General features: G+C 41.6%; 121 protein-coding genes, 2 tRNA genes and 1 other RNA gene (2 of these 124 running past the window's edge). 67 read left to right on the top strand and 57 right to left on the bottom strand.

Features of this window, described 5'->3' with window-relative positions; all coding sequences use genetic code 11:
• The 4 genes from pheT to rpmI form a co-directional block, all read right to left on the bottom strand.
• Positions 1–237: the start of a phenylalanine--tRNA ligase subunit beta gene (gene pheT / locus KW060_RS13770; RefSeq protein WP_249035967.1), read on the bottom strand. It extends 2,154 nt beyond the left edge of the window; only the first 237 of its 2,391 coding nucleotides appear in the window; it begins with the start codon at positions 235–237; its stop codon lies off the left edge, out of view.
• Position 238: 1 nt separating this feature from the next.
• Positions 239–1,330, bottom strand: a complete 1,092-nt coding sequence (gene pheS, locus KW060_RS13765; protein WP_249035966.1) for a phenylalanine--tRNA ligase subunit alpha — start codon at positions 1,328–1,330, stop codon at positions 239–241.
• Between the two features lie 116 nt (positions 1,331–1,446).
• The gene (rplT, locus tag KW060_RS13760; RefSeq protein ID WP_249035965.1) at positions 1,447–1,803 is read right to left on the bottom strand and encodes a 50S ribosomal protein L20; all 357 of its coding nucleotides are present in this window, start codon (positions 1,801–1,803) and stop codon (positions 1,447–1,449) included.
• A gap of 12 nt (positions 1,804–1,815) precedes the next feature.
• Positions 1,816–2,013: a 50S ribosomal protein L35 gene (gene rpmI / locus KW060_RS13755; protein WP_249035964.1), complete on the bottom strand. Its 198-nt coding sequence runs from the start codon at positions 2,011–2,013 to the stop codon at positions 1,816–1,818.
• A gap of 245 nt (positions 2,014–2,258) precedes the next feature.
• Here rpmI and KW060_RS13750 point away from each other — a divergent pair, with 245 nt between their 5' ends.
• Positions 2,259–3,164 carry a TraB/GumN family protein gene (locus tag KW060_RS13750; protein WP_249035963.1) on the top strand — a complete coding sequence of 302 codons (906 nt, stop codon included), beginning with the start codon at positions 2,259–2,261 and terminating at the stop codon, positions 3,162–3,164.
• On the top strand, positions 3,164–3,505 hold the full coding sequence (locus KW060_RS13745) for a tRNA-binding protein (RefSeq protein ID WP_249035962.1): 342 nt from the start codon (positions 3,164–3,166) through the stop codon (positions 3,503–3,505). The genes KW060_RS13750 and KW060_RS13745 overlap by 1 nt, the downstream gene beginning before the upstream one ends.
• 6 nt (positions 3,506–3,511) lie before the next feature.
• On the opposite strand, the gene KW060_RS13740 is transcribed toward KW060_RS13745, so the two are convergent.
• The gene (locus KW060_RS13740) at positions 3,512–4,381 is read right to left on the bottom strand and encodes a LysR family transcriptional regulator (RefSeq protein ID WP_249035961.1); all 870 of its coding nucleotides are present in this window, start codon (positions 4,379–4,381) and stop codon (positions 3,512–3,514) included.
• A 100-nt stretch (positions 4,382–4,481) separates the two neighbouring features.
• Here KW060_RS13740 and KW060_RS13735 point away from each other — a divergent pair, with 100 nt between their 5' ends.
• Positions 4,482–4,763, top strand: a complete 282-nt coding sequence (locus KW060_RS13735) for a DUF1330 domain-containing protein (protein ID WP_249035960.1) — start codon at positions 4,482–4,484, stop codon at positions 4,761–4,763.
• 53 nt (positions 4,764–4,816) lie between these two features.
• On the opposite strand, the gene KW060_RS13730 is transcribed toward KW060_RS13735, so the two are convergent.
• The 3 genes from KW060_RS13730 to thrS form a co-directional block, all read right to left on the bottom strand.
• Positions 4,817–5,560 (bottom strand): outer membrane beta-barrel protein, encoded by a 744-nt coding sequence (locus tag KW060_RS13730; RefSeq protein ID WP_249035959.1) that lies wholly within the window; start codon positions 5,558–5,560, stop codon positions 4,817–4,819.
• A 339-nt stretch (positions 5,561–5,899) separates the two neighbouring features.
• Positions 5,900–6,421, bottom strand: a complete 522-nt coding sequence (gene infC, locus KW060_RS13725; protein ID WP_249035958.1) for a translation initiation factor IF-3 — start codon at positions 6,419–6,421, stop codon at positions 5,900–5,902.
• A 69-nt stretch (positions 6,422–6,490) separates the two neighbouring features.
• A complete protein-coding gene (gene thrS, locus KW060_RS13720) occupies positions 6,491–8,425 on the bottom strand; it encodes a threonine--tRNA ligase (protein ID WP_249035957.1) in 1,935 nt (644 codons plus the stop codon).
• Positions 8,426–8,580: 155 nt separating this feature from the next.
• Between thrS and KW060_RS13715 the strand changes: the two genes are divergently transcribed.
• Entirely contained in the window at positions 8,581–9,330 is a 750-nt protein-coding gene (locus tag KW060_RS13715) for an alpha/beta hydrolase (RefSeq protein ID WP_249035956.1), read from the top strand.
• Here the strand turns inward: KW060_RS13715 and KW060_RS13710 are convergent.
• On the bottom strand, positions 9,298–10,131 hold the full coding sequence (locus KW060_RS13710; RefSeq protein ID WP_249035955.1) for an SDR family oxidoreductase: 834 nt from the start codon (positions 10,129–10,131) through the stop codon (positions 9,298–9,300). The two genes, KW060_RS13715 and KW060_RS13710, sit on opposite strands and share 33 nt — an antisense overlap.
• Positions 10,132–10,212: 81 nt before the next feature.
• On the opposite strand from KW060_RS13710, the gene KW060_RS13705 reads away from it, so the two are divergent.
• On the top strand, positions 10,213–10,995 hold the full coding sequence (locus tag KW060_RS13705; protein WP_249035954.1) for a tetratricopeptide repeat protein: 783 nt from the start codon (positions 10,213–10,215) through the stop codon (positions 10,993–10,995).
• Here the strand turns inward: KW060_RS13705 and queG are convergent.
• Both queG and KW060_RS13695 read right to left on the bottom strand, forming a co-directional pair.
• Positions 10,992–12,101, bottom strand: a complete 1,110-nt coding sequence (gene queG / locus KW060_RS13700) for a tRNA epoxyqueuosine(34) reductase QueG (protein WP_249035953.1) — start codon at positions 12,099–12,101, stop codon at positions 10,992–10,994. The two genes, KW060_RS13705 and queG, sit on opposite strands and share 4 nt — an antisense overlap.
• Position 12,102: 1 nt before the next feature.
• On the bottom strand, positions 12,103–12,771 hold the full coding sequence (locus tag KW060_RS13695) for a glutathione S-transferase family protein (protein ID WP_249035952.1): 669 nt from the start codon (positions 12,769–12,771) through the stop codon (positions 12,103–12,105).
• Between the two features lie 123 nt (positions 12,772–12,894).
• Here KW060_RS13695 and KW060_RS13690 point away from each other — a divergent pair, with 123 nt between their 5' ends.
• Positions 12,895–13,512: a cation efflux transmembrane domain-containing protein gene (locus KW060_RS13690; RefSeq protein ID WP_249035951.1), complete on the top strand. Its 618-nt coding sequence runs from the start codon at positions 12,895–12,897 to the stop codon at positions 13,510–13,512.
• Positions 13,513–13,524: 12 nt separating this feature from the next.
• On the opposite strand, the gene KW060_RS13685 is transcribed toward KW060_RS13690, so the two are convergent.
• Together KW060_RS13685 and KW060_RS13680 are read right to left on the bottom strand one after the other, a co-directional pair.
• Entirely contained in the window at positions 13,525–13,758 is a 234-nt protein-coding gene (locus KW060_RS13685) for a DUF3126 family protein (RefSeq protein ID WP_249035950.1), read from the bottom strand.
• The gene (locus KW060_RS13680; protein WP_249035949.1) at positions 13,755–14,363 is read right to left on the bottom strand and encodes a hypothetical protein; all 609 of its coding nucleotides are present in this window, start codon (positions 14,361–14,363) and stop codon (positions 13,755–13,757) included. Before KW060_RS13680 ends, KW060_RS13685 begins: the two co-directional genes overlap by 4 nt.
• A 295-nt stretch (positions 14,364–14,658) precedes the next feature.
• Here KW060_RS13680 and KW060_RS13675 point away from each other — a divergent pair, with 295 nt between their 5' ends.
• Together KW060_RS13675 and KW060_RS13670 are read left to right on the top strand one after the other, a co-directional pair.
• On the top strand, positions 14,659–15,033 hold the full coding sequence (locus tag KW060_RS13675) for an energy transducer TonB (RefSeq protein ID WP_249035948.1): 375 nt from the start codon (positions 14,659–14,661) through the stop codon (positions 15,031–15,033).
• 355 nt (positions 15,034–15,388) lie between these two features.
• A complete protein-coding gene (locus tag KW060_RS13670; RefSeq protein WP_249035947.1) occupies positions 15,389–15,757 on the top strand; it encodes an energy transducer TonB in 369 nt (122 codons plus the stop codon).
• An 81-nt stretch (positions 15,758–15,838) separates the two neighbouring features.
• Here KW060_RS13670 and KW060_RS13665 read toward each other — a convergent pair whose 3' ends face one another.
• The 3 genes from KW060_RS13665 to KW060_RS13655 form a co-directional block, all read right to left on the bottom strand.
• Positions 15,839–17,932, bottom strand: coding sequence for a methyl-accepting chemotaxis protein (locus KW060_RS13665; protein WP_249035946.1), 2,094 nt, complete (start codon positions 17,930–17,932; stop codon positions 15,839–15,841).
• A gap of 248 nt (positions 17,933–18,180) precedes the next feature.
• Positions 18,181–19,206 carry a peptidyl-alpha-hydroxyglycine alpha-amidating lyase family protein gene (locus tag KW060_RS13660; RefSeq protein WP_249035945.1) on the bottom strand — a complete coding sequence of 342 codons (1,026 nt, stop codon included), beginning with the start codon at positions 19,204–19,206 and terminating at the stop codon, positions 18,181–18,183.
• Between the two features lie 17 nt (positions 19,207–19,223).
• Positions 19,224–20,027, bottom strand: a complete 804-nt coding sequence (locus KW060_RS13655) for a LytR/AlgR family response regulator transcription factor (RefSeq protein ID WP_249035944.1) — start codon at positions 20,025–20,027, stop codon at positions 19,224–19,226.
• Between the two features lie 156 nt (positions 20,028–20,183).
• Here KW060_RS13655 and KW060_RS13650 point away from each other — a divergent pair, with 156 nt between their 5' ends.
• Entirely contained in the window at positions 20,184–21,356 is a 1,173-nt protein-coding gene (locus KW060_RS13650; protein ID WP_249035943.1) for an acyltransferase family protein, read from the top strand.
• A gap of 22 nt (positions 21,357–21,378) precedes the next feature.
• Here KW060_RS13650 and KW060_RS13645 read toward each other — a convergent pair whose 3' ends face one another.
• Positions 21,379–21,924 carry a lipid-binding SYLF domain-containing protein gene (locus KW060_RS13645; RefSeq protein WP_249035942.1) on the bottom strand — a complete coding sequence of 182 codons (546 nt, stop codon included), beginning with the start codon at positions 21,922–21,924 and terminating at the stop codon, positions 21,379–21,381.
• Positions 21,925–22,057: 133 nt separating this feature from the next.
• Between KW060_RS13645 and KW060_RS13640 the strand changes: the two genes are divergently transcribed.
• Genes KW060_RS13640 through KW060_RS13630 form a run of 3 tightly spaced genes read left to right on the top strand, consistent with a single transcriptional unit; the run spans position 22,058 to position 23,364 of the window.
• Positions 22,058–22,423, top strand: coding sequence for a DUF6249 domain-containing protein (locus KW060_RS13640; protein WP_249035941.1), 366 nt, complete (start codon positions 22,058–22,060; stop codon positions 22,421–22,423).
• A gap of 15 nt (positions 22,424–22,438) precedes the next feature.
• Positions 22,439–22,996, top strand: a complete 558-nt coding sequence (locus tag KW060_RS13635; protein ID WP_249035940.1) for an RNA polymerase sigma factor — start codon at positions 22,439–22,441, stop codon at positions 22,994–22,996.
• Positions 22,990–23,364, top strand: a complete 375-nt coding sequence (locus KW060_RS13630; protein ID WP_249035939.1) for a hypothetical protein — start codon at positions 22,990–22,992, stop codon at positions 23,362–23,364. Before KW060_RS13635 ends, KW060_RS13630 begins: the two co-directional genes overlap by 7 nt.
• On the opposite strand, the gene def (KW060_RS13625) is transcribed toward KW060_RS13630, so the two are convergent.
• The 7 genes from def (KW060_RS13625) to KW060_RS13595 form a co-directional block, all read right to left on the bottom strand.
• Positions 23,361–23,870: a peptide deformylase gene (gene def, locus KW060_RS13625; RefSeq protein ID WP_249035938.1), complete on the bottom strand. Its 510-nt coding sequence runs from the start codon at positions 23,868–23,870 to the stop codon at positions 23,361–23,363. The two genes, KW060_RS13630 and def (KW060_RS13625), sit on opposite strands and share 4 nt — an antisense overlap.
• Positions 23,871–23,912: 42 nt before the next feature.
• Positions 23,913–25,283, bottom strand: coding sequence for an alkaline phosphatase PhoX (locus tag KW060_RS13620; RefSeq protein WP_249035937.1), 1,371 nt, complete (start codon positions 25,281–25,283; stop codon positions 23,913–23,915).
• Positions 25,284–25,431: 148 nt separating this feature from the next.
• A complete protein-coding gene (locus KW060_RS13615) occupies positions 25,432–26,262 on the bottom strand; it encodes a class I SAM-dependent methyltransferase (RefSeq protein WP_249035936.1) in 831 nt (276 codons plus the stop codon).
• A gap of 196 nt (positions 26,263–26,458) precedes the next feature.
• A tRNA-Ile gene (locus KW060_RS13610) sits at positions 26,459–26,535 on the bottom strand.
• A 109-nt stretch (positions 26,536–26,644) separates the two neighbouring features.
• Positions 26,645–28,636 carry an RNA polymerase sigma factor RpoD gene (rpoD, locus tag KW060_RS13605; protein ID WP_249035935.1) on the bottom strand — a complete coding sequence of 664 codons (1,992 nt, stop codon included), beginning with the start codon at positions 28,634–28,636 and terminating at the stop codon, positions 26,645–26,647.
• A 49-nt stretch (positions 28,637–28,685) separates the two neighbouring features.
• Entirely contained in the window at positions 28,686–30,587 is a 1,902-nt protein-coding gene (dnaG, locus tag KW060_RS13600; RefSeq protein WP_274757296.1) for a DNA primase, read from the bottom strand.
• Between the two features lie 69 nt (positions 30,588–30,656).
• Complete coding sequence (locus tag KW060_RS13595; RefSeq protein ID WP_249035933.1) at positions 30,657–31,109, bottom strand: GatB/YqeY domain-containing protein; 453 nt, start codon at positions 31,107–31,109, stop codon at positions 30,657–30,659.
• Between the two features lie 301 nt (positions 31,110–31,410).
• Here KW060_RS13595 and carA point away from each other — a divergent pair, with 301 nt between their 5' ends.
• From carA to greA, 3 genes are all read left to right on the top strand, one after another.
• Entirely contained in the window at positions 31,411–32,583 is a 1,173-nt protein-coding gene (gene carA, locus KW060_RS13590) for a glutamine-hydrolyzing carbamoyl-phosphate synthase small subunit (protein ID WP_249035932.1), read from the top strand.
• Positions 32,576–35,815 (top strand): carbamoyl-phosphate synthase large subunit, encoded by a 3,240-nt coding sequence (carB, locus tag KW060_RS13585; RefSeq protein WP_249035931.1) that lies wholly within the window; start codon positions 32,576–32,578, stop codon positions 35,813–35,815. Before carA ends, carB begins: the two co-directional genes overlap by 8 nt.
• A gap of 102 nt (positions 35,816–35,917) precedes the next feature.
• Positions 35,918–36,391 (top strand): transcription elongation factor GreA, encoded by a 474-nt coding sequence (gene greA / locus KW060_RS13580; protein ID WP_249035930.1) that lies wholly within the window; start codon positions 35,918–35,920, stop codon positions 36,389–36,391.
• 52 nt (positions 36,392–36,443) lie between these two features.
• Here greA and KW060_RS13575 read toward each other — a convergent pair whose 3' ends face one another.
• Positions 36,444–36,938 carry an Lrp/AsnC family transcriptional regulator gene (locus KW060_RS13575; RefSeq protein WP_249035929.1) on the bottom strand — a complete coding sequence of 165 codons (495 nt, stop codon included), beginning with the start codon at positions 36,936–36,938 and terminating at the stop codon, positions 36,444–36,446.
• A gap of 228 nt (positions 36,939–37,166) precedes the next feature.
• Between KW060_RS13575 and KW060_RS13570 the strand changes: the two genes are divergently transcribed.
• The 15 genes from KW060_RS13570 (at position 37,167) to KW060_RS13505 (ending at position 51,829) form a co-directional block, all read left to right on the top strand.
• Complete coding sequence (locus KW060_RS13570; RefSeq protein WP_249035928.1) at positions 37,167–39,269, top strand: sensor histidine kinase; 2,103 nt, start codon at positions 37,167–37,169, stop codon at positions 39,267–39,269.
• 268 nt (positions 39,270–39,537) lie between these two features.
• On the top strand, positions 39,538–39,747 hold the full coding sequence (locus KW060_RS13565) for a Flp family type IVb pilin (protein WP_249035927.1): 210 nt from the start codon (positions 39,538–39,540) through the stop codon (positions 39,745–39,747).
• A gap of 100 nt (positions 39,748–39,847) precedes the next feature.
• Complete coding sequence (locus KW060_RS15980) at positions 39,848–40,033, top strand: Flp family type IVb pilin (protein WP_420833126.1); 186 nt, start codon at positions 39,848–39,850, stop codon at positions 40,031–40,033.
• Between the two features lie 142 nt (positions 40,034–40,175).
• Complete coding sequence (locus KW060_RS13560) at positions 40,176–40,709, top strand: A24 family peptidase (protein ID WP_249035926.1); 534 nt, start codon at positions 40,176–40,178, stop codon at positions 40,707–40,709.
• Between the two features lie 21 nt (positions 40,710–40,730).
• Positions 40,731–41,642 (top strand): Flp pilus assembly protein CpaB, encoded by a 912-nt coding sequence (gene cpaB / locus KW060_RS13555; protein ID WP_250646689.1) that lies wholly within the window; start codon positions 40,731–40,733, stop codon positions 41,640–41,642.
• Positions 41,643–41,670: 28 nt separating this feature from the next.
• On the top strand, positions 41,671–43,083 hold the full coding sequence (locus KW060_RS13550) for a type II and III secretion system protein family protein (protein ID WP_249035924.1): 1,413 nt from the start codon (positions 41,671–41,673) through the stop codon (positions 43,081–43,083).
• A 9-nt stretch (positions 43,084–43,092) separates the two neighbouring features.
• Entirely contained in the window at positions 43,093–43,794 is a 702-nt protein-coding gene (locus KW060_RS13545; RefSeq protein WP_249035923.1) for a CpaD family pilus assembly lipoprotein, read from the top strand.
• A 2-nt stretch (positions 43,795–43,796) separates the two neighbouring features.
• Positions 43,797–45,017, top strand: a complete 1,221-nt coding sequence (locus tag KW060_RS13540) for a CpaE/TadZ family protein (protein WP_249035922.1) — start codon at positions 43,797–43,799, stop codon at positions 45,015–45,017.
• Between the two features lie 89 nt (positions 45,018–45,106).
• Positions 45,107–46,771, top strand: coding sequence for a TadA family conjugal transfer-associated ATPase (locus KW060_RS13535; RefSeq protein WP_249035921.1), 1,665 nt, complete (start codon positions 45,107–45,109; stop codon positions 46,769–46,771).
• Between the two features lie 9 nt (positions 46,772–46,780).
• Complete coding sequence (locus KW060_RS13530; RefSeq protein WP_249035920.1) at positions 46,781–47,758, top strand: type II secretion system F family protein; 978 nt, start codon at positions 46,781–46,783, stop codon at positions 47,756–47,758.
• Positions 47,759–47,760: 2 nt separating this feature from the next.
• Entirely contained in the window at positions 47,761–48,741 is a 981-nt protein-coding gene (locus tag KW060_RS13525; RefSeq protein WP_249035919.1) for a type II secretion system F family protein, read from the top strand.
• 147 nt (positions 48,742–48,888) lie between these two features.
• Entirely contained in the window at positions 48,889–50,040 is a 1,152-nt protein-coding gene (locus KW060_RS13520) for a sensor histidine kinase (protein WP_249035918.1), read from the top strand.
• Between the two features lie 29 nt (positions 50,041–50,069).
• Complete coding sequence (locus tag KW060_RS13515) at positions 50,070–50,861, top strand: hydroxyacylglutathione hydrolase (protein WP_249035917.1); 792 nt, start codon at positions 50,070–50,072, stop codon at positions 50,859–50,861.
• 21 nt (positions 50,862–50,882) lie between these two features.
• Entirely contained in the window at positions 50,883–51,182 is a 300-nt protein-coding gene (locus KW060_RS13510) for an SCP2 sterol-binding domain-containing protein (protein ID WP_249035916.1), read from the top strand.
• A gap of 53 nt (positions 51,183–51,235) precedes the next feature.
• Positions 51,236–51,829: a hypothetical protein gene (locus KW060_RS13505; protein WP_249035915.1), complete on the top strand. Its 594-nt coding sequence runs from the start codon at positions 51,236–51,238 to the stop codon at positions 51,827–51,829.
• 70 nt (positions 51,830–51,899) lie between these two features.
• Here the strand turns inward: KW060_RS13505 and KW060_RS13500 are convergent, their stop codons facing one another.
• A complete protein-coding gene (locus KW060_RS13500) occupies positions 51,900–52,196 on the bottom strand; it encodes a hypothetical protein (protein WP_249035914.1) in 297 nt (98 codons plus the stop codon).
• A gap of 107 nt (positions 52,197–52,303) precedes the next feature.
• Between KW060_RS13500 and KW060_RS13495 the strand changes: the two genes are divergently transcribed.
• Complete coding sequence (locus KW060_RS13495) at positions 52,304–52,483, top strand: hypothetical protein (protein ID WP_249035913.1); 180 nt, start codon at positions 52,304–52,306, stop codon at positions 52,481–52,483.
• On the opposite strand, the gene KW060_RS13490 is transcribed toward KW060_RS13495, so the two are convergent.
• Positions 52,462–53,106, bottom strand: coding sequence for a hypothetical protein (locus KW060_RS13490; RefSeq protein WP_249035912.1), 645 nt, complete (start codon positions 53,104–53,106; stop codon positions 52,462–52,464). The genes KW060_RS13495 and KW060_RS13490 overlap by 22 nt on opposite strands.
• A 73-nt stretch (positions 53,107–53,179) precedes the next feature.
• Positions 53,180–53,386: a 30S ribosomal protein S21 gene (gene rpsU / locus KW060_RS13485; RefSeq protein WP_249035911.1), complete on the bottom strand. Its 207-nt coding sequence runs from the start codon at positions 53,384–53,386 to the stop codon at positions 53,180–53,182.
• Positions 53,387–53,567: 181 nt separating this feature from the next.
• Here rpsU and KW060_RS13480 point away from each other — a divergent pair, with 181 nt between their 5' ends.
• Positions 53,568–54,227 (top strand): COQ9 family protein, encoded by a 660-nt coding sequence (locus KW060_RS13480; RefSeq protein ID WP_249035910.1) that lies wholly within the window; start codon positions 53,568–53,570, stop codon positions 54,225–54,227.
• Here the strand turns inward: KW060_RS13480 and KW060_RS13475 are convergent.
• Together KW060_RS13475 and purE are read right to left on the bottom strand one after the other, a co-directional pair.
• Positions 54,224–55,303 carry a 5-(carboxyamino)imidazole ribonucleotide synthase gene (locus KW060_RS13475; protein WP_249035909.1) on the bottom strand — a complete coding sequence of 360 codons (1,080 nt, stop codon included), beginning with the start codon at positions 55,301–55,303 and terminating at the stop codon, positions 54,224–54,226. The two genes, KW060_RS13480 and KW060_RS13475, sit on opposite strands and share 4 nt — an antisense overlap.
• A 5-nt stretch (positions 55,304–55,308) precedes the next feature.
• Positions 55,309–55,800 carry a 5-(carboxyamino)imidazole ribonucleotide mutase gene (gene purE, locus KW060_RS13470; protein WP_249035908.1) on the bottom strand — a complete coding sequence of 164 codons (492 nt, stop codon included), beginning with the start codon at positions 55,798–55,800 and terminating at the stop codon, positions 55,309–55,311.
• A gap of 225 nt (positions 55,801–56,025) precedes the next feature.
• Here purE and KW060_RS13465 point away from each other — a divergent pair, with 225 nt between their 5' ends.
• Positions 56,026–56,766 carry a GGDEF domain-containing protein gene (locus tag KW060_RS13465; protein WP_249035907.1) on the top strand — a complete coding sequence of 247 codons (741 nt, stop codon included), beginning with the start codon at positions 56,026–56,028 and terminating at the stop codon, positions 56,764–56,766.
• Here KW060_RS13465 and KW060_RS13460 read toward each other — a convergent pair whose 3' ends face one another.
• Together KW060_RS13460 and KW060_RS13455 are read right to left on the bottom strand one after the other, a co-directional pair.
• Positions 56,767–56,964, bottom strand: coding sequence for a YdcH family protein (locus KW060_RS13460; protein ID WP_420833198.1), 198 nt, complete (start codon positions 56,962–56,964; stop codon positions 56,767–56,769). It lies immediately after the preceding gene.
• A 52-nt stretch (positions 56,965–57,016) separates the two neighbouring features.
• Positions 57,017–57,589 (bottom strand): UbiX family flavin prenyltransferase, encoded by a 573-nt coding sequence (locus tag KW060_RS13455; protein ID WP_249035905.1) that lies wholly within the window; start codon positions 57,587–57,589, stop codon positions 57,017–57,019.
• Positions 57,590–57,958: 369 nt separating this feature from the next.
• Here KW060_RS13455 and KW060_RS13450 point away from each other — a divergent pair, with 369 nt between their 5' ends.
• Complete coding sequence (locus KW060_RS13450; protein ID WP_249035904.1) at positions 57,959–58,126, top strand: YdcH family protein; 168 nt, start codon at positions 57,959–57,961, stop codon at positions 58,124–58,126.
• 71 nt (positions 58,127–58,197) lie between these two features.
• Here KW060_RS13450 and KW060_RS13445 read toward each other — a convergent pair whose 3' ends face one another.
• Positions 58,198–58,791, bottom strand: a complete 594-nt coding sequence (locus tag KW060_RS13445; RefSeq protein WP_249035903.1) for a DUF1013 domain-containing protein — start codon at positions 58,789–58,791, stop codon at positions 58,198–58,200.
• Positions 58,792–59,005: 214 nt separating this feature from the next.
• A tRNA-Arg gene (locus KW060_RS13440) sits at positions 59,006–59,082 on the bottom strand.
• A gap of 169 nt (positions 59,083–59,251) precedes the next feature.
• On the opposite strand from KW060_RS13440, the gene KW060_RS13435 reads away from it, so the two are divergent.
• The gene (locus KW060_RS13435; RefSeq protein ID WP_249035902.1) at positions 59,252–59,779 is read left to right on the top strand and encodes a hypothetical protein; all 528 of its coding nucleotides are present in this window, start codon (positions 59,252–59,254) and stop codon (positions 59,777–59,779) included.
• 9 nt (positions 59,780–59,788) lie between these two features.
• Here the strand turns inward: KW060_RS13435 and KW060_RS13430 are convergent, their stop codons facing one another.
• The 3 genes from KW060_RS13430 to KW060_RS13420 are packed head-to-tail and all read right to left on the bottom strand — an operon-like array spanning position 59,789 to position 63,307.
• A complete protein-coding gene (locus KW060_RS13430; protein ID WP_249035901.1) occupies positions 59,789–61,192 on the bottom strand; it encodes a HAMP domain-containing sensor histidine kinase in 1,404 nt (467 codons plus the stop codon).
• 7 nt (positions 61,193–61,199) lie between these two features.
• Positions 61,200–62,612, bottom strand: a complete 1,413-nt coding sequence (locus KW060_RS13425) for a dihydrolipoyl dehydrogenase family protein (RefSeq protein ID WP_249035900.1) — start codon at positions 62,610–62,612, stop codon at positions 61,200–61,202.
• Positions 62,609–63,307, bottom strand: coding sequence for a TVP38/TMEM64 family protein (locus KW060_RS13420; protein WP_249035899.1), 699 nt, complete (start codon positions 63,305–63,307; stop codon positions 62,609–62,611). Before KW060_RS13420 ends, KW060_RS13425 begins: the two co-directional genes overlap by 4 nt.
• A 255-nt stretch (positions 63,308–63,562) precedes the next feature.
• Here KW060_RS13420 and rpmH point away from each other — a divergent pair, with 255 nt between their 5' ends.
• The 8 genes from rpmH to KW060_RS13380 all read left to right on the top strand — a co-directional run bounded on the left by rpmH (position 63,563) and on the right by KW060_RS13380 (position 68,788).
• Positions 63,563–63,697 (top strand): 50S ribosomal protein L34, encoded by a 135-nt coding sequence (gene rpmH, locus KW060_RS13415; RefSeq protein ID WP_249035898.1) that lies wholly within the window; start codon positions 63,563–63,565, stop codon positions 63,695–63,697.
• A gap of 78 nt (positions 63,698–63,775) precedes the next feature.
• The gene (gene rnpA, locus KW060_RS13410) at positions 63,776–64,159 is read left to right on the top strand and encodes a ribonuclease P protein component (protein ID WP_249035897.1); all 384 of its coding nucleotides are present in this window, start codon (positions 63,776–63,778) and stop codon (positions 64,157–64,159) included.
• On the top strand, positions 64,105–64,461 hold the full coding sequence (yidD, locus tag KW060_RS13405) for a membrane protein insertion efficiency factor YidD (RefSeq protein WP_420833125.1): 357 nt from the start codon (positions 64,105–64,107) through the stop codon (positions 64,459–64,461). Before rnpA ends, yidD begins: the two co-directional genes overlap by 55 nt.
• A 15-nt stretch (positions 64,462–64,476) precedes the next feature.
• Positions 64,477–66,216 carry a membrane protein insertase YidC gene (yidC, locus tag KW060_RS13400; protein WP_249035895.1) on the top strand — a complete coding sequence of 580 codons (1,740 nt, stop codon included), beginning with the start codon at positions 64,477–64,479 and terminating at the stop codon, positions 66,214–66,216.
• Between the two features lie 29 nt (positions 66,217–66,245).
• Positions 66,246–66,905, top strand: coding sequence for a ribosome biogenesis GTP-binding protein YihA/YsxC (gene yihA / locus KW060_RS13395; RefSeq protein ID WP_249035894.1), 660 nt, complete (start codon positions 66,246–66,248; stop codon positions 66,903–66,905).
• 14 nt (positions 66,906–66,919) lie between these two features.
• Positions 66,920–67,822, top strand: a complete 903-nt coding sequence (gene argB, locus KW060_RS13390; RefSeq protein ID WP_249035893.1) for an acetylglutamate kinase — start codon at positions 66,920–66,922, stop codon at positions 67,820–67,822.
• A 107-nt stretch (positions 67,823–67,929) separates the two neighbouring features.
• A complete protein-coding gene (locus tag KW060_RS13385; RefSeq protein WP_249035892.1) occupies positions 67,930–68,175 on the top strand; it encodes a hypothetical protein in 246 nt (81 codons plus the stop codon).
• Between the two features lie 172 nt (positions 68,176–68,347).
• Complete coding sequence (locus KW060_RS13380; RefSeq protein WP_249035891.1) at positions 68,348–68,788, top strand: hypothetical protein; 441 nt, start codon at positions 68,348–68,350, stop codon at positions 68,786–68,788.
• An 11-nt stretch (positions 68,789–68,799) separates the two neighbouring features.
• Here the strand turns inward: KW060_RS13380 and KW060_RS13375 are convergent, their stop codons facing one another.
• The 10 genes from KW060_RS13375 to KW060_RS13330 form a co-directional block, all read right to left on the bottom strand.
• Entirely contained in the window at positions 68,800–69,987 is a 1,188-nt protein-coding gene (locus KW060_RS13375; RefSeq protein WP_249035890.1) for an acetyltransferase domain-containing protein, read from the bottom strand.
• A 4-nt stretch (positions 69,988–69,991) separates the two neighbouring features.
• Positions 69,992–71,419: a DUF3526 domain-containing protein gene (locus KW060_RS13370; RefSeq protein ID WP_249035889.1), complete on the bottom strand. Its 1,428-nt coding sequence runs from the start codon at positions 71,417–71,419 to the stop codon at positions 69,992–69,994.
• A 9-nt stretch (positions 71,420–71,428) separates the two neighbouring features.
• Entirely contained in the window at positions 71,429–72,859 is a 1,431-nt protein-coding gene (locus tag KW060_RS13365) for an ABC transporter permease subunit (RefSeq protein ID WP_249035888.1), read from the bottom strand.
• Positions 72,856–73,596, bottom strand: a complete 741-nt coding sequence (locus KW060_RS13360) for an ABC transporter ATP-binding protein (RefSeq protein WP_249035887.1) — start codon at positions 73,594–73,596, stop codon at positions 72,856–72,858. Before KW060_RS13360 ends, KW060_RS13365 begins: the two co-directional genes overlap by 4 nt.
• Positions 73,597–73,646: 50 nt before the next feature.
• Positions 73,647–74,840, bottom strand: a complete 1,194-nt coding sequence (locus KW060_RS13355; protein ID WP_249035886.1) for a DUF418 domain-containing protein — start codon at positions 74,838–74,840, stop codon at positions 73,647–73,649.
• Positions 74,841–75,350: 510 nt separating this feature from the next.
• On the bottom strand, positions 75,351–76,721 hold the full coding sequence (locus tag KW060_RS13350; RefSeq protein ID WP_249035885.1) for a YjiH family protein: 1,371 nt from the start codon (positions 76,719–76,721) through the stop codon (positions 75,351–75,353).
• A gap of 30 nt (positions 76,722–76,751) precedes the next feature.
• Positions 76,752–77,678: an agmatinase gene (gene speB / locus KW060_RS13345; protein WP_249035884.1), complete on the bottom strand. Its 927-nt coding sequence runs from the start codon at positions 77,676–77,678 to the stop codon at positions 76,752–76,754.
• 129 nt (positions 77,679–77,807) lie between these two features.
• Positions 77,808–78,716 carry a LysR family transcriptional regulator gene (locus tag KW060_RS13340; protein WP_249035883.1) on the bottom strand — a complete coding sequence of 303 codons (909 nt, stop codon included), beginning with the start codon at positions 78,714–78,716 and terminating at the stop codon, positions 77,808–77,810.
• 15 nt (positions 78,717–78,731) lie between these two features.
• The gene (locus tag KW060_RS13335; RefSeq protein WP_249035882.1) at positions 78,732–79,991 is read right to left on the bottom strand and encodes a DUF2336 domain-containing protein; all 1,260 of its coding nucleotides are present in this window, start codon (positions 79,989–79,991) and stop codon (positions 78,732–78,734) included.
• A 50-nt stretch (positions 79,992–80,041) separates the two neighbouring features.
• Positions 80,042–81,778: a bifunctional diguanylate cyclase/phosphodiesterase gene (locus tag KW060_RS13330; RefSeq protein WP_249035881.1), complete on the bottom strand. Its 1,737-nt coding sequence runs from the start codon at positions 81,776–81,778 to the stop codon at positions 80,042–80,044.
• 114 nt (positions 81,779–81,892) lie between these two features.
• Here KW060_RS13330 and KW060_RS13325 point away from each other — a divergent pair, with 114 nt between their 5' ends.
• Entirely contained in the window at positions 81,893–82,585 is a 693-nt protein-coding gene (locus KW060_RS13325) for a pyrimidine 5'-nucleotidase (RefSeq protein ID WP_249035880.1), read from the top strand.
• Complete coding sequence (locus KW060_RS13320) at positions 82,585–83,235, top strand: hypothetical protein (RefSeq protein WP_249035879.1); 651 nt, start codon at positions 82,585–82,587, stop codon at positions 83,233–83,235. The genes KW060_RS13325 and KW060_RS13320 overlap by 1 nt, the downstream gene beginning before the upstream one ends.
• Here KW060_RS13320 and truA read toward each other — a convergent pair.
• Genes truA through def (KW060_RS13305) form a run of 3 tightly spaced genes read right to left on the bottom strand, consistent with a single transcriptional unit; the run spans position 83,216 to position 85,379 of the window.
• Positions 83,216–83,953 (bottom strand): tRNA pseudouridine(38-40) synthase TruA, encoded by a 738-nt coding sequence (gene truA, locus KW060_RS13315; protein WP_249035878.1) that lies wholly within the window; start codon positions 83,951–83,953, stop codon positions 83,216–83,218. The genes KW060_RS13320 and truA overlap by 20 nt on opposite strands.
• A complete protein-coding gene (gene fmt / locus KW060_RS13310; protein WP_249035877.1) occupies positions 83,950–84,855 on the bottom strand; it encodes a methionyl-tRNA formyltransferase in 906 nt (301 codons plus the stop codon). Before fmt ends, truA begins: the two co-directional genes overlap by 4 nt.
• Before the next feature lie 11 nt (positions 84,856–84,866).
• Positions 84,867–85,379, bottom strand: a complete 513-nt coding sequence (gene def, locus KW060_RS13305; protein WP_249035876.1) for a peptide deformylase — start codon at positions 85,377–85,379, stop codon at positions 84,867–84,869.
• Positions 85,380–85,465: 86 nt separating this feature from the next.
• On the opposite strand from def (KW060_RS13305), the gene KW060_RS13300 reads away from it, so the two are divergent.
• The 3 genes from KW060_RS13300 (at position 85,466) to KW060_RS13290 (ending at position 87,793) form a co-directional block, all read left to right on the top strand.
• On the top strand, positions 85,466–86,614 hold the full coding sequence (locus KW060_RS13300; protein WP_249035875.1) for a DNA recombination protein RmuC: 1,149 nt from the start codon (positions 85,466–85,468) through the stop codon (positions 86,612–86,614).
• 71 nt (positions 86,615–86,685) lie between these two features.
• Entirely contained in the window at positions 86,686–87,291 is a 606-nt protein-coding gene (locus tag KW060_RS13295) for a transglycosylase SLT domain-containing protein (protein WP_420833124.1), read from the top strand.
• Positions 87,292–87,358: 67 nt separating this feature from the next.
• Positions 87,359–87,793: a hypothetical protein gene (locus KW060_RS13290; protein ID WP_249035873.1), complete on the top strand. Its 435-nt coding sequence runs from the start codon at positions 87,359–87,361 to the stop codon at positions 87,791–87,793.
• A 50-nt stretch (positions 87,794–87,843) separates the two neighbouring features.
• Here KW060_RS13290 and KW060_RS13285 read toward each other — a convergent pair whose 3' ends face one another.
• From KW060_RS13285 to KW060_RS13260, 6 genes are all read right to left on the bottom strand, one after another.
• The gene (locus KW060_RS13285) at positions 87,844–89,193 is read right to left on the bottom strand and encodes a metal-dependent hydrolase family protein (protein ID WP_249035872.1); all 1,350 of its coding nucleotides are present in this window, start codon (positions 89,191–89,193) and stop codon (positions 87,844–87,846) included.
• Positions 89,194–89,230: 37 nt separating this feature from the next.
• Entirely contained in the window at positions 89,231–89,416 is a 186-nt protein-coding gene (locus KW060_RS13280) for a hypothetical protein (protein WP_249035871.1), read from the bottom strand.
• Between the two features lie 22 nt (positions 89,417–89,438).
• Positions 89,439–89,690 (bottom strand): hypothetical protein, encoded by a 252-nt coding sequence (locus KW060_RS13275; protein ID WP_249035870.1) that lies wholly within the window; start codon positions 89,688–89,690, stop codon positions 89,439–89,441.
• Positions 89,680–91,125, bottom strand: coding sequence for a TadA family conjugal transfer-associated ATPase (locus tag KW060_RS13270; protein ID WP_249035869.1), 1,446 nt, complete (start codon positions 91,123–91,125; stop codon positions 89,680–89,682). The genes KW060_RS13275 and KW060_RS13270 overlap by 11 nt, the downstream gene beginning before the upstream one ends.
• Before the next feature lie 98 nt (positions 91,126–91,223).
• On the bottom strand, positions 91,224–94,796 hold the full coding sequence (locus KW060_RS13265; RefSeq protein ID WP_249035868.1) for a hydantoinase B/oxoprolinase family protein: 3,573 nt from the start codon (positions 94,794–94,796) through the stop codon (positions 91,224–91,226).
• A 91-nt stretch (positions 94,797–94,887) separates the two neighbouring features.
• Positions 94,888–95,835 (bottom strand): leishmanolysin-related zinc metalloendopeptidase, encoded by a 948-nt coding sequence (locus KW060_RS13260; RefSeq protein WP_249035867.1) that lies wholly within the window; start codon positions 95,833–95,835, stop codon positions 94,888–94,890.
• Positions 95,836–96,028: 193 nt separating this feature from the next.
• Here KW060_RS13260 and KW060_RS13255 point away from each other — a divergent pair, with 193 nt between their 5' ends.
• Genes KW060_RS13255 through KW060_RS13245 form a run of 3 tightly spaced genes read left to right on the top strand, consistent with a single transcriptional unit; the run spans position 96,029 to position 98,348 of the window.
• On the top strand, positions 96,029–96,751 hold the full coding sequence (locus KW060_RS13255) for a TerB family tellurite resistance protein (RefSeq protein ID WP_274757295.1): 723 nt from the start codon (positions 96,029–96,031) through the stop codon (positions 96,749–96,751).
• A gap of 9 nt (positions 96,752–96,760) precedes the next feature.
• A complete protein-coding gene (locus tag KW060_RS13250; RefSeq protein WP_249035866.1) occupies positions 96,761–97,651 on the top strand; it encodes a DMT family transporter in 891 nt (296 codons plus the stop codon).
• The gene (locus KW060_RS13245) at positions 97,638–98,348 is read left to right on the top strand and encodes an N-acetylmuramoyl-L-alanine amidase (RefSeq protein ID WP_249035865.1); all 711 of its coding nucleotides are present in this window, start codon (positions 97,638–97,640) and stop codon (positions 98,346–98,348) included. The genes KW060_RS13250 and KW060_RS13245 overlap by 14 nt, the downstream gene beginning before the upstream one ends.
• Here KW060_RS13245 and KW060_RS13240 read toward each other — a convergent pair.
• Positions 98,328–98,525: a hypothetical protein gene (locus KW060_RS13240; protein WP_249035864.1), complete on the bottom strand. Its 198-nt coding sequence runs from the start codon at positions 98,523–98,525 to the stop codon at positions 98,328–98,330. The genes KW060_RS13245 and KW060_RS13240 overlap by 21 nt on opposite strands.
• Before the next feature lie 180 nt (positions 98,526–98,705).
• Here KW060_RS13240 and KW060_RS13235 point away from each other — a divergent pair, with 180 nt between their 5' ends.
• From KW060_RS13235 to murB, 16 genes are all read left to right on the top strand, one after another.
• The gene (locus KW060_RS13235) at positions 98,706–99,062 is read left to right on the top strand and encodes a PilZ domain-containing protein (protein WP_249035863.1); all 357 of its coding nucleotides are present in this window, start codon (positions 98,706–98,708) and stop codon (positions 99,060–99,062) included.
• A 54-nt stretch (positions 99,063–99,116) separates the two neighbouring features.
• Positions 99,117–99,487: RNase P RNA component class A (gene rnpB / locus KW060_RS13230), an RNA gene on the top strand.
• A 91-nt stretch (positions 99,488–99,578) separates the two neighbouring features.
• On the top strand, positions 99,579–101,822 hold the full coding sequence (locus tag KW060_RS13225; RefSeq protein WP_249035862.1) for a S9 family peptidase: 2,244 nt from the start codon (positions 99,579–99,581) through the stop codon (positions 101,820–101,822).
• Positions 101,823–101,906: 84 nt separating this feature from the next.
• Positions 101,907–102,206: a PilZ domain-containing protein gene (locus tag KW060_RS13220; RefSeq protein ID WP_274757294.1), complete on the top strand. Its 300-nt coding sequence runs from the start codon at positions 101,907–101,909 to the stop codon at positions 102,204–102,206.
• A 72-nt stretch (positions 102,207–102,278) separates the two neighbouring features.
• Positions 102,279–102,611, top strand: a complete 333-nt coding sequence (locus tag KW060_RS13215; RefSeq protein ID WP_338050566.1) for a PilZ domain-containing protein — start codon at positions 102,279–102,281, stop codon at positions 102,609–102,611.
• 347 nt (positions 102,612–102,958) lie between these two features.
• On the top strand, positions 102,959–103,441 hold the full coding sequence (locus tag KW060_RS13210; protein WP_249035860.1) for a division/cell wall cluster transcriptional repressor MraZ: 483 nt from the start codon (positions 102,959–102,961) through the stop codon (positions 103,439–103,441).
• On the top strand, positions 103,428–104,417 hold the full coding sequence (gene rsmH / locus KW060_RS13205; RefSeq protein ID WP_249035859.1) for a 16S rRNA (cytosine(1402)-N(4))-methyltransferase RsmH: 990 nt from the start codon (positions 103,428–103,430) through the stop codon (positions 104,415–104,417). Before KW060_RS13210 ends, rsmH begins: the two co-directional genes overlap by 14 nt.
• Positions 104,414–104,917 (top strand): cell division protein FtsL, encoded by a 504-nt coding sequence (gene ftsL, locus KW060_RS13200; RefSeq protein ID WP_249035858.1) that lies wholly within the window; start codon positions 104,414–104,416, stop codon positions 104,915–104,917. The genes rsmH and ftsL overlap by 4 nt, the downstream gene beginning before the upstream one ends.
• A gap of 13 nt (positions 104,918–104,930) precedes the next feature.
• On the top strand, positions 104,931–106,637 hold the full coding sequence (locus KW060_RS13195; RefSeq protein ID WP_249035857.1) for a peptidoglycan D,D-transpeptidase FtsI family protein: 1,707 nt from the start codon (positions 104,931–104,933) through the stop codon (positions 106,635–106,637).
• Positions 106,634–108,103, top strand: coding sequence for a UDP-N-acetylmuramoyl-L-alanyl-D-glutamate--2,6-diaminopimelate ligase (locus KW060_RS13190; RefSeq protein WP_249035856.1), 1,470 nt, complete (start codon positions 106,634–106,636; stop codon positions 108,101–108,103). The genes KW060_RS13195 and KW060_RS13190 overlap by 4 nt, the downstream gene beginning before the upstream one ends.
• A gap of 12 nt (positions 108,104–108,115) precedes the next feature.
• Positions 108,116–109,558, top strand: a complete 1,443-nt coding sequence (locus KW060_RS13185; protein ID WP_249035855.1) for a UDP-N-acetylmuramoylalanyl-D-glutamyl-2,6-diaminopimelate--D-alanyl-D-alanine ligase — start codon at positions 108,116–108,118, stop codon at positions 109,556–109,558.
• Positions 109,559–109,571: 13 nt separating this feature from the next.
• Positions 109,572–110,660: a phospho-N-acetylmuramoyl-pentapeptide-transferase gene (gene mraY / locus KW060_RS13180; RefSeq protein ID WP_249035854.1), complete on the top strand. Its 1,089-nt coding sequence runs from the start codon at positions 109,572–109,574 to the stop codon at positions 110,658–110,660.
• Between the two features lie 7 nt (positions 110,661–110,667).
• Positions 110,668–111,816 carry a putative lipid II flippase FtsW gene (gene ftsW, locus KW060_RS13175; protein WP_249035853.1) on the top strand — a complete coding sequence of 383 codons (1,149 nt, stop codon included), beginning with the start codon at positions 110,668–110,670 and terminating at the stop codon, positions 111,814–111,816.
• Entirely contained in the window at positions 111,813–113,006 is a 1,194-nt protein-coding gene (gene murG, locus KW060_RS13170; protein ID WP_249035852.1) for an undecaprenyldiphospho-muramoylpentapeptide beta-N-acetylglucosaminyltransferase, read from the top strand. The genes ftsW and murG overlap by 4 nt, the downstream gene beginning before the upstream one ends.
• Before the next feature lie 23 nt (positions 113,007–113,029).
• Positions 113,030–114,433 carry a UDP-N-acetylmuramate--L-alanine ligase gene (murC, locus tag KW060_RS13165; RefSeq protein WP_420833197.1) on the top strand — a complete coding sequence of 468 codons (1,404 nt, stop codon included), beginning with the start codon at positions 113,030–113,032 and terminating at the stop codon, positions 114,431–114,433.
• A 3-nt stretch (positions 114,434–114,436) separates the two neighbouring features.
• Positions 114,437–115,343 carry the 5' portion of a UDP-N-acetylmuramate dehydrogenase gene (gene murB, locus KW060_RS13160; RefSeq protein WP_420833196.1) on the top strand. Its footprint extends 11 nt past the window's final position, so the window shows 907 of its 918 coding nt (coding positions 1–907); its start codon is at positions 114,437–114,439; the stop codon falls past the right edge of the window.

Genomic DNA, 115,343 nt, shown 5'->3' with positions numbered 1-115,343 from the left:
GCCGCAAACAACCTGAATTGTTTCGCTTCCGTTATTAACAGTACAAACACGTAATTTATCGGCATTTGGATGTTGAACCGCTTCTTCGATTTTTGCAATTACGAATGGTTTTAGGGCTTCTGTTGGGTCATTGACCTCTTCGACCTCAAGTCCAATTGCAGTTAAGGTTTCAGAAATTGTGTTCAGATCAGCATCTGTATCAAGATATGTTTTAAGCCAGGATAGTGTGAATTTCATTTTATTTACTCCCCTTTACGCTTGAGGATCTTGTACTGAGTGACGGGATATCCAATGCTTGGAAACCATAATGTTTTAACCAACGAAGATCAGCCGCGAAGAAATCACGTAAATCCGGAATACCCCATTTAAGCATTGCAATACGGTCAAGACCAAGACCGAATGCAAATCCTTGGTATTCTTTCGGATCAAGGTTTACATTTTCAAGAACGCGTTCATTGACCATGCCACAACCCATAATTTCGAGCCAATCATCGCCTTCTCCGATAAGTACTTCGCCGTCTTTAAACGAGCAACCGATGTCCACTTCCGCGGATGGTTCCGTGAACGGGAAATAGCTTGGGCGGAAACGAATTTTTACGTCATCAATTTCAAAGAATTTGCGTGCAAATTCCTCAATACACCATTTCAGATGACCCATATGGATATCTTTATCAATCACAAGGGCTTCTACCTGATGGAACATTGGTGTGTGTGTTGCGTCGCTGTCGTTTCTGTATGTGCGGCCCGGCGCAATAATGCGGTAAGGTGGTTCACCCGCCATCATCGTACGAATTTGCACTGGGGATGTATGTGTGCGAAGTACTTTACGGTTACCTTCGTCGTCTTCCGGGAAATAGAATGTATCATGCATTTGACGGGCAGGGTGTGATTCCGGAATATTAAGCGCCGTGAAGTTATAGAAATCTTCTTCAATCTCTGGACCTTCTGCCACACTGAAGCCCATTTCAGTGAAAATTTCGGTTACTTCATCAATCACTTGGGTGATCGGGTGAATGCTACCGTTTTCCTCATTCGCGCGTGAAAGGGTGATGTCAACGCGTTCTTCTTCTAACTTTTTATTAAGCTCTTCAGTTTCTAATTCTTCTTTGCGGTTAACAATGGCACCATTTAAAGAATTTTTAAGTTGATTTAATTTTGGGCCAAATTCTTTCTTTTCTTCGACAGTCATTTTGCCCAGCTCGCGCATTAATAGACTGACACGTCCTTTTTTGCCAAGCTCAGCAATCCTGAGCGCCTCTAGCGCATCCATATCTGAAGCCGCGGTAATATTCGCGGTGATTTCCGTTTCCAGTGATTGGAGGTCCTGCATTGTTTCCTACCCAAATAATTTAATAAAAATAATTTAAACTGAATTTAAAGAAAAAGGAGCCTACTGCCAAGCGGCAGGCTCCTCAAACTTGATATTTTTTTGAACCGAGGTTCAGCTTATGCAAGTGCAGATTTTGCTTGTTCTGCGATTGCTTTAAATGCTGCTGGTTCACGAACGGCTATGTCAGCCAGAACTTTACGGTCAAGTTCGACGCCTGCTAATTTTAGGCCGTTCATAAATCGTGAATATGTTAAACCTTCAAGGCGGGCCGCAGCGTTAATACGCTGGATCCATAGCGCGCGGAATTGGCGCTTCTTAACTTTACGGTCGCGATATGCATATTGGCCTGCTTTTTCAACAGCCTGCATCGCAACGCGAATAGTATTTTTACGACGACCGCGGTAACCTTTAGCGGCTTTTAAAACTTTTTTGTGACGGGCTTTAGTTGTTGTACCCCGTTTTACGTGTGCCATGTTATTGCTCCATTAACCGTAAGGCATAAATTTTTTCACAATACGTGCGTCCTGGTCACTAAGAACAGTTGTACCACGTTGATTGCGAATTTGTTTGTTTGTGCGTTTAATCATACCGTGCTGTTTACCAGCTTGTGATGACTTAACTTTGCCTGAGGCGGTAAGTTTGAAGCGTTTTTTCGCGCCACTTTTCGTCTTCAATTTGGGCATTTAGCTTTCCTTCTAAATAAATAATCGACCTAGATCGATAAGCTTTACGAGCGAATAGGCATGCCCTAACAGGCCAGACCGCTCAATGAAGGGTGGTGTATAGCTTGGATTTCAAGTGATTGCAAGTATAATTAGCAATAAAATAAAGCATTAAAATTAAAAGAAATTTTGACAATAAGTTGACATATTTACAAGTCAAATTAACAATGAAATCAAAATTTTATTAATCTCGAAAGAATCGAATTATGACGATGGGTCTATTGCAAAAATTTAAACGAGTGTTTATCGCGGTCATTTTTTTCCATGTAATGGTGATTTCTGCTATTGCACAAGAAACAATCAATGCGACGCCAGCCATGTGGCTGATTGAAAAGGGCGAGGCAAAAACTTATATGCTCGGCTCAATTCATCTGCTTCCGCCAGAGGTGAAATGGTACGAGGGCAGAATTGAGAATATCGTTAATGACGCCGACGAAGTTGTTTTCGAGGTTCATATGACACCGGAAAAGCAGAGATTAGCGCAGCAAATTACACTTCAGAACGGTATGTTAACACCTGGTGATAATCTTGGTAATTATATGAGTGCAGAAGAATTGGAATTCGTGAAAACAAAAGCAACTGAATTCGGTATTCCGGCGGCATCAGTTGTCAATTTTAAGCCATGGTTTGCATCGGTTGCTTTATCCGTAAGCGCAATCATTAGGGAAGGGTGGAACCCGGAATCAGGTGTCGATAAATATATTGATGGTATTGCTACCTCTAAAAACATTCCAATTTCCGAACTGGAAACATTGGAAGCACAGATGAAGACACTTTATGATCACCCGCTTGAAGTTCAGGCAGCCATGCTTATTGATACACTTCAGCAATTACAGGATATCAAAGAAGTCACAATGGGAATGATTAATTCCTGGGCGGATGGTGACGAGGATAAAATGGTGGAAACTTTGATCGTTCCCATGAAAAAGCAGGAAGAGGTATATCAAAAACTTCTAATTGAACGGAACCAGAGCTGGATCCCTGTTATTGAGAATTTGATCAATAAACAGCAAACAACATTGATTGTAGCAGGGGCAGCCCATTTTGTGGGTGATGATGGCGTCATCAAAATGTTACGCGATAAAGGTTATGATGTTAAAAAGGTACAGTGATGAGTGACACAATAAGCTGGGATGATTTTCAAAAGGTAGAATTAAAAGTAGGAACGGTGGTTCGCGCCGAAGAATTTCCGGAAGCAAGAAAGCCGGCCTATAAAGTATGGGTGGATTTTGGTGGAGATCTGGGAATTAAAAAATCAAGTGCACAAATTACCGTTCATTATAAACCGGAAGAACTTATTGGCCGCCAAATTGTCGGCGTGGTTAATTTTCCGCCAATGCAAATAGGACCTATCAAATCGGAATTCCTGCTTACCGGTTTTTATGATGATGATGGTGCCGTCATCATCGCGCAACCGGAACGACCTGTTCCTAATGGAGCTAGATTGGCCTAGCGTAAATTAATTACTTTCGATTATATGTTTTTGAGATTTGATGTGTTCGGCAAAAAAATCCAAAAATGTGCGAATTCTGGGTACTTGTCGTAAATCTGCATGCACCAAAAGCCATATGTCACGACTGCTGACGATTTTATCGGGATTTATCCTTGCAAGAGTTGGGTCACTTTCTCCTATAAAACATGGAAGAATAGTTGCACCAATACCCATGCGGACGGCTTCAAGTAAGGATGATACGGAATCGCATCTTAATCTGCACATTTCATCGGGAATATTCTGTGCCAGTGCCGGCCAGGTTGGATTATCTGCACCATCATCCCAATTTAACCACACCATTGAATTTTGATCGTTTTTATATCTTTCGTAGTAAGATTGCGATGCATAGGCCGCAAAGGTGGCTGTTGCTAATTTTCGGCCAAATAAATCTTCCTTGGGGTTGTTTGTCGCAAATAATGCAACATCGCCTTTCTTCATATTTGGATCAATTGATTGTGTATGAATTCTCAAATTAATTTTGGGATGCTGTTTTAGAAATTCTGAAGTGATCGATAGTATTAAATGGTTCGAAAGAATATCTGTTGTCACCACATGAATGGTTCCAGTTTCTTCGTTATTATGTGCGGAAATTGTTTGATTGATTTGTTCAACTTCTTTTTCCAATCTTAAAGCGCCATCATAATATTTTTGACCCGTAAGGCTTAGGGTGTTTCGTTTGGCCGTTCCGATGAATAAATTTTGTCCGATTTTTTCTTCAATAGTTTGAAGTCGTCTGGACACAGTGCTTTGATCAAGTCCGAGTATTTTTGCACCTGCTGTGATTGAGCCGGCGCGTGCAACTGCAAGGAAAATGCGTATATCATCCCAATTTTTCATCCATGCAATTTAGCATACTTTATATGTATTTCTATTTATTTACTGAAAAATTGCATAATTTTATAAAAATGGCTCTAGTTAATAACAAAGGAACTTACAGATGACTGCTTATTTCGTAGCTCGCTTTAAAATTAAAGATGCTGGCGCACTTGCCTCTTATTCACAAGAGGCAGGACCGATTATTAAATCTTTTGGTGGAGAGCTTTTATTTAAGGGAGGGGCCGATCAGATATTAACGGGTGAAATAACCTTGCCAAATATTGCCGTGTTTCAATTTCCTGATCAAAGTCAATTAGATGCATTTTATAATTCTGATGATTATAAAGCCTTGAAGATTGCCCGAGAAAAAGGCGCAGAAATGGTGCTTTCCGCGCATCAGTAAGAAAATATTCACCCACCGTGAATTGGTGTTTGCGGTGGGTGATTAGTTTGATGCTAGAAATTAATCACAAGGCCGCCGGTAACGACCGTATCACGAATTCTTAATTCATCAATTTCACCGGCCTTATAAAGATTATGTAAGGCTTTTACGCGTATGCCGAATTGTTCACTGAGCTTAAATTCTGCGGCCATGCCGAATGAGAAACCATTCCCATTTTCATCTAAGGTGCTAATGGTTGCGCCATTGGTATCTGTGGTTATGCTATCCGCTTTAGTGGCACCAATACCCACCAATGCATAAGCAATAAGATCTCTATTTTGCCCCATAGCTTTACCAGCGGTTAAATAAAGGCCAGAAATCAATTTGGAATCAAACGTGCGGGTATTGCAGCAATCAACCACAGAACTTGACGCTGATGATGATAACGCGCTTAATTCAAATCCATAAAGCCAATTATTTTCCAAAATTTCACGGTAGCCAAGTGTTGCGCCAAAAGCGCCACCTGAATTGTTTGTAACCGGGAAATTTTCCCAATCCCCACTTGTTACGGATTTATTTGTTGAGCTTCCTGCTTCAAGAACGAAATAAAGGTTTTTTGTTTTTCCTGATGAGCTGGACGTGGTTGCAACAGCCGCAGTAGTCGCCGCCCCACCCATTAATAATGGGTCATACGTTTGAGACTGATTTCTACTTCCTGAATTTGATGTCGCGGTTTTGTCTTTGTTATTTTCAATGGTTTGCGCGGTCGCCGCAAAAGGTAATAAAGATAGTAAAATAAAAACGATAATGTTTTTCATTATATGCCCCAATGGTTAAAGATGATGATTTTAGAAGCATAAGATCAAACAATTATATGTCAATAATTTGACGTGTTTTATACGCAAAAAACCCGCCGAGTGTTTCCACATAACGGCGGGTCCCTTTTGCATCTATACTGTAAGTTCAGCTGACCCTTATCAATACAGAATGTAGTGCTACCAATGGGCGCACTTTCGCAGATATAATATCATAATATTGGCTATTTTTCAAAAATGCTGAATTTTCAAAATGTTATAAATCGGTGTTATAAAACGACTCGTAAAAACAAAAAAAGCAGGCCTTAAAGCCTGCTTTAAAAATAAATATTGGATGCCCGTTTATTTTGGTGCCATGATCATGATCATTTGACGCCCTTCCATCTTTGGCATCTGTTCGATCTTTGTCACTTCCGCGAATTGTTCGCGTACACGGTTAAGAACTTCCATACCAAGTTCCTGATGGGCCATTTCGCGGCCACGGTAACGAAGTGTTACTTTTACTTTATCACCAGCGTTTAGGAATTTATCAATAGAACGCATTTTGACATCATAGTCATGCTTTTCAATCCCCGGACGGAGTTTGATTTCCTTAACATCAACAGTTTTTTGCTTTTTCTTGGCGAGTGAAGCTTTTTTCTGTGCTTCATATTTATATTTGCCATAGTCCAGAATTTTACAAACCGGTGGAGTAGCATTCGGCGATATTTCAACGAGATCCAGACCTGCATTTTTTGCCATTTCAATGGCTTTTGCAATTGGTACTGCACCATGGTTTTCACCAGTCTCGTCAATTAATCTTACTTCTTCTTCAAGAATATCCTCGTTGACCCGTGGTCCTTTTTTTGACGCGGGGCCCTGCATTGGTCGCTTAGCTATTTATTTTCTCCATTGTTTGTTAAATCCCTTCCTATTATATCCAAAAATCCTAAATTATCGTAAATCTGGATCAGTAGACTCGATGACAAGTTTATTAATTGCGTCAGTTAAATCAAGGGTTTCCTGATTTTTTGACCCAAGTCTTCTTACTGTAATTGTATTATTTTCTGCTTCACGGCCACCTGCGACGAAAATCGCGGGAACTTTTGCATGTGAATGTTCACGAATTTTATAATTGATTTTTTCGTTTCTTAGATCGAAATCAGCGCGCAGTCCTGCGGCTTTTAATTTCTCGTAAACTTCTTTTACATAATCATCCTGATCCGAAGTAATGCCGGTGACAACAACCTGTGTGGGCGCAAGCCACATCGGGAAGCGTCCCGCATGGTTTTCGATTAGAATACCGATAAAACGTTCAAATGACCCAAGGATCGCACGGTGAAGCATCACAGGGCGGTGCTTATTATTATCGGCGCCGATGTAGTTGGCGTCAAGGCGTTCCGGCAGTACGAAATCAACCTGAAGCGTGCCACATTGCCAGTCACGGCCGATGGCATCGGTAAGCACGAATTCAAGTTTTGGTCCGTAAAATGCACCTTCGCCTGGGTTTAATGTATATTCAAGCCCCACATGTTCAACGGCATCGATCAGGCATTTTTCTGCCTCATCCCAAACTTCATCAGAACCGGCACGTGTTTCTGGACGGTCAGAGAATTTGACCTTCACTTCTTCAAAGCCAAAATCCTTATAAATTTCAAGAAGCATATTACAGAATGTTTCTGTTTCTTCTGTGATTTTATCTTTTTCACAGAAAATATGGGCATCATCCTGTACGAATGAACGAACGCGCATCAGTCCGTGAAGGGCACCCGACGGTTCATAACGGTGACAGCTTCCAAATTCGGCAAGACGCATCGGTAGGTCACGGTAACTGACCAGACCTTGATTGAAAACCTGCACATGACATGGGCAGTTCATTGGCTTAAGTGCAAATGTGCGTTCTTCTGAATCTGTGGTGTACATATGTTCACGGAATTTTTCCCAGTGACCGGAATCTTCCCATAACTTACGGTCAACAAGTTTCGGGGTGTTAATTTCCTGATATCCGTGTGCGCGTTGTTTACGGCGCATGTAACCTTCGATCTGTGTGTAAATGGTCCAGCCGTTTGGATGCCAGAATGGCATGCCGGCGGCTTCTTCCTGAAAATGGAAAAGATTTAATTCTTTACCCAGTTTACGGTGATCGCGCTTTTCGGCTTCTTCAAGACGGTGAAGATAGGCTTTAAGTTCTTTTTTATCGCGCCATGCTGTACCGTAAACGCGTTGTAGCATTTCATTTTCACTGTCACCACGCCAGTAAGCGCCTGCCACATTCATCAATTTGAATGTATCGCCACCAAGGTATTTGGTGCTTGGTAAATGTGGTCCACGACATAGGTCAATGAAGTCACCCTGTTTATACAGAGTAATCGGTTCATTTGACGGAATGCTCGCGATGATTTCTGCTTTATATTCTTCACCCATGTTGCGGAAAAATTCTACGGCCTCGTCACGTGGCATTTCGGTGCGGATAATTTCTTCGTCGCGGGCAACGATTTCTTTCATGCGTTTTTCAATTTTTTCCAGATCATCCGGTGTAAATGGTTCTTCGCGTGCGAAGTCATAATAGAAACCATTTTCAATAGCAGGGCCGATTGTCACTTGAGTATCCGGGTATAATTCTTTCACCGCTTCCGCAAGAATATGCGCCGCATCATGGCGAATGATTTCAAGTGCTTCTTCATCGCGTTTTGTGATGATGGATACTTCGGCGTCTTCCGTTATTTCACGTGACAGATCCCATTGTTCGCCGTTAACGACGATTACAATCGCAGCCTTGGCAAGACCAGGGCCAATATCTTGAGCAAGCGTCATACCTGTCACCGGTCCATCAAATTTGCGGACGCTGCCATCTGGCAGGGTTAAGGCTACTTCTCTATTTGCGTTCATTAGGATCTCATCTTTTCTACTATTGACATCAATGCAGGAATTTATCCAACTTGGGCTTCAAGTCAAGTAATCATACGTTAAAAATGCTTAAAAAATAAGGATTTCAATATATATTATGATATATTCCCGAAAATAATAATAATCGAGAAGTTAATATGAGTGAAGAACCCCAATTTTTAACTGGCGAAGAAGGTCGCCAGATCGCATATCATAAAACAAATGGTACTGGTCCGACCGTCATTTTTTGTGGCGGTTATATGTCCGATATGGAAGGTACAAAAGCAATCTTTCTTGAAAACGCTTGTAAGGATTTGGGGCTGTCTTTCGTGCGTTTTGATTATTCCGGTCACGGCCGGTCATCAGAAGATTTTGTAGATGGCACAATCGGCAAATGGACTGAGGACGCGCTTAGTGTTGTTGATCAATTGACGGATGGTGATCTTATCGTGATTGGATCCAGTATGGGTGGCTGGGTTGGATTACTTGTATCTCTTGCTAGAAAGACCCAAGTAAAAGCCTATATCGGCATCGCAGCGGCACCAGATTTCACGCGTGAGCTTATGTGGGAAAAATATTCTGATGAGATCAGGGAAACATTAAAACGTGATGGTGTCTATCTGGAACCATCGGAATATAGCGATGAACCATATCGTGTCTCTTATGGACTTATTCAGGATGGTGAAAATCATATTTTGCTGAATAATGCCATTGATCTTGATTGTCCGGTGCGCCTTTTCCACGGCCTTAAGGACGCGGATGTGCCATATGAATATTCGTCACGTATCGCTGATAGGGTCGTTAGCGAAGACGTGATTATCAGTTTTAATAAAACCGGTGACCATAGGCTTTCCAGTGATGCTGACCTTGATCGGTTAAAGGCTGCGCTTGTCGAGCTCGTCAAATAAGGCGCTATAGCCTTCTTTATACGATGGGTATTTCGGCGCCCAATTAAATGCCTTTTTAACGTGATCATTTTTGACACGTTTATTATCCGCATAAAAGCTTCTTAATGCGGGGCTGATATCGGTACCTGCAATATTTTTGCCTTCAATCAACGGCAAATCCAAATGATCACAAATATAATCAAGCACATCTGCGGTGGATGCTGGTGTGTCATCCGATAGATTATAAATACCGGGGATTGGTGTATCCATTGAGGTCACGAGTGCTGAAACAATGTCATCCACATGAATACGTGAAAAGACGTGGTTTTCTTTTATGATTTTTCTGGCTGTACCCGTTTTAACTGATTTTATTTGATTGCGGTCCGGACCATAAATGCCAGCGAGCCTGAATATGTGAAGCGGAATATCAAGAGATCTCCATTGTTTTTCAGCATTCAATCGTTGCTCGCCGCGTTCCCCGCTTGGGGTTTCGGGTGTTTTTTCATCAACCCAATCCCCATTATGGTCACCATAAATACTGGTTGCGGATAAATAACCAACCCATTTTAATGATGGAAGTTTTTCAATATCTGTTCCATGAAAATGAAAGACAGGATCACCAATATCTGCCATTGGTGGTGTTGATATTAATATATGTGTAACCTCTTTAAGATGGCGTTCTATATATTCTATTGGCCCCGTACCATTAAAACAAATTTCCCCGTGATCCCGTCGTGTGCCGGAATATTGCCATTTTTCTTTTGATAATGACGAAATTAGTCTTGTGGCTGTATATCCTTGCCCGAAACAAAAAAGGTTCATGATGGTCCAGTTTATTCAGTTTGCATTTTTCAGGATTATATTTATACAGTGAATGATAACCCAAATACAGGCATATCAATTATGAAATACATGGTTTTCTTTATTTTATTGTTCAGTTCACCAGCATTGGCACAAGTGTCAAGTGACGCTGATCAGGCAAAAAAATATATGGCGTGTATTGAAGAAGTTGAAAAAGATAGCAAGAAATCCTTGATCACAGCGAAAGAATGGCATGTTAATGGTGGCGGTGTTCCTGCACAGCATTGCGAGGCATTATCTCTTTATCAACAATCAAGGTATGATGAGGCAGCAGAAATACTGGAAATGATTGCAGAAAAAGTTTCCAAAGGCGAAGACATTGGAAGCTTCGCTGCGCAAAATACGGATCTTCTTTCATCGCAATTAAGATATCTTGCCGCCAGATCATGGCAAATGGCTGAAAAATATGATCAGGCTTATCATGTTTATACGGTTGCAATCTTGGCGCTCGAAAAAATACCGGCGCTTACGTATGATTTTTATATTGAGCGTGGATTATTACAAGCGGACCGTGAAGAATATCAAAGTGCTGTTGAAGATTTCGCCAATGCGTTAAAGATAAATTATGAACGCATAGATGCGTTTTTATATCGTGCGGAAACATTCCGCAAAATGGGTGAGCATGTAAAAGCACGGCTTGATTTGAACGAGGCGTTAATACTTGAACCCAATCATCCTGACATCCTTTTTGAAAGCGGTGCCAATTACCGTATGTTAAATCAGGATGCCAAAGCGCGCGTTGAATGGCGAAAAATTATTGAAAAATATCCTGAGACCGATTTACAGAAACTGGCTGAAGATAATTTGAAACTTATTGATGGTTAACCCCATTCAGCAAGAACATCATCATCACATTCTTGACCAATATGTTTTTCTTTAAAATTCATAAACTGATCTTCAGAACATAGTTCATTTAATGCCCAAACGGCCATGGCCCTTATGTAAGGGCTTTCTTCATTTAATTTATCGGTTAGAAGTGGGATAAAATTTTTATTATCACTATTACCAATGGCAATCATAACATTGCGAATGAAATAATCGCGACCAATACGTTTGATGGGGGAGCCGGAGAAAACTGTTCTGAAGGTTGGATCATCAAGCATGGCAAGATCACTTAATTTTGGAAAGTCCAATTCAATTCGCGAATGGAATTGTTTTTCATCTGTTCTGACCGCGAATTTATTCCATGGGCAAACTGATAAACAATCGTCACAACCATAAATGCGGTTACCCATCGGTTTTCTAAACTCTTTATCAATGTGGCCTTTATATTCAATGGTCAGGTAAGAAATGCATTTGCGGGCATCCAGTTTATAAGGGGCAGGGAAAGCTTTCGTCGGACAAATATCAAGGCATGACTGGCATGACCCACATTGATTGCTATGTTTTTCGTCAGGTTCAATGTCAAGTGTTGTGAAAATGCTGCCAATGAATAACCATGAACCAAAATCATTGCTGACGAGATTGGTATGTTTTCCTTGCCAACCGAGGCCGGATTTTTCTGCGAGTGGTTTTTCCATGACGGGTGCTGTATCAACGAATACTTTGACTTCGGCGTCATATTTGCGGTGGACCTCGCGGGCAATTTGTTTAAGCCGTTTTTTGACAATATCGTGATAATCCTTCCCTAAAGCATATACGGATATATTGCCGTATTCTTTTAGTTCTAGAAAATCCAGCGGATTTGTACTCGGGCCATAATTTTTCCCAAGCATGATAATGGATTTTGTATCCGGCCAAAGTGTCAGTGGATCTTTACGTCTATCCGCTTTTTCTTCCATCCATTTCATTTCGCCATGAAATTCATTTTTGATGAAATCATCAAAATGTGATGCATTTTCATGTAAATCTGTTGGAAGTGTAAAACGCACAACATCAAACCCCGCGGCTTGCGCCAATTCGGTTATGTCCTGCTTTATTGTATTTATCATTTTAAAAGTCGGGATTGCTGTAATGTTTGGACGGGATAAAACCAGCGATATTGTCTTTCAGAATTTTCTGCATGGATGGGCGTGATTTGATGCGCGCATACCAGTCACGTGCTTCCGGATAATGATCCCATGGTACATCACCAAAAAAATCGACGCATGAAATATGCGCTGCCGCTGCAATATCGGCATATGAAAAATCATCACCAGCCAACCAATTTCGTCTATCCGTCAGGTACGAAATATACTGTAAGTGATGTTTGATGTTTTGATTGGCAAAACGGATGGCCGCGGCTTCTGTCTCACCCATCTTAAGATATCTTTTCATCACTTTTTCACTAATGACAAGTTCGGTTACCTCTGTATTGAATTTATCATCAAACCATTCAGTTAATCTTCTGACCTCCGCTTTTTCAGAAGGCGTTTTGCCTAAAAGTGGAAATTGATCATATGCTTCATCAAGATATTCCGTTAGTGCCACATTGCCGCAAATGGTGCTTCCATCTTCTTCGATCAGAATAGGAACAGTACCCGCCGGATTAAGCACAAGAAATTCGTGCCTGCGCTTCCATGGAAGCTCAAGTTCAAGTTCAAATTCCATCTCTTTTTCCAGCATGGCGATGCGAATTTTTCTGGAAAATGGGGAAAACCAATAATGATATAAGTGACGCATTTTGTTAATTTATCCTCCAAATGCGAAAAGTCATAGTCAAAAGTAAGCCTATATAGTAAAATCATAAATTGTGTCATTAAAAAAGACACTATCAAGAAGTTATTATCGAATTAGGGCTTATCTATGGCTTGTTGTGATCATGACATTCAAGAAGACCAGTTGAAAGTGGATAGCTTTCGCAAGGCGCTTTGGGTTGTATTTATAATCAATGCAGTCATGTTCATTGTCGAGTTCAGCACAGCTTTTTATGCCAATTCAGTATCACTGCAGGCAGATGCATTAGATTTCCTTGGGGATTCCATGACATACGGTGTGACCTTACTTGTTCTGGGAAGTTCATTAAAGGTAAGAGCATCAGTTGCAATGCTAAAAGGGATCAGCATGGGGGTGCTCGGAATATGGATTTTTGCCAGAACATTTACGAATGCCAGTGAAGCCATAGTACCGCTTGCCGGTGTAATGGGAACCGTGGGTATTGTTGCACTGGTCGCGAATGTGGTAAGTGCGGTTCTTCTGTATCAGTTCAGAACTGGCGATAGTAACATGCGATCAATCTGGCTTTGTTCCAGAAATGATGCCATCGGTAATTTAGCAATCATTATTGCAGCATCAGGCGTATTTGCCACCAATACAGGTTGGCCAGATTTTATCGTGGCTGTATTGATGGCAACATTATCCACCGTCGCAAGTGTTCAAATCATCAAACAAGCGTCCAGTGAACTTAAAACCGTTAGTTCTTAATTCGCAGTGATTTTAGATTAGTGACGCGTCCGCAGCGTTTGGAAGATCCATTTCCAGAATGGCCATGTTAAAGGCATAGGATACCTCACCCTCGTCTTCGTCGCGGTAAATAACACCGATGAATTCATCGCCCAAATGTACTTCCATACTGTCATCAGCAGATTGACTTTTCTTCAAAGTGAATTGTGTGCTGTCGAATTTGCTGTTTAGGTATTTCTGGATGCGCAAAACTTCTGTTCTGGTCATTGGGGTTCCTCGAATAATGAATTAAGCCTCTTTATATAGGGGCTGATGATCTTAATATTTTCATTATTAATATAATTTGGATCATTCAGTAATGCTACCCCGTTTTCAATTTTTTGTAATAAGGTTTGTTTTTGATCGTTGCTGATATATCTGTTTTTGGCGATCGTTTCTTTTTGGCTTTCCATTTCATTAATAATGTCTGCAATGGATTTATTATCCCCAGGTGGTGGGTTATTTAAATGATAGGCGGCGTGCGCATTCATAATACGGTCACCGGTATTTGCCCATTCTGCTGCAGAATTGAAATTATGTTTTTTTATCGCTTCAATAAAATTTGGATAAGTGGGATGCGCTTCTAATGATTTTAAATTGCCGCTAATGGGGGTTTTGGATGGCATATCGTTAGGCGAGAGATTAAGAATCGATTCTTTTTCCGCATCAGGATTTTGTTTTTCATACGCATTTAACGCTGTTTCTATGGTCTTTAAAGAGCTTAAATAACGTTCGATTTCGCTGGAATTTAATGGATTTTGTGCATTTGCGGTAAAAAAATTAAGAAATATCAAAAAAAATGAAATTTTTAACGTGTTTAATGTGTTTTTCACGACAAATAATCCTTAAAGTTGTTTTTTTTCAGTGCGTTAACAGCACAATATATAAATAAATTTATTTAAATTATATAAAATTTTTTGGCAATTTTAGGGCGAAAAACCTTTAAAATAAGCCATTTTTAATTAGTTAAAATTTTATCATTAAGTTTCAGTTTACCATTTCTACATATAGTTTCAATTGCGGATGAGGTTTCCCAAAATTTTAAAAGTGAGTTTCACAAATGGGCCGGGGAATTTCTATTAAGTTACTAAGTATAGACTAAAGTGATTAGAGATTAGGAGTATTAAAATGGGCAAGTTAAGTAAAGTAATGGTATCAGTATTCGTTGCAGTTACAATGGCAGTAGCCGGATTCGCAACAACAGCAAATGCACAAGACATCAGTGGCTGGCAAAAAGAAGTCACTAAGAAAATTGCTAAAAAGCAAACATATCCACGTGCAGCACTTCGTAAAGAACTTGAGGGCAGAATTAAAGTTGAAATCAATGTAGACCGTGAAGGCAACATCGTTGCTCACTCAGTTACAGAATCATCAGGTCATGATGTACTTGACCGTGAAATTCCAAAACTGATGAAACGTGTAAGCCCACTTCCTGCACCACCTGCAGGCGCATCTGATGCACAGCTTACAATGGTTGTTCCACTAGCTTGGGCACTACAATAAGACTAGTATAAATACAACCATATATATTATATAAAGTAGCCCCGGTTTGCCGGGGCTTTTTGTTTGCGTGAATGAAAAATTGCGATTTTTTATGTGATTCGTGAAAAATATTGAAAAATTTTGTTTTTACTAAAAAATGAAATTTTTGTTGTAAAATATAGCTTTAAATCAAATTTAATTTTAAAAAATGAAGTTTTTATCACAAAATTGTGAAAAAAATTTAGATAAAATTTTATATTTAAACTTTTGTATACTTTTTATGACTATAACTATCCTTAGTTGAATAACCCGAAAGGGATTTAGTTAAGTAAAATAGTTTTTTAAGTTAAGTCAAAATACAGTTGGAGAGATTAAAATGAGTATTAAGACAATCGTATCAGTAGTAGTAGCATCTTTTATCGCGATTTCAGGTTTCGCAACATCTGCACAAGCAGCAGACATCAGCGGATGGCAAAAAGAAGTTTCTAAGAAAATTGCTAAAAAACAAACATATCCACGTGCAGCACTTCGTAAAGAACTTGAGGGCAAAGTTCAGGTTGAAATTAATGTAGACCGTGAAGGCAATATCGTTGCACATTCAATCAAGGCATCATCAGGCCACGATGTTCTTGATCGTGAGATCCCAAAGCTTATGAAGCGTGTAAGCCCGCTTCCAACACCACCTGCTGATGCATCAGACGCACAGCTAACAATGGTTGTTCCACTTGCATGGGCTCTGCAATAAAATATTTTAAAATTTAAAAAGAAAAAGCTCCGGTAAATTTTTACCGGAGCTTTTTTTTATGGGAGGGTTGTGGATTATTTTTTAACTTTCTTTTCTGATGTTAATCAGGAAGTCATTAAATTCCACATTTAGATATTCGGTTTGTTTTTCTAATTCCACAGTGGCATCAAGAACGTTTCTGGCGACCTGGTCGGAACTTTCAGCTTTTAATGTTACTTCATCAATATCAGATAGTAATGAGGTCATATCATTGGCAGCTTCCATTACGCTTCGTTCAATAATGTTGCTGGTTTCGGTTTGGTTATCGACGGCTTCTGCGATTGATAAGGCCATTGAAGTCATATTTTCAATAGCATTTTTCAAGTCGGACATGGTTTCAACTGTTTTTTCAGTGGATGAAATCATTTCAGTGACTTGTTTTTCAATTTCAATTGTTGCGTTTGATGATTGTGACGCAAGGTTCTTTACTTCATTGGCAACAACAGCAAACCCTTTGCCTGCTTCACCGGCACGTGCTGATTCGATTGTGGCATTAAGTGCTAATAATTGTGTTTGTTCGGCAATATCCTGAATAAGGGCTATTACATTTCTAATTTGTGATGTTGATTCGGATAATGTGATGACCTGATTTTGTGAATTGTTTAAAACCAATGTGGCTTCATCAGCAATGGACCTTGATTTTTGGGTTTCAATGTTAATTTGTGAAATTGCGTCATCCATTTTGTACATACCGTTTGAAACCTGCTTAACGTTATTTTGTGTTTTGGTTGAGCTGGCCTTTGCGGTTATGGATAGTGAATTGGTTTTATCAATATTGCTTTTTAATTCCTGTGTGCTGCTTCTTAATTGTGCAGTCATGGTTGATACTGTCGTTACAATATTAGAAACTTTTTCTTCCAAAGCAGATGCGAGAGAAAGCTGTGCCATACGTTGTTCTTGTTGATTGGCGATCATTCGCTCTTCTCGTCTTTTTTGTCTTTCCTGTTCTTCTTTTTCTTGTTCTAGTTTACGTGCGGCTTCTGCACGTCTTGCTTCTTCTGCGGTTTTAATTCTTTCCTCGGATAGACGTTCCATTTCAAATGAATTTTGTCTAAATATTTCTGCAGCTTTTGCAAGTTTGCCGATTTCATCAGGTCTGTCTTGATATGGAATACGTGATGATTTTTCCCCGGATGCTAGCGATGATACAGTTTCTGAAATTTTTGTGAGTGGTTTTGAAACGGATCTACCAATGAAGTACGCAAGCAATATTGCACCAAGCCCGCCAAATAATAATCCATTTCTATTTTCTGCTTGAACCTCATCCACTTGGGTAAGCATTCCTGTGAGTGCGTCTGATTGGTCGCTATATGCTTTATCCTTTAAGCTTGCTGTTAAAGCTTCAATGGCTTTTGCTTGATCTGATAATTGTTGAAGGGCTTCGCTCATGGCGATGTTAACGGCATAATTTTGCCGGATGTTTTGGCGTATAAGACCGTTATCACGGCTGGCGAACCGTAGGGCTGATTTCTCTCTACGGCTTAAACTTCTTAACGCCATGTTTGCGTTACGGATTATGGTATCAAGCTCTTCGGATGCGTTGATGGCAAGTTCATAATCCTGTTCGCTATATGATCCAAGATAATCCAGACTGGATTGTGTGATTTTTTGCTGAAGCGCGGTTATTTCAGCAGCTTTGGAGCTAACGTCCGTATTTTCTTGAGCGCCAAGGAATTCTTTTAAAGTAACAGATGATGTGTTTAATTTTGTTAAACCCATAAAAATAACCTGTAGAGCATCATCGTTGCTTCCAAGGCGGCCAACAATCTGATCAAAAATCTGGTCAAAACTTTTGGATGAATTATTAATTTCTGTGACCATATCTTCCTGATTGGTATGCGAAATAATCTCAAGCATACGTTCACGCGATGTCAGCGTTTTTTCACGTTGTTCTTCGACGGTCAATCTGTCTTGCTCTAATCCTGAAAAAGCAAGTGTTCTAATCGCGGCAACTTGGCTGGTTACACTTTCAGTATAAAGGTTCACGCTTTGAACAACATCGGATACTTCAACGATTTGATTTGTGGTTGCGCCTAGTGTGGACAATTTTGATGATGAATAAAAATTTACAATTGTCAGCGCCAGAATGACGGCAATAAAGCCAACCAATATGCGCGTTGAAATAGATTTGGTCATTTTTCTGCTCTCTTATGTATTCATTTCCCACCTGAATGAATCGGTACTAAATACTCGGCGCACTATGGACGCTCTTGCAGAAAAAAATATGTCAGAAATATTACAATTACATGTCAGCTATATTGTATTTATGTGACAATGTTAATTGTTGTTAAGTCATGAGAATTAAACGAAATAAAAAAAACGATGTACCCTGAATTTGTCAGGATACATCGTGTTAACTTTATATAATCTTTGTTATATGAATCTTAGTAAGGGCTAGGCAAAGTACCGCGTGGAACATATTTTCTAAGATTTCTTTCTTCCACTTCTGCGCCGTAAACGTTGCCTTCATCATCGGCTGTTACACCTTCTGCACGGCTAAAGGCAACGCCCTTGTCAGGATCAGGAATGAATGCCGTTACCCAACCTGTTTTCGCACTACCTATGCGAATGCCGCGGTCCCATCCAGGGTTACGTGTGCCGCCTGAATTACTTTCACTATCGGCAACATAAAGAATATCATTGGCATCGATATAAACACCGCTTGGGCGGCCAAATTGACGCCATGAATTGATAAATTCTCCGTCTTGAGTGAAAATTTGAATTCGGTCATTGTATCTGTCTGCGACAAATAGACGTCCTTGACTATCCATAGCCAAACTATGTGGTTCATACATTTCACCGAACTCAGCACCGTCACCACCAAATTCCATGATGTACTCGCCTTTGCTGTTGTATTTTACAACACGATTATTGCCACGTGGTGAGTGACCATCGGCAACGAAAATATCACCGTTTGGTGCAACGAGTACATCGCATGGTTGGTCAAATGTATAGGCACCTTTACCCGCTTTACCGGCTTGTCCAAGGGACATTAATAATTCGCCGTCTGGACTAAATTTATGAACTTGATGGCCAACACCACGTTCTTCGTCACCGCGACCATCAGCGATCCACACATTGCCATCTGGGTCAACATGGATACCATGTGGCCATACGATTAAACCTTTACCGAATGTTTTAAGAATTTTACCGTCTTTGCTGATTTGCATAACAGGATCAATATCCGGCGTATCCAGACAGTTGCCGTTTGCGCCACAACGTTCTGCGGCCCAAATGGTTCCGTCACCACCGTAATAAACGGTACTGGTTGAACCCCATTTACGACCGTCAGGCAGTTCTGCCCATACGCCTTCTATTTCTTCATATGGCATATCTTGCGCTTTGGATGCACTGGTTATCGCGACCGATGCAGCACCGGCAAGCAGTGCAATTTTTAGTAAGTTTTTCATTTCCTTCTCCTTATATTTTATGCAGCTTTTAAATTTTCATTATATCGTCTTGATACGCGTAAACTTGTGCCGTCTTTTAACGTTAATTGTTTATCCCCACTGGAGGCAGGCTTGATACTATCAATAAAATCTTTTCTAACTATAGCAGAACGATGGATTCGCGCAAATTCCTTATCACCAAGGCGGTTTTCTATGTCTTTCATGGTTGCGCGTAACATATATGTATCTTCACCTACATGTAATTCGACATAATTACCGGCAGATTCAACCCAATTGACACTTAAGGGATCGATAAATTTAAACTGGCCGGATTTACTGACCATGATGCGTTCTTCTTCAGATTTTTCAATTTGCGCTTCCCCGTGTCGCAATCTTAAAATTTCCCGGTAAGCATAAGTGACTATCAGGATACTGATATATGCCGTAAGGTCTTTGCGGTATTCATAAAGGATCATGTAATCAAGATCATCCATTGAATATACATCACCGACAGAACTAAAGATCAATTTGCGCATGGCGATCATGCCCATTACATGCACGATGGAAAATAACATGCTTAGTGGGATATGAATGAGTATTCGTTTGAACCATTCTTTTCTGGCAATGGGATAACGTTCATCATACATGATGATAAAAGGAACTAAGGCAAATATCATATATGTGCTCGTAAATTCCCAAACGAATGGTTTCCACGCGGCTATATGATCACCACGATTTTCATATTCCATAATGAGTGAAGTGGAACGTACAATTGCTTCAAATGTCATGTAGCTGAAAACCACAAGTAACATTTTCCAGTGACGTTTAATCGTTTGTATCATTTTATACTGTTCCGCTTGTCACAGGATAGGTGCCGCTTATCACAAGTGATAAACCGATTGTCACTTTGTCCGTTCACTTATCCCATTCTTATCGCAAAGAGTTTCCCAAAAATGCATCATGAATTCAATGATTTAATTTTGAATTGGAGAATTTCGATGAATTTGGATGTCTATAATAAACGCCAGCATTTTCTGGACTGGGTCAGGGTACTTGCTTTTGCCTATCTTGTTTTTTTTCATACAGGCATGATGTTTGTTGATTGGCCGTTTCATATTGAAAGCGGACATGACAGCAGTCTTTTAAGATCATTCATGATGCTGACATCGCAGTGGCGTATGGACTTATTGTTTCTTGTTTCCGGTGTGGCCATCAGTGTGATGATGACAAAAATGACCATGGCGTCCTTTTTAAAACAACGTGTGGTAAAATTGTTCATTCCGGCCTTTGTAGCAACGATATTCATTGTTGCGCCACAGCCATATTTCGAAGCACTACAAAAAGGGATTATCGAACCCGGTTTTTGGCAGTTTTGGACAACCCAGTATTTCACAGGTCAGTTTTGGGATGGAATGCTAACCCCTGTACCGACATATAATCATATGTGGTATGTGGTGTATCTTTTTGCTTATACGGCTGTTCTGGTCCCGGTTATCTTCTTTGCTAATAGTGAAGCTGGACATAAGTTGCTATCAAAAATTGAAAACTGGCTATCACGTGGCGCACGTATTTTATGGGCACCTTATATTCTTTATCTTGCGGTCTTTTTCTATAGAGGGGATAACGATATTACCCACAATATCATCGATGATAGTTTTGGGCATTTTATCTATATTTATATTCTGATTATGGGGGTTTTATTTGTCAGAATGCCGACCGTCTGGGATGCTTTTGCCAGAAACAGATATAAAGCACTTGCGCTTGCGCTTCTTGCATATGGCACTAACCTGATTAAATATCATTTTGATACACCACTTGATGTTATTCAATGGGATTTGGTGGAAATGATTATTAAATGGTCTTGGATTGCGACTATTTTAGGGTTTGCAAAACACCACCTTAATTTCAGAAATGAATTTCTGAACTATGGTAATTCAATTGTCTATCCATTTTATATTTTGCATCAATCCGTTACGATCATCATTGGATATTACATTATTGATTGGGGTTTTAACGGGATTGTTGAATTTGTTTTTATCCTAATAGGTACATACCTTATCAGCTGGGGATTAATAGAAGCTGTGATTAAAAGAAACAATCTCATCAGAATTTGTTTCGGCCTAAACCCCAAAAGAAAAGAGCGCGTCATCCTTGCGAATGCGCGCTCGTAAATTCTTTCAATACTGGGAATGGTTAATCCCATTTCCAGTATTTTGTTCCCTGAATTGTGGCTTGGAGTGCAAGCCCTTTTTTGGTCATGTTATAAACGGTAATGCCACTGACCACTGAATCTGTGGCATTTGCCTCACCGCCATTGTCATCGATTTTTGCCGCTGCGTCAGCCTGACCGGATAGGTCCCAACCCTTATCAACGAATTGATCAAACATGGCACGTTTATGGAAAACCATAACGGTTCTGTAATCCTTGATACCAAGGCCGATACCAACACCACCTGTTGCCATGCGCATATAAATATCTTCGCCGGATCTATTGTCATGAGCGACGCCCTTACCACTGCCTGCGGATAAAAGGATTAGGTTAACACCACCATTGTTAAATACGGCGTATCCTTCTGAGCTTGCGATCAGGTCGCGTGCTTCCGGGTTGTTTTCATAAAGCTGGGCGAGTACTTCTTGACGCATTTCCTGCGTTTTACGTTTGTCTTTATCGGATAATTTGGCGTGCGCCGTAAATGGCAATGCCATGATCATAATCACTGCGATGAATTGTTTTAACATAATAAATCCCTTTGTGTTTCATGGATATTTTATCACTCATGCATAATTTTTCAATTCTATTGCATCCAAATGTGGCAGAATTGGCATCTATAGTGATAGAAACGCAAATTTTTAAAATTTAAAGGATGAAAAAATGGAAGATGTATTAATTCCGATGACTGTTTTTGGCAGTATCGTTTTGGGAATGTGGGTTGTTTATCATTATAAGAGTAAGGATAAAGAGAAAATCCAGGAAACGATCAATAAAGCCATCGATTCCGGTCAGTCATTAACCCCAGAAACAATTAAGGCATTAGGCGGGAAAGCACATGGTGCCGCTTTTCAGGACTTAAGGAAATCCGTCATATTGATTAGTTTAGGTATTGCAATGCTAATTTTAGCGCAAGTCATTCCAGATGACGAGGCACCACAAATCGTAAGCGGCCTTGCATCATTTCCAATTGTGTTGGGTGTCGGGTATTATCTTGTTTATTGTTTGGGCAAGAAGCAGTCCGAATAGTTTTGAAAGCGCGCCATGAATGATTATGAAAAACAGTGGATCACTGCTGCTATCATAAATAAAGACCGCCGCTTTTTTGGTTATCTTGTGAAAGAACATCAAAGCGCTGTCAGAGGATATCTGCGCCGATTATCCAAGGGTGATTTTGCCCTTGCGGATGATCTGGCGCAGGAAACATTTTTATTGGCGTATAGAAAAATTTCGACATTTAAGGCTAAGGGGAGTTTTAAAGCCTGGCTCTTCTCAATAGCATATAGATCATTTTTACAGCATATCAGAAAGAATTCCACGAACCCGCTGATGTCGTTTCCAACCGAAACATTGGAAGAAGCGGAAATCGAAGATAATAGCGGGACAGATATTTCAGTGAAAATTGATCTTGAAAAAGCAATCAGTAAACTTAATAAAAATGAACGTTCCGTGCTGACGCTTTCTTTCTCTTATGGAATGAGCCACAGCGAGATATCAGACATCATGAGCATGCCACTTGGCACAGTGAAATCACATCACACCAGAGGAAAGACAAATTTAAAAAAAGTACTTTCCTCTACAAAAATGGTGACGGCATGTTAAAATTATTTGAAGACGAAATGGAAAACCCGATGAATAATGAAAATGATAAATGGCTTGAGGATCAATTGCGCAATATTGCTGATATTAGTGACGACGGTTTTTCTGATACAGTCATCAGGCAAGTTGAACATGAACATAAGAAATTTCAACTGCGCAGAAAATTGATTTTAAAATTATCATATGCGGTTTCATTTATTTTGTTTGCACTCTTTGCACCATGGGGTTGGATCACTGAACAAGCGAGCCACTGGACAGCATTATTTTCAAGCGTTGACGTTCAGGAAATGTCAATTTCTTTAACCACCGTTGCGCTTATTTTATCGACGGCCTTTATTGCATGGGTGTTTTTTCAGGAAAGTGACGGTTAAAGATTATTTTCTTTTTGATGTTTCTTTGTTTTCTTAAAAAGCATCTTACGTTTCATGGGCGATAGATAATCGAAAATCGTTTTCCCATCCAGATAATCCATTTCGTGCTGGATAACGGTGGCAAGCCACCCTTCCGCGTCAAGCGAATGTTCTGAACCATCAATGTCCTGATAACGAACGGTGATGGCATCAGGTCTTGAAATATCGGCACTGACACCGGGGAAGCAAATTGAGCCTTCGGAAAAAGACTGTGTTGTTTCTGAGTTTTTGGTAATTTCAGGATTAATCATGACGACTGGATTGTTACCATTTTCCTGTAAATCATAAGCTATGATGCGTTTTAAGGCGCCGATCATTGGTGCAGCCACACCAACAGCATTTTCCTGATATAATAGATGGGTGAGTTCCTGACAGAGAGCTTTATTCTCTTCGTCAAAGCATTCAACCTTTGAAGAGGTTTTCTTAAAAATTGGATCGGGGCCATATATAAGTTTCGATTTTTTCATCGCTCATATTTTTACCAGTAAAAACGAAAAAAGAAACTTCAATTATGCTTTAATTTGGTCCCATGGCCCAGTGATGGCAAGTGTTTTTGTCGGTTGATATACATTGATAAACATTGTTGATCCGTCCGGTGAAAAACAAACACCGGCAAGTTCTGTCTGTAACCTTAATTTACCGAATGAATAAGCCTCACCAGTAGGTGTAATACCCACAAGATGGTTATCGACAACCGCCGTATATTGATCTTCACAGACGAAAAGATGTCCGTTCGGTGCAACGGTAATGTTATCGCCGTAATTAAAGACACTTGGGTCGGTTGATTCAAAGAAAAGCTGTAATTTTCCGGGCCTGTTGCCTTCTTGCGGTGTGCCTTCAAATTCGGAAGGTTGGTACCTCATGATCTGGCCAAGGTTTTTATTGCCACCTGAAGTGCAGCAAAAATAAAGTTCATTATCGCCCCAATGAATGCCTTCGCCGCGGGCAAAAATGACGCCCCCTTTTTGAAAGCCCTGTATGCGTAAATCATCATTTGGGCTTTCTATGTCCTCTAGGTCAACCCAACGTGTATCAAACCATTCGCCGACTTGATAGTCGTCAGTTTCCCAATTTCGGCTATCTTGGCTTTTGGCTGCGTCCATTAAAGCAAGTGCTTGTAACGTTCCGCCTTTATCGAGTTTTCCGTATTCATTGGGTATAAATCTGTAAAATAAACTATTGGGACGATCTTCCGTCATGTAAACAATGCCGGTCTTTGGGTCAACGGCTGCTGCTTCATGATTAAATCGGCCCATTGCTTTAAGGGGGACGGGTTCGGATAGTTCATCCATATTAGCAGGTACTTCAAAAACCCAGCCATGATCCTTTGTTGCGTTATCACCTGCCTTTGTGACATTTTCTTCACAGCTAAGCCAGCTACCCCATGGCGTTACCCCGCCAGCACAATTATTAAGCGTTCCGATCAAGCTGCGATATTCGTTAAGGCGAACCCCTTTTTCCATATCATAAATCAGTGTTGTGGTGCCACCGGGATGCGGTTCGTTTTTATCTGATTTATCGTATGCAACATTTAATAATGGTATTTGTTTTTTTGATTGAACAGGGTCTTGGCTTTTTAAGCGGATTTCATGGTTTTTAATCAGTGCGACTTTATTTCCATCAAGCGGAATACATCCCATGCCATCGGCGCGGTCTGGAACATGATATCCATCATCCATAACATCGTTTAATTCTGAAATGACTTTATACTCAAAACCGCTCGGTAGATCGAGGATACCATCAGGATCAATGATCAATGGGCCATAAAGCCTGCTTTCAGATTTGCGTGGTTTTAAACCCGTTGATTTCAGGTTTAATGCTAATCCAGTAAAGGCCAGTGCGCTGGCACCAATTACAATTTTTCGACGTGTCAGTTTCATAATGGCTCTCATTATAATCAGGATAACGAATTTGAAACAATCTATTACATTCTTTACGTGACCATTTTATGAAATGAGTATAAAAAAATGCCTTCTGTTTGGTACAGAACAGAAGGCCATAAGTTTGAGGGGGAGGGGTTTATAAGGTTTATTCTTTGGTGATGACTACTTCCAGATATTCAGAAGGGACTTTCATCGTACCGTCCTTAGCAATATTAAATTTATTAATCAGGGCCAGTATTTCTTTTTCCAATTTATCTTGGCCATCAGGATTTAGTATTAGGAATGCCTTGTGAACCGGGCCGTAGTTTTTACGGAAAAAATCGATAAAAAAATGTGGAGTGGGGTATCTGAAGAAAAATTGTTTTTCAACGGTTACAATTTCTTTTGCAGAACGTCCAAAATTTTTCCCGATCCATTTACCAGTTCCCCAAAGAGCTGGTGATTTGACGCTTTGTGGCGGTATGACAAATTGGTTTATTATATTAAACAGCTGCCCAAAAAAACTGTCTGGTGTCCAATTTGCCATACCTATTTTCCCGCCTCTTTTGCAAGCACGGATCATTTCACTGGCGGCTTTTTCCTGATTTGGGGCAAACATTGCTCCAAATGTGGAAACCACAGCGTCATACGTGCCATACTCAACCATTAAATTTTCTGCATCCGCGAGCATGTAGTGAATATCAAGTCCTTCGGCAAGTGCCCTTTCTTGCCCACTGATAAGATGTGTATCAACGTAATCTGTGGAGGTTACATTGCAAAAACGTCTGGCAAAGGCAAGTGATGCATTGCCGTTTCCGGCGGCAATATCAAGTACTGCTGAACCAGGACGAAGATCCATTCGTTCTGCAAGCTCTTCGCCGGTTAGTTGAAGTGTTGATCCGATAAGAGAATAATTTCCCGCCCCCCAAGCAGCATTCTGTTTCTTTTTTATTGTGTCATAATCGGGAAATGCTAATACCTCTGCCATCGTATTCATATTACTTCCTCTTACTCTTTTTTATAGAGCGCCCCTCTATAGTTACCCGTTCGAGATGGGACACTTTTATGATGAAATTTGTAATATAAGATTGAAAGCGTTGCTTGAAGACTATGTGGATTTTACATGGTCTTTTGTGGGGGAAATGGTTAAAGGGCTTGAAAAATAAAGGAAAAATAAGCGTTTTCTATGGGGGTGGTAGGCCTGGCAGGACTCGAACCTGCGACCAAACCGTTATGAGCGGTTTGCTCTAACCAACTGAGCTACAGGCCCCCAAAACGTTGATAGACTGCTTAACTAGCAGATAATAATTTGAATGAATAGGGGGAATTTAATTCATTTTAAATTTTTTTAGGCCCACCAATTTGATGGGCCTAAAGAATTACTTATCAAGGAAGCTTCTAAGCTTTCTGGAACGGCTTGGATGTTTCAGTTTGCGAAGTGCTTTTGCCTCGATCTGTCTGATCCGTTCACGTGTTACGGAAAACTGCTGACCGACTTCCTCAAGGGTGTGGTCGGTGTTCATTCCGATACCAAAACGCATACGAAGAACGCGTTCTTCACGTGGTGTCAGACTTGCAAGTACGCGTGTTGTCGTATCACGCAAGTTTGTCTGAATGGCACTATCCACAGGAAGGATTGCGTTTTTGTCTTCGATGAAATCACCAAGATGTGAATCTTCCTCGTCACCGATCGGTGTTTCAAGGGAAATTGGTTCTTTAGCAATTTTCATCACCTTACGCACTTTTTCAAGCGGCATAGAGAGGCGTGCTGCCAGCTCTTCCGGCGTCGCTTCACGGCCAATTTCATGCATCATTTGACGACCCGTACGTACAAGTTTGTTGATCGTTTCGATCATGTGAACCGGAATACGGATTGTGCGGGCCTGATCCGCAATCGAACGGGTAATGGCCTGTCTGATCCACCATGTCGCATAAGTGGAGAATTTATAACCACGGCGATATTCAAATTTATCAACCGCTTTCATCAGGCCGATGTTTCCTTCCTGAATAAGGTCCAGGAATTGAAGGCCACGGTTGGTGTATTTCTTGGCAATCGAAATTACAAGGCGAAGGTTCGCTTCCACCATTTCTTTTTTGGCGATACGGGCTTCTTTTTCACCCTTTTGAACCTTATTTACGATCACACGGAATTCTGAAATGTTAAGGCCAACATCCTTAGCGATTTCTTTCACCTGATCACGCATATTTTGCACAATATCCGCTTCATTGCCAATAAAGCTGTCCCAGCCTTTTGATTTTTCACCTGACATTTCCTTAACCCATGTTGGGTCAAGTTCGCGGCCCCAGTAATTATCAAGATATGATTTGCGGCTCACTTTATAACGTTCCGCAAGGCGCAGCATTTTTCCTTCAAGGCCCATCAGGCGTTTACTTGATGAATAAAGCTGTTCAAGGAGAGCTTCGATACGGTTGTTATTCAAGCGTAGATTATTAACAAGAACGATTAGTTCATCGCTTAATTTACGGTAACGTTTTTCCTGCGCTGGTGTTAGCTGAGTATTGCCGATATTTGATTCATGACGAAGCTCTTGCAGTTTTGCGAATTTCTTGTGAACTTTTCTGATCTCTGCAAAAATTTCCATGACACGCGGGTGAAGGGCTTCTTCCATGGTGGCAAGAGACATGGTGACGCCATCGTCATCATTTTCTTCGACGCCTTCATCCATGTTGCTGCCGTCTTCGTTTTCGCCCTGATTTTCAGGTGCGTCTTCATCGTCGGTGACATCGTCGTCGTCGTCTTCTTCGATCTCTTCAACAGAGGCTGTCGGTGTGGCATCTGTTTCCTGCGTTGGGTCATTCCCATACATAGCGTCCAGATCAATCACATCACGAAGAAGAATTTCTTCTTCCTCTAACATCTCACCCCATGCAGCAAGAGCATCAAAGGTAAGCGGACTATCGCACAATCCGGAAATCATTGTTTCGCGGCCTGCCTCGATACGTTTCGCGATTGCAATTTCACCTTCACGGGAAAGTAGCTCAACGCTACCCATTTCACGAAGATACATTCTAACCGGATCATCTGTCCGGTCAGCAGGTGCTTTTGCTTCCGGCTTTGCCTCTTCGGTGGTGCTTGCTTTTTCTTCTTCCGCGTCTTCTTTTTCGCTGGCTTCATCCGTATCGGCGTTATCAACAACATTAATACCCATTTCGGATAACATTGTCATAACGTCTTCGATCTGCTCGGATGACATTTGATCCTGCGGAAGCGCTTCATTGAGGGCATCATATGTGATGTAGCCGCGTTTTTTCGCTTCTGCGATCATTTTTTTAACGGCTTTTTGGCTGTCCACTACCGGTGCGTCGGTTGTTTCTTCTTCTTTTTTTGCCTTGTTGGCTTTTTCTGCCATTTATAAACCTCAAAAAATTTATTAATTCAAAATTATTTCGTTCGGAATTTTATTCCGACACTTCAGTTAATCTTTTTAAGCTTGCGGAGTGCTCTTCTTTCAGGGCTTGCAAGCGCGCATAATCTTCTTCGTTTAACTCTTTCGAACCATAAGCTGCTATATCCTGTTCCAGTTTATCCAGCTGGAAAAGATTTATTGAATGCAACCATGTTTCTTCCGTGTCTTCACGGGAAGATTGCCGCCCAATAAAATTTTGGGCTGTCAACACGCCTTGCCTGAATATGATTTCTATCGCCTGGCCCATACCGTTTTCTATTAGGTGGTGTCTCAGGTTTTCTTTTTCAAGGTTCGAGTCGCGACTTGTTATACGTATGATTTCATTACGGACTTTGTCAAGCTCTTCCGATTCGAATTCAAAGGTCGCAAACAGCTCTTCATGGCGCTCAAGCAGCCATGGATGCTCTAAAACCGTTAGAATGATTAGCCTTTCGCGGTCTAGAAGCGAAAATTGCATCGACATACCGATTTTTGTTTTATTTAAATTGCCGATGCCTTTATCTGCATTTTTCCTTGGATATCGGCCTTTTTCGTATCTGTTATCTGACCATGATTTTTGCTGATTCTTTTTTTGTGTTGGCGTTTGTTCTGTTTCATGCAGATTAATATCGGGCACAAAATCGCCACCAAACAAGTTTTTTAGCCGTTTGCCAAAATCACTTTCATAGTATCCTTGGATTTTTTCATCCTGAATTTCTGATAACACGCGTGCGATTTTTTGTTCTAGTCCCGCGCGTTGTTCTGGCGTGCTAAAATCAACATCACTAATCAATTCGTTCCAAAGAACTTTGGCAAGCGGTACTGCATCAGTAAGCAATTGGTCAAAGGCACGTGCCCCTTGACCGGCAACAAAGCTATCAGGATCTTCGCCGTCGGGCATATAAACGAACTTTAATGAGTGTCCCGGCTTTAATAATGGAAGCGCACGGTCAACAACCCTAAGGGCAGCCCTTTGACCTGCTTTATCGCCATCAAAACACATCATAGGTTCCGGCGCAAGTCGCCACATTTCCCTGATTTGATCTTCTGTGACGGCGGTGCCGAGCGGAGCAACCCCTTCGGGGAAGCCTGCCTGTGCAAGGGCGATGACATCCATATAACCTTCTGCGACCAAAAGACGTCCTTTTTCAAAGGCCGCTTTTCGCGCACCACTTAAATTATATAAAAGCCTACCTTTATGAAACAGCGGTGTTTCGGGTGAGTTTAGATATTTGGCCTTGGCATTCGCGGACATGGCGCGCCCACCAAAGGCAACCACACGACCCTGCCTATCCGTAATCGGGAACATGATGCGGCCACGAAAACGGTCATAACTATCACCGCCATCGTCAGGTTTTATCAGCATGCCGGATTCAATCAGCATTTCTTCAGTAAATTCTGATCTAGCCAGCATGGCATCTTTTAGTGCCGATTTGTTATTTGGGGAAAAGCCAAGGCGGAATGTTTTAACGGTTTGTTTTGTTAAGCCGCGTTTTTGAATGTAATCCCGGGCGTCACGTCCGATTTCAGCCATCAATTGCGTTTCAAACCAGTGGGTTACCGCTTCCATTAAGTCATAAAGCGTTTTTTTGACTTTGGCTTTCTTGGCGTCATATTGGCTATTTTCAGGCATTTGAAGGCCTGCTTGCCCCGCAAGTCTTTCTACGGTTTCCGGAAAAGACAACCCTTCTGTTTCAAGGGTGAAATTGATCACGTCGCCATGTGCGCCACAGCCAAAACAGTGATAAAACCCTTTATCATCGTTAACGGTGAAAGATGGTGTTTTTTCATTATGGAATGGGCACAGGCCGGTATGTTCCCGACCCTTACGGGTTAGGCGCACCTTGCGGCCAACGACGTCGCTGACCGGTAATCTGTTTCTTATTTCATCCAGAAAATCCGGTGTAAATCCCATTGTGATACTTCTTATTGCAAATAATGAATATCAATATCACCAAATTTGAAATTTGTCTTTGATATTTGTTTAAGAGAGTAATTCTTTGGTAAGGGCGCTTGCTTTGGCGAAATCCATTTGGCCGGAATATTGTCCTTTTAATTGGCCCATGATCTTACCAATGTCTTTAAGGCCCGATGCGCCAGTATTTTCAATGGCTTCTTTTACGGCTGCTTCAAGCTCTTCATCGCTAAGCTGACGAGGCAGAAATTCACTGATGATTTCAATCTCATCTTTTTCTTGTTTTGCAAGCTCTGTGCGGCCTGCTTCTTCGTAGGCTTTGTGGCTTTCGTTGCGTTGTTTGACCATCTTTGAAAGGATTTCAATGATTTCCGGATCACCAACTTTACTATCTGATTCGGTTCTGACAGAGATATCCCTGTCTTTTACTGCCGCCATAATAAGACGGATTGTACTAAGGCGACGCTTGTCTTTAGAGCGCATTGCTTCTTTCATCGCCTGGTTAAATTTTTCACGCAACATATTGTTTTATATCCTTAATTTACAAAAACGCCGACGAAAGACATTTTATATCTGGTCGGCTTTTCATTACAGGAAAAGAAGACTCTAACCGAAAAGTGAACAGAATGCAACTGCAAAATATATTCTAAGTTGTTGATTTTATTGATGAATTTTTATTGTAAAATTGGCTGAAAATTTCTTGACGCCCGAATACCTTTTGATTATTGTCCCGTCAATTTACGTATCGCTCAAATATTGCACTGCCCGGTAATTGAATGATACAGTCCTTTAAAATTATTTATTAGATAAAAGTCTTTTGCTCATGACTGATACGAAGAACGACCACATTCCACCACATGATAAAATAACCGCCGCTTTGGTATTGGAAGATGGTTCAGTTTTTTGGGGATACGGTTTTGGTAAAAAAGCAACTGCCGTTGGCGAAGTTTGCTTTAATACATCCATGACCGGATATCAGGAAATCCTGACCGACCCATCCTACGCTGGACAAATCATCAACTTTACATTCCCGCATATTGGAAATGTCGGAACCAACGACGAAGATGAAGAAGCGAGCACCTCGGCTGCACGCGGTCTCGTTATTAGACAAGATGTAACAGAGCCATCAAATTTTAGATCAAATGCACATCTTCATGAATGGTGTGAGAAACAAAACCTTGTTGGAATTGCCGGTATTGATACCAGAAAATTGACAAGGTATATCCGCAAAAACGGTGCGCCAAATGGTGTCATTTGCGTGAATGATCAAGGTGAATTTGATATTCCTGCACTTGTAGAACAGGCAAAAGACTGGCCGGGTTTGAACGGAATGGATCTTGCCATTGAGGTTTCAACAAAAGAAACATACGAATGGACATCAACACGTTGGTCACTAGAAGATGGGTTTGGAAATCTGGATAATCCGAAAGCTCATGTGGTTGCTGTTGATTATGGTATCAAACGCAATATTCTAAGATGTCTATCCACAACGGGTGCCAAGGTAACAGTTGTGCCGGCGACTGCGACAGCAGAAGAAATCTTATCATATAAGCCTGATGGTATCTTCTTATCAAATGGTCCGGGTGACCCTGCGGCCACTGGTGAATATGCAATTCCGGTAATTCAAGAGCTGCTTGAAACTGGTATTCCGCTATTTGGAATTTGTCTTGGCCATCAGATGCTGGCGCTTGCTGTTGGTGCAAAAACAACAAAAATGCATCAGGGACACCGCGGTGCGAACCACCCTGTTATGGATTATAATACTGATAAGGTTGAAATTACATCTATGAACCATGGCTTTATGGTCGATAAAGACACATTGCCGGATGGTGTAAAATTAAGCCACATTTCACTCTTTGATAAAACATGTTGTGGTCTTGAGCTGGAAGGAAAGCCTGTCTTCTCTGTTCAACATCATCCGGAAGCAAGTCCGGGACCACAAGACAGCCACTATCTTTTTGACCGCTTTATGGGAATGATACAAGACCATGCCTAAACGTACAGATATTAACTCTATCCTTATTATTGGCGCTGGCCCGATTATTATTGGTCAAGCCTGTGAATTTGACTATTCCGGTACACAAGCCTGTAAAGCACTTCGTGAAGAAGGTTACCGTGTTATTCTGGTAAACAGTAATCCAGCAACGATTATGACAGACCCTGATCTTGCGGACGCCACATATGTGGAACCGATTACACCGGAAATGGTTGAAAAAATCATCGAAAAAGAACGTCCAGATGCGATCTTGCCGACAATGGGTGGGCAAACGGGTCTTAATACAGCGCTTGAGCTGGATAAGAACGGTGTTCTTGAAAAATATAATGTTGAGCTGATCGGCGCCAAGGTTGACGCGATTAATAAAGCGGAAGATCGTCAGCTTTTCAAAGACGCGATGAACAAGCTTAAAATCAACATGCCACGTAGTCGTGTTGTGAACTCTATCGAAGAAGCAATGGAGGCGCTCGACTTCATTAAGCTTCCAAGTATCATTCGCCCAAGTTTTACGATGGGTGGTACCGGTGGCGGTATTGCTTATAATAAAGAAGAATACGAACAGATTGTTAAAGGTGGCCTTGACGCATCACCGACCACAGAAGTTCTTGTAGAGCAATCCATCGTAGGGTGGAAAGAATATGAAATGGAAGTTGTGCGTGATACAGCGGATAACTGCATTATCATCTGTTCTATTGAAAACTTTGACCCGATGGGAATTCACACTGGAGACAGTATCACTGTTGCGCCAGCATTAACGCTTACCGATAAAGAATACCAAATTATGCGTAATGCATCGATTGCAGTACTTCGTGAAATTGGCGTTGAAACAGGTGGTTCGAACGTACAGTTCGCGGTAAATCCGGCTGATGGTGAGCTGATCATCATTGAAATGAACCCGCGTGTTAGCCGTTCATCTGCACTTGCGTCAAAGGCAACAGGTTTCCCGATTGCTAAGGTTGCTGCGAAGCTTGCGGTTGGTTATACTCTTGATGAGCTATCAAACGAAATCACTGGTGTAACACCATCATCGTTTGAGCCAACAATCGATTATGTGGTTACAAAAATTCCACGCTTTACATTTGAAAAATTCCCAGGCGCAAAGCCAACACTGACTACAGCAATGAAATCTGTGGGTGAGGCAATGTCCATTGGCCGTAGTTTTCCGGAAAGCCTTCAAAAGGCGCTTCGTTCTATGGAAACGGATCTTACCGGTCTTAATGAAATTCCGGTGCCTGGATATGACCCTGAAATTGGTGATATTAACGCGGTGCGTGCCGCTCTTGCGGAACCAACATCAGACAGAATTCTAATTCTTGCCCAAGCATTGCGTCTTGGCATGTCGACAGAAGAAATTCATTCAATTGCCAAATATGACCCTTGGTTCATTGAGCAATTAAGATTGATCATCGATGCGGAACAACAGGTTCGTGAAAACGGCATTCCATCAGACAAGTTAGAGCTTATTAAGTTAAAAGAACTTGGTTTTGCTGATGAACGTCTTGCGGAACTTGCCGGCCTTGATGTTAAAGACGTGATGGACAAGCGCTATGCGCTTGGTGTTAAGCCGTCATTCAAACGCATTGATACTTGTGCTGCTGAATTTGAATCGGGTACACCATACCTATATTCAAGTTATGAACGTGATGCGGCGGGTGTTTCAGAATGTGAAGCAGAACCAACAGATGCCAAGAAAATTGTTATTCTTGGTGGTGGCCCAAACAGAATTGGTCAAGGGATCGAATTTGATTATTGCTGTTGTCATGCGGCATTCGCCTTAAGTGATCAGAATTATGAAACCATTATGGTCAACTGTAACCCGGAAACGGTTTCAACCGACTATGATACATCAGACCGTCTTTATTTTGAGCCATTAACGGCTGAAAACGTAATTGACCTGATCCGCCGCGAACAGGAAAATGGTGAAGTTGTTGGTGTGATCGTACAGTTTGGTGGTCAAACTCCACTGAAACTTTCGCATGCACTTGAAGCAGCAGGTATTCCAATTCTTGGTACATCGCCAGATTCAATCGATCTTGCGGAAGACCGCGAAAGATTCCAGGATCTCGTAAACCGTCTTGAACTTAAGCAGCCAGAAAATGGTCTTGCGACAACAACAGAGCAAGCGGTGGAAATCGCAGAAGGTATTGGTTACCCGATCCTGATTAGGCCGTCTTATGTTCTTGGTGGTCGTGCGATGGAAATCGTTTATGACACAGTGTCGCTGAAACGTTACATGAAAGAAGCCGTAAGCGTTTCTTGGGAAAGTCCGGTTCTTATTGATAAGTACCTAGGCGGTGCAACTGAAATCGATGTGGATGCACTTTGTGACGGTGAAGAAGTTCACGTTGCAGCGGTTATGCAGCATATCGAAGAAGCCGGTGTTCATTCTGGTGACAGTGCTTGTTCATTGCCGCCATATTCACTGAAAGACAGCGTGCTTGAAGACCTGGAAGAGCAAACCAAAAAGCTTGCGCTTGCACTGAACGTTCGCGGTTTGATGAACGTACAATTCGCGGTGAAAGATGATGTGGTATATCTGATTGAGGTAAACCCACGTGCCAGCCGTACGGTGCCATTTGTTGCGAAAGCAATCGGTGCACCGGTTGCTAAAATTGCTGCGCGTTTAATGGCGGGTGAAAAAATTAAAGATTTTGATATTCCAAGTTACCGTACAGGTCATGTGGCTGTTAAAGAAGCTGTGCTTCCATTTAACCGCTTCCCGGATGTTGATATTCTGCTTGGCCCTGAGATGCGTTCAACCGGTGAAGTGATCGGTCTTGATGAAGATTTCCCACGTGCGTTCCTGAAATCACAGATCGCAGCGAATACGCATCTGCCACTTGAAGGTAAGGTGTTTATTTCTGTGAAAAATCGTGACAAAGCGAAAATGGTACAGCCTGCAAAAGAACTTCTTGAGATGGGTTATACAGTTGTTGCGACCGGTGGAACGGCTGAATATTTACAAGAGAATGGTGTTGAAGTAGAGCGTATCAATAAGGTTCTTGAAGGACGCCCACATATTGTGGATGCGATTAAGAATGATGAAATTGATTTGATCTTTAATACGACAGAAGGTGCTCAATCCATTCAGGATAGCTATACATTAAGACGTTCCGCTTTGGTGGGTAGTGTTCCTTATTACACAACCTCTCGTGGTGCGATTTCAGCGATGGAAGCAATAAAAGTCTTGAAATCTTCGTCTCTTGAAGTTAAACCCCTTCAGTCTTATTAGTAATTGGAATTAGATTTTATCGGAAAAATTGATTTAAATTACATTTGTATCAGATGATCAGATGTGCCAGTATTTTTCTGAGAAGAATAATAGAGAATAAAAATGGTAGAAAAAGTACCTATGACTGCCGGGGGCTATAGAAGTCTTGAGGCGGAACTAAAAAATTTGAAGCATGTTGAACGTCCCGCTGTGATCAAGGCGATTGAAGAGGCGCGTGCGCATGGTGATCTTTCTGAAAATGCTGAATATCATGCTGCTAAAGAACAGCAAGGTCATATCGAAGGTCGCATTAAAATGATCGAAGATAAGATCAGCCGTTCAGAGGTAATCGATCCAACGGAACTTTCTGGCAATAAAGTTGTTTTTGCGTCTACGGTTACAATCGCTGACGAAGATGATGTTGAATCAACCTATCAGATCGTTGGAGTTGACGAAGCAGATGTTGCTGCAAAGAAAATTTCATTCAGTTCACCAATCGGGCGTGCGTTAATTGGCCGTTCCATCGGTGATGAGGTTGAAGTCAAAACACCAGGTGGTGAGACTTACTATGAAATTATGAAAGTTGAATTTATTTAATTCATTCTTTTTTATTGAATGATAAAGCCGCTCTTTAACGGGGCGGCTTTTTTTATTTTTCAACGAAGACTGCGTCAGGAGTAAATGGAATTCCTGGTCTGCTTTTGCCGCATCTGATGGTAAGAGATGTTTTTACGCTTGCTACATTTGGTGCTGGTGTTAAATGTGTTGTTAAAAACGTTTGAAAGTGATTTAGATCGCGTGCAGCGATTTTTAATATAAAATCAATTTCCCCGTTCAGCATGTAAGCTTCACGCACCATTGGCCATTCGCCGACCATTTTTTCAAATGCTTGTAAGTCCGCCTCTGCTTGACTATGAAGGCCGACCATGGCGAAAACCACCAAGTCATACCCAAGTGCATTTGCGTTGAGATCTGCGTGATAACCATTTATATAGCCAGCATCTTCGAGTGCTCTTACTCTTCTTAAGCAAGGAGGGGCAGTGATACCCACACGTTCGGCCAGTTCGACGTTCGTAATGCGGCCTTCTTCTTGTAGGATTTTAAGTATTTCAAGATCAATATCATCAAGTTTTAATTGTTGCATGGTTAATGTGTCACCAATTAATATTTCATCGTTGTGTAATTATATTTCAATTATTTGTAACTATATATCACAATTATTCAAAAAAACATAATTTAATTAGAATTAAGTTGTTTTTTTGATTCTGAAATTTTTTTGCAAAACTTCGTAGTCTTTCGCTGGCTATGACAGGCATAAAAAGTTATAGTCGTTCTGGACGTAAGTTTTTTTATTATCAGGGGCAATGAACAAATGGTGCCGGATCAAGCACAATTTGACGATCGTATACGTAATTTGCTAGCGCTTGCAGAAGATAATTCTGCGGAAAGCCGTACGCTTCTTTTTTCTCATATTTGTGATTTATTTTTACAAAATCGTCCAATGGAATCTGAAAAACAGATCCGCATGCTTGTTGAAATCCTCAATGAATTGCTTGGTGATGTTGAACTGGATGTTCGTGTTGAGCTTAGAAATATTTTATTGTCACTTGATAACCCGCCCAAGCAACTTATCAAATTAATCAGTGAAGATGTCACTGACGTTTCTGGCAAGTTGTTAGAAGAAGCCTTTATTGATGAAGAGCAGTTATTATATTTGATCAGAAATGGGTCTGATGACCACAGGGCATATATTGGTAAACGTTTCGGGTTAAGTCCGCTGTTAAGACGTGAACTTGATGTTATTCGAAAAGAACAGGAAGCAAAGGCGAAAATTGCCGAATTTGCATTGCTTGCTGACAGTAAGAAAATCAGCTTACAAGAACTTGAAGAGGCGGCGCAAAATTCACGCGAGCTAACCGAAGATGCGACGGCAAGCCTTCTTGAAACATTAAGAACGTCCAGACATAAGGATACGGCTCCATTATCTGTTGTTGAAGAGGGTGATGGTGAAGAAATTGAAATTCCTGAAAAAATAAGCCTTACATCAAGACTTAATTTAAAAACACATACTGAAGAAACTTCGGATATTGAAGCTCTTGAAGAAAGTAAGCCCGACGAAGATCGTAATGAGCCGGAACTTGAAGAAGATAGTGTTCAATATGTAGAAGAGGCCGTGTCGCAGTTAATACAAAATGAAACTGTGCCACAAACGAAGCCGGTTCAAGATGAAGAGCTTATTTTAAATTCAGCGTCTGTGACGGATGAATGGTTCTGGGAAATTGACCGCAATGGGGATATTGATTACCTATCTGAAAATGCTGAAGCCATATTTCTGATGCCGCCTACTGACATGATTGGTGAAGATTTCCTGAATTTATGGATCAGAAATGATGGTGATATTGATGATCATAATGACATCATCACTTTATTTGAAAAACGGCTTCCGTTCCGTGATGAACCGTTTTCCGTCATCGTATCACCAAACGTTGTACAGCATTTCTTATTAAGCGGCATTGCGACTTTTGATAATGATACAGGGCGGTTTACTGGTTTTAGGGGCAGTGCGCAGCTTGATGAAGCGGTATTAGCACTTGAAAGCAAAGCTACAGAAAAAGCTGATTTAGATATAATGGAGGCTAAATCAGATTATAGCCCAACATTTTCAGCAGCAATCGATGATAGCAATGTCGAAATATTAGAAACAAAGAAAAGCGTTCAAAAAGAAGTAGAGAATGAGATGCTTGGTGCCGATGATCAATTGGCATCGGAAATGCTTCAAAATCTATCTCATGAATTTAGAACACCGCTAAATGCGATTATCGGTTTTTCACAAATGATTGATAGCGAGATGTGGGGACCGGTCGCAGAACGATATAAAAAGAATACGAAAGGTATTCTGGATGCTGCCAATCATCTAAAGGATACAGTGAATAATATTCTGGATTCCGCAAAAATAGATGCGGGTCTTTTGGACGTCACACCTGAATCATTCTCTTTAAAAACGGCACTTCAAGATTCTATTGCGGCGATTAGTCCAATATTGGAAAGTAAAGACATTCATGTTTCCGGTGTTGACGATAATATTGATGTCATTTTGTTTAATGACAAACAATGTATTATGCTTTGCCTTATTAAGATGATGACTTATGCACTTCGTAAAGCAAATCAGGGGGATGATTTCCAGGTTTCTGTTCTTGTTAATAGTAAAGCTGAAGTTAGAGTCGAAATGCCGCTATTGAATCAGGATATTTTTGAGCATGATTCGGAGAAAATGTTCCGTAAAATTAAGAATTTTAGTGCAGATAAAGAAATTCAAGCATCAAAAATTCCTGAATTTGAAACAAAAATAACTGCTGGTTTTGGTCTTTCTGTTGCCAGAGAGGTTGCAAATCTCATCGGAGGAGAAGTTAATACTCACTCTGAAAATGGAAAAATTAAGCAAATAGCGTTAATAATTTCAACCTACCCGATTTAATATACAACCTATTGAAACTTATGTGTTTAGTTGAATTCTAAGTTGCGTATGGTTAAAAAATATGGTTAATTTTTATGCTCATAAAATCCATTACGATTAAACTTTTAAGTAAATTTAAATTAAAAGAAACTTGTAACATACTGTATTTTAATAAAAAATTTTATCGAGCGATTAACTATTTCTTCATCTTCTTTGGCCAATATGGTTGTCGCAATCAAGAAATTGTAGTATACAATGAAGTTGTTTAAACATAAATGGAGCAAGAACAATGACAAATTTATTTGCAAAATTACGTAAATCAGAAAAGGGTGCAACAGCGATCGAATATGCACTAATCGCTGCACTAATCGCGCTAGCTATCGTTGCAGGTGCAACAAGTCTTGGTGGTGCTATTAACGGTAAGTTCACATCAATTGGTACTGACGTTACTAACTCTACAACATCAAGTACTTCATCAACAACTACATCTGGCGGTTAATGCTAGTTGGTCCTTAGGGACGAATGATAATATTCGAAAAGAGGGTGTTTTTATAACTCCCTCTTTTCGAGCGCATTATAACAATAAGTCGGGTGTCATAATGAAAATCAGGCAGATATTGAAGGATATAAAGGGGGCTACTGTCGTAGAGTATGCTTTAATCGCCTCTATCATTGCATTAGCAATTGTCGTTGGGTTTCAAGTGATATCCGGAGCCGTTCAAACCAAATATACCACGGTGGGGACTGCGATTACCAACTCTACAACCGGATCATCCGGAGGGTAAATTACCCGAATTATATATTTGAATATAAAAACTAAAAAAAATCAGTTCAGTATCATAGTAAATTAGTTCTTTATAACGTTAATAATAACAATAAAAATCAATCGGATGTTACATATCCGGTTTAGTTATCGGAACAAAAAAAGTGATTATCAATCTTGTAATATCGTTGTTTGTGTTGCTAATGATTTGGGCAATCGTTTCTGATGTGCGATATTATTTGCTTCCTAACAGTTTGGTCTTATCTGTATTTATCCTTTATTTGATCTATCTACTTTCACTGTATTTTGTGGGATATACATTATCTTTGGAATACATCGGATACTCTTTTGCGATTTCTATTGTTATTTTTGGATTTTTGTTAGCGCTTTTTGCATTTAACATGCTTGGCGGTGGGGATGTGAAATTAATACCTGTGGTTGCATTGTGGGCGGGGCCTTCGTTAACTATAAAGTTTCTTTTAATAACAACTGTTTGCGGAGGTATTGTATCTGCGGCGATAATAGGGTATCGTTATGTGCGGAGAAAGATTTTTCAACTTAAATCTTCAGAAATTGTAAACCATTGTGTGTCAGAGTCGAATGAGTTTAAAAATGAGGAACTCAATATACCTTATGGAGTAGCGATATCAGCAGGGGGCCTATTCATAGCCTTCGAGCTTTATCAAGCTCATAATTAAGGACAATGTTAGGATAAGAAAATGGATATAAATATAAGAAGCATAGTCCTAATTGGAATCGCGCTAGTTGTAGCCGGCGTGGCTGCACTTATCGCCAGATCTCTCGTGACTAATCCAGAAGCCGTTCAGGTAGTAGCAGAAGCACCTGAGCCCACATACACTGAAGTATTAGTGGCTAATAAAGTTATCCGGACGGGTTTTTTCCTTAAACGAGAAGACCTTGAGTGGCAAAATTGGCCAATGGATAATATCAATCCGAATTATATTCAAAAAACATCTGATGCAGTTGCGGAAGAACAAATTAATGACGTTTTGGGTTCTGTCGTGAAATTGCCAATCGTAGCAGGAGAGCCTGTATTAAATGGACAAATCGTAAAGCCTGGTGATCGCGGCTTCATGGCTGCGGTACTTACGCCTGGTAACAGAGCGATATCCATTAATATCAATTCAAAATCTGGCATTTCTGGTTTTATTTTTCCGGGTGATAAGGTTGATGTACTTCTTACTCATAATGTTGTGTTTGGGGCAGGTGACAATGAGTTTTCATCGGAAGTGACAGAAACCGTGATGAAGGATATTCGGGTTCTCGCTATTGATACCTTTATGAATAATGAAACAAATACACCGACTATCGGTAAAATTGCTACTTTTGAAGTAACACCAAAACAAGCGGAAAAAGTGGCTCTTATGTCAAGAATGGGTGAACTTTCCCTTTCATTAAGAAGTTTGGCCGTTGAATCGGAAGATGATGAGGGGGTGGCCAGAATGATGAATAATCAAGCAAGAACGATTACTTACATCAATGATGTCAGCACAGTTGCTGGCGGTAATACTGAACTTGGCAATCAAACAAATAAAGTTAAAAAGGTTCGTGTGCTGAGGGCGGAGCAGGCCCAAGAGTTATCCTTTACGGAAGCGCGCGTGAATAACTAAAGGCAAAAAAGAGATAGAGAGATATAAAATGATAAAAACAATAAAAAATATCAGCCATATCAGCCTTATGATTATTACGTTATTCAGCGGTTCGTTCATGGCAATTTCTGCAAATGCACAGGAAAAAGAACATATCAGTATAGAGGTAAGTAAAGGTACGCTCGTTAGGTTTGATAAAGATGTTGATAACGTTTTTATTGCTGACCCAACAATTGCGGATATCCAGATTAAATCACCTACACTTGCCTATGTATTCGGTAAACGACAGGGACAAACTAGTCTTTATGCTATCTCAGAAGATGACGAAGTTGTCTTTGAAGGTGAAGTTACGGTTAATCATAACCTTGGTAATTTTGAGGCTGCATTGAATACGGTTATGCCTGATTCAAGAATTAAAGTGGAAGTATATGAAGGCCTACTTATTCTGACTGGGCATGTTAAAAACCCTGAACAAGCTGAAGAAGCGCGCAGGATGGCAACAGAGTTTATTGGTGCCGAAAGCACGATTATGAATAAGTTGCAAATTGCAACACCTGTTCAGGTGAATTTACGTGTTAGGATCGCGGAAGTAGGCAGAGAAACAATGAAGCAGCTAGGTTTTAACTGGGAAAATCTGCTGTCGACATCCGGTGGGACTATGGTTGGTATTGCGCAAGGGCGTGATGCATTCTCGGGTATAGGCGTCGGCGCTGCTCCTACCGATGGAGCGGTGTTTACAACAGATGGCGGTAACTTCTTTGGTAGATTGCCGATTGGTAATCTTGATGTGAACTTCCTTGTTGATGCAATGGAAGAAGAAGGCGTGATTTCCGTTCTCGCTGAACCAAATTTAACTACACTTTCTGGTGAAAGTGCCAGTTTTCTTGCTGGTGGTGAATATCCAGTTCCTGTGTTCCAGCAACAAGGGATTAGTGTTCAGTATAAAGAGTTTGGCGTGGCGCTAAACTTTACACCTGTTGTTTTAGATAGCGGCAGAATAAATATTCATCTCAATCCAGAAGTAAGTCAGCTTACATCTTCTGGTGCGATTACAGTTCAAGGTTTAAATATTCCTGCATTAAGTACGAGGAAGGTAGAAACTACTGTTGAGCTTGGAAGTGGGCAAAGTTTTGCTGTTGCGGGTTTAATGCAGAATAGTGGTGTACACGATCTGACTAAATTCCCATGGTTAGCTGATATTCCGATTATTGGTGCTCTTTTTAAATCTAGTGAATTTACAAGACAAGAATCTGAACTCGTAGTGATTGTTACTCCTTACATAGTTAAGCCGAACAATGACGATAACATGCATTTGCCAACAGATAACTTTAGATATCCGAATGATAGAGAAAGATATCTGGAAGGAAAATCTTTTGTTGGCACTGCTACAAATAATCCAGAACCAATTCAAGGTGCCAATGGGCAAAGAATTAAAGGTGCTGCTGGCTTTATTTTGGAATAGGAGAGGAAAATGAAAAAAATAATTAACAAAGACTCCAATAAAAATTTCAAAAAGAATTTTAAAACTGTTGCTACGGTAGCGGCTTGTGTGACGTTTCTTTCTGGATGCGGAAATAGTCTGACAAATTATACAGGTGTGGAACCTCAGCAACGTAATCAAGTTGAGATGGTTCGAGTTCCGTTTTCTATCCAATTTGAAGCAGGACAAGTGGCTCTTACAAAATCTGAAGTTGATCGTCTGAATTATTTCCTAAGAACATCCAATGTTAAATATGGTGATGAATTTAGTATGGATTTTCCGTTAGATGCTAACGGGGAGCTTTCTGATATTGATGCCAAAAGATTGGCGCATATGTCCGACCTATTAAAGGAAAGTGGATTATATATGTCTTCAATGGTTACTCCTTATGGTATGGAGCCAAAGGCAAATTCAGGACGACTTATTATTTCAAAATATGTTGTAACGTTACCTGAATGTGGCTGGTCACAACCGTCGTATCCTAATTATGAAAACGCACCACTTAACAATATTGGCTGTTCAATCCAAGCAAATCTTGGCTTGATGGTTGCAAATCCTAAAGATCTGATCACTGGCGCTAAGGGTGGGCCAGTAAACGCCGAGCGTACAGCACTTGCAGTAGAAAGATATCAGTCTAGAGTTGTTACTGTATCAGAAGCGTCAGCGACTGAAGTCACTGGGGGGAGCCAATAACGATGGAAAATCAAGCAAAGACTGGGGCACAGATATTTGGTGCCTATTTATGTGATGATGAAACAACCCAGAATTTAGTCCCTGTTATTAATGAACGGGATTGGGATACATCACAAATTAAAATGGGTGGTATTGAAAGTGCTATCCGTACGTTAGCATCATTAGGATCGCCGCAATATTTATTAGTAGATTTGTCAAATTCGGTGGACCCCGAAGATGATATCAACGCACTGGCAGAGGTTTGCGAGCCTGGGACAATGGTTATTACTATTGGTACAGTCAATGATGTTAATTTTTACCGGAATATGATCGCCTGTGGTGTACAGGATTATCTGGTGAAACCTGTTGATACGGAGCAATTAAGGGAAGCTTTCATCAATGCGGAGCATACGTTAAGAGCACCCGTTGATACGGTTGTGCATGAAGAGGAAAGCTTTAAAGATAAACTTGTTTCGGTTATTAGCATTCGTGGCGGTGCTGGTGGCAGTTTAATTGCTACCAATCTCGCTTGGATTTTAGCCAATGATAGAAAGCAAAATACAGCGCTTTTAGATTTAGATATGCATTTTGGTGTTGGTGCTCTTACATTTGATTTGGAGCCAGGAAGAGGATTAACAGATGCTCTAGAAAACCCAAATCGTGTTGATGGGCTTTTTATTGAACGCGCTATGATTAAAGAGAGCGATAATTTATCAATTCTTGGTTCTGAAGCACCGTTAAATGATCCATCTTATACTGATCCGGCTGCGCTAAGTCATTTGCTTGCAGAAATGCGTAGTAACTTTAAATATGTTATTTTGGATCTGCCGAAAAACACTGTTGCAGATTATCCAATGCTGATTAGTGAGAGCGATGAAGTAATACTCGTGTCAGACTTATCATTAGCTGCAACACGGGATATGGTTCGAATGATATCATATTGTACGTCTGTATCACCGCAGGTTAATATTAAAATCGTATTGAACAAGGTAAACGGCCCGACACTATGTGAAGTCAGCAAAAAGGATTTCGAAGCTACAATTGAAAGAAGTTGTGATTGGGAAATTCCACTGGATCAAAAGTTAATGGTTCAAGTCGCTAAAAGTGGCAAAGTGCTAGCTCAATCAGCGAAACACAGCAAGATTTCTAAAGTAATCAACAATATTTGTGATTCAATAGTAAATGATAAGTCGGCAAAACAGCCAGGCTTGCTTGAAAAGCTTGGCTTAGTTAAGCAAAAGTGAATGCGTAATAACAGTAGAATACAATGAAACCATCATTTGGAAGAAAATCGTTATCTAACTCATCTGCTTCTTCGGGTACTATTACACCAATGAAGAAGTCAAGCGCTGGTGCGCCTGCAGGTGCTCATAATAAGCGTGCATTAGATAATTCTGTTGAGACAAAATATATGTCTTCGGATGCAAATGTGGTGGATAAGGCGTATGAACTTATTGAGCCGGTGTTAGAAGAGAAAATTTCCGCAAAAGAAGCAAAAGAGATGTCGCGTGGCGACGCTGTTGCGATCATTGAAAACATTATCAATGATGTTGTTAAAAATCACAGATTGCAGATCAATGATCTAGAGAGACGTGATTTGACGACTGTTTTGCTTAATGATCTTATTTCTGTGGGTGCTAGCAATGATAAAGAAGAAGCTGCCCCTAAAAAAGAAGAGTCAATCGTTAAGAAAAAAACTAAGGCGCAAAAGAATAAGGTCGAGCAAGATCAGTTAGCCAGTAAAGAAAGTATTATTGAAGCCAAAGATAAGCTTCAGCCTTTATTGCTTGAATATATTGATGCGGCTGCGGCCAATGAAATGGATCGTTCTGATCTAGCCGATCAAGTCAGTGAAGCTGTGAATGAGCTTATGGCTCAAGAGAAGATTAACCTGAATTTACGCGAGCAGCGTGAACTGGTTAAAATGCTTCTGAATGATATGCTTGGATTGGGGCCGCTTGAGCCGCTTCTGGAAAATGAAGATGTGACCGAAATCATGGTCAATGGACCAAAGCAGGTCTACATTGAAAAATCAGGTAAAATTCAACTTTCTGATGTAACATTCCGTGATGATCAGCATCTGATGAATATCTGTACCAGAATTGTGAATGCAGTGGGCCGCCGCGTTGATGAAACAACACCAATTTGTGACGCGCGCTTAAAAGACGGTAGCCGTGTTAACATTATTATTCCACCACTTGCTATCGATGGCGCGTCGATCTCCATTCGTAAGTTCGCCAAACAGAAAATCACCCTAGATAAAATGATTGATTTCGGTAGTATGTCGCACCGCATGGCAACGGTTCTTAAGATTTCTTCGGCAAGTAGACTTAATATCCTTATTTCTGGTGGTACAGGTTCTGGTAAAACAACAATGCTGAATGCTCTGTCGCGTATGATTGATGTAGGCGAGCGTGTTGTAACCATTGAGGATACAGCCGAACTGCAGATGCAACAGCCACATGTTGTACGTTTGGAAACTCGCCCAGCCAACTTAGAAGGCAAAGGCGAAGTTACCATGAGAGATTTGGTGAAAAACGCACTTCGTATGCGTCCTGATAGAATTATTCTTGGTGAGGTTCGTGGTGCAGAGGCATTTGACGTGCTTCAGGCGATGAATACTGGCCATGATGGTTCAATGTGTACGCTCCATGCTAATAATCCGAGAGAAGCCTTAACGCGTATGGAAAATATGATCGGTATGGCTGATCTTAAATTGCCGCAGAAAGCAGTAAGAGAGCAAATTGCAGGTGCCGTGGACCTTATCGTACAAGTGTCCCGTATGAGAGATGGTGGCAGACGTTGCGCGTCTATTACTGAAGTTGTAGGCATGGAAGGCGATGTTATTACGACCCAAGAATTATTCCTTTATGAATTTACAGGTGAAGACGCTGAAGGAAACCTTGAGGGCCGCTTTAGACCTACTGGACTTCGTCCTAACTTTATCGAAAAAGCAAAATATTACGGACTTGATCGTGCATTGATGGAGGCCTTATAGGAAAGATAGATGATAGTTGATAATCCTACATTATTGATGATTGCTGTATTTCTAGGTGTCCTGATCATTGCTGGAACTGTGATTGTGGCAATGAATATTTTTGGGAAAACCAGAAAAGTCACAAAATCTCGATTGAATAAGATTAAAGGACGTCACGGCAACGCTGCTATCATCGAAGAACAGAAGAAAGTTCTATTTAAAAAGCAAGAAACCTCTGTACTTGATGGTCTCATCCCTAAACCTGAAGAATTACGTAAAAGATTAAGACGTACAGGGCGTAATATTACGTTTAAAAATTACATAACAGCAAATTGTATTGTGGCGTTTGTAACGTTGGTTCTACTGTTTCTGTTTAGCACAGTTTCACTCGTACCTTCTATCGCAGTTTCTGTAGCTGTGGGGCTTTTTATACCTCATCTTTATGTTTCGATGGCCATCAACAGAAGGTTAAATGCATTTACAGTTCAGTTCCCTGAAGCAATTGACTTAATTGTTCGTGGTCTTAAGGCAGGTTTGCCGGTCACGGAATCTATTGCGGCTGTAGCACAAGAAATGGAAGATCCGATTTCGACCGAGTTTAAAATAATCAGTGATGAAGTTAGGTTCGGTAAAACACTGGATGAGGCGTTATGGCAGACATCAGAGCGTCTTGAAACGCCAGAATTTAAATTCTTTGTGATTTGTATTTCTGTGCAACAAGAAACAGGTGGTAACTTAAGTGAAACTCTTGCAAACCTATCCAGTATTCTTCGCGGCAGAGCGCAGTTAAAACTTAAGATTAAAGCCATGTCATCAGAGGGTCGTGCAAGTGCGGGTATCATTGGCGCCTTGCCATTTGTAATGACTGGGTTAATGTCTATTGTGAATTATGAATATATCAGCGTGATGTTCACCGATCCGCGTGGGCAGGTGGCACTGTTAATTGGGGCTGTTTGGATGTCGATTGGCATCTTCATTATTTCTAAAATGATTAATTTTGAGACGTAATCATGGAACAATTTTTACCAGATGGCATAACAGGTGAAGATGTAATCACATTATTAGCGGCGGCTTCTGCTTTCCTTGTGATGATGGCTATATGGAGTACAGGCATCGTTAAGGATGGTATGGATAGCAAAATCAAATCTTTGCAGGCGCGCAGAAATGATTTGAAACGCGGTTATGTTGCGCCGGTAAAAAGACGTCAGACAGTAAAGAAAAAGAAATCTGTTGGTATGATGGGGGACTTGGTTAGCAAGTTTAACCTGGTCAAGAATGAACAGGCAGAAAAATATCAACAAAAACTGATCCAGGCAGGTTATAGAAGTAAAGAAGCGCTTGTTATATTCATGTTTTTTAAAATCGTTATGCCTGTTTTGGTTGCGATTATTGCGATTATTGTTGTTTATGCGTTGGGCTTGTTTGAATTAAACCAAAGCCAAAAGTTATTGGTTGTTGTTGGCTCATCATTAGCCGCATCGTATTCGCCGGAGCTTTACTTAAAAAATCATACTGACAAAAGAAATCATGAAATTCAAAAATCACTACCTGATATGCTTGATTTGCTTGTGATTTGTGCTGAGGCAGGTTTGACTTTGGACGGTGCAATCACACGTGTGGTAAGAGAAATGGGCTCTTCTAATCCTGAGCTCGCCGATGAATTTAATTTAACAGCTATTGAACTTGGCTTCTTACCGGAACGTAAGATAGCACTTCAAAATTTGGCAAGCCGCATTGATTTGCCCTCTATTAAAGCTGTTACTGCGACATTAATCCAATCAGAAAGATACGGTACGCCGCTTGCGCATTCATTGCGCGTACTTTCGGATGAATTCAGAAATGAACGTTTCATGAAAGCAGAGGAAAAAGCAGCGCGTCTTCCTGCAATTATGACTATTCCATTGATCTTATTCATTCTGCCAACCCTCTTTATTGTACTATTGGGTTCGGCAACATGTTCTATTAATGACAGCCTAATTAACGTTACATAATCAAGGGTTTAGAGCCTAAAAAAACACTATGGTTAACAAAAAGTTAATTTTTTTGTTGATTTCGCGAATCAGATGAGAGATGATTCGTTGAGTGATTTGATTTCAGTCGAATCTAGAAAACAAATACACAACGAAGGTACGCGAGAGATGGGCACGTCCTTTACTAATCTTGATGAAAGTGCTGCAATAAATATTGCAACGCATCCCCGTTATGTTGATGAAAATGGTCTCTTTAATGTTGTATTTAATGAGGTCAGTGAAGCGATCATCTTGCTTTCCATAGATCCGGAAAAAGATATCCCGATTATTAATGACATAAATTATCATTTTGAAATGATAACCGGGCATTCTTTTCATTCGATCAGAAGAAAACCATTATTTGATTTTCTGCATAAAAATACCGAACAACACATTATTTATGATGCGTTAAAAAACAGGAAGTCAGCCTTTATCAATTGTAATTTTATATGTTCCAATCAACAAATTCTGAAAATGAATATGACGGTTAGACCATATAATGGTGATAAAACCGCATCACGTTTTATTTGTGTATTCAGGGTAACCAAAGACAACATCCAGCTAAAAGACGAAGCTGCACGTGACATAAAGCAAAAATTACTTGCTGCCATGCATCATAACTTTAAAACGCCACTAAACGGCATTCTTGGTTACTCAGAAGTTATTATGTCGGAAATGTTAGGGCCAATTGGTAAGAACACCTATAAAGAATATGCATCGGATATTCACGGCGCCGGCAAAGAGTTACTTGAATTAATTGATAGTCTTCTTGAGCTAAAGGAACTTGAAACCACAGAGTTTGAGTTATACGAAGAAAATATTGATTTGGTTGATATGCTTAAAGACTGCGTTAATAAATATAAAAATGCTGCGATCAAAAAAGATGTCATTGTCGAGGTTTCATATGTGCTGAATTTCCCTGACTTTAAGGGGGATCGTACAAGGCTACAGAAATCAATCGAAAGTGTTATTGATAACGCTTTGAAATTCACATCCAAGGGTGGAAAAATCGTTGTTGGCTTAAGCAGAGACGAAAATGGAAATTGTGTCATTAGTATTAAAGATAACGGCAAGGGTATGACCCCGCAGGAAATTGCCAAGGCCTTTAGTGATGATACACAGCTTGATAATATTTATTCCGATCCATCAACGGGAATTGGTTTTGGTATTTCCTTTGTGCAGAAATTAATCGAAAAACATGGCGGTAGTCTTTCTATAATCAGTGCGCCGGGCGAAGGAACAAACGTTAATTTGAATTTACCTGAAAATCGGTTACTCTGATTCATTATTGAATCTTGGAAAACTGATTTATGCTCGTTCGACAAATTTACGCCGATAACAACCTAAGAAATTTTCATTATCTAATAGCGTGTGAAGAAACGCGTGAGGCGATGGTTATTGACCCGCTTGACGTGGACCGATGTCTTGACGCTGCAAAAAAAGACGGTTTTAAAATTACCACTATTTTAAATACCCATGATCATTGGGACCATATTGGTGGTAATGCAGAAATGAAGGAAAAAACTGGCGCAGAGATATTTTGTCATGCTGGGGCCAGTAAAAAAATTCCGGATGTTGATAAGGGGCTTGTCGCCGGTGATATTATCCAAATAGGCAGGCAAGTAAAACTTAATGTCATGGATACGCCGGGGCACACAGAAAGTCATATCTGTTTGTTATCAAATGAGAAAACACCATCTTTTTTCTGTGGTGACACGATGTTTAATGCAGGTGTAGGACATTGTAAACTTGGGGGTAACCCGGATAAGTTATTTAAAACTTTTGATGAACAAATAAACAAACTTTCTGATGAGACAAAAATTTATCCCGGTCATGATTATATGATTAATAATCTACAGTTTACCCTAGACAGGGAACCGGATAACGAAGATGCCAAATCTTTCTTGAAAAAACTTGAAAAACAAAGCCCGCATGATGCTTATGTATCAACGATGAAAGATGAACGTAAAATAAATAGTTTTCTTCGGCTTAGTAGCGCATCTATAATCAATGAATTAAAAAAATCCTTCCCGGAACTAGGTGACAATCCAAATTCAAAGGATGTTTTTTTAGCATTAAGGGAACTAAGAAATCACTGGTGATTTATAACTAAGGAAAAACGTATGAGCCTTGAACAACATACTAATATGATCAAAGAGAAAACCGATAAAGCGGATAGTCTTAATAAAAAGGTGAAATTCATTCTTACAGATGAAGGGGTTATCCATGTAGATGCAACCAATAATCCTGCGATAGTGACCAATGATGATCTGGATGCAGATGTTACATTCACCTTGACCATGGATAATTTTGAAGGGCTGATTGATGGATCATTAAATCCGCAGATGGCGTTCATGATGGGGAAATTGAAAATCGATGGTGATATGGGACTTGCTTTAAAGCTTGCCGAGATATTCGAATAAGGATATAACGTCTCGTTATATTATTTATTTATTTTTAGACAGGATGGACCAGGATGGACCTCAATAAAGTTGGATTACACATTCATGAACTAAGAAACCAGTTTAACTATGTAGAAATTGGTGTGGGTTTATTAAATCAATCATTGGAAAAAGGAAGTACGCCGGGCGTATTTTTTGCACTTCAATCTATCTTTCATGCAGCTGGTCAAGTATCCCGTACACTATGGGCACCACGTAAAAAGGGTCGTGCCAGAGCAGAAGCTCTAAGAAAGTTTATGGGCATTCCAGATGAGCATCCATTAAACAATAAGGATCTTCAAACACTGTTTGATTTCAGTGATGAAGCAAACGAAGAGTGGGTTAAGAAAACTGTTGGTAAATATATTCTGATGGATTACGTCGGCGACCTTGGTTCAAGTCAGCATAAAGACGTAGAAATTGAAAATATTTTCAGATCTTTTGATACAAAGGGTAAAATTTATGTTTACCGTGGTGTTGGCTTTAACATGGAAAATGTTATGAAGACACTGAAGCCAGTAAGTGATGCCGTCAATAAAGCACATTATCATCTTTTCCCGGACCAGTGGGCGGAAGCACCAGCGGATGAAAAGAAATCAGAAGATAAGCAAGAAGAAGCTAAGTCTTAATCAAGATTTTAGTATACGAATTTCAAGGAAAGCAGGGCTTATTAGTCCTGCTTTTTTTATTTCTCATTCATTATTTAAAAGATTGAATTGATTTCATCAACGTTAAGCCGCCGCGACCAATGATAAACATGGCACTGTATATAACGATCATATCCCAGTTTTGAACCTGATAATTATTGGTAACGATCGTGCCGAGGGATAATAATAACAGCAATAATCCCAGATATTGTGAAACGGTTAGAAAAAATCTTAAGTGTTTTAACATTCTTTTTTTACGGGCAGTCATCGGTGTGGCTTCCTTGATGCCACGTTTACGATCAGCCACACGTTGTCTCAAAGGCTTTCGAACTTGCTTTTCTTGTTTCATAAACTTTCCTTTGATCCTTAAAAGTGTCAGAATGATTGATATTTCTTTTCTATTATATGATTTCGGAGTATAGAAAGTGAAATTTAAAAATCAAGCGGGTTAAGATAATGGCTTCATATAACGTAACATTGAAATCAGACGTAAAACTTGGAACTTTTTATTGGGTGACGACTGTTAACGCCGACAGCGAAGAAGAAGCGGTAACAGCCGCAGAACATAAATTTCTGGAGCAGCTTGGCAGTGAAGCTGAATGGGATTTTACCGATTATGATGCGGAAAAATTATAACGCGTCTTTTTAAGTTTTGGATACCATGGTGCATCCCAAGTACTTGCAGGGATTATTTCTGCAAGGGCGCCATTTTCATGAAACCATGAATCAACTACGAAATGACCGTCACCGGTTATTATTTTTTCTTTCCCAATTTCATGAATAGTAGCCGAACTATGAGGATAGCTTAATTCGTTGAAGTTGCGCCTTAATGGTTTTCCTAGCGTATGGAATTTAATGAAACCTGCTTGTCTCATTAGATAAAGATAACTTGATGTATTAAAGGCTTCATCAATACAGTCCATTTGACCCTTGGTATTGAGACTTATAACCGCGGCCTTTGCTTTATCGTTTGCCGTTCCGGTTTTGGGGCCGATGAATTGCTCGATTAAGGCAATTGATTTTGCAATCAACATTCTTTCTTCTTCTGCGTTTTTGACATCACCATTAAAAATATACTCGACACGTGCCCATTCTTGGTCCGTGAGGCCGGTTGTCTGATAATTCTTGCAACCATAGCCATGGCACACACCAAAGCTTCTGTGGCTCTCAAGATTATCTGCGTGCCCTATAAGTTTATCATTTGAATAGGAACAGGCCGAAACCATTAAAATCAAGAATGTTAGAGTAATATTTTTCATTTCCCCACCTTAGCAATAAAAAAGCCGTCGCTCAAATCAGAGGACGGCCTTTAAATTCAGTAACGTTTAACGCTTATACGGCGCCATCGCGTTCAAGACGTTTACGGTCAAGTTTGCGAGAACGACGAACTGCAGCGGCTGTTTCACGAGCTTTCTTTTCAGATGGCTTTTCATAGAAACGGCGCATTTTCATTTCGCGGTAAACACCTTCGCGTTGAAGTTTTTTCTTCAGGGCACGAAGTGCTTGATCAACGTTATTATCGCGGACAATAACCTGCATGGTTACAGTCACACTCCTTTCTGGTTTGTGTTAAATCTAAAAAACTTTTGTTTTTAAGAGGAGTGCTTTCTAACAAAAGATGTATGCTTTGTGAAGGGATTAAAGGCACTTTTCTGGGATTTATTGAATTTTTAGGCCGATTTGACTTTACCTTTGGCATAATCAGGCTCATATATAAGATATGACAAAGAAAAATGAAAATATGACACCGGACGATTATCGCGATTCGCTACTGGATGCGATAATGACACATGTGGCGTTTGATGGCTGGTCTGATAAGGCTATGAAGCAAGCAGCAGAAGACATCGGCATTGATCCGGGTATCGTAGATTTAGCCTTTCCGGATGGTGCAATGGGCATGCTTGACTTATGTGCGCAGCGCTGTGATCTTGCAATGCTTGAAATCATTAAAGACGCAGAATTCCATGATCAAAAAATTCGTGAAAAAATTACAGCTCTTGTTCGTGCACGTATTGAAATTGAAACCCCTCATAAAGAAGCAGCGAATAGAGCAGCGCCTTTTGTCGCATTACCGCAAAATCATTACCGTGCCCTTAAAATTTTATACCGTACGGTTGATTTAATGTGGAAAGCAATTGGTGACCAATCGACCGACTTTAATTACTATACAAAGCGTATGACTTTATCGGCCGTTTATAGCAGCACATTTTTATATTGGCTCAATGATGAAAGCGAAGACCATCAGCAAACATGGGAATTCCTTGATCGCCGCATTGAAAATGTCATGCAATTTGAAAAATTCAAATTCCAGAATAAAGATAAATTACCTGATCTTGCAAAAGTTTGGCGTAAGCTTGGCGAAAAACGTTACGGCAGTTAATATCCGTTTGGATAAAGCCTTGTAACATGGCCCATTTTACGCCCCGCGCGTGTTTCTGATTTTCCGTAATGGTGAACGCTTGCCCCTTTTTCAGCAAGCAGTGCACCATATTGGTCAATATCATCACCAATTAAGTTGGTCATGCGTGCTTCACCAATAAAATCAACGCATCCAAGTGGCAATCCACAAATCGCACGAATATGCTGTTCAAACTGGCTAGTTGGGCAGGCTTCAATGGTCCAGTGACCGGAATTGTGCACGCGCGGCGCAATTTCATTAACCCGAAGTACAGGGTCATGTTGTGAAACAAAATATTCAACCGTTAAGACGCCGACATAATCCAGTTTTTCAACAATTTTCGATGCATTCGCGATAGCGAGTTCTTTGATGGATTGGTCAATACGCGCTGGCGCAATTGATAAATCGAGAATGTGATTTTTATGAATATTTTCAACGGGGGCAAAACATTTAATTTCACCAGACTGGCTTCTGGCGGCAACCACTGAAATTTCAAGGTCGAAATTAATAAAGCCTTCGATGATAATTTCTTTGCTGTTTAATTTTTGCCATGCGTCTGCAAGACCAGCTTCAGATTTCACAATCGCTTGCCCTTTACCGTCATATCCGAAACGGCGCGTTTTTAAAACCGCTGGATAACCAATGCCTTCTAATGCGGTTGCTGCCTCTTCAAGTGTTGAAACACCTTTAAATGGTGCTGTTTCGATCCCTAATTTATTAATGAAGGTTTTTTCTGAAAGACGGTCCTGTGATACTTCAAGCACTTTTGAGCTTGGGAAAACATTGGTCGTTTTCTTAAGGAATTCAACCGTAGAAACAGGAATGTTCTCAAATTCATATGTGACAACGTCAACGGAATTTGCAAATGCTTCAAGGGCTGCGTGATCTTCGTAATCAGCATGTGTTGCCGCATTAGCAACTTGTTCTGTCGGGTTATCAAGGTCAGGACAGAATACGTGAGTTTTAAATCCAAGTTCCGCTGCGGCCATTGCCATCATGCGGCCCAATTGGCCACCACCAAGCATTCCAATAGTCGATCCGGGGGTAAGCGTATTCATTACAATTAATCCACAGGAATTTCAGCCACGGCACCGGTTTGTGCTGCGCGCCATTTATCAAGGTTCTCTGATATTGTTTCATCACCAAGTGCAACAATCGATGCCGCCATTAGTCCCGCATTTTTTGCACCTGCCTGTCCAATAGCAAGCGTTCCAACCGGTACACCGCCGGGCATTTGAACGATTGATAAAAGACTATCCATACCTTTTAATGCTTTGCTTTCAACAGGAACGCCAAGAACTGGTAATGATGTCATAGAAGCTGCCATGCCGGGTAAGTGAGCTGCACCACCCGCGCCCGCAATAATAACTTGAAGACCGCGATCTTTTGCTGATTTTGCATATTCATAAAGACGGTCTGGCGTACGGTGCGCAGATACAATACGACATTCATGTTCAACACCCAGATTTTCCAGTACATCTGAAGCATTTTTCATAATATGCCAGTCGGATTGGCTTCCCATTATAATACCAACGCGGGCTTTATTTTCACTCATGTTCTGTCTCTTGACCAATTATTCCGGCCATTCCGGCCTGTTTAAAAAAAAGGGATTATACTGATCTAAATCAGTTAGGCAAGTTTACTGTAGAATTAAGATTCGGCGAATGTTATCATTGAATATGCCATATACTATGAATATATATAGCATAATAGAACGACAATGATATGTTGAAAATTCATATTTTAAACAATCAGTCATATAAATATAGGTGCAAATTAAGTGAAAGTGCAAGGGCCCGGCCAGGTTGGAAGAGCACAACCGATACGCCGAAAAACAATAGAAAGAACGAAAGCAACATCATCTGTTGCTGCGACTTCCCCTGCGCGAAATATTGCTGATACGGCCAGTGTTCTTGGCATACCTGCCCATGAAATGACCCCAAAGGTTCGCAATGCGATTATGACATTGATGGCAGAAGTGGACCATATGCGTAATGAGCTTGAAATTGCGCATAGAAGAATTTCTGAGCTTGAAAAACTGGCGGATCAGGATAGTTTGATTGAAATTTCAAATCGCCGTGCATTTGTTCGTGAAATGACGCGAATGATTTCTTATTCCGATCGTTATGGCATCAATAGTTCATTGATTTTCCTGGATATGAATGATTTGAAAGTCATAAATGACAATCTGGGCCATAAGGCGGGTGATGAAGCCTTGATGCATGTTGCCAGGGTGATGATGATGAATTTACGTGATTCTGATATCATTGGGCGTCTTGGTGGTGATGAATTTGGTATTATCCTACCAAAAGCAAGTGAGCAAAATGCCAATGCCAAGGCACAGCAAATTTTAGCATCTTTGGAAAAAAATCCGTTAAGGATTAGCGGTAAAGAAATTCCAATTAAGGTTGCCTATGGTATTTACCCACTTCATTCGGGACTAAGTCCTGATCAAGCACTCGATCATGCGGATAAGAAAATGTATTCTCATAAGCAGGATATGAAAAAGAATAACTTATAATCAGGCGATTATGTCTGGTACCAATTGATCTTCCAGCTTCGCAATCCGGTCTTTCAGCATTAGTTTTTGCTTTTTCAATCTTTTGATTTGCAGCATATTTGTTGTACCTGAACTGATTAAAGCAGCAATCGCATCATCAAGGTCGCGGTGTTGCACCCTGAGTTCCTGAATCTTTTCAAGAATATCTGCTTTATCCATATTCATTCGCTATTTTCTCCCTATGATTAATATAGCATATAAGCACAAATTTTTATTCTGATTTCCAGCGTTTTAATTCATCAACCTCGATATCAAACAGGTCCAGAATCCTTGCGACCGATTGATCAATCATTTCATCTAGTGAAGAAGGTTTTGTATATAGCGCCGGCACTGGTGGTGCGACAATTGCCCCCATTTCCGTAAGCGATGCCATGGTACGCAGGTGGCCCAGATGAAGTGGTGTTTCCCGAACCATCAGAACCAGTTTTCGTCTTTCTTTTAGGGTTACATCAGCGGCCCTGCTTAACAGGTTTGAAGTGACGCCCGTGTTGATTTCCGACATGGTTTTTACGGAACAGGGCACAATTAACATGCCGTCCGTTTTAAATGAACCACTGGCAACAGATGCGCCAATGTCGTCCACTTTATGAACTTCAGTTGCCAAGGCATTTATTTCTGAAATTTTCATTTCTGTCTCAAGACCGGCCGTTACTGCGGCGGCTTTCGACATGATTAAATGGCTTTCGATGTTTTGTTTTTTGAGCAGTTCAAGCGTACGAATACCATATGAAATTCCAGATGCGCCGCTGATCCCGACTATGAGTCGTTTTTGATTATTTGCCATTTAATATTCGCCTAAAACTTTAGATATCAGAATCGTAAAAGTTACATGTGCATTATATATATCAAAAATATTTTATATTATATAGCGTTACAAAGAATCTAACAAAATTAATGCGATTTTAATCCCATTTGGCGTGACTCTTGATTTTATTTATGCTGTAATCTTTTTTGCTATGACCATATTGGGAAATCCCATTTGGTGAGTAATAATTGGGAGTGCGAATGGCTTTTTGTCCATTTATGAAACATAACGCATCTGAAAATCGCGAACTTTATTCGCTGATCAAAAACTCACACATTATTAATAAAACATCTCAATACGGCATCAGCCAAAATTCCGAATATTCCAACACAATCAGGAGATCAAAATATGCATTCTGAAGCTCATATCAATGCACTTTCTAAAAAACATGCCGCACTGGATGAAAGAATACATCATGAAGAAATGCGTCCGGCGCCGGATAGTACGATTTTGCATGAGCTAAAGAAGGAAAAGCTGGTCTTAAAAGATGAGATCGCTCGGCTGAGTACGCAATAAAATATGATTGATCCAATAAAAAACCCGCTTATTTTAAGCGGGTTTTTTTTACATCAAAATTTGATGGTAATTTATTCTTGAGCTTCTTGCTCCGGAGCCTCTTCAGCTGGTGCATCTGCCTCAGCTGTTTCTGCCGCAGTTTCTTCGCGGCGTGGGGCTGCTTTCTGAACGGCTGCATCAAGTTCTGTTTGACGACATAGTCCAAGAAGTACTGGATCAACAGGTTTAATGTTGCTCATATTCCAGTGTGATCTTTCGCGGATCGCTGTGATTGTAGGCTTGGTTGTGCCAACAAGCTTTGAAATTTGTGCATCCGTTAATTCTGGGTGATGTCTTAAAAGCCATGCAATCGCGTCTGGCTTATCCTGTCTCTTTGAAACAGGGGTATATTTCGCGCCGCCACTTCTGGTTTTTGCCGGAACTTCATCTTTAACCAGTTGAAGTTCAGCTTTCTCATCATTTTGGCAACGTTCAATCTCGGCCCATGTGAGCTGACCATTTGCAACCGGATCAAGTCCAACAATATTAACTGCGACTTGTTCGTCGGCGATACCTTGTACTTCCAGTTCATGCAAACCGCAGAATTTTGCGATTTGTGTGAAACTGAGACTTGTATTATCCACAAGCCATACGCCTGTAGCCATTGGCATTAAAGGCTCTGTCATAATAACTCCTAAATGTTATTCTTATTCTGAATCGATAGCAGCAGCATAAAGTGTGTTGTAACAAATGAAAAGACCTTTTCATTACCACAAATGAATGTGCAGGTAGTTCGCTAAAGTTTATTCAGAACAGAGGTTATATTTATTTGTAACTGATCCCATATTGCAAATTATCCATCACTGGACCAATAAAAACAAATTATGTTGGGAAGATGAATGGCGCGCTTGGGAAGATTCGAACTCCCGACCCCTTGATTCGTAGTCAAGTACTCTATCCAGCTGAGCTACAAGCGCTTCTCATTCGAAATGTGAGACGCAAACTAATCATATCGGCCACTGATTGCAAGCATCATTTGACAAATATATTATTTTTTTTTGAAAAAAGCTATTTTTGTGCGCTTGTAAGGGGCAGTTTCATCAATTAAAGTAGAGGAATATTTTAGGTAAGGAAGATTTTCAGATAATGAAATTGAATGAAAAATCGTTATATTACAAATATTTGAAGCCAGTAGTGTTTGTGCTTCCGGTTTGTATTGTCGCAGGATGCGCTTCTGGTAACGATAATGAGTGGCCAGTATTACAAGCCGATAATTTATGGAACGAAATTGAAGAAAAAGCGAATGATGAGAGTGCTGTTTCGCTAAATTCAGTAAACTTGAATGATACGAGTCTCAATAATAGCTTTGATAACGCCCACCAAATGACAATGGATGAAATTCGGGAAACCATTTCAAATTCTGAAATTAGGATTAATGAATTAGAGCAAAATATTAATGTTGCAATAGCAGCATATAATCAGGCTTCAAATGATGAAAAGCCCCAGTATTGGCGCGGAGTGGAAATTGAAAAATCCCGTCTTAATGATGTTGGGGGAACATTACGTCAGATTGAATATCAGCTTTCAAGCGGTGGATTTGTTTCTTCAGAATTAACGCATGTTAGGACATTGTTAGAAAGAATATTAAGAATGACACCGAAACTGCCGGAATAAAGATCATTTTTATGAAGGGTTGATCGGCAATATAATTCTGAAAGTACTGCCTTTTTGATCGCTTTTTACCAAATCAAGTGTGCCGCCATGTGCGGTAATGATCTCTTTTGAAATGGCAAGCCCTAATCCTGTGCCACCTCTGCTTCCGGTTTTAAATGGTTGGAACAGGTTTTCTTTAATCTTTTCAGGGATACCCAAAGCATCATCGGCAATGTCAATTGTGATATGGCCATTATTTACTTCGCCAGTAACAGTTATATTTCCTGTTTCACCAACCGCCTGTACGGCATTGCGGCAGATGTTCATTAAGACACGGAAAATCTGATCATTATCGGCATTAATGCGTTGATCTTTATCAATCTCATTATGTAGCTGAATATTCCTATTTTCATAAAGGCCAAGTGATGTTGATACATCCTCAACCAGATTATGAAGGTTAAAGGTTCGAAGATGCAGTTCTTCTACCTCGCTGCCGCCATATTGTAATGTGTTCTCACAAAGCCTGATGGCACGGTCAATGGCCTTCACGAAGCGTGGTGTTAGTTGCTGTACAACGGGGTTATCGATAGTGCTTAGGTGATCAGAAACGAGCTGTGCACTGGATAACATGTTACGAAGATCATGATTAATATTGCTAATGGCGCCGCCGAGTTTCGCAAGATGATCTTTTTGGTTTAACGCTTTCCTGACGTCATCTTGCATTTTTGCAAGTTCTTTCATCACCACGCCGATTTCATCATCGCGGTCTTCGGGGATAAATTTTTTGGTAAGGTCTTCTGGTGCATGTCGAAAATCAATCATGGTATCGGTGATTTTCTTGACCGGTTCCACCAAAAGTACGGACAAACTGTAATAAATCAACATGGCTGTGAATAAGGAAATGATTATAGTCAACAGCGCAATGTTGCGTGAATAAATCAACATGTCATTGCATAAGAGTTGCTCATCAAAAATAATGATAATTTCTTCACCATCACCGCCGGATGCGTTTCCTGTTGCTTCGATCAGGTAACCTGTACGGTTCATGTTAATGAGCGTATCAAAGGCATCATTTACGGATTCAAGCCATGAAACATCACGCATATCAAAGCGTGCGGAAACATTAAATGGTTCATCCGGCATAAGAGCACGTTGATCCATTTCGCTGAATTTTTGGATGATCGCATGATTGTTTGTTGAACTTAACAGTTCATCTGCAAGGAGACGGCTGACCATAAAATCAGGCGCAGCTTCTAGAACCTTGATGGCAATGTTTGCTTCGTTTAGTTTTTGATTAATCCAGTTTTCACGGAAATTGGCAATGGATGGAATATAAATAAGTGCTTCAACAATTAGCACAAAAAAGATCGTGAACAAAAGCAACCTTGCAGAGAGGCTTTTTTTAATCGAAAATATATTCAGCAAGTTTGCCATTCATCAATTATCCCAATTTTGATAACCATTTTACGATTTTACGTGTTCGTTCACTAAATAAGCTATCGGTGTAAAAACTGGATGCAGCTCGTTTGCTAATTTCCCCAAGTGTTGGATAGGGGCTAATTACATTCGCCATTGATCCAATTTTTAATCCTTCATTTATAGCAAGTGTCCACGTGGCGAGCAACTCATCTGCACTTTCGCCAACAATTGATGCACCAAGGATCTTACCTTTTTTATCCGTAATGACCTTGATCATTCCATCCATTTTTAAGGTGGCACGGGCGCGGTCGTTTTCCGCGTAATCCCATTTTAATATCTTGATATTGTCACCGAATTTTGTACGAGCCTCTCGTTCAGGTAGTCCGACGCTGGCGAGAGACGGTGAAGTATATGTTGCTCTTGGAAGAGCTTTATAATCCGCTTTTGCCCAAAACATACCGAATAATACCCGTCTTATGATAATGCCTGCGTCATATCCTGCTTTATGGGTGAAGCCCATGCCACCAGTAACATCACCGATGGCGTATACTGCTTTATTGGAAGTTCTTAAGTTCGCCCCGACATTGATGCCTACGGATGAATGGTCGATATCTGCTTTTTCAAGCGCTAATTTATCAATATTTGGATTCCTTCCAGTGGCAATTAATAGATGGGTTCCGATGAAATTTTCATCTTCGGTCATTACGGTAATATTTTGCCCGTTTTGGATGACTTCGTTAATGACCTTGCCTTCTATTAAATTGATCCCTTCATTTTCTAGGGATTTAAGAAGTACTGCCGATAAATCGGGATCATCATTTTCCATGAATTTTAACGCAATGACTGTGACTTTGGATCCAAGTCTTCTGTGTGCTTGTGCCATTTCAAGGCCAACAGGACCGCCACCGATAACGATTAAATGTTCAGGGGCCTCGTTTAAATTGAAAATCGTTTCATTGGTAAGATAATCAATATTTTCAATGCCAGGAAATGGTGGAATGCTGGGCGATGATCCGGTTGCGATGATAAACCTTTTGGCTTTAATTAAATGATCGCCAGCCCTGATTGTATTCTGATCTTCAAAAGTTCCGTATTCTTGTATGACCTTTACACCTAATCCTTCGAACCGTTCGACGGAGTCATGCGGTTCAATCCCGCCGATCACATCATGAACATGTTGATGTACTTTTGAAAAATCGATATTTGGATTAACAGGAGTAATGCCGAATTTTTCGGTGTTTCTTTGGTTTTCGGCGGCATTGCCTGCGGCCAGTAATGCCTTTGATGGAACACAGCCATAATTTAAACAGTCACCACCCATTTTTCCGCCCTCAAGCAAGATGACGTCTTTTCCCAGTTGCACGGCGCCCGCAGCAACGCTCAAGCCACCACTGCCTGCGCCGATAATGCATATATCCGTTTTAAGTATTGTCATGCTGTTTTATTTGCTTTCAATTTTTTGAAAATAATCGGGATTAAGGCAAGCAGGCCAAGCCCTGCAAGCGGCAGTAAAATTTCTGGGGAACCAAGAACAGAAAGGTCAGGTGTTTTTCCCTGTTCAAGAACATACCCAATACCGTTGCCGATGCTTGCAAATACATATGTACCAGGCATAATACCGAATAGTGTGGTAAGCACATAAACGCGCAACGAAACCCCCATAAATGCAGGCACCAGATTGACAACAAAAAATGGGAACGCTGGCACAAGTCTTAAGAATAATAAGTAACTAACCGCATTTTCATTAAAGCCATTTTGCATTTTGGATAGCCAGGGACCTGCTTTTTCCCGCAAAACATCTGATAAAGCATAACGGGCCGCAAGAAATATAATGGTTGCGCCAATGGTTGCCGCGATCACAATAAGGGTGCCTGAAACAAATGTGCCTAAAAGTGCGCCATATAATAAAGAGAGCGCAGACGCGCCTGGAATAGAAAATGCCACCACCAGAATATAGACGAACGCGAATAAAAGTAGACTTATGATAAAATCTTGTTCGATTAAAGATTTAAGCTGTGCGTAATTTTCACCGATCGCTTCAAAGGAAAGATATTTCCCCACATCGAATATGAGTGCCAGAATTAACCCTGCTATAAGCAGACCGACAGGGATAAGTTTTTTTATTTTCATTCTTATTTTATATCCGATATTTAAAACTATTCATTTTACCTTAGCGGAAATGAACATAATCATCTATAATGTTTATATAAAATAAACTCCGATCACGAGAGTGTGAGGTAGGATATTTTTATGAGAAATATCGCTATAGAGGCATTGACTTATATTGTCATACCCATTATACACCCGTTTTCATAATCATTGGTCAGATATCGATTCTGACATAACGTATTTAATTTAATGCCGTAAGGCAGTTGGAGAAGTCCAGTGAAACGTACATATCAACCTAGTGTTCTGGTTCGTAAACGCCGTCATGGTTTTCGTTCGCGCTCAGCGACTGTTGGCGGAAGACGTGTTCTTGCTGCCCGTCGTGCAAAGGGACGTAAACGTTTATCTGCATAATTTGCGGAAAACTGCGAAAAACGAATTTGAAACCGGTCCTTTGAAAGAAGAGGCCGGTTTTTTTGTGGAAAATCATTCATGACCGACGTGATTGAAAATAAAGGAAAAAAACTTCCCACACTTAAAAAAAGAAGTGAATTTTTAAGTGTTGCTTCCACACGTCAGAAATGGATTACACCCGCTTTTATCATCCAGCTTGGTAAAAATGAAAATGATGAACCCCGCATTGGATATACCGCCAGCAAAAAGGTCGGTAATGCAGTCGCCCGTAGCCGCGCCAAAAGAAGAATGCGCGAAGTAGTGCGTAACGTGGCCGGGGCTTGTTTATTTAAAAATCGTGATTATGTATTCATTGCCAGACAGGAAATACTGACATACCCGTTTGATCAGTTGATTCGCGATGCGAAATGGGCGCTGAAGCGTCTGGATGGACTAAAGCAGAAAAAAAAGGAGGGGGCATGACGATAATTACTTCTCTTTTAGGGTTTTTCAACCTGATTCTCTCTTATGTCTTGAAAGCTTTGATCACTGTCTATAAGTATGTCATTTCACCCATTCTGGGGCCGAAGTGTAGATATCTGCCAACATGTTCATCATATATGATGGAGGCAATAGAAATCCACGGTGCCATTAAGGGTTTTTATTTGGGGGTAAAAAGAATTCTTAGATGTCATCCATGGGGTGACAGCGGTTATGATCCGGTACCGCCAAAAATGAATGGATCAGGGAATTGTAATTGTAAGGCCGGCACGGACGGCCAATAGATTTGAGATATAAAGATGGAAGAAAATCGTAATTTTATTATGGCAATTGTGCTGACCATGGCGATCTTGTTCGGGTGGGAATATTTCTATGGCGCCCCAATGCGCGAAGCAGCTGAGCAACAAGCCGCAAATGAGCAAGCCGTTGATGTTGATACGGCGGGCGTGCCACAAATGGCAGCAGGCAGCGCAGCGGATGCCGGAAGCATCCCAGGAATGTCTGCTCCGGTTGTGAAACAAATTGCCACTGACCGTGTTGAAATTATTGATGGCCGCGACAGCATTAAAATCGATAGCGCACGTCTTTCGGGTTCCATCAGTCTTAAAGGGCTTCGTTTTGATGATCTTTCATTAAAAGATTATCATGAAACAGTGGATAAATCGTCACCGATTATCACACTGCTTAATCCATCAGGTTCATTTAATTCATATTTTGCTGATTTCGGCTGGATTGGTGATGGCAAACGTCCTGACGCAAATAGTGTCTGGTCAGCAAATAAAGCCACGCTTGGTGCCGGTGAAACAGTGACATTCACATGGGATAACGGCGAAGGGGTGATCTTTAACCGTGATGTTGCTCTTGATAATGACTATATGTTCACAGTTACGCAACGCGTTCAGAATAATTCACAAACCACACTAGGGATGGCCACATATGGCCGTGTATTCCGTGAAGGTCGCAGCGGTGCACAGCCGCTATTCATTCTTCATGAAGGGCCAATTCGTGTTGGTGAAGACGGTAAAGAAGAAATCGCCTACGAAGACCTGGAAGACGATACATATGAGCGTCAAGAAGTCTCAAACGGCGGATGGGCCGGTATCACCGATAAAGAATGGATGGTTGCCGTCATTCCTGATCAATCAGAAGATTTCGTAACCAATATTTCGCGTACGGAACAAAATGGTGGCGAGCAATTCCACGTAAATTTTGCCACAAATGGTGTTTCTGTTGCACCGGGTGTGACGTTTGAACGTTCATCCAGATTTTTTGCAGGTGCCAAAGAAATTGAACTCTTAGAGCAATATACAGAAGCAGGCGGCATCAAAATGTTTGATTATGCCGTTGACTGGGGTTGGTTCTATTTCATTACCAAGCCGATTTATTTCTTGCTTCATTTCTTCTATGGCATCGTCAGTAACTTTGGTATTGCGATCCTTCTGTTGACGCTGTTGATTAAAGGTATTCTGTTCCCGATGGCGAATAAGCAATATATTTCCATGGCACGCATGAAAAAACTTGCGCCAAAGATGCAGAAACTTAAAGAAAAATATGGTGATGACCGCGCACGCATGCAGCAGGAAACCATGAAGCTTTATCAGGAAGAAAAAGTAAATCCGCTGGCAAGCTGTTTACCGATTTTCATTCAAATTCCTATTTTCTTCTCACTTTATAAAGTGTTGTATGTAACCATTGATATGCGTCATGCACCATTTTATGGCTGGATTAAAGATTTGAGCGCACCGGACCCGTTACTTGTAACGAACCTTTTCGGCCTTATTCCGTGGGAACCAACTGGCTTCCTTGCGATTGGTATTTTGCCGGTCTTCATGGGCGCGACAATGTATTTCCAACAAAAGCTTAACCCGCCAATGACAGATCCAATTCAGCAAAAGGTCTTTGCCTTTATGCCGATTATCTTCACATTTATTTTGGCTGGCTTCTCTGTTGGTCTTGTGATCTACTGGACATGGAACAACATTCTGACAATCTGTCAGCAGTGGTTCATCATGCGCAGGGTCGAAGCCCTAGAAAAATAGGGACAAGATAAAAATAAAGGCAATTTAAATTGTTTGAAGAAGAAAGATCAGAAGAAGAGCAGGCGGCATTCCTTGAAAAGGGGCGCCTGCTTTTTCGTGAAAATTGTGAATTCCTGCTTGGTGCAGCGTCGCTGACGCAATTACCGGAACCAAATGCGACCGAGGTCGCCTTTGCAGGGCGTTCCAACGTGGGTAAATCAAGTATCCTTAATGCGCTGACGGGCAGGTCGAACCTTGCGCGCACGTCCAATACACCGGGCCGTACACAACAGCTTAACTTTTTCTTTTTAGGAAACAGAAGCAAGCTTGGATTATATGTGGTGGACCTTCCGGGGTATGGGTATGCGAAAGTTTCCAAAAAACTTGTGAAAGACTGGGTGAAACTGATGCGTAGTTACTTACGCGGCCGTCCGAACTTACGCCGGGTATTTGTGCTTGTGGATAGTCGCCACGGTCTTAAGGACAGTGATAAGGAATTAATGTCCATGCTTGATGAAACGGCCGTTTCTTATCAGGTGGTGCTTACCAAATGTGATAAGGTCAAGCCAAGCGAGCAGGAAAAATTAATCAAAAAAACGGAAAAAGCCATTGCAAAAAATGTGGCTGCCCATCCAGAAGTTTTAATCACCAGTTCCGTTAAGGGATATGGGTTAGAAGAACTTCGGGGTGTGATTGCGGATCTCGCATAATAAAGGAATAAAAAATGACGAATGGTGTGGTTGATAAGCAGGAACTTTTAAGAACAGCAGATACGCTTACAGAAGCCCTTCCCTATATGCGTAAGCATGCGGGAAAAACATTCGTGATTAAATATGGTGGTCACGCCATGGGGGATGAGGCACTCGCCGACAATTTTGCCCGTGATATCGTGCTGATGAAACAGGTGGGAATGAACCCGATTGTTGTGCATGGTGGCGGCCCACAAATCGGTAAAATGCTGGAACGATTAAAAATCGAAAGCTCATTCATCGATGGTCTTCGGGTTACCGATAAAGCGACCATCGAAGTTGTGGAAATGGTTCTTTCCGGCAGCATCAACAAATCAATCGTTGGCGCCATTAATAAGGTCGGTGGTAAGGCGGTTGGCCTTTCCGGTAAGGACAGTAACCTTGTGATCGCCGAACCACTACGCCGCACGAAAAAAGATCCTGAATCACAGATTGAACAATTCCTTGATCTTGGGTTTGTCGGGCATCCAAAAGATGTGAATGCGGATTTCCTAAATATGTTCGCGGGCAGTGATATTATCCCGGTGATTGCACCCATTGGCCTTGGTGAAAATGGTGAAACCTATAACATCAATGCGGACACAATGGCGGGCGCCATTGCGGGGGCGCTTGATGCGGAACGTTTATTATTGCTCACCGATATCGCAGGTGTGCTTGATAAAGACAAAAATCTTGTGCCAGAAATGAACGAAGATATGGCCAAGGCTTTCATCGAAGACGGCACAATCCAAGGCGGCATGATCCCGAAAATCGAAACATGCATCAAAGCCCTACATGATAACGTCGGCGCGTCAGTCATCATCGATGGCCGCGTTGAACATGCGTTGTTACTCGAGCTATTCACCGAACATGGTGCGGGAACGCTTATTCAGGGGTGATTGAAGCGTTAAGCGTAAGTATAACTAACGTTCGATAATTTCATTGTTTTGTAGGTAGCATAAAAGTACTCTAGCGTGACATCTATAAATGTATGTGGGGATTGAAAATGGATAACGAATTTTCAGAGATAGATAAGTTTGTGGTAGCGAGTGACGTACTTTTCCGAGATGGAATTGGCGTCGAGATATATAAGAATGGTGGAGTTGTACTGGAGCTTTTTAGAGATGATACTAAAAAAACAAGGGAAATTAAGATTTTTAAGAATGAGGTATCACTTGAGTTGATGGAACAATCCATACAACTATTTAAAAAAGAAATCCCATGGGAGTTCATAGATTACGACGATTTATAATTTAGAAAACTCTGCCTCAGTGCTACCTAGGGTCACTAGCAGTCATTAAGAATATTTCTAATAAAATACTCTTACATAATTAGTGAATGAATAATCAATTTCTAAAACTACTTAAGCCTTGTAATATGTTTATTCGCTTGTTTGAAATCCGCGAACCATGTGGTTAGGAAATATGAGACTTGTTCTATCAGCGATAATATTAATAGCTGCGCTTTTCCTTTTGGTTTGGTGCAGCGATGATAACGTCAAATACACTTATCGAATTCAATTAGATCAGCAAGAAGTTTCAAAAATTGAGCTATCGATAAATGAAACGATCAGTGGTTATGATCAAAGAGATGGCCGTTCTGCGGGGGTGGATTGGATATTAACGGATAAATCATGTGCTGGTGCGCATGAGTGTCAGATTTTTTTCAGCCACCGTCAGGTTGATGCCGCTGAACCATATTATGCAGTCAGTTTTTATGGCTATAATCCGGGTGGTGCCGTATTAGAAAAATTGCATCAGAAACTTTATGGAAATTTAGCGGGAATTGTTGGTCAGGATCGTATCGAAATTGATACTGAAAGCGCGGGTTCACGCGATCTTGATTTTATCCGGTCAGAATTCTGATAGAACAATTCCTAAAAATACTTAAGCCATGCGATATGTCTGTTTCGCTTTTTGAAATCCGCGAACCATTTGGTTGGGAAATATAGAATGACTGTGAATAGGACAAATGAAAGCCAGATATAACCGACACTTGGGAAGGACAGGTATTTTCCTTCGTTGGGGCCATAAATTGTTATTCCGATCAGGTAAAGTATCCTTAAAAAGGCAAGGTGGAATATATAATAAAACATCGGCGCCGCACCGAAATGTGACATGATTTTTGTAAACTTGCTCTGATCGTTTTTATCGAAGAAATATAAGAAAAGTATCCCAAGACTAAGCATGGAAAGGCTGAACATAAATGACGGTGGGTATTTGGTGAGGGCTAGAAAGCTCATGAGAGTGGTGGAAAATTCACCGGTATTGATCCACGCAAAATCACCATAGACATTAATGCCCCTGATCAGGATGAAGGATAACATGCCGATCAAACCAAATTTAAGAAGTGTTTTTTGTCTGTTTTCCGGTGTGGACGCATTTGAAAACCATAATCCTGATACATAGCCAAGCGCAATAACCCCAACCCACGGTAAAAATGGGTAACTGGTTCTGGCGACAATGCCACCGAAATCAAGAACTTCGCGTTGATAAAGGATCGCCCAGATCACATAAAATGGTGAACTTTCATCCAGTTTAAATCCATCCAAAAGGTTATGTCCCGCGACGATGGCAATCCCAATCATCAGGATTACTTTACGCGGTAAATATATTAATCCGGCAAGAGATATCATACAAAATCCGATACACCAGATCACCTGCAGATAAAAAATATTCGGTGGATATTTCCCCGCCCATAAAAACACGACTACTGTCAATTCAAGAAAGATTAGAAATAACCCTCTTTTTAAAAGAAAGGCGGCGGTTTCATTTTTCGTGTGCCTCTGCGCATATAGATATGCTGATAACCCGGTTAGCCAGATGAACACCGGTGCACAAATGGCACTGGCGAAACGTGTGTAAAATAATGCCGGACTGGTGGTGTAAACATCGACGGGGTCAGATACCTGAAGATGGAGATAAAAAGTTTCACGAATATGATCAATTAACATGATCACCATAACGAACCCGCGCAAAGCATCAATGGAAACAAGCCTGCTGCCTGAGGATACGTTTGCGTTTATGTTTCTTTCGGTGCTTTGCGACAAGGTTCTACTCAACATGTTCTTACCCTTTTGGTCCTTTAATCCCGCGGACACGTTTATCCGCCATAATCAATAGAATTCCGCTTAACAGTGCCAAAAACAGCAATGCAACTAGGTTATTTGAAAATACCTGCCCTGCTTTTTGATCATCAAAATGAAATTCAGCAATATTGTTAAACTCATCCATGCTTAATCGCTGGTTCGACATAATCAACGGACCAACACGTTCAGCATATTGATTTTTAAAATCACGAACCGCTTTTTGATAATCATTATGGCGCTTGGATGATGTTCCAGCCGCGTCATTAAACAAAATATGCGTTGTGATCGCGGGGGAAAGATATCTAAGTAACCCTAGTGTATTTTCACGTTCCAATGCTGTTGTTTCAAATTCTTCAAGAATGGGGCTAATGGCTTCATCGGTTGTTTTGGTCACAATAAAGCCAGTGCGTAGAAACGCCGGCATTTCACTTTCATCACTGATGGAAAGTTCCGGATGATCAAGCAGATATTTATTGGCAATATCGGCTATTTCCTGTCCGGCTTCATTTTCCATTTCTCGTGCTTCCGCCATATAAGCAAGGCGTGATGGCGTTGGATAAATTGTTTCCGTAACCGATGTGGCGGCCGCCGGGATAATCAATGTAAATCCGGCCCAAAGGATAAGCAGTGAAATAACATTAGTTTCACCATTTTTATTTTTACTGGCAATGAAGCTGATAATCCCCATCCAGAAAAAGGCATAAAGAATGACACCCGTAAGCCAAATGAAAAACATCGATAAACGGCCCGATGTAAATTCATTTGTTTGAATGATGAACATCAATGTGGAAACAACAATGGTTAATCCAAGTACGATGCTGCCGCGCACAAATACACGGCGCCAGAAGAAAGACCGCAAATTGATCCCTTGCGCCATGGTAAGACCAAGTCTGTTTGAGTCGCGTTCGGATGACAACACATCAAAACAGAGCACAATCAGCAGTAAAGGCAGAATAAAAATCACCGCTTTACTCAAATCAAAAGCACCAAGTGCGAGTGAAACCGGATCATCAAATTCATATTTGGAGAAAAGTTTAATGTTTGCCTGTCTTAAGGCAACCTCACCAGTAAAGGGCAAAAAATCCGATTGTCCAATGGCAAAATCACCAAGTACCCCTGGTGTTAAGGATGTCGGTAAAGTCAACATTGCCGCAGATCCGGACCATGAAGACACGCCGGATTCTTTTCCTTTTTCTTCCCATGCTTTTGCGTTCTTAAGCCAATTTTCTGTTTTCGCTGAGACGCCCTGATGGTGCGCCTCAATCTTACTGATCCTGCTGTCGCGATCCAGTGCACCACTGAATGATCCAAAGATTAGAATTGCAGCAAATAGCAAAATATTAATCAGTGTTACTGGATGAGAAAGTTTTGATTTCCACTCGTGGGAAATAATATCTGATAATGTCATTATTATACCTCACATAATCTTTTGTTTTTTTGCGACATTCCATGACACACTGATTGCAATGACTGCCCAGATAAGCAAGAGCAGAAAATCCCAAGATGCGCCGGTTAATGACAATGAAATTGATGGCGGGGTATAGGAAAAATCAGGAATGGTTTCCCATAATTCTTCACCAGATACATAAGGTCCTGAACCACCAACATCATTTCTGATTAAATCTTCGTTTAATTCTTTGATGATGATTTGTCGCTGTATTTCAGCAGCATTTGCAAAGTGCCTATGTGCCGTGACATCTGTTCCGGAAATGGTGCTTGAAAAGTGCTGCAACAATATTGTTGGTGACAGGAATGATAAGGCACGCCTTACGTTTTTCTGATTTTCATAAGTATTATAAAGGTCAGTGTAAAGTTTACCGAACGCTTGTGCCGCCATATATTCTGAAACTTCAAGGCGTACCCCTCTTTGGTTGTATTCAAGAGTTGGGATTTCTTCCAATGTCAGTTCACGGTCAAATGCCATGCTTAGTACAATGCGTTCAACCTCTTTATATTCAGCGCTTTCTGGATCAAGCCTACTTGCGGCCATTTCATCAGAATAATTTTGCCAGAATGCTGACCCATCCGGGGATGGATACATATTTTCCGCGATATTTGCAGCCAGCCTTGGGATAACAACAACGGATAACGCCCAGATACTCAGTAATAAGAGCATTGCTGACGTCGCATTCTTTGACCTCGATGACACAAAAAGGGCGATTGCCGCAAAGATAACAACATATAGGCCGTATCCTAAAATAAGGCCGATGCCACGGGTCAGGATGTCTGATACTGGTGTATTATCCGGCATAGAGATTGCAAGGAATAGTGATACAACAATGGCGACCACGGCTGTTGAGATGCCAACAAAACTTATTGCTGATAATTTTCCGATATAGGGTAAGGATACACCGGAACCAAAGCTCATGATCTGACGAAGTGTGCCGCGTTCGCGTTCGGCGGCGAAGCTGCCGTATCCCACAAGAAAAATAAGCAGCGGTAATAAAAATGTCAGCACGCCTGCAACACTTAAATCCGCCAATCTTCTTAGGTCCAGTGAATCTTCGGCTGGTCTAAACATAGCCGGGTCTTGTACGTGCCCCTCAAGCCAGATAATCTGACCAAGGTACGGAAGCGCCCCCGGATCAAACACGGAAAGTGGCGGCGCTGATTTATATGCCATGCGACCAAAATGTGCCGCAGAGTGAGGATTTTTTTCGCCTTGTTCAAGGAATACTTCTTGGTCTGCCTGCTGCGCAAAGGCGGCTTGAATTTGTTGTTCGCTGTTAACGGACCATCCGGTTGCGAGGCTAATGATGATAAGCAATAGAATAAGAAAACCAATGCCCATAATCCGGCCATCACGGCGGTATTCTTTTAATTCTTTTTCAATGACTGTACCGATCATGCCACTCTCTCCAGATTTGTGTCGGTGTCATGCATGTGGTTAAGATAAATCTGTTCTAGTTCATTATGGTTGATATCTTTAGCGGACAATACATCCACAAGATTGCCAGCTTTCATAATACCAATACGGTCGCCAATTTCCTTGGCACGGAACAAGTCATGAGTGGCCATTAATACGGCTGTGCCTTCATCGGCAAGTTTTCTGATGAGTGCACAAAATTCATTTGCAGCTTTTGGATCCAGACCGGAAAGCGGTTCATCTAGTAGTAATGCTTTTGCATTCTTGGCCAGTGCAATAGCAAGGCCGATTTTCTGACGCATGCCTTTTGAATAATTTTCTACTCTGTCGCTTGCGGCTTTACGGTCAAGGCCAACACGGTCGATCAGTTCATATAACTTATCTTCGCCGAGGTCTTGTTTATTTGCGAGCTTGGCAAAATAGGAAAGGTTTTCTAGACCCGTTAACGTCGGGTATAGATTTACCTGTTCCGGAACATATGCAAGGCATGATCTTGCATATTCGGTATTTTCGGCAACATTTTTACCGTCAACAATTGCGGCGCCTGATGTTGGCTCTAAAAAGCCAAGAAAAAGATTGATTGTCGTTGTTTTTCCGGCACCATTCGCACCCAGAAGACAAATAATTTCCCCCTCATTCGCTACTAAATTAAGTGAATTTAGAGCTGTTTTTGAGCCAAATGATTTTGTTAAACCATCTGCTTTAAGTACTTCAGTCATTATTAACTCCTCTTATTTTATGAATGTTTTTAATATTTGAATTGGTCATTTCAGTAATCCCGGTAAGCATATTTTCGCCATAGATACTCAAGTGGCCCTTGGCGATAACGAGATAGCCAATAAGCACTGAATACCCATTGGGCGAGTAATATGAGGCTTGCGATTACGGGAATATAAGCAAACGGAATTTGGCGCATCAACGCCAAGCCATAACCAAAAAAGATCATGACAGCCAAGCTGTTTTGGACGAGGTAATTGGTGAGTGCCATTCTTCCCAGTGGCGTAAAAAATGTCATCAATTTTTGGATTTTTTCATTTTTCCAGTAATGGAAAAAAGCCCCGACAATGCCAAGAGCAAAACAAGGGGCACTGATGTTATAAATTACGGATTGGATAAAACCAAAATCATCAAGGGCATATGGTGTGCCGCTTACATATTTTGTCCATGCGTATCCAAAGCTTGTAACGCAACCTATGATGAAAAAGATGGGCCATTTTTTAAGTTGGCCAAAGTTACCACTGTCATTCCATGATTTGATCAGGAACATGCCAAGTAAAAACATGCCAAGCACACCGGCAGGTCTTGCAGACATAAGGTATCCAATGGGTCTTGTGATGGCTCTTAAAACATTAATCAAGAATACTTCGTCTGCATTATCAGATGTTCTGAGTTCCAATAGAGAAAAATCACCTAAACCCAATTCCTGTCGCCAGTTGTTTGATTTATCAGATAGCAATGACCAGAATGATGCGTCCTGTGTAAAACTAACCAATAGATGATTGAATATGGGAAACGTCAGCAGGAATATTGATGTGTATAAAAGTGCTCGTTTGGAAAAATTGGTGAATAAAATAAGCAACATGCCCATTAAGCTATAAAGTGTCAGAATGTCGCCGTGCCATACCAGAAACATATGAAATAAACCGATACAAAGCAGTAGCCGCATGCGCCTTGACCAATAGGCGGTAAAGATGTCCTGACTTTTTTCCATGCGAATGGCTTGAAGGGCAAATCCCATCCCAAAAAGCATCGAGAAAATGGAATAGAATTTGCCTTCAACAAACCAGTCAATCATAAATAATACAGACCGATCCGCAGTAGGTAGGGTCGTAATTTCAGTGGGGCTATAGGTATTGTAACCCATGAAACTATAGAGATTTGCAAGCAATATTCCGAATAATGCGAACCCTCTTAACGCGTCTAGTTCTGTGTATCTATTATGCTTAGAGACTGGCTTAATCATGTAATGCCATGCCCGAAATTGTTATGAATAAACTGATATTCATTTGTCGTTCCTTAACTGTTCAAAAAATATGATTTCGCTGAATTTTTTTGTTCATTCAGGCGATTGATCAAATTACGAGAATGTTTAAGAAACGGGAGGGGCTCTGGTCGTGTTGTTAGTGTGGAAAAGCGATATTAAAAAAAGAGTGACAAGGAAGAATGATTGGAAATCAATATTCCCAATAAAGGAAATCATTTGACTTTCGGGCAGATCAGCCAATGAGTTGTGAGCATATATTTGACAAATTTGGCAATCGGAATTGTCATAATGATGTTCGCTGTCATGCGCGGCAAATTGAATTTGCATAAATGCAAATAGCAGCGCTAACATTAGGCTAAATATTTTAAACCTATGGGTACGAACCATTGATCCCTCGAATCATTACTTCCTTGTAGTGCGGTAACCTTAAAATGTTATATTGTTACAATAAAGTATTTTTTGGGTGATCAAAATTATGTTTCGTAAGAATTAAAAGATTATCAGTGCAAAGATGAGTAATATCGGTATCACGATCAAAGTACGGATGATGAAAATTTGCAATAGTTGTGAAAATTTAATCGGCAATCCACAACGTAGGATTATCACGCCCGTTTCAGACATAAAAATAATCTGACACATGGAAAGACCGGCAAGCACGAAACGCATGACGTCCCCTTCGATGTTGCTGGCGATAACAGCAGGAATGAATTGATCAAGAAATCCAAATACAAATCCTGGCGCGATATATTTCGCGTTTTCAACATTGAATAATGAAATTATCCAAGATATCGGCGTGCCGATTAATTCACCGACTGGCGAATGAAAGGCAAGTATGGTTGTCATGGTGCCTAGCGCCAAACTTGGGCCAAGAACGGCGAATAACTGTTCCATTGACATATGGGTCGCCAGTTTCGCTGATCTTTTAACCGGCGGGGCATTGTCCGCTGTTTTCATGGCAATATCAACGCCGCGCAGGATGATGTTTTGATGTTGGTTCGTGTCTTCGTTGTTATTGCTTACTGTGCCATCTTTATAAATATCCGGTATTCTTGAAATTGGTGGTATACGTACAGTGATAATGGCGCAGGCAACGCAAGCAATCATGGACGCAAAATACCATAAAAAGAACACATCACCAATGCCACTGACGGTGGCAATTACCAGTGCGAATGGAACAGAAACAACAGAAAAGTTTGTCACAATTGCCACGGCCTCACGTCCCGTATAACGGTTACGTTGGTATTGTTGTGACGTTAACATGATACCAACCAGTGATGACGATACAAATGATGATATGGCATCAACAGCAGAACGACCGGGCAGGTTAAATGCCCTTTTAAATAACGGGGCTGCCATCACACCAATGAAATCCATGGCCCCATATTCGGTCAGCAATGGCATTAAAAAACAACCCGGAATAACAATCAGAAAGAAACCAATGCCGATATCATTGAACATGACAAAGCCGGTGTCTTCTAATCTTAAAATTTCAGGGCCAATTTCAAATAACACCATTATGCCAATTGATGCGCCTGCCGCACGTAATAAAAACCAGATGGGTGTTGTTTCGGCCATGGCGTATAAAAGCGGCCGGTTTTCTTTCCATTTGGGTTTGAATATTAGACAATAACCACCCAGGATCGCGGAAAAAACGGTGATCCAAACAACGATCCTCATCAACAGGTCGTTGTAATTCAAGATCATCCAATCAACATAAAGCCCCAACATAACGGTTAATTCACCGTTTCTGGTAACAGGCATCAAGAAAAGCATCAATCCCAAAACCGACGGAATAAAGAAACGCAAGAAACGTTTCCTGTCGCTCACTATGGTGTTGGGGTTTGATGCTTGGTCGCTCATAGGGGCTTTATCCTGATGCTTGATTTATGGTTATCTGCGTAGTGCCTCTGACAGAAGATATAAAATATCGCCGCCAAGGGTTGCGCCAGCAACGGCAGTGATATTGCCTATCGGGTCATAAGCAGGGGCAATTTCCACCAGATCAGCACCAACAATGTTCATTCCTCTTAATCCTTTAAGGATTTTACGCCCGGCCATGACGGTCGGTCCGCCGGAAACCGGTGTCCCTGTACCCGGTGCATAAGCAGGATCAAGAAAATCAATATCAAATGTCAGATATGCTTTATTGTCGCCAACACGTTTTCTGATTTGTTCAGCGACCTCAGCAGGGCGCATTTCATCAAGTTCAGTTGCGAAAATAATTTCAATGCCGTGCGTTTCTGAATTCGGCGTTCTAATACCAATTTGGATGGAATGTTCCGTGTCGATCAATCCTTCTTTAATCGCGTGATAGAACATGGTGCCGTGATGATAGTTTTCATCAACCCACGTGTCCGTATGCGCATCAAAATGAATAAGCGCAAGCGGTCCATGCTTTTTAACATGTGAACGAAGAAGCGGCAGCGAAATAAAATGATCACCACCCATGGCAAAACAAGCGGCATCATTTGTGATGATCTCATCTGTTGCTTTTTCAAGTTGGGCAACCATGCGTTCCGGATAACCGGCAAAATCACAAATATCACCATAATCAATCACAGTGTGATGTTCAGCGATATGATATTCCCATGGCCATAGACCAAATTCAAATTCGCCGGTCAGTGTTGATTGTTCACGCATGGCACGTGGGCCAAATCTTGCGCCGGGGCGGTTGGTCGTTCCAAGGTCATATGGCACACCAAGTATCGCAATATCGGCATTTTTCACATCTTTTGAATGCGGGAAACGCATAAAGCTGATCTGTCCGGAACAGGCATCGTCCCACCAATCTTCTAATAACTCTTTGTTTGGTCCCATTGGTTCATCCTTTTTGTCATTATGTGTTGCTATCGTATGATTATGGCTAACACACATGATGTCAGGATGCGTAGTGCATTAATTGCATGAAAAAGTTACGGTTTATGAATTTTTTTCATAAAGGATGGATTAGGCGCCTGTATTATCCGCGCTGACTTCACGAATAATGCGTTCAAGTTGCATTGATTTAACTTGTTCGTTGCCAGCTTTGGATACGGCGTACCATTCAAGCCTTGTGCCCGTGCCGGTTAAGGGGATGGCTATTATGGCATTATTGATCAAATACGGTTTTACGGTGCGTTCCGAGAGAATGGTAAACCCGTAATTTTGGGATACCAGACTAATCACGGCATCAACCATGCCAATATGAATTGTCTTTTTTGGATTTAATGATTGATCATTGAAGAAACGGTCATACTCGCTACTGATTTCAAGGCCCGCGTTATGGGCAATGTAGGTTTCATCGGCAAAATCCTGTGTGCTTAATTGTTCATTGCTGTTAAGCACATGATCACGCGGTAAAACGGCGACGAGCTTGTCGGTAAATAACGGTGTCATGTTAAGGTCATCATCCTGTTCAGGTTTTGGTAGGATGGCGAGGTCAATGTCCCCTTCTTTTAATGATGCAATTGGATCAAGTGTAACATTTAATCGAATATCAATTTTATCGGCTGAATTACGTATATTGGTTCTATCCAGTGTCCCAGCAAGCCAGTCATGGCAACTGTATGGTTCCATGCCGATTGTCACCAGTTCTTTATCGATTTGAAAACGCGCGTTTAAATCATTTTCTGCAATTGATAATTCTTTTAAGATTTTATCCGCAGAAAACAGAAGTCTTTGTCCCGCTGTGGTCAGGTAAAGTTTTTTATTTTTCTTTTCAAATAGGGTGATGTTTAATCTGCGTTCTGCTTCGCTGATGCGACGGCTTAAGGCCGATTGGGTAATACAGAGTGTTTCCGCCGCTTTTGTGATCGTTCCGGCGTCGGCAATTTCCTTGATCATCTGAAGATGGATAATTTCTAGTTTCAAGCTCATGATAACAGATCGTGGTTATTCATATAGTGCAATATCATATTCTAACTGCTGATCGGAAAATGGGAAATCAACACCATTTTTGGCATTAACAAATTCCGCTGGTGGAACATGGGCGAGGTCGCTTTGCATTTGCAATGCCGTTCGCATGCTAAGCTCTGATTTCCAGGCAAGCGCAACAACCAGATTGCCTTTTTTCTTATTTAAAATTTGTCTGACGGACGGTTCAGGCAGTCCTGACATTAAAATCAATGCCTGAATAACAAGTTCGCGTTGTTTATTTTTGATGGCGTTTTGGATAAATTCGTCATCAATGACACCACGGTCATAAAGATCGGCCGCTTGTTCGGCGAGTGATCTTTGATCATCGCTTTCCGGTTTTTCATCGCTGATGCGTTCACGCACACGGGTAAGTAGCTCTTTGCCCTGACTATCATCCAAGTGGTTATCAGTAATCATCATATCGACAAGTGACGATGCGACAAAACCCGCGATACGTTTCATAGCACGCATTGAAAGGTTAGGGCGTTTGGCGAGCGGCTCATGCCACTGTGTTATATTTTGGCTTTGTGCTTCGGCGATAATGTTATCAAGCGTGTCTTCACGGACTTGCGCATTCTGGTTCGCAAGCATGCTGGTTACTGCCGGAATTTCAAGGGTTTGTGCGATTGCATCACAGACGTCACCACTTAATACGTTTCTTTTTGCGATTGCCTCAAGCGCGCCAGAAAGGGTTGTAGCTGCGATAATTTCTTTAAGGTCTGCATCATTTAATAGGGGCGAGTACTCTAGGATTGGTGAGCAAACTTCGGGTACTTCATCTTTGGCTAATTTTAACGCAATGTGTTTTGGGATGCTGTTTGATGATCTTAATTCTTCTGACAAAATACGGCGCACAGACGGTAATTGATCATTGGCGAGTATTTCAATCATCTCAAGCGCTTTTTCGGTAATTTCCGATTTTCCGTCGTCGGATATATCCGGGAAAAGTCTTGCGATTTTACGTGTCAGTTCGTGCTTTACATCTTCGTTTTCATCTTTGGCGAGAATTTTATCTGCTTGAATAGGTGTGTTGGCATTGCCGGCCACTTTTACACGGATGTCTGTTGATGGATCTTCTGCCAGATAATAAAGAACTTCAGGTGGGGTCGTTTCCTGTTCAGCCAGTATCATTTTGTCACCGGACTGTTTTGTTTCCAGTGCATCGCGTGCTTGTTCATAAGTTTCAAGCTCTTTCGCACGCTTGTTTTTATTTTTTTTGAATAAATTGAATACCATTCCTGATTATCCACCCATCATTTTTCAAGAAATATATATTAGTATAACTTTTAACGATTTAACAGTATGCCCGATTTACCGTTCTTTTTGACATCATATAGGGCATTGTCCGCTTTTTCCATAAGCTCGTCTAATGAATGCTCATGATCCGGTAAACTTAATGTAATCCCAATAGAAAGGGAAAGCGGTTTTTCATCATTTGGTGCTATTTCACGCATACTTAAGGCATTTTCTAAAATTCTTGTGGCTTGTGCGTTTGCGTTTTCAGCATCAACATTTTCCAACCAAATCGCGAATTCATCACCACCCATACGACAACATAAATCTTCTGTACGGGTGTTTTGTTTCATGATGTCAGATAACATGACCAACACGTCATCACCTACTGCATGACCATATGTGTCATTTGCTTGCTTGAAATTATCAAGATCAATGTACATGAGTGCGCATGTGTGTTTATTACGTTTTTGAATGATAAGGCGTTTTTTCACCTTTTCTGTAAAGGCGCGGCGGTTAAAGAGTTGTGTTAATTCATCGGTGTTGGATAATTTTTCAAGCTTTTCATAATTTTTGATTTGCTCTAATGCGATGCCAAGGTGGCTCGCGACGCCAATGAATAATGATTTTTCGCCCTTGCCCCATGATCTTTTCTTTTTATCCAGTACGATGTATATGGCGCCATTAATTTTATTATGATGGCGGGTGATGCCGATTAAAACTTTATAGCCATTAACCACTTCTTCTAAATAAGATGGTGGCAATTCATCGGAATAGTCATCACAGATTTCATAAGTTTTACTGATTAATGCATCACCAAATTCAGCATCATCAAGTTTCCCAAATTCTGCTTTCATGGTCATATTGTATGATTTGTGAATTGGGTCGATACTGGCGATATAGCAATGATTTGCAGTTATGCCATCAAAGGCCGCCGCTGCGGTGGTTTCAAGAACCCGGGACGGGTCAACTTCATCACGCATGGCGGATACAATTTTCTTTAATGTCTGTTCGCTTTTGCGAATGCGTCTTAGGGCTGCTTCGCGTTCACGTGCTTCGGTCACATCACGGCATACGCCGCGTGCGCCTTGCCATGTGGATTGATTATCAATAACCGGTGTTGCCGATACCTGAATGCAGGCGAGTTCGCCGTCACTTCGCTGCATCCAGATTTCCACGTCCGAAATGACATCCAGCGTATCAAACGGGTTTAAACCGCCAGCGCCGACGATCAGGTCAGATGCTTTCTTTTCGTTTAATTCATAAGCCGTAAAACCAAGAACACCATTTGATGATACATATTTAAAACGGCCCTGATTATCAGTTTCCCATGCGAAGTCCGTTGAACAGGACACCAGATCTTTAAACATTTGTCTTGAATCAACCAGTGCTTTGGTTAGTTGCTGTTCTGTTGTAGTGTCACGCCCAAATAAAAGAACATTATATTTGTTATCTTCGCCAGTTGTGACAGGGAAAGCAAAAAGATCATAATGACGAGTGCCTGTGTCGTCCTCTAATGATAATTTCTGAACTTCAGGGCATTTATTATTCAGTGCACGAATGACAAGCCCGTGAATCATCGGATTTCTATTTTGGAAAGCGAAGATTAAATTATCGGCATAAATATTTTTATGAATAACATTCAACGATTCGTCCGTTAGGATCGCCGGGCCATTTAATTTTTCGATGAGATTGTTTTGGAAATTTATATTTTTAAAATTTGATGTTAGCGGCTCATTTTCCGCAGAAACATTGGTGTTTCCCAAGATATGTGCAATATTGTTGTCCATTGTGCCCAATTTCAGTCGCCGGATTACTTAAAACTATAAAAAATTCCCTTGGCATTTACTGTATAGGCTTAGTATTAACATTTCCTTTAAGAAATGTGCGTTCGTGGACTATTTATGATGAAAGATGATGTTGCCGTGAAAAATTTAATGGATCATAAGTATTGGGTATTCGATCTTGATAATACGCTTTACCCTCATGGCACGAACCTTTTCACACAGGTTGACCGCAAAATGGGGGAGTATATCCAGAACTTATTTGATATCCCTTATGATGATGCCAAAAAAATGCAAAAATCATTTTTTCAGGAACATGGAACAACATTACGTGGTTTGATGACATTGCATGATGTGGAACCCCATGATTATCTGCATTATGTCCATGATATTGATTTTTCCGTTCTTGATATTGATCATGCCTTAAACGAAGCGCTCGAAAAATTACCGGGGGAAAAATACATTTACACCAATGCTTCGGCTGATTATGCGGGGAATGTGTTATCTGAAATTGGACTTGATGGATTTTTTAAGGATATTTTTGATATTCATGACGCAGAATTCCTGCCAAAACCGCATAAGACGAGTTATCATAAAATGCTGGATAAGTTTCAAATCGATCCTGAACATTCCATCATGGTAGAAGATATCGCAATTAATCTTAAGCCTGCCGCGGAACTTGGTATGTCGACCGTATGGGTGAAAACAGATGTTCACTGGTCGGATACGGGTAAGGAATATACAAGAATTGACCATGTAACGCCGGATTTATCAACATGGCTTACAGATGTCACGAAGAATGGGAATGCTTAATGTCGGAAAATACCGAAATGCCACTTGGTCTTTATATTCAAAGCTCGCTTAAAGGGGCGTGGAAACTGGTTCAAGCCAAGCCAAATGCCATGGAATATTTTGATCTTTCATCTGATGGTTTTTGGAAAAGTTTCTGGGCGATAGCGGTGATGCTTCCTGCCTATGCGCTTTGGACGTATTTTAATTTACAAGGGGGAACCCGGGAAATCGCAGAGGGCGTAGAACTAGCCCATCCGTTTCTTGCGGAAGGTATTTTCTTTTTTACCACCTTGCCACTAACAGCATTTGTGATGATTTATTTCACCAAATGGATGAATATTTCATCCAATTATTCGTCAATGGTTATTGCTTATAACTGGATGAGTGCGCTTATTTATTTAATTCTTGTTTCTATGACGATGATTCTTTCAAGCGGTCTTGTCAGTGGGGAATTAAGTACAGCGCTTCTAATTATGCTAAATTTTTATTTCGGCTTCTATGTGGTTTGGTACACACTTAAAAACTCATTGCAGATTGGCGGCGTTTTTGCCATTGGTGTCTTATTGTTTGTGAAACTTCTTGAAACCGTATCAATGGTTCTTCTGTATCAAATATTCAATCCGGAATATTTTAATGCAGTTGTTGATACGATTAATAATCAACCTTCATAAAATATAGCCCGTCCGGCGGGGCATTATATCCAAGGGCTGATCTATCGGCAGCTTCAAGTGCATCTTTTAAATCCTGTCTGGTCCATTTTCCTTTGCCAACGTAATAAAGGCACCCGACCATGGACCTTACTTGATGATGCAGGTAGGAAATTGCAGATGTATCAATATAGATATTTTCACCATCGCGACTGACCGACAAACTTTCTAATGTTTTTAAGGGTGATTTTGACTGGCATTGCACACTGCGGAATGTGGTAAAGTCATGCTTGCCGACAAGCACTTGTGCCGCATCATTCATGGCATCCACATCAAGCTCATCCCGAACCTGCCAAGCAAGCCCCTTTTGAAAGGTCAGGTTCGCGCGGCGATTGATGATATGATAGCGATAATATCTTTTCTTCGCTGAAAAACGGGCGTGGAATTCATCATCAACTTCTTCCGCATCCAATATGGAAATTGGTACATTTTTAAGATGATAATTTAATGCTTCCATCAGCTTGTACCCGTTCATATCCCGTGGGATATCTGTATGGGCAACCATGCCTGTCGCGTGAACACCTGCGTCTGTACGTCCTGCCGCATGGAAACGGCATTCTTGCTGGCATAATTTATGCGCTGCTTTTTCAAGCTCGCCCTGAATGCTTGGCGCACTTTCTTGTAATTGCCAGCCGTGGTAATCGCTGCCGTCAAATTCTATGGTAAGTTTGAAGCGTTTCATGAAAATTTTGTCCCGATTGTTACATCAAACCCATTCATTAATGCTTTGACGTCCATTGGTCCTTTTCCGGCACGTTGGGCACGTTTCACAGATATGGCACCATCGCCACAAGCAATGACAAGCGGTTCATCGATCATTTCGCCGGGTTCCCCGTTTCCATTTACCACTTCAACATTATGGATTTTAAATCGTTCGCCACCCACATCACACCAAGCGCCGGGAAATGGGGACAGGCCATGAATATGATTTTTAAGATCGGTTGCTGATCTTGACCAGTCGATCTTTGCTTCTGACTTATCAATTTTGTGGGCGTATGTGACACCCTCATCGGATTGTGGGGTTGGTGTACTTTCTGAAAGATTGACTAACACTTCAACGATGGCTTTAGCACCCAAATCACTTAATTTATCATGCAGAATGCCTGTTGTATCGTCGCCAATTGGAATTCTTTTTTCTAAATGCACTGGCCCTGTATCAAGCCCCGCTTCCATTTGCATAATGCCGACACCAGTTTCATTGTCGCCCGCCATAATCGCACGGTGAATGGGCGCGGCCCCACGCCAACGCGGTAATAGGGACGCGTGAATATTCAAACAACCATATTTGGGTGCGTCCAAAATTTCTTGCGGAAGGATCAAGCCATATGCAACCACCATGGCCACATCCAGGTTAAGATCCGCGAATTGTTCGCGGTCATTATCACTTTTAAAATTTAACGGTGTATAGACGGGAATATTTTGATCATTCGCATATGCATGTACGGGGGATGGTCTTTCCTTTTTGCCGCGACCTGATCTGCTTGGTGGTTGGCTGTAAACAGCAACAACGTCATGGCCCGCTTCAATGATGGCTTTAAGCGCAGGTACGGAAAAATCCGGTGTTCCCATAAAGGCAATACGCATATGTCGCCCCCTTAATCTTTTTCACGGATCAGTTTTTTAACCTTGCGGACATACATGCCCCGCTTGATTTTGGAAAGATAATCAATAAATACAACGCCGTTTAGGTGATCCATTTCGTGCTGAATGCATGTGGCAAGCAACCCATCCGCGTGGATTTCTTGTTCCGCACCGTCATAATCAAGGAATTTGACCTTGCATTCTTTCGGGCGTTCAATATCCGCATATTGTTCCGGAATGGATAGGCACCCTTCGTTGTAAGTGTTCAAATCTTCTGACGTCCAAGTAATTTCAGGATTGATGAAATACATTGGATTTGGGTCTTCTTCCTCACCGGCGATATCGATCACAAGTATGCGTTTTAAGTGGCCCACTTGAACGGCCGCAAGTCCGATGCCCGGTGCGGCATACATTGTTTCCAGCATATCATCCAGAAATGCGCGCAGCTTGTCATCGACTTTATCAACGGGTTCCGACACTTTTTTAAGAAGCGGGTCCGGTACTGTAACAATTGGTAAAACGGCCATAATTTTTAATCTTATCCTTTTAATCTTACAAATGGTAGGTAATATGTGTTGAAGACAAGGTCAAGACTTATAAGGAGAAGAGACGCGTGAATATTGATCAAACAATGATGATTTTGATTGGAATGGGGGTTGTCGCGTTGCTGTTAATTGGGGTTCTTGTCCTTATTAATAACCGTTCAAGAATGGATAGTGAAGAACGCCGCATCGCAGCCGATAAAACCGCTGACACAATCGCAAGCGTGATGCAAATGAATGCGGGGCTTGAAGCGCGCATAAAAACCATGGCTGAAAGCCACGCCATGCAGCAGGAAGAATTAAAACGCACCATGCATGAACGGCTTGATGCCGTTGGTCGTCAGGTTGGAAAAAGTTTAAATGAAACCAACGAAAAAACAGGTGAAAGCCTTGAAAAATTAAAAGAGCGTCTCGCGGTTATTGATGAAGCACAGAAAAATATCACCGATCTTTCCGGGCAAATGGTGGGATTGCAGGATATTCTTTCCAATAAACAGGCCCGTGGTGCATTCGGTGAAATCCAGCTGAATGATCTGGTGTCTGCCATACTGCCACCAAGCGCCTATGAATTTCAGGCAACCCTTGAAAATAAAGCGCGGGTTGATTGCCTGATTAAATTGCCAAACCCGCCCGGTTCGATTGCGGTGGATGCGAAATTCCCGCTTGAAAGTTATCATAGGCTTGGCAATGCAGAAACAGATCAAGAAAAGAAACAAGCCCAAAGCGCCTTTAAAACGGACATCCTGAAACATGTGAAAGATATTTCAGAGAAATACATCATTCACGGGGAAACCGCGGAAAGCGCGTTGATGTTTTTACCAAGCGAAGCCGTATATGCGGAACTACATAGTAATTTTTCCGATGTGGTCGAAAAATCATACCGGGCCAAGGTCTGGATCGTTAGCCCGACAACTTTAATGGCGACGCTTAATACCGTACGTGCAGTATTAAAAGACGCGCGTATGCGTGATCAGGCAGGCATCATTCAAAAACATGTCATGACATTGATGGAAGATATGGACAGGCTTGATCAGCGTATTGGAAACCTGCGTAAACATTTTGACCAGGCCGATAAGGATATTTCACAAATTGAAACATCAAGCCGTAAAATCCAAAGCAAAGCGGATACAATAGAAAAAATTCAGCTGGAAGAAGTAGACGATATCGAAGATGGGATCGAGCCAAAACCAGCTGCGCCCGTGAAATTACTTGTGGATTAAAGCCCGTCATTATTTCGCCCGTTTGGGTGTTTATCTTGACATCCATGGATACTTTTGATTCTTTAGATAATATGAAAAGTAAATTGATCATAGCATCAGTAATCCTCGCCGTGGCGGGGTGTGCGACGACGCCACCAAAAAATGTGGCCAATAGCTGCTCAATCCTTGAGGAAAAGGGCGGCTGGTATGACGCCACCAAAAAAGTGCGTGATAAATACGGTACGCCAATCAATGTGCAACTTGCGATTATCCGTCAGGAAAGTTCATTTAAGCACGACGCGAAACCGGGGCGTAATTATTTACTATGGGTGATACCGTGGGGCCGTAAATCCAGTGCTTATGGTTATGCGCAGGTGAAAGATTCCACATGGGAATGGTATATGGACCAAACAGGCAATCACGGTGCGGATCGTGACCGGTTTGAAGATGCGGTGGATTTTGTCGGATGGTACAGCACGATTTCACAACGAACGCTCGGTATTTCAAAATGGGATGCTTATAATCAGTATCTTGCCTATCACGAAGGGCACGGCGGCTTTAAACGCAAAACATATCTTAAGAAAAAATGGCTTATGGACGTCGCGAAAAAGGTAGAGGGATATTCCAAAACCTACGCCGCACAACTCGCCGCCTGTGAAGATGACCTTGGTCGTGGTTTCTCGCTCTGGCCGTTTTAAAGTTCGGCATAATTTTGCCTGATTTATCTTTATTGTAATTCCTTTGAACTTTGTTAGGGGGAATGACATGCGGTTATTAAGTGTATTATTGATGATGGTGATGACTGTGCCAACGATTGCACATGAGAGCGCAGATTGGCGAGAATATTTGCAAGAAACAGAAAGCCATTTTAAAGCAACAAAAAAGCGAAAACAGAAATTGATGGAATATCTTCCACGATTTAAGAATATTAGTGGTCGCAAGATCGTTGATATTAGATTTACTACTGAATTTTTGAATGACTGGGGCAGGCCTGTTTATAAAATGAACGGTAAAATCGTTCAGGATTTAAAACCCGGAAGACGTACAAGTAAGAAAGAATTTTATGCTTTTCCGGATGATCCGTATATTTTTGATGATGCCTATGACAAGCTTGAACCACGCACACGTGAAGAGGGGGCATCGCAAAAAGTGGTCGTGACATCTATAAGATTTGCAAATGGTGAAGTAATTAATTTTTAAATCAAAAAAGGCGCCACCTTGGCGCCTTCTTCAAAGTATTTATTGAAATTTTAATAACCCTCTGGCCATGGGAATAGGTCGGCCGGGCGTGGAACATCCAGGTCAATTTCTGTGCCGCGTGCCATCACGAATGTCGGGTTCATCAGTGTGCCAATATCTTCAAGCGGGTCTGCTTTTGATGCGATGATATCGGCTTCCTTGCCGGCTTCGATGGTGCCCGTCACAGATGTTAATTCCATCAGATCGGCGGCATTGACCGTCGCGGACACAAGGATTGCACGTTCCGGCATGCCCGCATCACGCATAAGCACCAGTTCATAACCATTTGTGCCGTGGTCATTAACACCGGCGTCGGTACCGAACGCGATTTTTACGCCCTTGTCATGGGCAAGTTTTAATGCCTTTTTCATCATGGGGCCAACATCCAATGCTTTTTGGCGAACGGCCGGAATAAAGAAATCCGGACGTTCTTTTGCAATGCGTTCAACGGTATAACCCGCGATTAATGTTGGTACCAGATAAGCGCCCGTTTCAACGAAAAGATCGGCTGTTCCCTCATCCAGATATGAACCATGTTCGATGCTATCTACGCCGGCGCGAAGGGCCGCTTCAAGACCAATACGGCCATGGGCATGTGCTGCGACCTTACGGCCCATGGCATGGGCTGCTTCGATAAGGGCAATTTGTTCTTCGTCAGTGAATTGTTGTCCTGTTCCTGTTGCTGTTTTACTTAATACACCACCTGTCGCCACATATTTAATGTGATCGGCACCATGCTTGATTTGTGTGCGTACGGCACGACGACAGCTTTCAATGCCGTCACAAATTCCGGTATGTGGATTTGGGAAAATGTCATCACGGTAACCGTTGCTGCCGTCGCCATGACCACCAGTTGGTGAAATGGTTTGTCCGGCCGCCTTAATGCGTGGTCCCATGATCAGATCGTTATTCACCGCATCACGGTACGCAAAAATCGCGTTTCGGTCACCGCCAACATTTCTGATGGTGGTAAATCCTGCGCGCAATGTACGCATACCAAATTCAACACCCATTAATGTGGAATATTGTGATGAACGTGTGACGCGTTTTTCACGGCTGTTGGCTTCTTGTTGACCAAGGATATGGGTATGGGCATCAATAAGCCCCGCCATCACATATTGATCTTTTAGATCGATGATTTCCGCGTTATCCGCGCCATCAATATCGGATGCGGATAGATAACCATCACTGACAGATATGATTTTTTTATTTTTGATGACGATTGTTTGTTCTGTTTTTGCTTCTTCTCTGGCGTCGGCAAGCAGTGTTCCAGCATGGATAATTTTCCATTTGTCTGCGGCTTCGGCAGAAATGGTGATGCCTAACGTCATGACGGTGGCAAGTAGCGTTTTTTTGAACATTGGATGCTCCCCTTATTTTTTGAATTAAGGGAAGAGGTTATCTCATTTTTTGAAGTAGGTCCATGATTTCTTCGCCACTTTCGACAACGCTGATTAGTTCTTTTTCACCACCATTAAAGAAGAGCTGCGTATGATCATCAAACGGCATTACTTCGTTCACATTATGCATATTTACGTAGATTTCATTTTTGGTGTAATAGTCAGTTAATTTTACAAATTCCATCATTCTCTCCTAAAAAATGGGCCTAATGTTCGGGAATTTTACAAACAACAACATAGGCTTTGTTGATAAGGTAATAATCATTACTTTCACGGTTTAAATGAAAAAAATCTGGCAGTTCTTCAAAGGCATTATGAGGGTTTGTCGTAACGCTTATGTTTACGCTGCCTTGCATGTGGGTACCATCATGTAAAATAAGTTCAACAGGCACTTCTTTTTTGATCATGCTGTTTTGTGGCTTTGATTTGTCACCATTATTTGATTTTTCATTCGCCATCTTTATTATCCTTTTTTAAGGCCTCTATAACCTGATCATCATAGCCAAACATTTTGTATTTTTCGATATTTACGGATTCATTACCGCTGCTTACAAAGTCGCCCTTGATGTTACCTTGTTCATCACGGCTTATGAATGAATATTTGAATAATTCCTGCAATACAATCTCATCATCTTCCATGCCGACAATTTCATGGATGGATGTAATGCGTCTTTTGCCATCTTTCATACGTGATATTTGAACGATGATATTGAGCGCTTCTGCCAGTTGTCTGCGAATGACATGGATCGGGTATAAAAATCCTGCCATTGATGCCATATTTTCAAGACGTGTCAGTGATTGCGCGGGACCATTGGCATGGACGGTTCCCATGCTTCCTTCGTGACCGGTGTTCATTGCTTGTAACATATCCATTATTTCACCGCCACGTACTTCACCGACAATGATGCGGTCAGGCCTCATTCTTAAGGCATTTACCACGAGTTCTCTAATGGTAACCTCGCCTTCGTCATCAGTGTTTGCGGGGCGGGCTTCAAGAGGTAAAACATGAATTTGATTAAGATTGAGTTCCGCTGAATCTTCAATGGTAATAATGCGTTCATCATCAGGAATAGACTGCGATAGTACATTCAGCAAAGTGGTTTTACCGGAACCGGTCCCACCCGAAATGATGATGTTCATTTTACTGGCGGCGGATGCTTCCAGGAAATTTGCCATTTCCTGCGATAAGGTTCCATTATTCACAAAATCAGCCATAGTGAATGGTTTGACGCTGAATTTCCTGATGGAAATTGCAGTGCCGCGAAGTGATAATGGCGGTAAGATGATGTTGACCCGTGATCCATCCTCTAATCTGGTATCGACAAGCGGGGATGCGTTGCTTACATGACGACCAACACGCGCGCAAATTCTGTTTGCAATGTTTCTGATATGTTGTTCATCGCGTAATTCAATATCGGTGAGTTCCAGTTTTCCCCGTCTTTCAATAAAGATCTGTTTGGGTCCGTTGATCAGGATATCATTGACTTCAGGATCAGTAAGCAAAACTTCCAATGGACCGAGCCCTAATATTTCGTCGATTAAGGAAGTCTCAAGCATTTCTTCCTCTTTTCGGTTAAGGTTCAGTTTCATTTCTATGAGCACTAACCGAATGATATCCTGAAGCTGTTTGACCAATTCATCGTGTGGGAGGCTGGCGGCGGCATCATAATCAAGTTTTGGTAATAATTGGAATAATGCTGCATTTCTGATTTTTGTGAAATCTGGGTGCGCTTTCCCTTTACGGTGGTGCGCTTCGTGATATGTGGCGATATCAGGTAAATTCTTATTATCAATATTTGGATTGTTTTTTTCTATGAAATCAAGCGTCTCGCCAACGTTTTTTGATGCGCTGACGTTTTCATGTTCAGTTTTTTTGCGGCCAAAATCGTTCATAAAAACTCCTGTATACCCATCTAATATATAAGAAATAGAGCTTTTTATCAGTAATTTATATGACGCTAATCAAGTTTTGGCCGAATAAGCTTCAAGATTTATGATTTTCCATAACCGCCGCCACCCGGGGTTTTGATGATAAAAACATCACCCTTTAGCATGGTTGTTTCTTCTGAACTTGATAAGGTTTCGTGGGTGCCATTTTCTCTTAAAATGCTGTTTTCACCGCACATTGCATCTTGCCCGCCCTTTAATCCCATCGGTGCGTTAAGACGGTTATTTGAAATAATGGCTGCTTGCATATTTTTAAGGAATTCTATGCGGCGTTCAACACCATTGCCACCATTATGCTTTCCTTTACCGCCGCTATCCGCGCGTATTTTAAAATTACGAAGCAATACAGGATATCGCCACTCAAGCACTTCCGGATCGGTTAGGCGGCTGTTGGTCATATGGGTTTGGATCGCGTCGGCGCCATTCCCATTTGCGGTTGCTCCCATACCGCCCGCAACGGTTTCATAATATTGCAGAGCATCATCACCAAAGGTGAAATTATTCATGGTGCCTTGTGATGCGGCCATTGCACCAAAAGCAAGGAATAAGCAGTTCACAATAGCCTGCGATGTTTCAACATTTCCGGCAACAACGGCACGCGGATGACTTGGATTTAGGAAAGTTTTTTCAGGTACAATAATTTTCACAGGTTTTAGGCACCCTTGATTTAACGGAATATCATCATCGACCATACATCTGAAAACATAAAGTACCGCCGCATGGCATATGGCCAGTGGCGCATTGAAGTTATTATCAAGTTCTGCACTTGTACCTGTGAAATCAAGTGTTGCTGATCGCGTTTCCTGATCAATGGTGACTTTCACTTTAATTACCGCACCATTATCAAACGGATATTCATATTCAGCATTTGATAATTTGTGGATCACGCGGCGAACGGCTTCTTCAGCGTTATTTTGCACATGATCCATATAGGCCAGTACCGTTTCTGTACCGTAATGATTGCTGATGCGGGTTAATTCATTAAGACCTTTTTCATTGGCGGCAATCTGCCCTTTAAGATCAGCGATATTCTGTTCGGGGTTTCTTGCGGGATAGGGGCCTAATAATAAGGCGGCTTTTAATTCTTGCTCCAGGAATTTTCCATCTTGCATAAGCAGAAAATCATTAAACAGGATGCCTTCCTCATCAATATGTTTTGACATTGGCGGCATTGAACCAGGGGTTATGCCACCGATATCCGCATGGTGTCCGCGGGTTGCCACATAAAATGATGGATTATTATCGCCATCATTAAACCACGGGGAAATAATGGTAATATCCGGCAAGTGCGTACCACCGTTATAAGGATCGTTTAACATGTAAACGTCACCGCGTTTCATGGTATCTTTGCGGTTATCAATAACCGTTTTGATGCTGCGGCCCATGGAACCAAGATGCACGGGCATATGCGGTGCATTGGCGACCAGATTACCATCACCATCAAAAAGGGCGCATGAAAAATCAAGACGTTCCTTCATATTGACGGAATGGGCAACATTTTCGAGCACAGCACCCATTTGTTCAGCGATGGACATAAACAGGTTATTGAAAATTTCGAGCTGCACCGGATCGACAGTGGTGCCGATTGCGTGGCGCCTTTCCATTTCATCAACACGTTCAAAAATCAGATTGTTTTGGTCATCATTAAAAGCGCGCCAACCCAATTCCAGATAATTTGTGCCGTGATCTTCACGGATAATGGCTGGGCCCTTGATATCGTTTATATGGTTACCCAGGTCATTTCGGTGGATAATGGTTGCATCCTGCCATTTTCCGTGGCGGAAAATTTTTGTTTTCTCTTTGGTAAATTCATTGCTTGCTTGTGGGATTTTTAATTTAACATCACCCGCGCCACCATATGATTCAACATGTATTTTTTCGATGATCAATTCTTTATCAGTGGAAATAAAACCAAATTGCTGTTGATGGAATATTTCAAAATCTGACTTCATAATATCTGGCGAATTAATATCAACTTCCAGGGTGCTATCGCTGCCTTTATATTTGATGTGCGCTTTTGCTATATGATTTATATCAGTTACTTTTTGCGCAGCAAGTGACGCATTGGTTTCTTGTAAAAGACGTGTGTGAATTTCATTTAATGTTGTTTGAACATCAGCATTTAATGAAATTTCCAATGTTTCTTCACGAATACTACGAAGATCCGCAAGCCCCATGCCAAAAGCACTTAAAACACCAGCAAAGGGGTGCAGGAAAATACGTTTGATGCCCAAATTATCGGCAATTTTACAGGCATGTTGTCCGCCAGCCCCACCAAAACTGACCAATGTATAATCACGAACATCATATCCTTTTTCAGTGGATATTTTTTTAATGGCCGCCGCCATATTTTCGATGGCGATATCGAGAAACCCTTCTGCGATATTTTCTACTTCTTCTGATTTGTTGATCTGGTCGCGAAGGATTTCAAATTTTTCTGAAACGATATCTTTATTAAGCGGCAGGTTTGCACTTGGGCCAAAGGACTTCGGGAAATAATCGGTATTAATAAACCCAAGTTGAACATTACAATCGGTAACCGTAAGCGAACCACCATTTCGGTAACTTGCCGGGCCGGGTGCTGCACCCGCGCTATCCGGCCCAACACGGTAACGGCTGCCATCAAATTCAAGAATTGAACCGCCGCCGGCAGCCACCGTGTGAATATTCATCATGGGAACTCGCATGCGAACGCCCGCAACCACCGTTTCATAACTGCGTTCATATTCGCCGTCATAATGGCTGACATCCGTTGATGTGCCACCCATGTCAAAACCGATCAGTTTTTCATAACCTGATAAAGCGGCCGTTTTCACCGCCCCAACAATCCCGCCAGCTGGGCCGGATAGAATGGCATCTTTTCCTTGAAAATGGTCTGCGCCAGCAAGTCCGCCATTTGATTGCATGAAATATAATGGCACTTCACCAAGTTCACTTTGAACGCGGTCGATATAACGCCTTAAAATTGGGCTTAGGTAAGCATCGACCACGGTTGTGTCACCACGCCCAACCAATTTCATGAGCGGGCTGGTTTCATGGCTGGTTGAAATTTGCGGGAAACCGACTTCTCGTGCAAGGTGTGATAGCTTGGCTTCATGGTCAGTGTATCTGTAACCATGCATGCAAACGATGGCGACAGATGTGATGCCGTCCTTTAAGGCTTGCTCGAGGTCAGGGCGCACAGTTTCTACATCAAGCGGGGTGATTAATGCACCGTTGGGGCCGATACGTTCTTCGACCTCGATCACGCGTTCATAAAGTTGTTCCGGTAAAATGACATTTAAATCGAAAAGGCGGGGTCTTGCCTGATACCCAATTTTTAATGCGTCACGAAACCCTTTGGTGATCAGTAGTAATGTTCTATCCCCTTTGCGTTCCAATAATGCATTGGTTGCAACGGTGGTGCCCATTTTTACGGATGCAATTTCTGAATGTTTGATGGGCGTATTGGATGATGTTCCCATCAGGCGGCGAATGGCTTCTAATGCTGCATCATGATATTGATCCGGGTTTTCGGATAATAATTTATGGGTTTTGATATCCCCATCTGGGTCACGGGCAACAACATCGGTAAATGTTCCACCGCGATCGATCCAAAACTGCCATTTATTATCCATAATATTCCCTATAAAAATAACGGGTTACATTAAAATTAATTCTGTAACCCGCATCTGATAGCAAATATTTATTAGTCTGGATAGATGTGTTTTATACAAGTTCCGTAAAGACGGTAGCATCCCACTTAACATCATATCCAAGGTCGGCAAGGGATGCGAGGGACATTTGTGATAAATAATTCACATCATTGATATATCCTGTCATCAGTTCATTATCATATGTTTCTTCGTCCCAGTGACCACCTGCTGTGCCGGAACCGCCATCTGTTTCAATTATGGGTTCACTTCCATCATTATATTGGGTGGCATATTGTCCTAAATAATCATATGTCATGACATCATCAACGGGTCTTTTGGTGCCCATATCATCGATATAAACATCAACAACACCAGTATGTTCCCACATGGTGCCAAGACCAATGGAATGGAACATTTCATGAAGAACAATGTCGTCCCATAAATCTATAGCTAAATAATCACCAGCATCGGCAACATCAAATTCCATGATACCGGCAAATGGCAGAGCTTCTGAATCATCCTGGCCTGTTTCTTTGATAATATGGGTTGGTCCCGCGCGCCCCAAAACGCCCCCTGATCCATCGATACTGATGAGGCTCGCTTCGATCAGCATGTCATCAATATCCTGGTTAAAGAAATTATTCGGATCATCCGCAGATATGTAATCCGGTCTATCTCCGACAATAAAGGAACTAAGGAAATCCGCTGCGGCTTCGAATGCTTCTACAAAAGGTGAGGTGACAATATCACCCCATCCATCACCGGTAAACTGGATTTCAATATTGTAATCGGATCCGGTAATATTACTGATGTATGTATATAGTGGTTCTGATGAACTGCCATCATTTCCGTCATTGCCACCATTCCCACCACCGCGTCCATTGCCGTTTCCACCCCTGGCATTTCCCGAATATTCTAGTGATATAGCAATAAAATCCGCATAAGATAGATCGAAAAAATCCATCGTGGCAAAATTGTAATTGGCATTTTCTTGGGCAATTGATTTGAATATACGGGGCATGGTTATTCCTTTCGCAATAAAACGTCGGGTGATTTTGGGTGCCCCAATAGCCCATTATAGCAAAAATTAGCCAAAATTTAAAGAGCGGCAGAAATGACTTTATGTTCGCATCTTGTTTTTTGTTGAATAATGATCATTTATATGACTTGATGAATTCAGAACATATTTAATTAATTTCATTTAAGGAAAATTTATGTCCATATGGGGAACGATTATTGGCGGTGCGGCCGGTATGGCCCTTGGCGGTCCTATTGGGGCATTGCTGGGCGCTGCGGCGGTGCATTACGCGGGTAAAGCATCCAAAAGTGCTGTGGGTGCATCAACCGAACAAGCGGTATTCGCAGCTGGTTTTATTGCCTTATGCGCCAAAATGGCAAAAGCGGACGGTGTCGTCACCCGTGATGAGATTAATGTCTTTAAAAAAGCATTCCATGTTCCCCAAAGCGAAGTAAAACGTGTTGGTTGGTTTTTCGATATGGCAAAAAAGGAAGTTGCCGGTTTCGAAGGATACGCGACACAATTATACCGCCAATTTCATAACCAACCGGCGGTGCTAGAGCAAGTTATAGATTTGCTTTTCCATATTGCGATGGCGGATGGGGTGATGCATCCGGCGGAAATGGATTATCTGCATGAAGTGGCACGTATATTCAGGTTCCCTGAAAATGAATTTGCCCGCATTAAAGAAAGTCATATGGGCCCGGATGAAAGCGACCCATATACCGTTTTAGGTGTAAGTCATGATGCATCGGATAAAGAGATAAAATCAGCATACCGTAAACAAATTAAAGAACATCACCCTGATTTATTGATGGCGCAAGGCGTGCCGGAAGAATTGATTGATGTTGCCAATGAAAAAATGACTGCCATCAACGATGCATATGACAAGATATGTAAAATACGGAACATAAAGTAAGGAATAATCATGCAAATAAGATATGCACTATTTGCCTTGTTTGTATGTTTTATATGGGGCGTCAATTTTGCCGTTATGAAAATTGGCTTGATGCAACTTGATCCATATTTGTTTGGTCTTTTACGGTTTTCTATCGTTTTTCTTTTGTTGCTTCCGTGGTTGAAAGTTGTCCCGGGTGAAATGATCAAGTTGTTTATTCTTGGCAACCTTATCGGCGGGTTTCAATTTGCCTTGATATTCTTAGGCATGGATTTAACCAATCATGTTTCAGCGATGTCGGTCGTTGTGCAGCTAAATATTCCAATTACTTTGATACTCGCGCATTTCTTCCTGTCCGAAAAAATGAGCTATTGGCGCACCAGTGGTGTGATTGTGTCTTTTATCGGGGTGTTGATCATTACGCTGGAACCGCAAGTGCTTGAAGAAAGTGCGGCCGTAATCGTGGTGTTTGCGGCAACGGCGCTTTATTCAGTGGGTGTTATTGTAATGCGAAAAATTACCGCGGTTCCCGTTTTTCAAACGCAAGCATGGGTGTCGTTTTATAGTGTTCCGGCCTTTATCATTATGACACTTGCGTTTGAAGAAAATCATGTCGAACAGGTCATGAATTTGGATATGGTTGGCATTTCCATGGTTTTATATACATCCGTGCTTTCAACGATTGTGGGGTACGGGGGAATGAATTTCTTGCTTAGGCGTTTTCCAGTGACGCTGATTTCGCCGTTTATGGTGACGGTACCCGTATTTGCAACCATATCCGCTGTGATCTTTTTGGATGAGGCGATAACAACAAAATTTGTTATTGGCGCTGGTGTAACATTAAGCGGCCTTGCCATCATTCATTACCGTGATTGGCAGTTAAAAAGAAAATCAAAGGTGATTGCTAATGAAGGTGCGTAAATCCCCAAACTTTGATGATCGGACGAGTGCGGGCATAAAATATTTGATCATGCATTATACGGGCATGCATTCTGGCAAGGAAGCATTAGATAGACTTTGTTCAGCAGAGGCAAAAGTAAGCGCACATTATCTAATCGAAGAAAATGGCGATGTTTATGCCATGGTCGACGAAGAAAAGCGCGCGTGGCACGCGGGTGTTTCAAAATGGGAAGAAGATATTGGTTTAAACGACAGATCAATCGGCATTGAAATCGTGAACCCAGGGCATCCTTATCCGGGTTATGAAAGTGTTTATAGGCCGTTTCCGGAAAAACAGATGGAAGCACTGATAAAATTATCAAAAGAAATTCTGTCACGCCATAATATTAAACCATGCCATGTGTTGGGACATAGCGATATCGCGTGGCAGAGAAAAATTGACCCAGGTGAATTGTTTGATTGGGCCCGTCTTGCAAAGGAAGGGATCGGCATTTGGCCGGACATTAATCCTGAAAAATCTTGCGATGTTTATTCAATGGACCAGTTTTTAACAAAACTTGCAGAATTTGGATATGGTATCGAAGATAGCATAGAAAAATTGATTGTTGCGTTCCAAAGACATTACCGCCCATCAAAACTGGACGGAATTATTGATCAGGAATGTTGTTTGATATTGGATGAATTGATCCGATTAAAATCAGTTGATAACCGGTTTTAAATCATCATCACCATGTCTGGCGTTATTCTTATCAGCCACGAGGTCATCCGGTAGAGGATCAATCAGGTCACCAGTATTAGGGCCCGCAGGACCATTTTTAATAACCAACCCTGCTTTTTCACAAGCCGTTAGAGCGAATAAAACAGCAATGATGGAAAAAATATTTTTAATGTTCATCGTATGAAACTTCATAGTTGGATTTATATTTCGCGCCCAATTTGCCTGAGTCACGGGTGAATATCCAGTAAAAAAATATTTATTATTGAAATTTTTACCACTTTCGCTGATTATGAATAAAGTATTTTCTGTGAAGCATCGTGTATGAGTAATTTGTGAAAGAAAATGGAAAGTGGGAACATGGCTAAAGAACAAGAACCAGAAGCCAGCAATCTGGCAGCCAATAAAGCCAATGTCAGGGATGGATTGGTATCATTACGTGCTTATAAAAGACGTACGGTCGTATGGCCGGCGACGTTGCTTGTTAATGAATTTGAATTTAAATGCATGCTTTATGATATCTCCCTTGGTGGGGTCAGGTTGAAACTTGATTTACCACTCGCGGCTGGTGCACAGGTAAGCATTAAAATTAAAGATTTCGAATATGTAGAAGCACTTGTTTCATGGCATGCGGATGCATTTGTCGGTTTGAAATTTATTGATGATGTTGAAACAATTGCAGCGATGCTTGGGGATTATGCAGATAGCCTTCAATAGAGTTCTGCATTCCAACGTTGATTTTCAGTTATAATTTGCGGTAAAAGATTTTGGTCAGATGGCCGGAAGATCGCTGCCTGTTTTTTAAATAGGGAGAGGAAAGTCCGGGCACCACGGAAGAACGGTGCTGGTTAACGGCCAGCGAAGGTGACTTCAGGGAAAGTGCCGCAGAAAGTAAACCGCCTGCTATGTAGGTAAGGGTGAAAGGGTGTGGTAAGAGCGCACCGCCTTTCTGGTGACAGAAAGGGCATGGTAAACCCCACCGGGTGCAAAATCAAATAGGAACGGCTGGCTTTATGCCGCTTATCTTTCGGAGTGTCGTTCGGGTTGATTGCATGAGGTTTTTGGCAACAAAAACCCTAGATGAATGATCTTACAGATGGGCAACCATTGGACAGAACCCGGCTTATAGGCCATCTGACAATTTTTCATGCATGATTTCTGTGGATTTGCATCTGCTTCATTGTTAACATCTCATCAAAATAATGAATATTTCTATATATAGGGGAACTATAAATGTCTTTTTTAAAGAATATGGCCATCACGGCTGCGGTGTCGCTTTCAATGACATCTGCAATGATTAGCCCATCATTGGCTGAAGGAAAGCTTACCATTAAAGATATTACCGAAAATGGTAATTTAAGTGGATCAGTGCCAAGAGGGTTAAAATTTTCACCAGACGGTAAGCGCGTCACGTTTCTAAAAAGCAGTGAAGAAGATAGCCGCGTTCTTGATCTTTGGGAATATAATCTTGAAAGCAAGTCGGCACAGTTGCTTGTTAAATCCAGTGACATTACCGGTGGTAACGAAGAACTTTCCGAAGAAGAGCGCGGAAGACGCGAACGTATGCGTATCACCAGTCTTGGGATCGTGGATTTTTCATGGTCTAAAGATGGCAAAAAGCTTTTATTCCCATTAGGGGGGGATCTGTACCAATATGAGCTTGCGGGTGGAAATACAGTTCGCATTACCAATAACCCTGAATATGAACTCGATAGCCGTTTTTCACCGGGGGGAAATTATGTTTCCTATATCGAAGACAATAACCTGCATATTGTCGACGTCAGAAATAATGAACATAAGCAATTAACCACTTCATCAAGCGCGACGGTTAAAAATGGCGTTGCGGAATTTATCGCGATGGAAGAAATGGACCGTGATACGGGGTATTGGTGGTCCGGCGATGAAAAATATATTGCTTATATCCAGTTTGATGAAAAAAATATTGATCAACGCGGCAGATACGAGGTTGTTCGTGACGGGTTTAATGTACTTCAGGAACGTTACCCGCGTGCCGGCACCAATAATGTGACCGTAAAGCTTGGAATTCTTTCTATTGAAACAGGTGTAACCAAATGGGTGGACCTTGGAGAAGAGCAGGATATTTATTTGCCACGTGTGAAATGGGTTCCGGATAGCAGTGGTATTTTCTTCCAAAAAGAGAACCGTGGGCAAACCCAACTTGATTTGATTTTTGCAGATGCAGGTACGGCTGATACCAGAACTGTTTTAACGGAAACCTCGGATACTTGGATTAATTTAAATCATGGTTTGACGTTTCTGAAAAATGGAAGTGAGTTTCTTTGGCAGTCAGAAAGAAGCGGCTTTAGCCATATTTATCATTATAAAAATGATGGTACACTTATTAGCCAATTAACCGATGGTGAGTGGGTCGTGAATGGTTCAATTTCCGCGAACGAAGATAATGGCGATGTTTATTTCGTTGGTAACGCCACTGATTATCTTGAACGTCATCTTTATAGTGTAAAACTTGGTAGTGATAAGGTGACGAACCCAACTAAAATATCAAAACGTGAAGGATGGCATTCAGTTACTATTGCTGGTGATGGTAACAGTTATATTGATAATTTTTCCAACACGACGACACCGCCGCAAGTTTCCATTCATAATATGGATGGTTCGCGTCTGATGTGGATCGAAGAAAATAAATTGGATAGCAATCATCCTTATTACGCCTTCTCTAAAAACCATATTCAACCAGAATTTGGCGTCATTCAAAATCAAAACGGTGATGATCTTCATTACCGGATGTATAAACCGGCGAACATGGAAGATGGTAAGAAATATCCTGTGATATTCGCATTATATGGCGGCCCCGGTTCGCAGATGGTTGACAAATCATGGGATAATTTATTGTTCCAGGTATGGGCGCAAGATGGTTATGTTGTCTTTACACTTGATAACCGTGGAACATCTAATAAAGGAACCGAATTTGCCGGTGCGCTTTATCATCACATGGGTAAAGTCGAAGTTGAAGATCAGGTCGTTGGTGCAGAGTTTCTAAAAACACTTGATTTTATCGATACTGATAACATTGGTGTTCAGGGGCACAGTTATGGTGGTTACATGGTTCTAATGAGTATGTTTACAGCACCAGATGTGTTTAAGGTTGGTGTTTCTGGTGCGCCTGTTACGGACTGGAGACTTTATGACACACATTATACTGAACGTTTTCTTGGACATACGGATGGTGCCGGTAAAGACGTTTATGATAAAAGTGGTGTATTTCCATATATTGACGGTTTAAAGGGTAAGCTTCTTATTCTTCATGGTATGGCGGATGATAATGTGCTCTTTAATCATACCAGTATGCTGATTGATGAAATGCAGCAACGTGCCGTACAATTTGACCTTATGGCTTATCCTGGTCAAACCCATAGATTGGGTAGTGATCGTATGCGTCGCCGTCATGTTTATGAAACTCAAAAACGGTACTTTGACGATCATTTGAAAAATTAGATATTTTTAATAGTTAACAAAATATTAAAGTGTTTTTGCTATCCTTTATTTGTTGATGAGTAAAGGATAGTGATGCCTGTACGTATGAAAGATAATAGATATGCAAGGAAGCATAGCCGAAAGGCTGTGACACTTCCGGTTATCTTGACTGTGAACGGTGTTGTTCATCCAGGTACTGCATTTGATATATCTTTAGGTGGAGTGCGGGTAAAATCAAACGCGATCTTTAAGAACGATGATAACGTTTCCGTAACAATTAATGGGACATTCAAACAAAGCGTCAAAGTTGTATGGAATGCTCAAGGTTTTTCCGGATTGGATTTTATGGGTGATCCTGATGAAATCAAGAAAGAGCTAGCCCGAATTTCAGCAAATCTGAATTAATGTTTTCAAGACCTGTTATTTTCTGCTATGCGTTATAAAAATAATAGTCTATATATATTAATGGGATAAGCAATAATAAACCAAATTGGGACAAAGGTTATTAGCGCAGAGACAACACAACAAGAGCGTAAAAGCAACCGACAGAACGTACTTCTGAAATCATCAATTGATATCGGAAGCTACTACTTTGACGCTATTGCATATGATTTATCGCTTTATGGTGCCAAAATTAAATTAAACCTTCCGCTCGAACGTGGGGCTACATTTATGATTGCTATTAAAGGCACCAGCAATATTCCATCCAAAGTTTCATGGGCGAATAATGGTTTTATTGGCCTTGAATTTGATTATCCACCTGATCGCGTTAAAACCATATTTGGTACTCTCGGGGATCGATTGACCTAAATTTCTGGAATTGTTCCGATTCTCTATTAAAGGCCCGAGTCTTTCTGCGATTCTGTCCAAAAATCTTACAAAAAATCATGAATTACCCATAAAAACCCATTTTAGGTGTTTTTTTCGATTCAGTCGATTCAACGCCTGTGGGATTTTCAGCGTTCACGTAATACTTTGTTTTTAAAGAATAAAAACATTTACAGTGATGTTTTGAATGTGTGTGAAATGCCATGTTTTCAATATTAAATCCCATTGACGGGCATGATATCCTATGATATTCCATTTATAGGTAATATTAGGGTAAATAGGCCCTGACAATCACAGAATAATAAAATTAAGAAATGCTGGACGACTAAATGCCGTTATTTATGTCGAAATACACCAATAAGGTGGATAAAAAAGGGAGGGTCTCTGTACCAGCCTCTTTTCGTGCGGCGCTTCCATCCGGCTTTCAAAAATCTGTGGTTGTTTATCAAGCCGTAAATCATAACGCGATTGAATGTTGTGACCTTCTTCACATTGAAAAAATTAACGATAGTCTTGAGGATTTTGCCCCTTATTCAGATGAGCATGATGAATTTAGTCTCGCGCTTATGTCTGGCTTAATGGAACTTACATTTGATGGTAATGGCCGAATTATCCTGCCGCAGGAACTTTTGGATTTTGCGGGTATTACGGAATATGCCACCTTTGCTGGTAAGGGTAAGACATTCCAAATTTGGGAACCCAAGGCCTTTGATGAAGAACTTGCCAAAGCAAGACATAAAGTGAAAGAAAAGCGTTCTTTGCTACGTTTTCGTTCTGACAGAAATGACGGAGGTGAAAATGGTCGTGGCTAAAGCGCAAATTGATCATATTTCCGTCATGCTTCCCGAAGTGATTGATGCCTTGTCACCAGAAAATGGCAAGACATATGTGGACGGCACATTCGGTGCCGGTGGATATAGTCGTGCAATACTGGAAAATGATGTTTCCATGTTATGGGCCATTGACCGTGATCCAAATGTGATTGAAACAGCAGATGTTCTTGCAAAAGAATTCCCGGGAAAATTTAAACTGCTGCAGGGATGTTTTTCAGAAATGGAAAGACTATTGAAAGAAAGCGGTCAGGAATATGTTGATGGTATCGTGCTTGATATTGGTGTTTCATCCATGCAGCTAGATCAGGCGGAACGCGGTTTTTCATTCATGCATGATGGCCCGCTTGATATGCGTATGAGCAAGGATGGAATGTCAGCGGCTGACGTCGTTAATGATATGGACGAAGAAGAGCTTGCGAATATCATTTATAAATTCGGCGAAGAGCGCGCATCCCGAAGAGTTGCACGCGCCATCGTAAATAGACGCGAAGAAGAACCGTTTCAAAGAACGCTTGATTTATCCAAAGTGGTTGAGGCTGCGGTCGGGGGACCAAAGTATAAAAAAGGCAAAAAGCAAATTCACGGTGCCACCAGAACGTTTCAGGCATTAAGAATTTATGTGAATGATGAATTGGGTGAGCTGGAACGCGCACTTGTTGCTGCGGAAAAAATGCTTGCTCCTGGTGGAAGATTAGCCGTCGTTACATTCCATTCATTGGAAGACCGCATTGTAAAAGAATTCTTTAAGCAAAGAAGCGGTGAAGCATCGCGCGGATCACGTCATATGCCAGTGTCATTGGACGATGGTCCAGCACCAACATTTGATATGCTTTTTCGCGGCGGTAAAAAAGCATCCAAATCAGAAATTGAAATCAATGCGAGATCACGTTCGGCGAAACTGCGTGCGGGTATCCGTACCAATGCGCCATCATGGGGAAATGAGGTGGCGGCATGATTAAGATTTTTGTGACTTTCACCATTTTAACCGTCATGATTTCAACGGCGGCGGTTTATAACCTTAAGCAAGGTACATATGACCTTGAAGAAGAAAAAAGAAACATCAGTGCCCAGATTTTAAAAGATCGTGAGGCCATAAAAGTATTAAAAGCCGAGATGGCGTATCTTTCAAGACCAGAAAGAATTGAGAGATTATCGCGTAGACATCTTGCACTTGAAACAGCAAGTAATGATCAAATGGTTGCGACTGTGACAACGCTTACGAAACGTGAGAATGTACAAGTCGTTAGTTTACCAGTTGATAATTTTCAATTGCTGTTACCAAGACAAAAACCTAATCCAAATGCTAAATCGTCATATAGACCTGCGCCGTCCAATACGGAACGGGTTGTGGCGATTGATTATTCACAAAAACAACAACAACAAGAATTAAAGCAGGAAGAGAAGAACGAGACGAAGAGTCTTTATGAGAGAATATTGGCAAAGATAGGCAATTAACAGGGAACAAATAGTGAAGCCGATTGACTTGCAAGTTGAGGGAGCGCGCCAAGGAGCCATCGAGGTTGCCCGAAATCGTATGATTTTCGTGATGGCATTGTTTGCTCTGGGATTTCTGACTTTAACCGTTAAACTTGTCTCTGTTGGGGTTTTTCAAGCCAACAAGGGGGATTATCGACAGGTCGCCAGCGCCAATACGGCCATGCTTGCGGCGCGTGCGGATATTGTTGACCGTAATGGTATTGTTCTTGCAACAAATTTAAAAACACCATCACTTGGTGTTAATCCGCATAAAATCGAAAATGCGGAACTTCTATCCTATAAAATTGCGGAAATTTTACCGAGCCTTAAACGTGAAGATATTTTGGCGAATTTGACGTCCGAAAGGCGCCATGTCTGGATTAAACGTAAACTGACACCAAAGCAAATGTTTGAAATTAACAAGCTCGGTGAACCGGGGCTTGTATTTTCCGATGCGGAAAAAAGAATTTATCCGCATGGTAGTTTGGTGTCACATGTTCTTGGATCAGTCGGTGTGGATAATCAGCCATCCGCGGGCGTAGAATTATTTTTTGATGATAGATTGTCTGATCCGCTTAAGACAGAACAACCGCTTGAACTTTCAATTGATGTGCGTCTTCAATATATCCTTCATCAGGAAATCAGCAATTCGATGGAGAAGTTTTCGGCCAAGGGTGGTGCCGGCGTAATCATGGATGTGAATACGGGTGAGGTCGTGGCGCTTGTTTCGCTTCCGGATTTTGATCCGAATGAATATGTGAAGCCAACAGATTCAAGACGCTTTAACCAGATTTTACAAGGGGCTTATGAACTGGGTTCCGGCTTTAAAACCTTTACTATCGCATCTGCCCTTGAAAATGGCATAACGGATCTTTCGGGTGGTTATGATGCGTCGAAACCAGTGCGTGTATCCGGTTTTACCATTCATGATGACCATGCAAAAAACCGTTGGTTAAGTGTTCCTGAAATTTATGTATATTCATCGAATATCGGCACTTTAAAAATGGCGCAGGAAAACGGTGTTGAAAATCAAAAAGCATTTTTTGATAAGCTTGGACTTTTTAGAAAAACGGACATTGAAATTCATGAAAAAGGTGCCCCAATCTTGCCATATCAGTGGGGACCGACCGAGCTTGTGACGACATCTTACGGTCATGGCATCGCTGTAACCCCCTTGCACCTTGCTACTGGTGTTTCTGCGATGATTAATGGCGGACGCCTTAATGCTGCCACCTTAATCAAGAAAAATAATACCTATGCACAGGATGTTTCCTATATAGAGAGCGAGCAGGTTCTTTCACCCGAAACAAGTGAGATTATGCGTAATTTAATGCATTTGGTTGTTGAATATGGCACCGGCAAAAGCGCAAAAGTTGATGGCTATCTGATTGGCGGAAAAACAGGAACGGCAAACAAGCCTGCGGAAAAAGGTGACGGCTTCCGCGGTTATAAAAAAGAGATCATTTCGTCTTTTGTTTCAGCCTTTCCGATTGATAACCCGCGTTATGTGATTTTTGCCATGCTTGATGAGCCGCACGGGATCAAAGAAACATTCAATATGGCATCTGGTGGATGGACGGCGGCCCCGCTTGTTGGAAATATCATCAGTCGTGTTGGTCCGCTGATGGGTGTTGAACCCGCAGAGAAAAACATAATTGAATTTGAAGAATTAATGCTTGTATCCGGAACGGAAGAATGAAATTAAGCGACATTATTAACGACACAGATAATAAATATGATGTGGACATTACCGGCATCACGGCGGATAGCCGTAAAGTGGGGCCAGGTTTCCTTTTTGTTGCTCTTCCCGGGTTGAAATTTAATGGCGCTGATTTCATTGATGATGCCATTGAGGCAGGCGCTGCAGCCATTCTTTGTGTGCCGGATGCAAAAACAGAAAATGATAATGTGGTTTGGATCACGGATGATCAACCCGCGCGAATTTTTCCGCATTTTGTATCACGTTTTTTTGAAAAGCAACCAAATCATGTAGCGGCAGTTACGGGTACCAATGGTAAGACATCAGTTGCTTTCTTTACTCAACAAATCTGGAAACAATTGGGGCTAAAATCGGCGTCAGTTGGGACGCTTGGTATCAACGCGGATGATTATCATGTGGATACCGGCTTAACGACACCGGATCCGGTTGTTATTCATAAGGCACTATCGGAACTAACCGATTTGGGTGTGGATCATGTTGTTTTTGAAGCATCAAGCCACGGACTTGATCAATATAGGCTTGATGGTGTTGATATTTCGGCGGCGGCATTTACGAACTTGACCCATGACCATCTTGATTACCACGAAACAGAAGCCGATTATTTTAATGCGAAAAAGCGTCTGTTCACGGAATTACTTCCACCTAAAAAAGCAGCCGTTTTGAATATCGATAGCGATCACGTAAGGGAAATGAAATCCTTATGCGAAGATAAAGGGCATGAGGTTATTACAGTAGGACGCGATCAGGGTGATATCAGGTTGCTTGATCAGCGAACTTCATCGTCCGGTCAGGATATTACCGTAAGTTATAATTCGAAGCTTTATGACATTTCGCTGCCGCTTGTTGGAAAATTTCAAGCAAGTAATGCATTGATGGCAGCGGGGCTTGTCATTGGTTGTGGTGCGGACGCAGAAAAAACATTTAATGCGCTATCTTACCTGCGCCCGGTACGTGGACGCATGGAGCAAGCCGGAAGGCATCCTGATGGTGGTCGCATTTATGTTGATTATGCCCACACGCCAGATGCGCTGGAAACCGTGCTTACGGCGATGAAACCACATGTGAAAAATAAATTGGCCGTTGTATTTGGCTGCGGCGGTGACCGTGATCGCGCGAAACGCAAAGTGATGGGTGAAATCGCAGAAAAACTGGCTGACCGTGTTTATGTCACCGATGATAACCCAAGATCAGAATATCCGATCGAAATCAGACGCGAAATTATGCAAGGCTGCCCAAACGGTATTGATGCCGGGGAACGTGGCGGTGCTATTCGTCAAGCTGTCGCTGATATGGAAGCGGGTGATATTCTGCTTGTTGCCGGTAAAGGGCATGAGCAAGGCCAAACCATTGGTGACAAAGTTTATGATTTTGATGACGTGTCCGTTGTCAGATCGGCCATCGTTGCTATTGAACAATCCGTAATCAAACAGAAACATGCAAATTAGAAAGGCATAATCATGGCAGTATTGCCGCTTTGGACATCGCAGGAATTAGAGACGGTCTTTGATACAAAGATATCGGGTCGTTGGAATTCCTATGGCGTGTCCATTGATAGCCGCACCATTGAAGACGGTGACCTGTTTTTTGCATTATCTGGTCCAAATTTTGATGGTCATGCGTATGTGAAATCGGCAATTGATGCGGGCGCCAGTGGTGCTGTTGTCAGTAAAGTTGTTGATGGGGTTGATCAATCAAAACAGGTGCTTGTTGATGATGTTATGGATGCGCTCGTTAAGCTTGGTATTGCGGGACGTAACCGTGTTAATGTACCGATTATTGCTGTAACAGGCAGCGTTGGTAAAACAGGCACTAAAGAAGCGCTAAAAGCGGCCCTTTCCAGATATAAGAAAACACACGCAAGTGTGCTTAGTTATAATAATGATGTTGGTGTGCCGCTTTCACTCGCCAGAATGCCGTACGATGTTGAATATGGCATTTTTGAAATGGGAATGAACCATGCGGGTGAGCTGGAAGAGCTGGTGAAACTGGTGCGTCCTGATGTGGCGATAATCACGACAGTTGAGCTAGCCCATAGTGAGTTTTTCGAAAATGTAGAAGAAATCGCAGACGCAAAAGCGGAAATTTTCACCTGTATGAATAATGGTGGAACGGCGATCATTAACCGTGATAATCCCCATTTCGAAAGATTAAAAAAACGCGCTCATAAAGCGGGCGTCGAAAATATCATTACTTTTGGTATGTCTGATGACGCAGACGTTAGATCGTTAAGACATTATTTCCATGATACCTGCACCTGCATCATTGCTGATGTGATGGACAAGGTTATGACCTATAAAGTCGGGATGCTCGGGGATCATTGGGTAATGAATTCATTGTCGGTTTTGGCAGCGGTTGATGCAGTGGGTGCTGACCTGGGATTAAGTGGCCTGGGGCTTGCGGAACTGATGCCGCTTGTTGGTCGTGGGCGTCGTGACCGGATTTATTTCGATATTGGCTCTGATGCATCATTCTTGCTTATTGATGAAAGTTATAATGCCAATCCGGCCAGTATGCGAGCGGCGATTAAGACGCTTGGAAAATGTGAAAATTCGGATGGTGGCAGAAAGATTGCCGTACTTGGTGATATGGCGGAACTGGGTGAACAGGCAGATGAATTGCATGTAAGTCTGGCGCCGGCACTAGGTGAAGCAGAAATTGAACGTGTATTTGTGGTCGGCGAGCATATGAAGCATTTAGCCGAGCATCTTCAAAATCAATATCCGGCAATTCAAGCAAGTTATTTTAATGACAAAAATGCCATAGAACGCGCGCTTCTCTCTGATTTAAAAGATGGTGACATCATCATGATCAAAGGATCAAATTCCAGTGGTATGTCGGCAGTAGTAAAAAAATTAAAAACACTTGATTTAAATGAAAATAGACAAGTGGCAAACGGGTAAGTAAAGGAAATAAATGCTTTATCATTTTTTAACATCAATGAGTGATCAATATAGCGTTCTCAATGTGTTCAATTATTTGACCTTTAGAACCGGCATATCATTGTTTACAGCATTTTTGATCAGTTTCCTGCTTGGCCCGCGCGTAATTTACATGTTGAAAGCCAAGCAGAAAAAAGGTCAACCGATCCGTGATGATGGCCCGGAAAGTCATATTCTGACCAAACAAGGTACGCCAACCATGGGCGGTTTCCTGATTTTACTAGGTATGAGCGCAGGGACCCTATTATGGTCTGATCTGACTAACCCGTATGTTTGGGCCGTATTGCTTGTGACCACTGGTTTTGGGTTTATTGGTTTTCTTGATGATTATAAAAAAATTACCAAATCCAGTTCTGCGGGTGTTTCCGGAAAAGTGAAATTATTAATGGAAATTGCCATTTCTCTTGGTGCCGTTCTGATTATTATGGATGCGGCCGGGCCGGATTATGGTAGCAAACTTGCCTTACCGTTTTTAAAAGATGTGATGGTTGATCTGGGTTGGTTTATGATGCCGTTTGCAGTTTTTGTGATGGTGGGGGCGTCCAATAGTGTAAACCTCACGGATGGACTTGACGGGCTTGCGATTGTGCCGGTGATTATTGCATCGGGAACATTCGCGATTATCGCTTATGTGGTTGGTAATGTGGTTTATACTGATTATTTAAATCTGACGTATATTGAGGGCACAGGTGAGCTTGCCGTTTTCCTTGCTGCGATCATCGGCGCGGGACTTGGTTTCCTTTGGTATAATGCGCCGCCCGCCATGGTATTTATGGGGGATACAGGCAGCTTGGCCCTTGGTGGTGCACTTGGTGCCGTTAGTGTCATTACAAAACATGAAATCGTACTTGCGATTGTGGGTGGTTTGTTTGTTTTGGAAACGGTTTCTGTGATCGTTCAGGTGGCATCATTCCGCCTTACGGGAAAACGTGTATTTCGAATGGCACCAATTCATCATCACTATGAGAAAAAAGGCTGGGCCGAACCAACCATCGTTATCCGCTTCTGGATTATTGCGGTGCTACTGGCATTGATTGGTTTAGCGACACTTAAGTTGAGGTAAGGGGAATATGTCAACATTTTCAAGAACAGATGATAGCGTATTAAGTACATGGTGGTGGACGGTTGACCGTTGGCTGCTGATGTCTATTGCGCTGTTGATCACGATCGGTATTGTGCTTGTTTTTGGCGCAAGTCCGGCGGTGGCGGAACGCATTGGATTATCCAGTTTCCATTTCGTTGAACGTCAGGTGGTGTTTCTTGTTCTGTCAATTGGTGTGATGTTTTCCGTATCCTTAATGAATCCGTTAATGGTCAGGCGAACGGGTGTGCTTTTATTTGCGGCCTGTCTCGTGTTACTGGTTGCGACATTAATTGTCGGGCCAGAGGTAAAAGGCGCGCGTCGCTGGATACCGCTAGGGTCATTTTCATTGCAGGCATCGGAATTTTTAAAACCGGCCTTTATCATTTTTACGGCATGGATGTTTTCTGAAAGCAGCCGCGTGCCGGGATTCCCGGGATGGAAAATTTCATTTGCGTCTGTGGTGCTGGTTGTCGGTCTTTTGATTGCACAGCCGGATTTTGGACAAACAATGCTAGTGTCTTTTGTTTGGGGCGTTCAGCTGTTCATGGCGGGCCTTGCGTGGTTTTGGGTTGGGGCGCTTGTGGTAACAGCGCTTGGCGGATTGTTGATTGCTTACCTGACACTTTCTCATGTGGCGGACCGTATTGACCGTTTTTTCCATCCGGAAAATGCAGACACCTATCAAGTAGATCTAGCAATCAATTCATTTAAAAATGGTGGCCTGCTTGGAACGGGGCCGGGTGAAGGTACGGTTAAAATGCGCTTACCTGATGCTCATTCAGATTATATTTTTGCGGTCGCCGGCGAAGAGTTCGGTGTTGTTGTTTGTTTGCTGATCATTGGTATTTTTGCGGTGATTGTTATCCGCGGCTTAGTGAACCTTTTAAAAGAACAGGATATGTTTACGGTGCTGGCCGTTGCAGGACTGCTTACGCAGTTTGGTATTCAGGCGTTCATCAATCTGGCGGTGAATTTATCGATCATCCCAAGTAAGGGTATGACATTACCATTTATCAGTTATGGTGGTTCATCGATGATCGCGCTTGCGATTGGGATGGGGATGATTTTATCGCTTACGCGCCGTTATAGCCAATATAAACCGGGGCAAATCAACTTGTCGTGGGGGTCAAAATGATCCGTAGACGCACAAGTCATATTGTTCTTGCGGCTGGCGGTACGGGTGGTCATATGTTCCCAGCCCTTGCTGTAGGGCAGGAATTATTGTCGCGTGGTCATCGCGTGACATTAATCACAGATAGACGTGGTCTTAAATACCGGAAACTTTTTGACGGCATCAAAATACTTGAAGTGGATAGCACCACATTTACCGGTAAAGGAATAATTGGCAAAATACTGGCGCTTCCAAAAATTTTATCCAGTATTCGTGACGCAAAATCACTTCTTAAAATGGTTGGTGCCGGTGCGGTGATTGGCTTTGGCGGCTATCCGTCATTCCCGACAATTCGTGCGGCAGCGTCCCTTGGGATACCCACTTGTTTGCATGAACAAAATGCGGTGCTTGGCCGGGTTAACAGATTGATGGCGAAATCCGTTGATGCGGTTGCATTATCGTTTGAAAATACGGACAAAGCGGATTGGCAAAGTTATAATTATGTGGCGGTTACTGGTAATCCAGTTCGTAAGGAAGTTGAAGAGATCGGCGATTTGTATTTCCCGACCCTTGGCGATGATAAAATATTCAGAATTCTTGTGATTGGCGGCAGCCAAGGTGCTAAAATTTTCAGTGAAGTGGTACCGCAAGCCATATCCACATTGCCGCGAGCATCACAGCGCAGACTTCAGGTGACGCAACAGTGTCGGGAAGAAGATATTGAATCCGTACGTGCAATTTACGCGGATACGAAAATTGCCGTTGAATTAACCACATTTATTGATGACCTGCCCAATTGTTTAAGGTGGTCGCATTTGGTGATTGGCCGTGCTGGCGCATCGACGATTGCAGAATTAACAACGGCTGGCAGGCCAGCTATTTTGGTGCCATATCCGCATGCAACAGATAATCATCAAACAGCCAATGCACGTGAGCTGTTATCCGTTGGTGGTGCGTGGCTTTATCAAAACAATGAATTTAACGCAAAGACGTTGGCGAAGGTTTTACAAAGAATGGCGCGTCATCCAAATGAGGTGTGGCAGGCGGCCGAAGAATCCAGAAAAATTGGCAAGCCATATGCTGCAAAAGATCTTGCGGATATTGTTGAAAGATTAGCGCTTGTAAAAGGCGATAAAAGCGTTATTACCGTCAACGAAATTTCAAATGAGAATAACGAAGACGTAGAAAGTAAAGGATTAGTAGCGAAAAGATGACCACGCAAATTGGATCAAATAATATCGGACATCCAACCAATATCGGAACATTGCACTTTGTCGGTATTGGCGGCATCGGCATGAGCGGCATTGCCGAAGTAATGCATAATTTCGGCTATAAAATTCAGGGCAGTGATATTTCCGAAAATGCCAATGTGAAGCGTTTACGTAAACTGGGCATTAAGGTGTTTGTCGGACAGCGCGCGGAAAACCTGGAAGGGGCATGGGGCATTGTTGTCTCAACCGCCATTAAACCTGATAATCCAGAGGTGGTCGCGGCCCGTTCCTTAAAAATGCCGCTGATCAGAAGATCAGAAATGCTTGCGGAATTAATGCGTTTAAAATGGTGTGTGTCTGTTGCTGGCACCCACGGTAAAACAACCACGACAACAATGGTGTCGGCAGTGCTTGATGAAGCAAAATATGACCCGACCGTCATCAACGGCGGTATCATTAATGCATATGGTACCAATGCGCGTCTTGGTGATGGTGACTGGATGGTGGTTGAGGCCGACGAAAGCGATGGCACATTTATTAAAATTCCATCAACCGTGGCGGTCGTGACCAACATCGATCCGGAACATCTTGATTTTTACGGTGATTTTGAAAATGCCAAGGCGGCATTTAATACATTCATTGAAAATGTACCCTTTTATGGGTTTGCGGCTATGTGTATTGACCATCCGGAAGTGCAGGCATTAATCGGTAAAATCATCGATCGCCGCATTGTCACATATGGTTTTAGCCCACAAGCCAAAGTACGCGGCACAAATGTTTCATTCAGCGAAGGATCGGCGAGGTTTGATGTGGAAATTTCAAACCGTCATAATGATGATGTTGTGATACTTGAAAAAATCACCATGCCTATGCCGGGGCGTCACAATGTATTGAATGCGCTTGCTGCCATTGCCGTGGCCCATGAACTTGGGATTTCAGATGACGTGATCCGCACTGCGTTTTCCAAATTTTCCGGCGTTAAGCGTCGCTTTACACTTGTGGATAAAGTGGATGGGGTCACGATTGTTGATGATTATGCCCATCACCCGGTTGAAATTGCATCCGTGTTAAGTGCTGCACGCGAAGCTTATAACGGCAAGGTTATCGCGATTATGCAGCCACATCGTTATACGCGTCTTGAAAGTTTATTTGATGAATTTTGTTCCTGTTTCAACGATGCGGATACCGTGATTGTATCCCCTGTATTTGAAGCCGGTGAGCAACCAATTGAGGGCGCGGATCAGGAAGCACTGATAAACGGTCTTCAAAGTGTTGGTCACCGTGATGTAAGAAAAATTGATGGGCCGGATGATATCGCAGGTCTGATTTCTGAAACGGCAGAACCGGGTGATCTGGTGATATTCCTTGGTGCCGGTAATGTGACGCAATGGGCCTATGATCTGCCGGAAGGGTTAAAAGGGATTAACTGAATGATGCCTGAAAAGCGCAACATTGATGGTGTTATTGATTTCCCTGCGGCGATTAAGGGGAAAATAGAATATGACGCGCCACTGGCTGGTCTGACATGGTTCAGAACAGGTGGTAATGCCGATATTTTATTTACGCCTGAAGACGAAGACGATTTGGCATTGTTCTTAAAAGCGTTGCCCAACGATATGCCTGTGTTGCCACTTGGTGTCGGTTCAAACATGTTAATCCGTGATGGCGGTGTTGAAGGGGCAGTTATTCGATTTGGTAAGAAATTTTCCAGCTGTTCGGTAAGTGATAATGAAATTATGGCGGGTGCTGGCACGCCTGACATCACAGTGGCCCGTAAAGCATTGGATGCATCACTTTCTGGTTTTGAATTTTTACGCGGTGTGCCGGGCACCATTGGCGGGGCATTAAAAATGAATGCTGGTGCATATGGTCGAGAGATTAAAGATATATTCAAAAGCGCCCGTACCATGGACCGTAGTGGTGATATTCATGAACTTACGTACGATGACATGGGCTTTTCATATAGAAAAACATCTGTGCCAAATGATCATATTTTCTTAAACGCTGTTTTCGAGGGCATAAAAGGTGACCCGGAAGAAATTCAATTGCGCATGAATGAAATCGGTAATGCCCGCGAAGAAAGTCAACCATTAAGAACAAGAACGGGCGGCAGTACTTTTAAAAATCCAGATGGATATTCCGCATGGAAGCTGGTTGATGAAGCAGGGTGTCGTGGTTTTAGAATTGGTGGCGCCTGCGTATCAGAGAAACATTGTAATTTCCTGATTAATGAAGGTAGCGCAACCGCACGCGATATCGAAGAACTTGGTGAAGAAGTCCGCAAGCGGGTTAAGGAAAAATCCGGCGTTGAGCTTCAGTGGGAAATTAAACGAGTAGGGC

The organism is Pseudemcibacter aquimaris (assembly GCF_028869115.1).
GTDB lineage: Bacteria > Pseudomonadota > Alphaproteobacteria > Sphingomonadales > Emcibacteraceae > Pseudemcibacter > Pseudemcibacter aquimaris.
This window is presented reverse-complemented; position numbering and strand designations above follow the sequence as displayed.

Coding starts and splice junctions, on each gene's coding strand:
- KW060_RS13620 (WP_249035937.1), bottom strand. CDS start 25,283: ATGAAACTGACACGTCGAAAAATTGTAATTGGTGCCAGCGCACTGGCC.
- KW060_RS13385 (WP_249035892.1), top strand. CDS start 67,930: ATGGATAACGAATTTTCAGAGATAGATAAGTTTGTGGTAGCGAGTGAC.
- KW060_RS13635 (WP_249035940.1), top strand. CDS start 22,439: ATGAATGATTATGAAAAACAGTGGATCACTGCTGCTATCATAAATAAA.
- KW060_RS13565 (WP_249035927.1), top strand. CDS start 39,538: ATGACAAATTTATTTGCAAAATTACGTAAATCAGAAAAGGGTGCAACA.
- KW060_RS13245 (WP_249035865.1), top strand. CDS start 97,638: ATGAAGGTGCGTAAATCCCCAAACTTTGATGATCGGACGAGTGCGGGC.
- KW060_RS13540 (WP_249035922.1), top strand. CDS start 43,797: ATGGAAAATCAAGCAAAGACTGGGGCACAGATATTTGGTGCCTATTTA.
- KW060_RS13360 (WP_249035887.1), bottom strand. CDS start 73,596: ATGACTGAAGTACTTAAAGCAGATGGTTTAACAAAATCATTTGGCTCA.
- KW060_RS13320 (WP_249035879.1), top strand. CDS start 82,585: ATGTCGGAAAATACCGAAATGCCACTTGGTCTTTATATTCAAAGCTCG.
- KW060_RS13570 (WP_249035928.1), top strand. CDS start 37,167: ATGGTGCCGGATCAAGCACAATTTGACGATCGTATACGTAATTTGCTA.
- KW060_RS13475 (WP_249035909.1), bottom strand. CDS start 55,303: ATGAATACGCTTACCCCCGGATCGACTATTGGAATGCTTGGTGGTGGC.
- KW060_RS13510 (WP_249035916.1), top strand. CDS start 50,883: ATGAGCCTTGAACAACATACTAATATGATCAAAGAGAAAACCGATAAA.
- KW060_RS13530 (WP_249035920.1), top strand. CDS start 46,781: ATGATAGTTGATAATCCTACATTATTGATGATTGCTGTATTTCTAGGT.
- KW060_RS13670 (WP_249035947.1), top strand. CDS start 15,389: ATGAGTATTAAGACAATCGTATCAGTAGTAGTAGCATCTTTTATCGCG.
- KW060_RS13715 (WP_249035956.1), top strand. CDS start 8,581: ATGAGTGAAGAACCCCAATTTTTAACTGGCGAAGAAGGTCGCCAGATC.
- KW060_RS13250 (WP_249035866.1), top strand. CDS start 96,761: ATGCAAATAAGATATGCACTATTTGCCTTGTTTGTATGTTTTATATGG.
- rnpA (WP_249035897.1), top strand. CDS start 63,776: ATGACCGACGTGATTGAAAATAAAGGAAAAAAACTTCCCACACTTAAA.
- KW060_RS13655 (WP_249035944.1), bottom strand. CDS start 20,027: ATGATACAAACGATTAAACGTCACTGGAAAATGTTACTTGTGGTTTTC.
- KW060_RS13365 (WP_249035888.1), bottom strand. CDS start 72,859: ATGATCGGTACAGTCATTGAAAAAGAATTAAAAGAATACCGCCGTGAT.
- KW060_RS13750 (WP_249035963.1), top strand. CDS start 2,259: ATGACGATGGGTCTATTGCAAAAATTTAAACGAGTGTTTATCGCGGTC.
- greA (WP_249035930.1), top strand. CDS start 35,918: ATGGTAGAAAAAGTACCTATGACTGCCGGGGGCTATAGAAGTCTTGAG.
- rplT (WP_249035965.1), bottom strand. CDS start 1,803: ATGGCACACGTAAAACGGGGTACAACAACTAAAGCCCGTCACAAAAAA.
- KW060_RS13265 (WP_249035868.1), bottom strand. CDS start 94,796: ATGGATAATAAATGGCAGTTTTGGATCGATCGCGGTGGAACATTTACC.
- KW060_RS13595 (WP_249035933.1), bottom strand. CDS start 31,109: ATGTTGCGTGAAAAATTTAACCAGGCGATGAAAGAAGCAATGCGCTCT.
- def (WP_249035876.1), bottom strand. CDS start 85,379: ATGGCCGTTTTACCAATTGTTACAGTACCGGACCCGCTTCTTAAAAAA.
- KW060_RS13240 (WP_249035864.1), bottom strand. CDS start 98,525: ATGAACATTAAAAATATTTTTTCCATCATTGCTGTTTTATTCGCTCTA.
- KW060_RS13330 (WP_249035881.1), bottom strand. CDS start 81,778: ATGGACAACAATATTGCACATATCTTGGGAAACACCAATGTTTCTGCG.
- KW060_RS13235 (WP_249035863.1), top strand. CDS start 98,706: ATGGCTAAAGAACAAGAACCAGAAGCCAGCAATCTGGCAGCCAATAAA.
- KW060_RS13490 (WP_249035912.1), bottom strand. CDS start 53,106: ATGAAAAATATTACTCTAACATTCTTGATTTTAATGGTTTCGGCCTGT.
- ftsW (WP_249035853.1), top strand. CDS start 110,668: ATGTCAACATTTTCAAGAACAGATGATAGCGTATTAAGTACATGGTGG.
- KW060_RS13735 (WP_249035960.1), top strand. CDS start 4,482: ATGACTGCTTATTTCGTAGCTCGCTTTAAAATTAAAGATGCTGGCGCA.
- KW060_RS13660 (WP_249035945.1), bottom strand. CDS start 19,206: ATGAAAAACTTACTAAAAATTGCACTGCTTGCCGGTGCTGCATCGGTC.
- carA (WP_249035932.1), top strand. CDS start 31,411: ATGACTGATACGAAGAACGACCACATTCCACCACATGATAAAATAACC.
- yidC (WP_249035895.1), top strand. CDS start 64,477: ATGGAAGAAAATCGTAATTTTATTATGGCAATTGTGCTGACCATGGCG.
- KW060_RS13745 (WP_249035962.1), top strand. CDS start 3,164: ATGAGTGACACAATAAGCTGGGATGATTTTCAAAAGGTAGAATTAAAA.
- KW060_RS13495 (WP_249035913.1), top strand. CDS start 52,304: ATGGCTTCATATAACGTAACATTGAAATCAGACGTAAAACTTGGAACT.
- KW060_RS13355 (WP_249035886.1), bottom strand. CDS start 74,840: ATGATTAAGCCAGTCTCTAAGCATAATAGATACACAGAACTAGACGCG.
- purE (WP_249035908.1), bottom strand. CDS start 55,800: ATGAGTGAAAATAAAGCCCGCGTTGGTATTATAATGGGAAGCCAATCC.
- KW060_RS13455 (WP_249035905.1), bottom strand. CDS start 57,589: ATGGCAAATAATCAAAAACGACTCATAGTCGGGATCAGCGGCGCATCT.
- dnaG (WP_274757296.1), bottom strand. CDS start 30,587: ATGGGATTTACACCGGATTTTCTGGATGAAATAAGAAACAGATTACCG.
- KW060_RS13675 (WP_249035948.1), top strand. CDS start 14,659: ATGGGCAAGTTAAGTAAAGTAATGGTATCAGTATTCGTTGCAGTTACA.
- KW060_RS13665 (WP_249035946.1), bottom strand. CDS start 17,932: ATGACCAAATCTATTTCAACGCGCATATTGGTTGGCTTTATTGCCGTC.
- KW060_RS13295 (WP_420833124.1), top strand. CDS start 86,686: ATGAAAAGTAAATTGATCATAGCATCAGTAATCCTCGCCGTGGCGGGG.
- KW060_RS13370 (WP_249035889.1), bottom strand. CDS start 71,419: ATGACATTATCAGATATTATTTCCCACGAGTGGAAATCAAAACTTTCT.
- KW060_RS13380 (WP_249035891.1), top strand. CDS start 68,348: ATGAGACTTGTTCTATCAGCGATAATATTAATAGCTGCGCTTTTCCTT.
- KW060_RS13375 (WP_249035890.1), bottom strand. CDS start 69,987: ATGTTGAGTAGAACCTTGTCGCAAAGCACCGAAAGAAACATAAACGCA.
- KW060_RS13260 (WP_249035867.1), bottom strand. CDS start 95,835: ATGCCCCGTATATTCAAATCAATTGCCCAAGAAAATGCCAATTACAAT.
- KW060_RS13520 (WP_249035918.1), top strand. CDS start 48,889: ATGGGCACGTCCTTTACTAATCTTGATGAAAGTGCTGCAATAAATATT.
- KW060_RS13740 (WP_249035961.1), bottom strand. CDS start 4,381: ATGAAAAATTGGGATGATATACGCATTTTCCTTGCAGTTGCACGCGCC.
- murG (WP_249035852.1), top strand. CDS start 111,813: ATGATCCGTAGACGCACAAGTCATATTGTTCTTGCGGCTGGCGGTACG.
- KW060_RS13280 (WP_249035871.1), bottom strand. CDS start 89,416: ATGGAATTTGTAAAATTAACTGACTATTACACCAAAAATGAAATCTAC.
- pheS (WP_249035966.1), bottom strand. CDS start 1,330: ATGCAGGACCTCCAATCACTGGAAACGGAAATCACCGCGAATATTACC.
- KW060_RS13710 (WP_249035955.1), bottom strand. CDS start 10,131: ATGAACCTTTTTTGTTTCGGGCAAGGATATACAGCCACAAGACTAATT.
- KW060_RS13420 (WP_249035899.1), bottom strand. CDS start 63,307: ATGAAAATAAAAAAACTTATCCCTGTCGGTCTGCTTATAGCAGGGTTA.
- KW060_RS13525 (WP_249035919.1), top strand. CDS start 47,761: ATGGAACAATTTTTACCAGATGGCATAACAGGTGAAGATGTAATCACA.
- rpsU (WP_249035911.1), bottom strand. CDS start 53,386: ATGCAGGTTATTGTCCGCGATAATAACGTTGATCAAGCACTTCGTGCC.
- rpoD (WP_249035935.1), bottom strand. CDS start 28,636: ATGGCAGAAAAAGCCAACAAGGCAAAAAAAGAAGAAGAAACAACCGAC.
- KW060_RS13730 (WP_249035959.1), bottom strand. CDS start 5,560: ATGAAAAACATTATCGTTTTTATTTTACTATCTTTATTACCTTTTGCG.
- KW060_RS13450 (WP_249035904.1), top strand. CDS start 57,959: ATGCATTCTGAAGCTCATATCAATGCACTTTCTAAAAAACATGCCGCA.
- KW060_RS15980 (WP_420833126.1), top strand. CDS start 39,848: ATGAAAATCAGGCAGATATTGAAGGATATAAAGGGGGCTACTGTCGTA.
- KW060_RS13210 (WP_249035860.1), top strand. CDS start 102,959: ATGCCGTTATTTATGTCGAAATACACCAATAAGGTGGATAAAAAAGGG.
- KW060_RS13500 (WP_249035914.1), bottom strand. CDS start 52,196: ATGAAACAAGAAAAGCAAGTTCGAAAGCCTTTGAGACAACGTGTGGCT.
- def (WP_249035938.1), bottom strand. CDS start 23,870: ATGAAAAAATCGAAACTTATATATGGCCCCGATCCAATTTTTAAGAAA.
- rsmH (WP_249035859.1), top strand. CDS start 103,428: ATGGTCGTGGCTAAAGCGCAAATTGATCATATTTCCGTCATGCTTCCC.
- carB (WP_249035931.1), top strand. CDS start 32,576: ATGCCTAAACGTACAGATATTAACTCTATCCTTATTATTGGCGCTGGC.
- KW060_RS13350 (WP_249035885.1), bottom strand. CDS start 76,721: ATGAGCGACCAAGCATCAAACCCCAACACCATAGTGAGCGACAGGAAA.
- KW060_RS13550 (WP_249035924.1), top strand. CDS start 41,671: ATGATAAAAACAATAAAAAATATCAGCCATATCAGCCTTATGATTATT.
- KW060_RS13640 (WP_249035941.1), top strand. CDS start 22,058: ATGGAAGATGTATTAATTCCGATGACTGTTTTTGGCAGTATCGTTTTG.
- KW060_RS13425 (WP_249035900.1), bottom strand. CDS start 62,612: ATGACAATACTTAAAACGGATATATGCATTATCGGCGCAGGCAGTGGT.
- speB (WP_249035884.1), bottom strand. CDS start 77,678: ATGGGACCAAACAAAGAGTTATTAGAAGATTGGTGGGACGATGCCTGT.
- thrS (WP_249035957.1), bottom strand. CDS start 8,425: ATGAACGCAAATAGAGAAGTAGCCTTAACCCTGCCAGATGGCAGCGTC.
- mraY (WP_249035854.1), top strand. CDS start 109,572: ATGCTTTATCATTTTTTAACATCAATGAGTGATCAATATAGCGTTCTC.
- KW060_RS13685 (WP_249035950.1), bottom strand. CDS start 13,758: ATGACCAGAACAGAAGTTTTGCGCATCCAGAAATACCTAAACAGCAAA.
- ftsL (WP_249035858.1), top strand. CDS start 104,414: ATGATTAAGATTTTTGTGACTTTCACCATTTTAACCGTCATGATTTCA.
- KW060_RS13650 (WP_249035943.1), top strand. CDS start 20,184: ATGAATTTGGATGTCTATAATAAACGCCAGCATTTTCTGGACTGGGTC.
- KW060_RS13190 (WP_249035856.1), top strand. CDS start 106,634: ATGAAATTAAGCGACATTATTAACGACACAGATAATAAATATGATGTG.
- KW060_RS13340 (WP_249035883.1), bottom strand. CDS start 78,716: ATGAGCTTGAAACTAGAAATTATCCATCTTCAGATGATCAAGGAAATT.
- KW060_RS13220 (WP_274757294.1), top strand. CDS start 101,907: ATGAAAGATAATAGATATGCAAGGAAGCATAGCCGAAAGGCTGTGACA.
- KW060_RS13630 (WP_249035939.1), top strand. CDS start 22,990: ATGTTAAAATTATTTGAAGACGAAATGGAAAACCCGATGAATAATGAA.
- KW060_RS13480 (WP_249035910.1), top strand. CDS start 53,568: ATGACAAAGAAAAATGAAAATATGACACCGGACGATTATCGCGATTCG.
- KW060_RS13690 (WP_249035951.1), top strand. CDS start 12,895: ATGGCTTGTTGTGATCATGACATTCAAGAAGACCAGTTGAAAGTGGAT.
- fmt (WP_249035877.1), bottom strand. CDS start 84,855: ATGCGTATTGCCTTTATGGGAACACCGGATTTTTCCGTACCTGCGCTT.
- infC (WP_249035958.1), bottom strand. CDS start 6,421: ATGCAGGGCCCCGCGTCAAAAAAAGGACCACGGGTCAACGAGGATATT.
- KW060_RS13290 (WP_249035873.1), top strand. CDS start 87,359: ATGCGGTTATTAAGTGTATTATTGATGATGGTGATGACTGTGCCAACG.
- KW060_RS13535 (WP_249035921.1), top strand. CDS start 45,107: ATGAAGAAGTCAAGCGCTGGTGCGCCTGCAGGTGCTCATAATAAGCGT.
- KW060_RS13645 (WP_249035942.1), bottom strand. CDS start 21,924: ATGTTAAAACAATTCATCGCAGTGATTATGATCATGGCATTGCCATTT.
- truA (WP_249035878.1), bottom strand. CDS start 83,953: ATGAAACGCTTCAAACTTACCATAGAATTTGACGGCAGCGATTACCAC.
- argB (WP_249035893.1), top strand. CDS start 66,920: ATGACGAATGGTGTGGTTGATAAGCAGGAACTTTTAAGAACAGCAGAT.
- KW060_RS13255 (WP_274757295.1), top strand. CDS start 96,029: ATGTCCATATGGGGAACGATTATTGGCGGTGCGGCCGGTATGGCCCTT.
- KW060_RS13445 (WP_249035903.1), bottom strand. CDS start 58,791: ATGACAGAGCCTTTAATGCCAATGGCTACAGGCGTATGGCTTGTGGAT.
- KW060_RS13695 (WP_249035952.1), bottom strand. CDS start 12,771: ATGCGTCACTTATATCATTATTGGTTTTCCCCATTTTCCAGAAAAATT.
- KW060_RS13335 (WP_249035882.1), bottom strand. CDS start 79,991: ATGGTATTCAATTTATTCAAAAAAAATAAAAACAAGCGTGCGAAAGAG.
- KW060_RS13430 (WP_249035901.1), bottom strand. CDS start 61,192: ATGGCAAACTTGCTGAATATATTTTCGATTAAAAAAAGCCTCTCTGCA.
- KW060_RS13270 (WP_249035869.1), bottom strand. CDS start 91,125: ATGAACGATTTTGGCCGCAAAAAAACTGAACATGAAAACGTCAGCGCA.
- KW060_RS13225 (WP_249035862.1), top strand. CDS start 99,579: ATGTCTTTTTTAAAGAATATGGCCATCACGGCTGCGGTGTCGCTTTCA.
- yidD (WP_420833125.1), top strand. CDS start 64,105: ATGGGCGCTGAAGCGTCTGGATGGACTAAAGCAGAAAAAAAAGGAGGG.
- rpmI (WP_249035964.1), bottom strand. CDS start 2,013: ATGCCCAAATTGAAGACGAAAAGTGGCGCGAAAAAACGCTTCAAACTT.
- KW060_RS13275 (WP_249035870.1), bottom strand. CDS start 89,690: ATGGCGAATGAAAAATCAAATAATGGTGACAAATCAAAGCCACAAAAC.
- cpaB (WP_250646689.1), top strand. CDS start 40,731: ATGGATATAAATATAAGAAGCATAGTCCTAATTGGAATCGCGCTAGTT.
- KW060_RS13325 (WP_249035880.1), top strand. CDS start 81,893: ATGATGAAAGATGATGTTGCCGTGAAAAATTTAATGGATCATAAGTAT.
- KW060_RS13615 (WP_249035936.1), bottom strand. CDS start 26,262: ATGAATACGATGGCAGAGGTATTAGCATTTCCCGATTATGACACAATA.
- KW060_RS13460 (WP_420833198.1), bottom strand. CDS start 56,964: ATGGATAAAGCAGATATTCTTGAAAAGATTCAGGAACTCAGGGTGCAA.
- KW060_RS13545 (WP_249035923.1), top strand. CDS start 43,093: ATGAAAAAAATAATTAACAAAGACTCCAATAAAAATTTCAAAAAGAAT.
- KW060_RS13185 (WP_249035855.1), top strand. CDS start 108,116: ATGGCAGTATTGCCGCTTTGGACATCGCAGGAATTAGAGACGGTCTTT.
- queG (WP_249035953.1), bottom strand. CDS start 12,101: ATGATAAATACAATAAAGCAGGACATAACCGAATTGGCGCAAGCCGCG.
- KW060_RS13515 (WP_249035917.1), top strand. CDS start 50,070: ATGCTCGTTCGACAAATTTACGCCGATAACAACCTAAGAAATTTTCAT.
- KW060_RS13285 (WP_249035872.1), bottom strand. CDS start 89,193: ATGTTCAAAAAAACGCTACTTGCCACCGTCATGACGTTAGGCATCACC.
- KW060_RS13705 (WP_249035954.1), top strand. CDS start 10,213: ATGAAATACATGGTTTTCTTTATTTTATTGTTCAGTTCACCAGCATTG.
- KW060_RS13435 (WP_249035902.1), top strand. CDS start 59,252: ATGAAATTGAATGAAAAATCGTTATATTACAAATATTTGAAGCCAGTA.
- KW060_RS13575 (WP_249035929.1), bottom strand. CDS start 36,938: ATGCAACAATTAAAACTTGATGATATTGATCTTGAAATACTTAAAATC.
- KW060_RS13505 (WP_249035915.1), top strand. CDS start 51,236: ATGGACCTCAATAAAGTTGGATTACACATTCATGAACTAAGAAACCAG.